Genomic DNA, 93,751 nt, shown 5'->3' with positions numbered 1-93,751 from the left:
CCTAAAGGTTATGGTTTGTTTACCTATCCGACGACAGGAGACTTTTACGCGTTGTTTATCGCTGAATTGGAGCATAACCATGCGTTTAGTCAGGTTGATTTATTGGAAGATGAAGATATCCCGGAACGAGAACGTTATATTCAATTGTACATTTAAAGGTTGTTGGAAAAGTGTAAGGGGCGCCGGTTAAAACAACTGGGGCCTGCTTGTCAGGTTCGATGGAGCTTGTGTTGGATGAAGAGGAATGCAATGTCGGTGAACTGGAGTTGGGGCGCTTCAAGCTGAAAGAAGGTGCAAGGCTCCGGCAGGATTACCAGACGTTCGCGGATCTTGCGACCGAGTTCACACATTGCATGTCATCCATGTTCCCTATGGTCAGCACGTTGTCCCCGCTCATGGTGAGGGATTATGCGGACCGGATCTTGGCCGGAGCAGGAGGCCGGGGCGGACGTCTAGGCTACTTGGGTGGCGGTCCGCAGCGAATGATCGTGGATTAACAACGTCAGTAGAGAAAGGGGGTGTTTTATCGTATGGAATATCTTGATCGCAAAGTGATTCCCATGTTATACAGCCAACGAGGCAATGAAGAGGTTGATCAGAGCAGTACTGTAGACGAGAATATTACAGCTGCGCATAGGCATCACGTTGGTGATCCTGCCGAAATGCCAACGATGCTGCGCATTGGAAACGAAAACGTATTTTTGAAACGTACGGAGTTGTTCGATGGCCGAGTAGCCGCCTTTCTTCCGCGTTCGTTGCGTTTGATTTCGGAGAAGGAAGCAGACATGAAATATCCCTCTTCTAATCGGCCGGAACGGATATATACCAACGATACGGGCACAGTCAATTTTACGTTCAATAGATTGGACCATCGGATTTCGGCAGAGGAGATGACCTCCTTTACCGAAACGATGGCGAATGTCCTTCGCAGTACACAACCCATTAGACAATGGGATAAACAGGGTGTACGCATTACAGATACAGGGCATGTCCTGGGTTACTGCCAGTTTTCCGTTCAGGGGTTGAATGATCAGATTTACAATTACATCGGTTTTACGATCTTGGACCAGAAGGTTCTGGTATATGGATTTAATTGCACGGATGAGGAGAAGAAGGATTGGGTCGAGCCTGGCGAAATGATACTGAATTCGCTTGAGATCCTTTGATGTAGAAGGGAGATGGGAGCATGAGTCTGACTTATGAAAATCTGATTATTGAGCCGTATGAATTACTGCATTTGCAAGAACTGACGATTCGCAAAAAGATGAATGAGCACACCAGGCTTGTGTTCCAAGGCATGGTATCGGAGGAATGGAAAGATCGCTATGTCGATGTTACGGATCGAGATACGCCTGTAGAAGTGTGGCAAAAAGACGAAGAAGGCAACAAAACCCCGTTGTTCAAAGGCATACCGTTGTCGGTTGAAGTGCAGGTTGTCAGAGGCGTGTATACGCTTCGAGTCGAAGCGATCTCACATACATATCGGATGGATATTACCAAGCGGACGCGGACGTTCCAAAATATTCAAATGACGTTGCCTGAATTGTTGAAAGAACTGGATCAGGATTATCCGGGTCTTGATGTCATTGATGAGGGGACGGGCGGGGCCAAGATTGGCAAGGTTGCCGTGCAATATCAGGAAACGGACTGGGCGTTTCTTCGGAGACTTGCTTCGCGTTTTCATACCAGCCTGATGCCAGCCGCCCAATTTGACAGTCCAAAATTTTATTTCGGCGTCTTCGAGCACGGAAATTCGATCGATCTGGATAATACGCGGTATACGATTCGCAAAAACATGTCTCCATTCATGTACTTTACCGAGAATGATTCGCTGAAGGTCAGCGAGTCGGATTTCATTGTGTACGAAATCGAAACCGACCAGGTCATGGAACTTGGACATCATATTACTTTTCGAGGCAGAAGCTTATATGTAACAGAAGCTTATACCGAATTGGTGAGCGGAATCGTGAAACATCAATATGTCCTCAGTCTTCACAGAGGGCTGCGGCAAAAGACATACTACAATTCGTTAATTGCCGGTAGCTCGCTGCTTGGACGCGTCATTTCCGTTCACAGCGGCCATGTCAGAGTGCATCTGGACTGCGATGAAAAGCAGGAGCCGGAAGAAGCATTGTGGCTCCTGTATCAGTCGCCCTACATCGCTGAGGGAAAGACAGGATGGTATGTCATGCCGGAAGTGGGAGATCCGGTTGCGGTCTATTTCCCAACGCATGATGAGGAAGAGGCCTATGCGACAGGAGCTCCCCGCCTGGATAACCAGGTTACGGGCACGAATCAGTTGAATAAGCCGGATCACAAAATCTTCCGTACGCCTTATGGCAAAGAGATCAGACTAACGCCGGATGCGATTTCCATTAGCAGCAAAGAGGGAGAAGTATTTATTCGGCTCAGCGGGGATGAGGGCATCCAGATTACGGGCAGCCAACAAGTCCGTATGTCTGCCGGAGGCAACATCTCACTGAAAGCCGGGAAGAAAATAACGTTATCTGCCGATTCGCAGTTACTGCTCGAAGGTGGCGGGGGAACGTTCAAATTGGATGGACAGGCAAAAATGAGCGGATCGGAAGTGAAAGCCAACTAGTTTGGCTTTCATGAAGAGAAGGAGGATAAGGGCAGATGGATCGCAAGGAGTCTCTGTTGCATTTCTATACCTGCCAGGTGGAACCCGCTAGAGCAAAGCTTATGGAAGATTTGCAGCATACGCTGGTTACGAGGCGCACGGAATTGGAAGCCGAGTTCATAGATCATTTCAAGCATATGATTCGGGATGTTAGCGAAGCCCAAGAACGGGGGGAAAAGGGGAATGTTGCCTATATCCAGTATTCCATGCTGCGAACAGAATTGGTAGGAGGGGCGATGAACATCCTGGTTGAGGCTTGCGATGATTCATGGTTGCTGGATCGCTCCCCTATCCGGGCATTCTATTCAGCTAACTGGGCGTATGAGTGCATTGGACGGATGCTGGATGGATTAAGAGAAGCGATACCCAACTACCAAGGAAGCGTGCCGCTGGTGGAATTGGACCGAATCATGTTACGGGAAGCGGGATTGGTAAACCGGTATCTCGTACAGTTCATACGCCGCAGCTGTCGCGCTTTGGAAAACTTCCAGCTAGATTCGCTTATGCATTTGGACCAGGTATTCGAAGTGCGAGTGGGCGAGTATCTGGATGCCAGCGAGTGCGTCTTTCGTTTGGATCGGCGAAACAGAAGCATTGAGGATATTGGCGCGGCATTGGAAGAAAGCGACGGTCTGGAGGTCATGTATGCACATTTTAAAGGACTCGATATGAGCGAAATGGAGTGCAGCGATCTGGATTTTCGTTACAGCCGCTTTGAACATATCGACATGCATTCAACCGATTTTCAGCGCTGTGTTCTGGTGGGGACGCTTTGGCGCAACTGCGATCTGGATGACGCCAACTTCACGGGAAGTGTTCTGCATGGAGCAGACTTTAGTGGCTGTTCATTGGCAAGAGCCGTATTCCGGGACACGATCGGAGAGGTAGGGCATGCGGAAGGACTCGTGCAGGGGCCAGGTTATGATGCGCTTAACTTCGAAAATGCAAACCTTGCAGGAGCCGATTTTCGCGGGGCACGCCTTCGCGGAGCCATATTTCGCGGGGCTAACCTGACCGGTGCGTTATGGGACGGCGCCGATGTAGAGGGGGCTATTTTTGACCATACAGAGAGGGGAGACGCCGATGATCCGATACTTTCGTTTAACGGCTGATGACAGGTGGATCCACCGGGTAGAAACGGAACCTGTTGGGGAACTGCAGCGCAGGGCTTGGGTTCAAGCTTTCCAGGATTCGGGCAGTGAGCACACTGCCATTAACCTTTATGTGCGCGGCGGGTTCCATGTGGATTATACGGATTATTTAGAACAACCCATGCCCCTGGTATCGGATCGGCTGCTTGAAATACTTACGTTGTACCAGCCGCGAATCCAACGAAGGGCCACTGTATTAACGGACAAGGAACGGATGACCCAGGAGACATACTGGGCTATTCATCCTCCTGCATTGGCCAATGTATTATCCCCTCAAACCCTTAGGCGAAAGGACGGAAGTCTGGAGCAGATTGTTCTGAAGCGGGAATTCCCGGAGTCGCCCTTGTTCCAATTAATGGAGCTGCGCGAAACCGTGATCATTGTCAACCTTGCTTTGGCCGAAAGCATTCTGCGCCGTGATGTAAAGGGAGTGCGGTTGGTTCCATTGGACATGGAGCAAGCCTATTAGAAAGGAGCGTTAAGATGGCGGAAAATCAAGATCAGGAGGCACAGATTCGAACGTCTGGAGAAGCCTCCAAAGGTTACGTCGTTGCAGGAGCGATCCTTAAATGCAATTGCGGGACGCAACGTACACGATTGAAGATTCCATTCAGCCATGGAGTTTATATTAAAGGCAAGGCACAGATGACGGTCGAAGATTATGTACCAGGCATTCATATCGGTTCATTCGGCAATTGTTCCAATCCACTGAATCCAGCAGTGGCGGCAAGTACAATGGTTGACATCTATGGGGTCAAGAAAGCCCCATGCGTACCTGTATTGACTATGCCTTGGCTTCACGGAAAGGGAGATACCAAGGTGGAAGGGAAGGCTGCGCTGCTGAGTCACTGTACGCATAAGTGTCTGTATGGCGGCGATATCGTCATTGAGGATGACGGGCAGCAATTGGACTTTTGACGATGAGTGAAATCACGGAGAAGAAGCCTGATCGTATCGGATACGAACAACTTCGCCTATATTGGCCTTATCGTGCACAGTGGCTGGAAAACGTGCAAATCACCCGTCAGGTAAACGAGCATGCGAAGCTATATGTTAGCGGCATCCTTCCAGAAGAGGATGGACCGGGTATTCTCCGGGTTCAGGCAGAGGGAGAACCTATTGTGCTCAGGCAAATCGATGAAAGCGGCAGATCCGTGCGGCGTCTCTTCCATGGGGTCTTGACTTCGTTCACGGTTCATCTGTCGGGAGGCATTTATCGGTTTGAGCTTGAGGCGATGTCCAATTCCTACCAAATGGATATTCGCCTGGAGGAACGGGCCTTTCAAAACAGAGGCTGGACGTTCAAAGAACTGATCCAATTCATCATGAAACCCTATCCGAACTCGGACGTTCTGGATCAGGTGACTGGTGATACCAAATTAAGCCACCTTGTTTTACAATATAAGGAGACCGATTGGATGTTCCTGCGCCGGCTCGCCTCAAGGTTCGGCACAGTGTTGGTGCCCGAGATTACGGCAGCGTCTCCCAAGCTCTTTATCGGTTTGCCGGTAGGCAAGTTGTGGAAGTGGCCGGAGGACCAGCCTTACCAGGTTCGCAAAGAGCTGGGCGGAATGGATTGGCATGGCTCCGATGTAGAGCATCGTTATATCATCCGTGGGCCGAAAGGCACGCAAGGCGTATTACAATATACCATGGAAAGTTCCGAGACCTATGCACTCGGAGACAAGGTTGAGCTTCCCGATGGCAGGGAGCTAACCGTCGTGTATGCATATTCCCGTCTGGAATCGGGTCTGTTGATGACCACCTATCGCATGGTTCCCGAGGATCAGATTCGCGTTCCGCGCTGCGACTTGTCGGACCTGATTGGCTTGTCCTTATACGGTGAGGTGGTTCGTGTCATTCACGATCATGTTCAGCTTTCATTGCCGATGGACGAAGGCCCTATGACGCAAGGGGCGGCCTGCCCCTATCCGATCGCTCCGGCTTATGCGGCTGAAGGACATAGCGGGTTGTACATCATGCCGGAAATCGGGGATACGGTGGAACTCTATTTTCCGGGGAGCCGGGAGTCCGGAGCATACATCCGCCATGCTGTTCCTGAGGGGAAGCGATCTGTCAGCGGTGGATCGGATCATAAGGTGTGGGGGCATCCTGCTGGAAGCTCCATCGGTATGTCGCCTGAGGAGGTTACGCTGCAAGCCGGATCGGGGATGACGATCACCTTGAACGACCAGGGTGTAATCCTGGAAAGTCCGGGAAACCTGTCCATTCAGGGAAGCAATATTACATTTAAAGCTGGACAGATCGAAGCTACGGCACCGGAAGCGATCTGGCTGCTTGGCGGCGGAGGCAGCTTCATATTGGACGGAGAAGCGAATGTTCGGGGGAGCGTGATTCAGCAGGAAGGCAGCAACAAAGCGCCTGTGCATGTAACAGATTTGCCGCCAGAGCCGGAGCCGCCGTTAATGCCGATCGAGGAGTATGAAGCGGCCCAGGCTGCTGCAGCCGCAGAAGCCGCCGCGGCAACGCAAGCATCGACGACCAACCCCAAGGCAGGTTCGTTGTTTGGAGCAGCGCTCGCTGTTGCTGGCATGATACCGATCGTAGGTGCACTGGTAGGAGCTGCTGTTGCCGCTCAAGCGGTGGGAATGGCGGCTGCGGCGGCAGGCGTCATTGGGGCCATCCCCAAAACAGGGTCATTCAGGCCTTCCGCACAGAATTTGCTTGATCGTCTCACAAGCGGATTTGTTGAGTTGCAACAACAGGAGAACGATGCCAAGGCGATGATGCTTGGTAAAATGCTGACGGCTGCCCGAGAGCTCACGATGGCCACGTCCCCTACGGATTGGGTCAAGAAACTGTTGCAACAGAGCACCGAGATGAGCGCTGCTTATTATGAGGTTCCGCCGTATATTCGGGAGAAGTGGGTTAAAGCTTCTGCGCCACCAGAACCCGCAGATCCGGGTTATCGTCTGGTGTACAACTCACAATGGCGATTGTGGTTGCCTGTTAATGAGCAGGGAGTTACGGATCAGGCTGCTTTGCAGGCGTACCAGAAGGATAAAGGGAAGATAGACATGGGTCCCTTGTTACAAGGCCCATACCCGGTAGAACCTGTTGTGGATCTCTATCAGATGCAGATTGATGATCTTGAGCAAGGGAAACAGCCTTTTTCTGGAAGACCGGTTAGCGAAGAATATGCTAAAATGATGATAACTTGGCTGAAGGTAAATCAAGCTTTTTCTGGACTTCAAATGATGGTAGGCAGCGTGTATGGTGCCAAGGGAGTATCAGGAGCACAGCTTAACAAGGCATTGTCTGGATCGAAGGCTATACCTAGTACAGGTACAAAAACCAGTGTGACGAGTACGATGATCACTGGGGTGAAGAACTTTGGCAAGAAGTACTGGGAAGACCACTCGGTTATCAGGATCGTACCTGGGTACTTTTGGTCTAAAGAAGAAGGTACGGGAAATCGAGTAGGGAGCATCAAAAAGCCAGCAGGAAAAGTTACCAATAGCGAATCGGGATCACCCCCTAAACCAGCAAAGAATGCATCCGAATCGGAGAGTAATAATACGAGTCGGACGCCTTCGTCAAAAACAAGTGAGTCAGACACGACGACACCGCCGAAAAACAACATGACGTCGAAGAACAAACCAAATGAAAATGAATCAGAGTCACCTCCTAAACCAGCAAAGAATGCATCCGAGTCGGAGAGCAATAATACGAGTCGCACGCCTTCATCTAAAACTAGTGAGTCAGAGACGGCAACAACGCCGAAAAACAATACAACGTCGAACAATAAACCCAGCCAAAATGGTCCGCCGAATGAGGTGAACTCATGGAAGTCTTCTGCACCGAAGAAGACGGATAAGAGTAAACAGCAAGCTGATTCGAAAACGCCGGAATCCTCCCAGTCAGAGAAACCTAAAGTGAATCCGAATAACAATAAGCCAAAGGATGACTCTGGAGCCACTGAGGGGACGCCTAAAGCTCCTAATAAGACTCATGTTGATAATCCATTTGACGATGCAGGTAAGCTAAAACCGAATGTGAAATATAAAGCTGGTGAGCACCAATATGACTACGAAACGGATCATATGGGGAGAATTGAAAAATTTACTGCTGATGATTTAAAATTGACTACAAGAGATGAACGATTACCGCATGCTGCAAATACACCAGGTAAGCAGCCTGGCGACCATGCAGGTCACTTGGCAGGGGATAGGTTCGGCGGTTCTCCTGATTTAGACAACCTTGTTTCGCAATCAAGTGAAGTAAATTTAAGCAAATATAAAAAACTTGAAAACAAATGGGCAAAAGCATTAAAAAACAACAAAAATGTAAAGGTTGAGGTTAAAATTAAGTATGACGGCGAGAATCCTAGACCTACAGAATTTGAAGTAATTTATGAAATTGATGGAGCTATTGATAAGCTTGTTATAAAAAATTAAGGAGAGATTCTATTGACTAAGAGTTTTGAAGATTACTTTTCAGAGTTGCAGGCTGACATGGTATCTACATGTTTGGAGTACGTAGATCGCAAAGCAGATGATATTTATTTATATTGTTCTTATGAACCAGAGGCCTATTATTTTAATGTGTTTTATAGGATTAATAAGACATTTGTACTAAAGCATAAGATTAACGATGCCGTTAAAGTAGTAAATGGTACACCAGAATATAACTATGATGTTTCAAGGGATAGACAATTAGGGCTCTTAGATATTGGCACCGAGGATCTAAAGAAAATTCATGAGGTTTGTAAAGCTTTCAGACGAGAGATGCCGACTGAAATGAAATTACATTACAACGTTGAAAAAAATAGTTTAGCGGCAAATTTTAAATATGATCTGGTATATTCAAATGATGATGAATTACTTCCAGACGATATATTCGAACAATGGTTTGAAGAGATTAAGTCACAAGGGTAGTACACTTTAGGTTTGAAAAAATTTAGGCTATATCTCGGGTTTACATTTTAGAAGCAAGATCGTACAATACAACCAACAAACCAAACACTAAATAATTCAAACACTTGATAAACTTTCAAAAGCTCTTTCCCACTTGAACCATGAGTAGGAATGAGCTTTTTTTGCATGCCCAAAATCAAAGGAGGATGTAACCAATGGCAAAACGTGAACAGGTAGTGGCAGAAGAGTTGAAGAACCAGCAACTAGCACAGGAAGTAGAAAAAGAAGTGGGGTCTATTGCCCAGGATCAAGTAACAATGCGTGTTCGACAAGGAAGGCAGAAGAAATACTGGCACTCGTGCATGCAGATGGAGACACAACCAGAAGCTATCAGGAACAACGAGATTTTCTAATCAAGAGCCATATGCGGGACATACAGTTCAACAAGAAGGAAATCGAATATGTAGAAGGCGAACTGCAAGGTATGATGAAACGGCTAGACTACCAACTAGAAACGATGCCAGGCATAGATTTGGTAACGGCATCTTCTCTAGTGGCAGAAATAGGCGACATTAGCCGTTTTGCCAGCGCAGATAAACTGGCACGTTTTGCAGGGATAGCCCCTGTCAATTTCAGTTCCGGCGGCAAAGGTACGAACCAAAAAAGCAGACAGGGTAATCGGATACTTCATGGTTTGTTTTATAACCTAGCTGTCCAGCAGGTACAAGTTTCAAAAGGTAGCAAGAAACCACGTAATCCACTGTTTTACGAATACTTCAACCGCAAGAAAGAAGAAGGCAAAACACCAACGCAAGCATTGGTATGTGTGATGCGGAGACTAGTCAACATTATTTACGGCATGATGAAGCACAAGACAGCGTTTCGTCTCCCCGAACAAGTAGAAAAACAAGCGAGCTGACAGGTGGTATTGCTAGTATTCTAGCAACCACCGTTACTTTTCAATAGATTAGCTTTACAACATAGGGGACGGGACAAGCTGTTAAACCGCCACCAATAGTCTATGAAACAGTTAAGTATGGTGATCATTTTACAAGAAAAAATAGAAAAAAAGTTTTAAAACCAAATATAGAATACACATCACCAGATGGGTATACTTATCGTACGGATAGTCAAGGGCGTGTTATTGAATGTGAAGGGGCACTTGTGCTTGGTAAAGGAGACCGAAGTGAATATGCCCAGAGGACGGTAGGGAAAGGGCAAGGTAGGTTACCTGATGACGATGGTGGACACTTGATAGGAGCACAGTTTAAAGGTCCAAAGGATATTGACAACTTGGTTCCACAAATTAGCCAAATTAACCGCTCTGGTGGGGAATGGTATAATATGGAGTCTAAGTGGGCAGAGGCTTTGAGTGAGACACCTCCGAAAAAAGTTACTGTAAAGATTGAACCGGTTTATTCAGGGACCTCCATGAGACCAGACTCCTTTGAGGTAACTTATCAAATTGAAGGAAAGAAGCCAGTACAAAAAACAATTAAAAATCAAGTCGGAGGTTGATTTCGTTGAGTATAGAAAAAGAAATGAATCGAATTTATAATCGAATAGCTGAAACAGTGAATGAAATGATTCCAGAAGAATGGGAAACGTTTTATTTCTATGCTCAAATTTCTGAAACAGGTGGAGGGACTTACTTTTTTTATAACACACCTGAGGATGTGCAAAATTTTAAATATAGTTTAGAAATCCCTTACTATTATGATAATTATAAAGAACGAAATAAAATTAAAGGCAGAATTCTACTCGAATTAAGTGAAAAACTAAGAAAGACTTTTATAGAAAATGAACAAGAACCTTGGTATTCATTCACATTATCGCTTAGTAGGAATGGTAAATTCAAGATTCATTATGATTATACAAATTGGTTTGATACGAATTATAGTTTTGATGATCAGTTGCTTATTTGGGAATATAAATATTTGGGTAATTTACCAGAGGATGAAGAGATGAGAGGATTAATAAACAGGTATATAGAAGAATATCCGGATATCCGATTTAAGTTGGACAACGACGAATTATTCTGAGTCGATTGTTCAGGCGCCAGAGTCTAATTAAAATTGTCTTCATTATATCGAAGGGAAAATTTATCTATTTAATAGTAGACTCATTGATATATAAACCGCAATTAAGATCATAACCTGACAAGCAGACGATCAATCATTTCCATCGGATACTGATTAATTCTCTTCATAATTGACTCACATAAAGCCTGATTTTATAAAATTTGTCAAAGAAAACGTTGTTTACAATGTCCGCTTTGAGCCACACTCATAACCCTTCAACTGGATTTAAGTTTGGGCTGTAAGGGGGTGAAAACACCAACTGCATACGCGGATGTTTCTTCAAGAAAGGCTGTAACTCCGTAGCGTGATGAATCCGGCTATTGTCCAAGATCAAGGCGATTTTTCCACTTGGATAGGCGGAGAGATACAGGTATTTCCAACATAGGAAATGTAGGCAGTGAAGATAGAGCCCAACAACTATATACCTGGGTAAAGGGGGAAACCGTAGGTACATTGTCAGAGCGTTAAAGATCCCGAATATTAAAGAATGATGAGGGGGATATCTATGAATTTAGTTGAAAAAATAAATCATATATTCACTTTGAAAACTGAATTAGAACAAAAAAATAAGATTAGTGAGATAGGGGACATTATCGAATATGGCAGCCTAGAGAGAGAAGAATTAATTGCTGCAGTTAATTTAATGTTATCATTTATAGTTCGAGAAATTGGTATTTCGGTGAAAGAAAGTCTATTAAATGCTGTGAATAACGCTTTGGTTTATCAAAATGTAGGGACAGAGGTTTCTTTTGATATATTGTTACCTTATATGTCAAAATTCAGAAAAGATCATTTGACGTACGTTTTGACCTTTCTGGGGTTTTCAGGTAAAAAGGAGTACAGACAGCTACTAGAAAAATATCTGAACTACAATGATGATGAGATAAAGGAAGCTGCTCAAGAGGCAATTTGTGAAATTGACTTCAGAATCCAAAACAGTAAAATGTAAATATTGAAGTGAGGAAATAGTGAAATAGCCGCCAGTGCTATGGTTTCTTTATCCCTGTTCTCTCTGTATCAGCTGTTGATGGATGGACCCCACCAAGTAGGGAGTGTATTGGGCTCTGAGCCAAGCAGATTTATCCCATATAATACCCGAATAAAGATTCTACATTTCGTTTGTAAGCACATTAATGCTTGAATTTTATACCCTAAATAACGCTATTCCGTTACATTGAACAGGTTGATTATGGTCAGATACTACCGTAATTGACCTGTTTTTAGTTATCTTCGTTTTCTTGCGTTTTTTAATTTACTCGGAACTTTAGAATACACCGCTCCATAGGGATGATGGGAATAGGGGTAAATTTCCTCTTTTGTTAAACCCCTATTTGAACTTGGATAGAAGTAGGGAACAAAATGAAAAAGAAACAATAATTAAGTCAACTCTATCAAATAGGGTTTTGAATAAATCTGGTGCTAATATGGGCTATGCCGAGGTAAATATTGAAGGAATAAATAAAACAGAGTTTTTTGCTCATAGTCAAGTTACAGAACACGGTAAAAACCCTAACTTAATGGACTTTTCTCCTAAACCTAATAAGAAAAATAAGCCAAAATACGAAGCGCAAAAAGCAGCAGACGATGATGGAATACCATATTTAAGAGATGATGATACTGAGTATAAGATTATAAATGATATAGCATCACAGCTAAAGAATAACTACAGTGCAAAAGGAACAATAAAATTATTTACTGAAAAAGATACATGTACTAGTTGCAACAGTATTATCAGTCAATTTAAAAAAGATTTTCCGAATTTCGATATTGAAGTGATTCATAATAACGGAAATAAGATTCCGAAAATGGAGACAGAAGGGGAATGAGTTAAATGTGGAAATATGAAGAGTGCATCGATGCATTTATGGAAGAATTTTCAGAACGGAAGCAGAGAGACAATGTAAGTAATAGCGAGGCTTTAGTTAGAACTTTTGGTGAATTTTATAGTCCGAACATGGAGGATGAAATGACGAAGGCAATAATTAATGTGTTATATGTAGAACTGGCTCAAATAAATTCGAGGATTTTCATTAAGGCAAAGGAGAATAGGGAGAAAGCATTAAAGTCAATTAATTTCGAAAAAATCATAAGTCAAATCAAAATGAAACAAATTACTAAAAGCCAAATTGATGAATTGATTATTCGTCGAGATAATGCGTTAGAACTACTTAATACTATTCAGGTGGATTTATATCCAGATACAAGATGGTACTATGAGGAACTTATAAATGAAGTAAATCAATATCTTGTAACAGTTGAGAATGAGAGGCCAGAATTTATTGTTCAAGATGTATTAGAACATTTTGATAGGGCCTGCAACAACACAACTAGTGAAAAAATGACTATATATATGTTACTAGGAGAAAAATTAGTTAAAGAACATACATCCATTCCAGATAGCATATTAAAAGAATTGGTACAGTTTAATCGTGATGATATTGGAGATCAGCTGCTATTTGAAGAGATAAATGACTTAGAGTCACGAATTAAAAAAGTACTTGAGTTAAATAGTTAAGGATATTATTATAGCAATCAATATTTTTTATTTAGATATATCAATAATTTTGTGTGAATTCTAGAGACAAAGACATACCTTTTCTTCAAACAAAATCAAATTGAATTAAGAGATAACATGGTGATAGTTGGTAGAACAGCTATCATCTTTTTAATATTTCTATTTTAGATTACAACTTAGGGGACGGGTGAACTTGACAATTCCATTCCTAAGCAATTTTATGAAGAAAATGAAGGCATGAATGCCGCAGATTTCTGAAAAACACTTGTATAATCCTGATGATCTATAAAAAAGAGTATCCATTTAATATAAGTACACCAGCTACTCCGACTGGATCTCATAGGGTCTTTATTAATCTTGAGAAAAAGCCGCCAAAGACCAATAGAGACTCACAATTTCCCTTTTATGGAGGTAAATAAGATGCGAAGTATTACTATATTAGAAAAGGTTTTTAATGTAGAATTTCCAAATAAATTTAGTGAAAAAATGGGTTATATCTCAAAAAAAAATTTGTTGTGGTAATAAGCTTGTCTTGAACAATCGAATTGGTCCTATTTCAATAATAAAGGTTTTAGAATTTGATTCGGAAAAAGAGCAGAGTATTTTTAGAGTATATACCGAATTTAGAGATTTGATGTAGGAAGGCAGTATCCCTATTGCAAATGCTGGGTAGGAAGATTATATATGTCTATATTTTATTGATCGAAAATTACCACCAAAAGTTATATTATGGTGCTATGAGCGGGCATTTGAGAGCATTGATTACGCAATATTCCCTTTAGCAGATACTTTTGAAGAGTTTATAGAAAAAATAGAACAAGTAGATGCTTAGAAGAAGGCTTAGGTGTCGCTTGATCATTACTTTAAGAATGACAATCAAAAATCAGTATCTGTTAACCTACCAATTGATGAAGTCATGCATTACAAGCAAAAAACTATTACCTTATGTTTTGAGGAATGGACCGAAGAGGAATAAACACTGTGGACCTTGACGTTTTCCCAAAAGTTTTTGGAAAATAGTCACATGATGAGGATCGTGTATGGTGGAGGCAGCAATTGGGGCAATAAAAAGAAAAGTAAAACGGGAGAGACTGTTTCGAGAAGCAGAGAAGTAGCTGATAATGCAGCAGGCTCTGGATCAACCGGTAAATCAGCAAAGAATGCATCCCAGTCGGAGAGCAAAAATACGAGTCGCATACCTTCATCTAAAACAAGTGAGACAGATACAACGACAACGCCAAAAAATAGTACGACGTCGAAGAATAAAAATAACCAAGATGAAGCTCCAAATGAGATGAACTCTTGGAAACCTAAAGCATCGAAGAAGAAGGATGGGGGTAGATCTTACAGAATTCCTGCATTGAATAGAGCTTTAGAGGAAATTCCTGGTGAATATAAAAATATCTCTAAACCCAAGACTGTCTACGATCCTAAGATCATATCAAATGTGCTAATGATTATTTGAGGTAAAGAGGCTATGAAAGTGGTGTGGTTAAAGGAAGATTAGTAATTGGATACGCTTCAAATGGACTTAGGTTTACGAAATATCTTGATGAAAATGGGAAAATTTCAAATTTTCATCCGTGATTTGAAAAAAATAATCAAGGGGCAGCTCTATGTCAAATGTAAAAAAAACACATGAAAAAGAAATGATAGATCTTTTTTATTTTGCTATTGGAGGCGGGAATCTACTTAGAGCTTTGGAAAAGCATAGTAAAGGGCAGGGGTTTGGAGTTGAGCATATTTGGTGTTTGTTTGCAGGCGAACTAGAAGAGTGGGAAGAAGGATATTTCGGAGAAAATGGAGTTTGTTATTATTTTGATCACCCTGCAGTAACTGAAGATGAAGCCATTGTACTGGATTACCCTACTTTTTATGTTTATCTTAAAGAAGCAAGCGAAGCATATTTGTCGAGACATTCTAATGACAAGGATGCAATTGAATCTTGGTTACATCAAATTAAACAAAGATTTAAAATAGTATAACCTATGGAACAGGTTTTACTATTTTGTTTGCATAGTAGCACAAGAATCTTGTGGGATTGATTGTCAAACCAAGTGTGGCAGTTCCTCTAAAAAGTTGTGAGTGATTCTCACCCCAGCGAGATTTGTACCTTGTCAAGTAATTAGAGCGGGAGGGAGGCTAAGAATTGGTTGCACGTATTTTTCAATGAGCAATAATTTAGAGGATGATGATGAAGACTATACTGAACGTTATCAGAAGGCGAAATGCGTATAGTGTAGATATAAATGTTTTTTTCGAAAGACATGAACAGGCTGATTTATATCTATAGCTTCAGAAGAAGGGAACAAGGGGCCTTACCTCCAATACATATAATGAACATAGCTGCGATTGATATTGAGTATTTAGAGTCCAACCTTCTTTTACTATGAATTTAATAGAAATCTGCATTATAAGGATTTGAAAAATATGGCATGGAACTATCAAGAATTAATAGAGTCATTTATTGAAGAATGCGAAGAATATAAAAATATTTATCATCTGAGTCACTATGAGGCCGTATCTCAGGCGTTTGATGAGAATTATAGCGAAAAATATTCTGATGAAATGGAAAAGGCAGTCCTTTTGATTATTGTAGCTGAACTAAGGTTACAACAGCCTCGAATATATAAGAATGCTAAGGATAATTACATTTTTAAACTTAAGTCAATAAATTTTCAAGTGGTAAAAGAATACATAGAAAAAAAGCAATTAACAAAAGAAGAATTTGAGGATCTTTATTTAAGAAGAAACAGAGTACTTGTGGAAATTGAAAAAATGCCAACGGATCTTTGCCCGAAAGCAAGATGGTTTTATGAAGAAATCACAGATGAAGTGAATGATTTATTTGCGAAGTCTGTAAATATTGAGGAAACTACCGATCATGTAATCGCCTATTTTAAGAGTGAATTTCGAAATAAAGCATGTGCCAAAAAAATTGTTTTTGTAACAATAGCTGAAAATTTAATGCGACGCAATTATAAAGTACCTGACTATGTCATAAACGAGATTACAGATAATTACATCGATAATTCCCAATTTGAACTTTCCCAAGAGGAAAGTATAGATTTATTAAATAGAATCGATAAGATTCTTGAATTACTTGAATTTAAATAAATCGAAATTTTGTTTAAGCATTCAATTCCAAAGCGATGAAAGCTTTTCTAAGCAAAAATGTTTCATTGACCCTGAAAAAACTCTAAGCTACTACAGTCGAAAAACATTAAAGGGGCTACTTAATAGTTAAAGATGCTTTGGGAAATGGACGGTTTAACCCATTATTTAATTTGAAAGGATAGTTGTTATGAATATACATTTTAGTGTATCCAAATTCATTGAAGAAAATAAAGGAATTAATTTAATGAAATTATATGATTTTCTTATTTCAGAAATTTCAAAAGATACTCTTTTGCCTACGATTGAGTATATTATGTGTACAGAGGAGGAGGAAATATCTATCCTTCAAGATGATTTGTATAGAGGAACTAAATATGAAGGGGTTCTATGTGAAGGGAATCAATACTTGATAAAAAAAATGCATGATAAGGTTTTAGTTATAGATGCAGTAGCCGAAGAATATTGTTCAGACCATAGTATAACAAGGTTTGAACTGTTAAAGAGTGATTTTGTTGAAGTGATCCAACACAAAGAAAGAGTACTGGAATTGATTAAAGATTTGAGAAATTGAGAATCTATTGTCATAACCTTGAATGGCTTATGCTTTTCAAGGTTGCTTTTTTATGGGGGCTATCCAGTGCTGAATGAACTCAATAACATATATTATCCATATAATCGAAATAGAAGTGATTTATAACACTAAAGGAGGAGCAGGAAATATTTTTGGTCTCCAAGTTATCAGTAATCTCAATGGTCACACAAAGCCAAAAAAGGGTGATTAGAATGGTAGATGAAAAAAACATAATTAAAAAATTTGAATTTCATCAAGTATGGTTAGATTCAGTGGGGAGGGAGGGGGAGAAATTGGTACTTGACGAAATAAATCTGGAAGGTCTCGACTTGTCCAATTTTTCCTTTAAAGAAGCTAGGTTAATTGAATGTTCGTTTGATAGTATGAGCTTAGAAAAAGGAAATTTTATTTTAACTTGGCTATATTCATCAACGTTTAGAAATGCTTATTTACAGGGGGCTAACTTCTATAAAGGTTATGTTTCATATGCGGATTTTAGTTACTCTAATCTTAGAAACTCAAAATTTACAGATTGTGAAAGTGCAGAGACCATTTTTTTAGGGGCTGATCTTTCGAATGCTGAGTTAAATGTTTGTTATTTTAGTAGTGTAGACTTTAGAAATTCAAAACTGGATAATGCAAACATTGAAGATTCTTTTTTTGAAGATGTTTTAGTAAAGGGTGCAAGCTTCAAAAATGTTAAGGGAATTGAGAAGGCTAATATTATAAGTATAAATATTGGAACTACAGAGGAACCAATAACCTTAGGTGATGAACAAGCAAAAAGGTGGATTTTTGAAAATTGTATGTGATACTTTCCTTACATAACCCGGTTTCCAACACTAAACTGAAAGAGATAAACAATGAAAATAAATAAGAATTTTGATGAATTAACTGCAATGGAACTATACTTCCTCTATCTTGATGAAGATAAATTTGTAGATGCTCTTGAAGATTTTTCAAACTCGATAGGATATGGTATTTCGGAGTTTATCTGTTGTGCATTTCCATCTGAATATAAGTCGTGGGAAGAGGGATATTTTGGAGATAAAGGCGTGAAATTTGAAGTTGAACCCCCAGCAGTTGATGAAATTAAATATGAAATAGTATCCAATACAGACTTTATTGATTTTCTAGATAATTTAACCAGTCAGTACTTTCTTTCGCATCCTATGGAGAAATCTAAAGTGGAATTTCTTTTAAACCAAATCAAAACTACATTAATTTAATAAGTGGGGCTACCCAGTTCCGAAAGAACCCATCATTCAACCAATAACACTTATAACTCATCTAACGCTATTCCAGATACATCAAACAGGTTGATTATGGTCAGATACCAATGTATTCATTTCAACTTTGATTTTTGGGGGTTAATCGTCATGAGAAACTTTATACCCATGATAAAGGAGGCATTGTAATGAGCTATGTCTATGACAATGGTCAACTCTGTATGGACTTCTCCAATGAAGAGATTATTACATATCTGGTAGAACCTTTGAGCAAACATCCGAAGGTAGAGCTTAGAGTTCTTTCAGGTGATGAAGAATTTATACCTGCTTCAGGGAAACGGATCGAATACGTTGTTTTAGATGGAGAACATGAAGATGTTCACGTTAGTTTTTACCGTCATCAAACGTCAATTTTTTTCTTGAATGAGGAAATGATGTTTATTGATGATGCGGTAAAGGGAAATTACACTTCAAGTGATACGTACGGTAATGTCGTTTATGAAGGAAGTCTAAGAGACAAGTCACATCAAGAGATTCTTGAGTTGATTTATGAAATGCTTACTATAGTAATTGGAGTAAAAAGCACAACAATTGAAGAAACAAAAATTTCTCAGGTAGGATTAGAGTATCCAAAATGTGAATATAAAATAAAAATGACCTCAGATGAAATGGTAACAAAAATAGTGAAATATGCAAATGTAACATTGTATTTGAATGGTTCTGACCACGTTAGTGACTTCGTGTAAAAAATTCGTTCAACTTATATAACAAGATATAAATGGAAGGAGGAGCTTATGCATTATGATATTCGTGAGATTCTTCAATATTACGATTCAGATTTGCGAGTATATGATTACGATCAATTGATAGAAATTGGTGTGAGCCGAAACAATGCTGAATTCATGGTTTCTGTGGGAGTGCCAGAGGATTATGATGATTTTGTATTTTATGGAACGGATGCTATTCAAAAAATGTTAATTGACGGTACAGTTTTTATTAAAATCGGTCATTATGCGTGTTACGGGATACTTGGCTCAAATGGACTGTACATAAAAGAAGGGGAGGATGAACTTTTTACAAGCTCATCCTATCGTAAACCTCAAATTTATATGCTAAATAAAAACTTGAAAACATTTTTTTGGTTTCATTTAATAAAAAATGAATTGGCAATGGAAATGAAACGAGAAGGTGGATATACTACACAAAAATATGCGCAAGAACTACATAGGCTGTATGAACAATTAGATCCTCTGGCAATGAAAGATGCTGAAGGATATTGGTCACATCTAATTGAGGACTATGCAACTGGATTATGAACCTCATCCTGAGGCTGCATTGGGTTATACAACGGATGGATGTCACAGCAAGTCTGTGTTCTTCCAGTGAAAGGAGTACATAAACTACTATGCAAATGCCATTAAAAAGTGACCATATCCCACCTATAGGGGATTCTACAAATCTTTTTGATCGACTGTTAAAATATATATCCAGAATCGATGAGGATTGGGTGAATCGAATCGAACCAGCAAAACAAGAGGATATAACTACACTGATTCATCTGACACAAATGAAAAATCACGGGTATCATTACCCTAAAGAATATGAGGTGTATTTGAATTATATGGGGCAGAACGACCAGGGGTTACTCAAAACTCAACTTCCGGGATATGCTTCCATTTCAGAGATCATTGAAACGTATGAAGGGATCCATGAAGAAGAACCAGAGACTTTAAGTGATAGATATATACATTTTTTTCAAACTGAATTATTTTATGGTCAACTATCCTTTGATTTTACCCAAACTGATCATCCTCAAATTATTATGACTAATGAAGAAAGCCAGTTTGTCAGTTATTTTGCCGAAGACTTTGAAAAGCTCTTATTTCAATGCGCGTTTAGTAAATACGAAAGATATAGTTATGATAAGTGTATTATCTTTGCTGGATCCCGTTACATGCTTAAAGATGCAATGGAAAGGCACCATGTATCAGATGCAAGGGACATCATTGATCCATTTTTCGAAACCTATGACCTTCAAAGAGCCTGGTTTAGTGACCCGATCCATCATATCGGTTATAAGGACGGTATAAGCGTTTACATTGATAGTAAAAATAATGCTTTGCATGGATTTATAGCAGGTGATTTAGATAAACATATCGACACTATTGGCGCAACTTTACTGGCTGAATTAGGTGTCGATAAAAAAAATTAAAGCTTCACGGTGTGGATCAGCGTTTCTTTGCAGATGCTTTTCACTGAAATAAGCAAATGAATTGATCACGAGTATTGAATAACAAGGAAAGGAAGGATATGAATCGCAACCGGTAAAATATTTATCCAACAAGCTCCGACAGGCGGCGAATCCCATGAAAAAGTCTAATGGTATATCAACTCGTGAAAGTTTATCGAAGGGTATTCGGTTAAGCTTTTTGCTACTTATGAATAACCAGTGCTATCGGGTGGTCAATTTATCAATTATATCCGGATTATTACAAAATCTAATTGGAATAGCCGATATATATGGGAGCTAGGTTTTGGATTTTATTTGTAAAAGTAGATCTGTTTTTATGACATTTGGAAAAACGGCCTTAGATCAAATAATTGAGGTGTGATATGGAGAAAGATATATCAGTACAAATAGATGGCATCGGAATCATTCTTTATTCACCTTTTGCAGTGGCCCATATAGATGAAGATGAGGACTATCTAACGCTAAAATATATGACCGCGCAACAAGTCGCAGATCATGTCAACTGAGGAACGATTGTTGGGCTTTCAACAGGATCATCCGGAAATTACATCCTTAAAATCAGGGATGGTTATCCTGATGAGCACATTCTTGATCGTTCTGATTTTGTTTTGAGGCTGGCAGTGGAAGTTCGGGATCGTCAATTATGCATTCGAGACTTGTATGATTTGATGGAATGGACCTCCGAATTACCAGTCGAACAAATTGTCATACTTGATAATGGTTACTATCATATTACGGTATTCAGTAATCTACCGAAATCACGAATCCGTGGTGATCATCAGGAAATTTATTTATATTTTCATCCGTTAATTGAAATGCCGAAAATAAAGCATTTAGGCGTACCGACATTGGAGTAGGTGAATCTATTGAAAGAAATTCGGGAATCGATGAATCATTATTTTGAACACAGACTTCAGTGTTTTAATGAAGGAGTTCGTTTTCTATTTACAACCGAGTATGATAACAACGTTCATTCGATGCTTTATCATGGTGAAATTAATGATGATGGGGAAATTGGATGGCAGCCTGTGGTGAAAAACATAATTCATTATTTAGATGCATTAGAGGGGGAGTTAAATTGTAGATTCCATAGGTCGATCTATGATTATTTCAATTCCTATTGGTTTGCTGATTTAGATGGATTTATTGATGGACATTATGTCAGTCTTGAACCGGTTTTACCTGGTGTGGAACTAATTCGGTTTGCCAAAAACCTGCAAGGCTACAAAGATAATCATCATAATACTTTGAAGTATGCCCCAATTGGGATTGAAGGAAACGGTTTGCTTGTAGTTATAAATAATGACAGTGGACAAGTTGGGTTGGAAGATTTCGAAAGAAAAGAATTTACGGTATTGTCCGATCGCTTAGGTGAACTTATTGCTTCGTTAAGAGTAAAGAAGTCATTATGAGACAACATATAAGGGGTATTCTGATGGGGACCTTTGGAAAGTTATCTAAAGCCGAATTGATTGATCTTGTTACCAACATATGTGACCCTGCGTTGAACGACAAAATGTTGATTGAATACATAGATTTATTAGAAAAGAATGTTCCGCATCCAGCGCCGAGTGATCTGATTTTTTGGAGCGAAAAGGATTTTACACCAGAGGAAATTGTTGAAATTGCATTGTATTATAAGGAAAAATAGTTGTCGTGGCAGAGTTGAAGCAGATCTGATGGGAAGAGCTGTTTACGTAAGCATCATAATTCCATACCTGTGGATGTCAAAGGAGATCATATGAAATGAAACAAGAACTGGATGATTATTTTAAAAGAAAATATGCGAGGTGGAGGCGACACAGAAATTCGTTGCCCTTAATTAGCTGGGATGAAGATGTACCTTCGTTTATGTATATAGGAGAAGTTAATGACGAAGGTTATGTTCAGTGGAGGGTGGCTCACAAAGCTGAAAACGATGATTTCAGTGAAGTAAGGAAAAAGTATAATGTCGATTTACATCCTGATATTGTAGACTATTTTAATTCATACTGGTTTCTCGAATTAACTGGAGAATATGAAGATTACAGTATCATCCTTGAACCGGTTGTGCCAGGAATAGGTTTAAGAGATTTTTATCATAAACTAGAAGAGTATTATAGTAGCCATGACAATCAATTGAACGATATCCCTATTGGATTTGAAGCGGATGGTTTGCTTGTTTTAGTTAATAACCAGACAGGCGAGGTGTTGATTGAAGATCATGAAAGAGGGACTTATGAACAGATCGCTGATAGTTTAAAGGAGTTAATTAGCCAGATGTAGGTTAAAGATCGAAACTGACAAGAACCAGATGGAAGTAGCGAAAGCGTTAGAGAACTATTTTGATAAACTTTTGGTTTTTTGGGAGGAACAATATTCAACTTTTCCTACGCGCTGAGTATTGGATTCAAAGGTTGATTGAAGAACCAGAGGAGCCTGAAACGTAATGTGATCGTTATACTGGCCAAAATTAATCAATGTAGAGGGTGAAACATGATAAAGAAATCCATGGAACAATATTTTGAAAGATTCATTTCTATGTGGAAAGAATTTAACGGCACATTGCCCCGAATTTCTTGGTTTGGTGAGGATGGTCTGCGACTGTATGTTGGTGAAAAAGACAACGAAGGGTATATTGAGTGGTTACCGACAATGAAGAATGATATTACAAATTTCGATGCCGTTGAAGAATTATTTACAATGAAACTGCATGAGGACATTAAGCAGTACTACAATGCCTATTATTTTTTTCAAATCGCAGGATGGGTTGAGGGGTATAATATAAATCTAAATCCTGTACTTCCCAAGGTAGAGCCAGAGACATTTGTCCAGAGATTTAGTAACTATATAACAGCACATGATGGCCGAACTACTTACGTTCCAATTGGAATGGAATCCAACGGACTTATCGTGGTGTTGGATAACATGTCTGGAGAGGTGTATCTGGAAGACAATGAAGTCGAGAAATTTATACCGTTGAAATGTACTTTGGAAGAAATGATTCAACATTTGAGTTTTCGTAACTAGAGAGTATTGTTAGGACCATTAAGCTACCTCTGAAGACTGTAGCCAACACGATTGAGAACGGATTAAAGCCTGCTTTTCTCTTCATTTGAAACCGATATATTATGTGAAAGAATGGGTGGAGAGGGTTGAGAAAAAGAACCAAGGAAATGGGGGGAAGTTTCTTAGAAGTATCGCTTTTAACGTTGGAGTCTGATGGAGGAATAATATTCATGAGTAGATGGAAATCGTACATACAAGGCATTTTTATAGGAACAAAGAATGATGAAGCCAATATACAGCCAACATTGAAGGAAAACGATCCTTCCGTACAAGAAAAAGATCTGGTTCCCTTAATTTTCAAAGATGCTGCGGATGTCGAGCAAATTCTGAATGATCCCGATGAGTCTATAGATTTTTCAGCATGCTGAAATACGGAACTTCAACAGCGAAATTTTTGGTGCTGGATTGGAAGGGTGAATTTTCCTGTGAAATCACGGATTACATCATGGAGTACGAGTCGAATTATGATGTTGAACTGGCTTCGGAGGATGAGTTGGAGAGTGACACCTACTCTTTGTTCATCACTGAACTTGGGCATAAGGAAGCCTTGACCCAAGTAGATCTGTTGGGAGATGAAGACAGTCCTGATGAGGCGCGCTATATTCAGTATTATGTCTGAGAGATGAAAGCTGAAAACAAAGATGGAGAAAAAAGAGGTGCAAAATGAAGGCAGAGGAATTCAAGAGGGTATGGGATATCGAGCATTATGGTCCTTTAATTACTTTTAACCGGGGCGATTTGGAAAATATAAACATACAAGAAAGTGATAGAGAATGGCTGGTAAATGTGGGGTTACCGGAGACGCCAGCTCCTTATCTTGAATTTGTTTCTTCTAAAGGAAGACTAGTATCGTTATCCACCAAATTAAATATGTCTAATTGCTATGTTGATTATACGTATTTGGGATCAACCGCTTCAGGCGAACCAGTTTGCATAAAGAATGGTACTGAAGTAGTGCTGATCTCTGAAATGAATTCTTGCAAAGAAGTATTTGTGAACTCATCTGTAACCCAGCTTGCCTCATGTTTGTTGTTCTTTTCCGAAATGATCTCTGAAGCGATCAAAATAAATGGTGAAGATGCATTCATTGATAATGCCATTCCATCTCATTTGATGTCTATAACCATGAAAAAAATGAAAGAAATAGATGGCGCGGCTTTTGCCGACTCCTCTTTTTGGAAGACGGAATTTGAAACATTGGTTGAATGAGGAGTAGAAACTATAAACTCAAATGATTACGAATTAACAGAGAAACTTTCATACCGACTTCATATAGACTTTACATAGAAAAAGAGAAAGGACGTGTCTCATAATATGGAATTTGAATTTCACGTAACGGTAGAGGATTTGAAGCTGGAGGAGAAGCAGGCGTTCATCCGGACATGCGAGGAACAGAAGGTCAAACCGGTGATGATCGTACTCGATCAAGGGGATTATGTGCATCAGCCGATGTTTACGGGGATCGTACATAGCGACAGTTATGAAGAAGTGAAACAAGGCATGGATGCGCTGGCCTCGATTTTCGGAAAACAAGGGTTTAACGTGGTGCGTACCAAAATCGAGATTCCCGCGCAGGAGGAACAATATTTCCACGAACCGATGGTTGCAGGCTCGAAGCCGTATTTTGAATGGCATGGCAAGGTGGAAATCGGCGATATCGCAGACTTGAAAAAGCAGTGCGAGCCCTATGGCGGGCATATCTCGCGTAATTCATTGAATGCCAATGGTAAAGTAAGGTTCATTACGGTGCGGGAATACGGCTCTGCCGCTCGTTTCTATGAACGGATCGTCGGCATTGAAGAGGTACTGCGTCTGAACGGGATCAAGCTGCTGAAGCAGCAGCACGAATTGTGCGTACACGATAGCCGGGAAGAGCTGGATAAAGGTTGGGTATCGCAGCATAGTCATTGTTAGGATACTCACATGTAAACGAAGGAGGACACGAAATGGCTGGCATTATGAATTTGGATCAGATGAGTTACGAGGAACGATTGTTAATCGGTCTGGAAGCGTTGTTGCGAAGGGCGGCATTGGTGAATGGGCCGTTTGCCTTGAAGGGCAGCCTGTTGACGAGGCAGTATTTGGCGGACCGGAGCGTGCGCGATGCGGACGACATCGATTTTTTGTGCCTAGAGACGATTCGGGACGAGAACGAGGCCAGACGTATGTTCACGGATTGGATGATCGAGGTGACCGAAATGGATCTGAATGACGGCGTTCAGTTCCGCAGCTTCCGGGAAAATGCGTTCTGGAGATGCATCGACTACGCGATGGCGGACGACTTCCCGACGGTGAACACCGATTTGGCGTATCGTTTCTATCAGACTTCTACTAGCGAGAGCATGTATGCGGATGAGATGTATCTCGACATCTCGTTTAATTTGTCTTTGGAAAACGAACCCGTACCGCTGACCTATCAACCGTCGGTTGGGGAAGCATTCGTTGTTCCGTATACCGTGCCGCTGTCTACGCAGGTTGCCTGGAAATTGCATCAGACAATCGTCAGACCGAGATTCAAGGATCTGTACGACTTGACGTTTTTGCTGGCCCATCCGTCTTACGATGAGCAGGCATTGCGGGGAACCTTGCAGACGCTTGTGAATGAGTGCGCCATGGACTCGTCGATTACGAGCGAGGCGATCCGCAAGGTGCTTGTGGACGATCTGCATGATCTGTATCCACAGATGGAGAGAGATTATGACTTGAGAGATTACGCGGGAGAGCGCGTGCCAGCCGTTTATTTTGCGGAAGTGGCCGCGGGGCTGCGGAACATGATGAACCAGCGTGGTTTTACTGAACAGGCGTATGAGCAACGGCCAGGACCGACGACGAATAGCTCTAAATAGCGCGATGAAGCTGTTCTTCCGGACAACCAGCGTATTGAAGGCGCCCCCTCGCCTAACAAAAGCGATTTGAATTTGCGTCCCCAACTCGCTACAATGGTTCCATGGATTTGGCACATTCAGCGTGCCATTGTGGAAGGAAGGATGACATAATAATGACAGACGATATGAATTTCGGCGACTTGAGCGATGCCATTCTGGCTGCGGCGGCAACGGAGCTCGAACAGATGGTACATAAAATATGCGAATTGATCGATATACCCTTGGAACGGACGACCGAGCTGCAGCGCCAGGTTATTGCCGCTTTCGGTTTCGGAGCCGTTTACGGTATTACGCACCGGGATCGGTTGGCTGAGCATCAGGCCCATGCCCTGAGCATTCGCATGCTGATTCAGCCGTTTGGTTACAGCGAACAGCAGGCGGTTGATTTCGCGGACGACCTGATCAAGGTGGCATCCAACCGTGACGCCCACCCTGTCATGAATACGATTATTCACCGGGGCATAGATGGATATGCGCAGTTCACCCAGAACGATGACGAAGGATTGGGGCGGAACATGCAGGAGATTTTGGCGGCAGTGCAGTCTGCCAGCTAACGTAATAAGAGTTTAGAACAATAGCAGCAGCGAATGGAAAAGGGGGGGAGTCCAATGGATTTGATGAAATTAAGCAAGGAGCTGTCTTACGCGCTGCGGCACGCGCCTTGGGAGTATGAACTGGAGCTGGACGACGAAGGCTGGGTCGAGATCAGCCAGCTGCTGGCGGCTTTGCATGAGAGCAAGAAATGGACGGCCGTCACGGAAGCGGACCTGCATCGCATGATTCAGGCCTCGGACAAGCAGCGCCACGAGATCGCGTGCGGACGCATACGGGCATTATACGGCCATTCGACGCCGCAAAAAATAAGCCGAACCCCTGCGCAGCCGCCGCAATGGTTGTATCACGGAACGCCGACGCGCGCGGTGGACTCGATCATGGCACAGGGATTGCAGCCGCGGCAGCGCCAATACGTGCATCTGTCTGCCGACGTCGAGACGGCTTCGCTGGTTGGCAGCCGGCGTGACCCGAAGCCGGTTATCCTTCGAATTGATGCACAGGCGGCTGCAGCGGACGGCCTTTCCTTTTATCATGGCAACGAGAACATCTGGTTGGCCGACCACGTTCCCGTGAAATACATTCACCGGGATTAGGCCGAGTGTCGACACGAATACAAACGCAATATACAAAGGAGCACCTCCAGCGAAGATGATTCGCCTTGGGTGCTCCTTTTGTGCATGCAATGCTTTTGTAAGCGGTCGTACTCGTTTTCCGTTGGCTTAACCGAGAAGCGCTTTGATGCCTTCGCTCAGCGGTTGCGCCGGACGGCCCAGCAGCTGTTCCAGCGTATCGCTTTCGACATTGAGCGCGCCTTGCGCGATCGCGCTTTGCATATCCACCAGCATGGAGACGACGAAGTCCGGCAAGCCGGCGCCTTTCATGATTTCCGCGTAAGCGGCACTGTCCACGTTTTGCACCGGAATGTCCTTGCCAAGCACTTCGCCGGCGATGGCAGCAAGCTCGGCTTGCGTGATCGGTTTGCCGGAAAGCTCGTATACGGTGTTGTCGTGCCCTTCGCCCGCCAGTACCGCCGCCGCCGCATGAGCGTAATCGCTGCGCGTAGCCCAGCCTACTTTGGCTGAACCTGTTGCATGCACCCACGGCGCGCCTTGCGCCGCGGCTTGAACGCTGCCGGCTTCGTTTTCGAGGTACCAGTTGTTGCGCAGCAGGGAGTATGCAATGCCGGATTCGCGAATGGCTTTCTCGGTTGCGCGATGGACTTCGGCGAGTCCGAGCGTGCTCTCGTCGGCTTTGGCCACGCTGGTATAGGCGATGAATTGCACCCCGGCGTTTTTGGCAGCCTGTACGGCTGTTTCATGCTGGCGAATGCGTGTTTCGTTATCGCCGTCCGCGGAGATGAGCAGCAGGCGTTCCACGCCCGCGAATGCCGCAGCCAGCGACTCCGGCTGGTCGAAATCGCCGTGGCGGACCTCTATGCCCTGAGCGCTCAAATGCTGTGCCTTTTCCGGATTGCGCACGCTGACAGCGAGCTCGGAGGCAGGCACTTTTTTCAGCAAAGCCTCCACGACGAATGAACCCAAATGACCTGTAGCACCAGTAACGAGATATTTCATAATAAATGTCCCTCCAAAAAGTAGTTTGTATGGTTTTGCTTGTTGTTATCGATGTAGTTATAACAGAAGTGATTACAACGAAAGGGGAAGAAAAAGCTCCTGAGGAGCTTTTAATCCGAGACGTCGACCTGATCCATCATCTGCTGCAAAGTTACGCTATTCAAACGCCGTTCCATCGCTTTCTGGGCTTCGTCAAGCTCGGCCCGCAAAGAATGCTCGATCATTCGTCCGACCGGGCATGCCGGGTTCGGATTTTTGTGGAAGTTGAACAGCTGCCCGTCCTCCACGACATCGAGGGCGCGATACACGTCCAGCAGCGTAACCTCTGCCGGGTCCCGCAGCAGGGAAGCACCGCCCACGCCTGGCCTTACGTCGATCAGGCCCGCCTTCTTCAGGCTCGACATGATCCGGCGAATGATGACTGGATTAGTGTTCACGCTCTGCGCGATCAGGTCTCCCGTGCATTCATTCGGCATCGTTGCGATCAGGGATAGGGTGTGCACCGCGATGGAAAAGCGACTGCTGATCTGTTTCATCGATCATCACCACCGTTGTAACCATAATAGTTACAAAATGAATAAAAGTCAATTCCTTTTTCGTCAAATGGACATCCGAGACGTTGCGAATCGGTCTCCGGGCGGAGCATGAATCCGAACCCAAGGCCGATTTGTCTTACTGTCATCCTTGCTATAATCCATTTAATTCATACATATATATCCAATTATTGATGGGCATGGGGATTTCCGACTTTGGCAAATCAGCGCTTTCGTACAACATCAGCGGGATGGATGACATCAGTTTTCATGATGTGGAGGTAGCGGCAAGGTCGGGCGTAAGCCTGTATATGGTGGAAGAGAGAGGACGATTGTTGCAATGGCAGGCAGAGATGGGGTTCTAAAAGGGCGCTCTGATGACTAGAATAGACCGACAGTCGGTCGAGTGGATTGGAGGATCGCATGAGAGTCGTCGAACACCCGGAAGAACGGCGGCGTTTTAATGACATTCTCGATGCAGAAGACACGCGCTTCATCGTCCGGAAATACGGCAAAACAGCGGTAAACGATATTTTACGCGCATGCGAGGTTGCCAAACCAAAGGTACCTTCGACGTGTGCTTGGTGCGGAGAAGGGCAGCTTTGCCTATATGAGCCAACGGTATCTGTCCCATTAACCTGAAGCGTTATTCTGAAAGGAGTCGGAACAATGGAACCAAACGTGCAAAAATCGTTTCACAAATTTCTGTTGGTATGGTTCGGCCAACTGATTTCGATGATCGGCATCGGGCTGACGGCGTTTTCGCTCGGCGTGTATGCCTTCGAGAAAACCAATACCGCCACAAGCGTGGCGCTGATCACCCTCTTTACCTTCCTGCCGAACATTCTGCTGCGGCCGATCGGAGGCGTTATGGCCGACCGGTTCGACCGACGCCTGATGATGATCATTGGCGATCTCGGTTCGGCTGCCGGGCTGGTTTTCATCTTGTCGTTCATGCTGACTGGAGATATCCAGCTATGGCATATCTATGCAGGGGCAGCGTTCAGCTCCGTATTCTCAGCCCTGCAAAGCCCGGCTTACAAGGCTTCGGCAACCGATCTGCTGACTGAAGAGCAATTCTCCAAAGGAAGCGGCCTCGTACAGCTCGCGGAATCCTCCAAGTTTCTGTTTTCGCCGATTATCGCAGGCATGCTTCTGAGCATAACGACCATTGAAACGATTTTGGTCGTCAATATATTGACCTACGTGGTGGCGATTCTGGCCGTGCTGGTTATCCGCAAAAGCTTGAAGGTGGAACGCATGGAGGAGGAAAGAAACCGTCATTGGCTGACGGATCTTCGGGAAGGCTGGACGGAAGTGGTCACCAATAAAGGCGTGCTGCTGCTGGTCATGATTATTTCGCTGATTACCTTTTACATCGGATTTCTGGAGACGCTCATCGGTCCGATGATCCTCGCCTTTGCTGATGCCAAAACGCTCGGGACATTTCAGTCGGTAAGCGCCGTCGGCATGCTGATCAGCAGCCTGTGCATTGGCGTGTTTAGGATGTCCAAGAAATATGCAAGCGTGCTGGTTACCGGATTGGTGATGTGCGGTCTGTCATTCTCGCTGATCGGTGTATCTACAAACATGTATTTGATGATCTCCGCAGGCTTCCTGTTCCTGGCTTCGCTGCCGTTCGTCAACATGAGCGCCGACGTGCTGGTGCGCAGCAATATTTCCAACGAAAAACAGGGCAGGGTATGGGGCATCATCGGCATCCTGTCGCAGCTTGGCTTTATCATTGCCTACAGCCTGGCTGGTTTCCTGGCAGATCATGTGTTCAATCCGCTGCTGGTGGAGGGTGGCCCGTTGGCATCCACGGTGGGTCAGGTGACGGGTACGGGAGAAGGAAGGGGCATCGCTCTGCTGTTTATCATTGCCGGCCTGTTCGTTGTGATCATCGCAGGCATCACGTCCCGTCTGAAAACGATCAAAGCGCTGGAACAATGATTCGCATATAAGTCGTTCGGGCGAAACAGACTTGACGCATGATTAAGGCGAGAAACGCATTAAAAAGCGGCCCCTTGGAAGCCATTACGTTTGGCTAAATGGGGGCAGCTTTTTGTCAGGCGTCATTAAAACGTATTGCACTTTATAAGTTGAACTAGACCGTTACACAAAAACGAAGGGGGCAGAAAGAATCCGGAGAAGCGGAGCTAAAAGCTTTCTGTAAGAAAGCTCTATCGGAAGCATACACCTCGTGTTTATCACCGGATTTTCCCTTTGAAAAGGGATCAAAAAAATCTGGGGATAATGACGATCGGAAGATGGTTCTGCCCCCGTAGTGACTTCGTGTAAGAATTATGGGTTCAACTTATATAGGCATTCAAGCCTCTAGAGAAGGTAGAGCGCACATTGCTTTCATCAAACCTGCGACTTACCCTTTCACCGCGCCGGACGTCAGGCCGCCGACGATGTATTTTTGCCCGATCAGGAACACGATCAACACCGGCAGCGACGTGAGCACGATATCGGCGCTGACGAGATTCCACTGGGCGCTGAATTGCCCGAAGAAATTGTACACGGCCAGCGTCATCGGCCACATTTCCACCGTGTTCAGCATGTAGAGGGGAGCGGTAAATTCATTCCACACGCTTAGGAAATTAAGCACGAATACCGTGACGAGCACGGAAGTCAGCAGCGGCATGATCACTTTCAGGAACAGCTTGATGGCATTGCAGCCGTCCATGATGGCCGCTTCGTCCAGCTCCTTCGGGATCCCCGAAACGAATGCGTACGTGATGAACAGCGAGATCGGAATGCCCATGGCGGTGTATAACAGGATCATGCCGATATGGGAATTGATCATGCCCAGCGTTTTCATCACTTCCATCAGCGGAATGTAGTTGAGCGGCAGCGTAATGCCGAGAATGAGAAAGAAGTACAGGAAACCGCTCAGCTTCGAATGATTGCGCGACAGCGTAAAGGCCGAGAAGGCCACAACGACGACCAGCAGCAGGGAAGAGGCCGTGGAATGCAGCAGACTGTTGAAGAACGAGCCGCCGAGATGCCCTTGTTCATAGACGATGCGGTAGTTGTCGAAAATGAAGGTTTCGGGCAGTGTCAGCTTCAGTACCTTGGCCTCCGCGTCCGACTTGAATGAGTTCAGCACGATGACCACGAACGGAATCAGCACGATCAGGCTGAGTATCCACGCGACCACGTTGAGGCCGATGGACACGAGTCTTTTTTTCAGTTGCATCTACAGTTCCACCTTTCGGCTCATCAAGCGGATGATAAAGAACGAAATGATCGCCATAATGACGAACAGAATCGTGGACAGCGCGCTGCCAAGGCCCCAGTATCCCTTCGCGAACGAGGAATATACAGCGGTGTTGATGACATCGGTGGCGTTGCCGGGTCCACCGTTGGTCAGTACGTAAACCGCATCGAACACGCGCAGCCCGTAGGTAATGTTCAGCACGGTGGCAATCGTGATGGTTGGCATCAGCATCGGGATCGTAATCTTGAATAAACGCTGCCAGAACCCGGCTCCATCAATGGCGGCAGCTTCGTAATAATCGCGCGGGATGGAGAGCAGACCGGCGATGAACAATACCATGATGTACCCCATGCCTTTCCACGTATCGACCGCCATAATGGATGGCATGGCCCAGGTCAGCGAACCGAGCCAGTTTTGGGCCAATGCGTCCAGTCCAAGCGAACGCAGCGTCACATTGACGAAGCCGTTGTTCGGATCAAGCAAGCTTTTGAACACCAGGCCGATGATCAGGAACGACAGCACTTGCGGCGAAAAAATGATCATGCGGTGCAGGTTGGCCATCTTCACCCCGCTGACGAGCAGCAGGGCGAGGAACAGGCCCATGACCGTTTTGGCCACGGCGGTCACGATCGTGAAGATCACCGTGTTTTTGATGAACAGCAGGTATGTCGGGTCTCCCGCCAGAATGGTGCGGAAATGTTCGAACCCGATAAAGTTTTTCTCCGGGCTATAGCTGTTCCAGTCGGTAAAGGAATAGTAGATGCCCAGCACTGCGGGAGCGACGATAAAGAGAACGTACAGCACGATCGCGCCAGAGGAGAAATACCATGGGTAAATTTTGTTTGCATTCATGTCAAGCAACACCTTTCCTTCCTGCCGCGCGCTTTGCGTGCATTCGCGCGCGGCGATGCCGGACGCGGCTTATTGCCACGCCTCATCCTTCAATACCTTGGCTTGTTCGGCCCGGCGCTTATCGATGTTCTGCAGAATCTGGTCCGGCGTCATTGCACCGGCGAACATGCCGGAGATGTCTTTACCGATATCCATCCACTGCGGATCGATATATTTGACTGCGGCCTGCATCACCGTGCCCTTTTCGTGCGCTTTCTCGTAATCGATGTAATCCTGGGTCAGCTTCGGTTCGATTTCCGGCCAGCAGATGGTCAGATTGCCTTCGCCGCCGTCAAATACTTTTTGCAGGTTCTCGTGTTTGGTGATCCAACGGAAAAACTTCAACACTTCTTCCGGATGTTTGCTGTTTTTGTTGCCGAACATGGCCGCCGAACCGCCCGGGTTCACGCCGATCGTTTGGTTATCGCCCCATGGCATCACGAAGAATCCCATGTTGTCCTTCATGGCCGGGTAGGCCTCGGCGACTTCCTTCTCCGTGCCCGGAACGCGAAGCAGCATGGCTGCCTTTTCCTGGCCGAAGGCTTCGATGCCCGCCTCAACCGTGTTGGACAGGAAGTCTTTACCGAAGTAACCCAGCTCGGCAAATTCGTTCAGCTGCTCCAATACCGTTCTGAGCTGCGTCAGGTCGGCGACCTTCATTTCGTTGCTGTTCAGCTTGTCGTAGGTGCCAGGCGTGCTTTTCTCGTAGTTTGGTCCGGTTTCGAACAGAGGCAGCACCTGGTACCAGCCGCTTGCCGCAGCCTGATAGAACGGAATGATGTCTTTCTCTTTGATCTTTTGGCTGATTTCCTTAAATTCCGCGTACGTGGTCGGCGGTTCGATGCCGAGCTCGTTAAAGATGCGTTTGTTGTAATACACGTACCATATTTTCGTCGGGGCAAAGGAAACCCCGTACACTTTGTCGTTGTGGCTGACCGTTGGCAAAATCTCTTCCGACATGCGGCCGGTGAACTCCTCGCTCGTCAGGTCAATCGCATTTTCTTCCGGTCTTACGTTCGCCGGCATGCTGAGCGGGTCCACGTCCACGTTGAAAATGTCGGGCGCTTCTCCCGAAGCCAGCTTGACTTTGATCAGATCGCGCCACTGGGCATCCGGAACGACCTGGAAGTCGATTTTGACGCCGGTTTCCTTCTCGTATTCCTTGGCCATTTCTTGCATGATGCCTGTGCGCGGAATGCCCGTCTGGCTTGTGCCAAAGGTCAGCGTTACCTTGCCCGAACCTTCGGATTTGTCCCCCGAGCCGCATGCGGCAAGCAGCAGGCCGGACAGAAGCAGCAAGCCTGCGAGCGTAGCTAGAAATTTCGTTTTCATCATTGAACCTCCCGATGGAATAAGATATGATGTCTTGCATAACGCTTAATGTAAGCGTATTCTTTATGTGCATAACTTTACTGTGAACGGGAACATCGCTCAATAGACAAAAGCGTTCTGTTGAGGTGGACATTTTCGCCGGGCGCCAGACATGATCATTTTGACGGGGTGGATAAACCATGGTCCGATATCGTTTTAGAACATTGCAGCAAAGCCTGTTTACGTATTACTCCGCCGTGTTCATCGTGTTTGCGCTGCTGGTGGCCAGCTTGCTGTACATGTTTCTCGCAAACGACATCCGCAGCCGCAGCGCCGACCAGCAAAGACAGCTAAGCATGTCGATCGTGAGCAATCTCGATCAGGAAATCATTAAAATGAACAATTTTTCGATGAGCATCGTCTACTCGAACCTGGTCAAGGAGCATTTCAGCCATTACTTGTCCCCTGCGGAGGAAGATCCTCAGCGGCCCATTGCGGACTCGGCATTTTACAAGGATACGACCACGCTCATCGATGTCATTCTTGCCGTCATCAGCAGCTCGAATACGGCGCAGCAGGCGAACATTTATGACGTAAACGGCAAAATGATCGGCGCCGGGGCGTTCAACGGGCAGCTGTCCGTCGACATGACCAAACGTCCGTGGTACGAAGAAACGTGGAAGCGAAACGGATGGCGCGTCCTGCAGCTTCTGGAGGGCGGTTCCTTACCCATGCCGACCGGGCAGGGACGACCGACGAGCCAGTACCTTTCGTTAACACGGGTGTACAAAGACGGCAATTATGTCAGTCAGGGCATCGTCGAAATATTGCAGGATGCACACACCGTATTTGGTTCGCTGGACGAATTGCAGGCAAGCAACAATGAGCTGCATATCTACGTGTTGGATGACCAAAGCCGACGGTTGTATCCGTTCTCTGCGGACGGAGAGGGTTCCTCGGCGGCGGTAGCCAATTATTACGAAGAAATGATTCGCAGTGGCGGTTATGCACCCGAAACGATGCAGGAAGTAGCCGCATTTGACGGAGGGGCGAAGCAGATGATGACTTACGCGATGTCCGGGGAGACGGGATGGACGGTCATTTTGACGCAATCGAAATCATCGCTGTTTGCCGGCCTGAACCGGATGGCGCTGTTGATCATCGGGGTGACCGTGGGCACGCTTATGCTTATTCTTCTTTTATCCTATCTGATCTCGAAGAGGGTCACTTTGCCGCTGCATCGCCTGCAGCGCATCATTCAGAAAACGGGCGTGCAGCAGCTCGAAACGGGACAGGACCCTGCGCAAATGTTCAAGCTGGAGCACCCAGGCTCCATTCGGGAGATGGATGAATTGAACGATACGTTCATTCGGCTGAACCAGCAGCTGGTACAGTCCTTCCAGGACATGCTGGCGCTCAAGTCGGAAGAAACGCAGGCTCGCCTGCTGGCGCTGCAATCGCAGATGAATCCTCATTTTCTATACAACAACATCACGAACATCAGCATTATGGCCGAGGAAGGCATGAACGAAGAAATTGTTGCTTTTTGCGGCCATATCGCTTCGATGCTGCGTTATATATCGGCTTCCGGCCGAAACGGCGTTACGTTGGCGGAAGAGCTGGAGTACTGCGAACGTTATCTCGAATGCATGAAAATCCGGTTTGAGGATGATCTGCAGTATGAGTTCGATATTCCAGAAGACATGAAAGGACAGGTCGTTCCAACGCTGCTCATTCAGCCTTTGCTGGAAAACGTAATGAAATACGGGCTGAGCGACGTCCCGCCATGGAAATTGCGAATTACGGGGGAGCAGGATGAGGAACAGGGGACATGGAGCATGACGGTGGAAGACAACGGCCCAGGCATGGAGCCGGAGACGCTCGCGGCGATGGAACAGTACATCGAATCCTCGCACGATTGGGAGCGGATGCCCGACATGCAGATCAACGGCATGGGGCTCAAAAACAGTTGGATCAGGCTGAAATTATGGTATGGTGACGCGGCCTGCATGCACATCGTGAATCTGCCGTCCGGCGGGATGCGCATCACGATCGGCGGTTCCATTCGAAAGGAGAAGGGATAACGATGGCAATGACTTATCGAACGATCATCGTAGAAGACGAAGCGTTGATTCGTCGCAATGTGTCGCGCAAATTTCGGGAGCTGGATTCCCGCTTCGAAGTCATCGGAGAGGCGCGGAACGGCCGTGAAGCGCTGCAATTGATGGAGCAAACGGTCCCCGATCTCGTAGTGACGGACATTCAGATGCCGGTGATGAACGGGCTGGAGTTGGCCAAACATCTATATTTCGCCTACCCGCATGTGAAGATCGTCATTTTGAGCGGCCATCATGAATTCGAGTACGCGCGGCAGGCGATCAGCTACAAAGTGGAGGATTATCTGCTCAAGCCGTTAAGGGAAGATCAGCTGCGAGCGCTGCTGGATGCGATGGAAATCAAGCTGGGCCATGCTGCGGATTCGCTCACCCATGTCAGCGCCGTGACGGAGGAGCAGGCGCAGCCGGAGGATATCGCCGATGCGGTGAAGCTCTACCTGAAACAAAATTACATGCATGAGATCACGCTGCAGGACATGGCGGGGCAGCTGCATTTCAGCGTCGATTATTTGGGGAAATGCTTCAAAAAGGTCACCGGGGAAACGCCGCTCAAATATTTGACCGGGCTGCGGCTGAACGAGGCCAAGCGGATGCTGGCTGCCCATGAAGACATGGATATCAAGAGCGTGGGCAGAGCGGTAGGGTACGGGGACTCCCACTATTTCAGCCGGATTTTCAAAAACAAAACGGGACTGTATCCCAGCGATTACCGGCAGCAGTGCGCGCAACGAAAAAAAGCCCAGTCTGCGCATCAGGGTGACGTGAGCTGATCGGCAGGGCTATTACTGGGCCATCGCTTCTTCGGTAATTTTGCGGATGTCGATCGGGGAGAGAAGTCCTTCCTGCACGATATCGGGGAGAATGTGATCGAGGAAATAACGCACGCAGTGCAGGTCGATGTTTTTGATCTTGATCAGGGCGTAGCGGTACATGACGATAAACTCTTTCTCGGTATTGCCGCGCTGCATTTCAGCGAATGCTTCGTACACCTGGTCCATCTTGTCGGCAACTTCAAGGATCAAACCTTCGACGCTGTGATCCTTGCCTTCGCGCAGTTGTCTGCGGAAGATGGGTTGAAATTGCTCGGGGATGTTCTCATCGATGAAATGGGCCACCATGCCTTCTTCGACTTGCTGCAGCATGGAGCGAAGTTCAAGGGAATTATGTTTGACCGGGGTTTTGATGTCGCCGATGAAAATTTCGCCATAATCATGGCTGCTCGTAATCTCGTAGAGCTTCTTCCAATCAATGGCGACGCCATTCAATTCCTCGATATCGGCCAGCGTTTTGGCGTACTGCACGACTTTCCAGGAATGCGCCGAGACGCTGTGCTCCTCGAATTTGAACTTGCCCGGAGTACGGATAATGCGTTCAAGATCGTTCAGCGATCGAAAGTACGTATGAATGCCCATGGAGTGATCATCCTTTGCTGTAGTATGAACCGACTATACTCCAGATCTGTCAACGCAGTATTAACGAACGTAGACGATTCGGTAATAACGGGACCAGCGTCTTCCTGGAAACACAAAAACCACAGAGTTCTCTTCCGCTCCATATGTGAGCGGTTGCTGAGTTCCGTGGTTTTATTATGCCTCTGTAATGAGAAGGCATTCGGGGAGAGCAACATTCCCAGGGTTGCCTTTTTCTTGTGTTAGCTTTTACGGCCTTGCTTTTTTGCGTACAGGGGACACGTACCAATACGCCATGCCGACAAAAAGCGCTCCGCCGACGATATTGCCCAGCGTAACCGGAATCATGTTATGGAACCAGCCTGCGAGCGTAATCGTATCCGGATGGTTCGGAAGAAGCCAGGACAGGGAAAGCAGCGTCATATTGGCCACGCTATGCTCGTATCCGCTGGCGATAAAGGCGTACAGGCACCACCAGATCAGCACCAGCTTGGCGATGTCTTCCTTGGAGCGGGCGGACATCCAGATGGCGAGACAGACGAGCCAGTTACACAGGATGCCGCGAAAGAACAACTCGGTAACCGGGGCGGCCATTTTTTTGGCCGATACGGCAAAAATAATATGCTCCGGGGCCGCGCTTTTGAATAGACCGCTGCCCAATATCAGCAGGCAGAGCAGCACGGCGCCGATCAGGTTGCCAAGGAAGACGAGGCCCCAGTTTTTCAGCGTATCTTTCACGGTGGTACGCCCTGCGAGCGTGCTCATCGTAAAAAACATGTTATTGCCCGTAAACAGCTCGGAACCGGCAAAAATGACCAGTGTGAGCGCAAGTCCGAAGGACATGCCCATCAGCATCATTTGCAGGGGCGATTTGGCCGCGAGCAGCGGGGCGCCGATGCTGAAAATGAGAATGATGCCCAGACCCACGTAAGCGCCCGCCATCAGGGCGGATACCATATAACGCGGCAGGCTGTTGTTCATCGCGTCCCGCTTTTTGACGGCGGCTTCAATAATGCCTTCAACATTAGGTGTGTACATGTCGTTTTCCCCCATTAAGGAACTCAAATAAAAGGTGTGCGATACAGAAGCGGAGGCGCTGGCGAGTTATATGGAGATCCAGACTCGGCCATCCTCGATTTTTACCGGATACATGCGGACTTGACCCTCATCGGGAGCTTGCACCAAGCCTGTGCTGAGGTCGATTTTCCAATCGTAGAGCGGGTCGTACAAATAATGTCCTGACACGATGCCTTCCGCCAGCGGTCCGCCTTTAGGGTGAGGGTTGCTGTTGTCCGCAGCGAATACAGTCCCGTCGGAAGCACGGAAAACGGCCAGCTCATGGCCCTCAATATCAACCACTCTTCCGATGCGCGGCAGAAATTCCTCAATCTCTCCCGCTGCGAAATACGTTCCCGTTTGCTTGGTCGTCATATGAATCTCTCCTTTGTCTGTAATGATCATCTATGAAAACCCCGACCGAGGCCGGGGCGGAAGGTGCCTGGGGTTATGGACGAGCTGCCACCTCGATGCCTTGAAAGAGCTTGCTTTGTCCTTGTTCGTTCCGCAATGCTTTTTTCCAAGGGTCCTCCACTTGCTGTAAGGCGAACTCGATTCGGGCCATCAATGCTTTGCGTTCCTCGATATTGTCTACCACGACCGACCGGATCTGCTCTAGTCCGATGCGCTCTACCCACTCCGACGTCCGCTCCAGATAATTGCCTGTTTCGCGGTAATATTGGATGATCGCGCCGCACAGCTCGATCAGCTCCTCGTCGGTTTTCACTTTGCAGAGCGAGTCGGCCAAGCGGGCTTTGATGCCGCCATTGCCGCCGATGAACAGCTCCCAGCCGCCATCGTTGCCCACGATCCCGATATCTTTAGTACACGATTCCGCGCAGTTCCGCGGGCAGCCGTTCACGGCCATTTTGAATTTGGCAGGCAGATCAAGGCGTTCGAACTTGCGCTCCAGCAGCGCGCCCATGGCCATCGAATCCTGCGTACCGAAGCGGCAGAATTGCGATCCAACACATGTTTTGACCGTGCGCAGCGATTTGGCGTACGCGTAACCTGAAGGCATATCCAGTTCGGCCCATACTTGTGGCAGGTCTTCTTTCTTAACCCCGATCAGGTCGAGCCGCTGACCGCCCGTTACTTTCACGGCTTTGACGTCGTATTTCACCGAAATGTCGGCAATGCGTTTCAGTTCCTCCGGCGTAGTTACCCCGCCATACATGCGCGGTACAACGGTATACGTACCGTCTTTTTGAATGTTGGCGTTCATGCGTTCGTTCACGAAACGAGATTCTTTCTCGTCCTCATGGGTGTCGGGGTAAATCATGCCCAGGTAATAGTTGATGGCTGGACGGCATTTCGAGCATCCCTCAGGCTGGGTCCAACCAAGCACGTTCATGACTTCTTTGCTTGTTTGCAGTCCTTTTTCCCGGATTTCGGCAACGATTTCGTCCCGGCTTAATGAGGTACAGCTGCAGATGCCTTGTTTGGCTCCGCTTGTGAAGCCGTCTCCAAGTACATATTGCAAAATCTGTTCCACGACCGGTTTACAGCCGCCGCAAGAACGGGTTGCACCCGTGCAGGCTTTGATCTCGTCCACGCTGCTCAGCCCTTGATTGGTAATGGCATCCACGATGGCCCCTTTGGTAACGCCGTTGCAGCCGCAAACGATCTCGTCTTCAGGCATCGTTTCCACGGAGGCAGCCTTTTTGTGGCCGCCGCAGCCGGTACCCATGAGTGCAGCGTACAGGTCATCGGTCATTACCGCCTGTTGTTTGATTAATTTTTGCAGCTCGGCTGAATCGGTGATGTCCCCGAACAGCACGGCCCCTACCATGATGTTGTCGCGCAGCAATATTTTTTTGTACGTGCGTTTCCAATCGTCTTTGTGCGAAATGATCGTATGTTCGGGACTGTCGAGGAATTCGCCTGTCGAGAACACGTCGACGCCCGAGATTTTCAGTTTCGTGGATACCACCGAGCCTTCATACGGAGCCGTTTCCACGCCGCAAATATGTTTCGCCAGAACCATGCCCTGTTCGAACAACGGGGCCACGAGGCCGTAACAGGTGCCGCGATGTTCGGTACACTCGCCGACAGAATAGACGTTTTCCATCGAGGTTTGCAAATAATCGTTGACCACGATCCCGCGGTTCACTTCGATGCCGCTCTCGCGGGCCACGCTTGTGTTTGGCTTGATGCCGACCGCCATCACGACGAAATCCGCATCCAGCACCGAATCGTCGGCGAAACGAAGGCCCTGCACGCGCTCGCCGCCGATCAACTCCTTCGTTTCCGCGCCCATTTTGAATTTGATCCCTTGTCGCTCCAGTTCCGCCTTCAGCATGGCTGCGGCTTGCGGATCAAGCTGACGCTCCATCAAGTCCTGCATCAAGTGCACCACGGTAACGTCCATGCCGAGCTGCACGAGACCTTTAGCCGCTTCGAGGCCGAGGAGTCCGCCGCCGATGACCGCCGCTTTTTTGTATTGCTTGGCCGCTTCGAGCATTTCGTTGCAATCCGCGATGTCCCGGAAACCGACGACGCCCTGTTTGTCATGTCCCGGAACCGGAAGGATAAACGAACTGGAGCCTGTTGCGATGATCACTTTGTCATAAGGAATTGTTGTGCCCGCGTCGGTTACGACTTCGCGTGTTTCCGCGTCAATCCGTGTAGCGGTTGTGCCTGTATGCAGTGTAATGCCGTAGTCAGCATACCAGTGCAGATCGTTCAGCACGATGTCGTCGATCGTTTTGCTGCCTTCCAGCACATAAGAAAGCATGATGCGATTGTAGTTGGGATAAGGTTCTGTTCCAATGACGGTAATGTCAAAGCGGGAGCTGAGTTTCAGAATTTGCTCCACCGTGCTGATTCCTGCCATGCCGTTTCCGATAATAACTAACTTTTCTCTATTCCCGTTCATGTGTATATGCCTCCTTGGATGTACACTGTGCGTTACCACGAATTTTAGTGGTCCATATTTGAATCATACATGACATAGCCGACATATTATGTGATATTTTTCACTAATAACGATAAAACGATCACTAATTTAAAAGTGTGACGGGGCTCACGAAAACGAAAATTTATTATTTGTGTTTTTCATGTATGAATGGGATATACGCGCTACTACCACAAAATGGAGGATCAAGGCAAATGATAAATGCGAACTATTGTTCTTATTTGGCTTTCATTGTATGATAAAAGACGGACCGTCCCTGTTCCCTATTTTTGCGAAAGGATGTTATGGCATCATGATGGGAAGATCCCACCTCATTATCGGGACAGGCGTTTCTCTTTCTGTCCTTCAATTTGCGGGCGTGCCTGTAACCGTTCCTGCCGTTGCCGCGGCGTTAATCGGTTCGCTGCTGCCGGACATCGACGAACCGAATTCCTTGCTGGTGTCCAAGGCGCTGCCAAACGGCTTGCTTCGGCTGCTGCAAACGATTTTGCTTCCTGCGGCCGTGTTCGTTTATTTTGTCGTTCCGGCCAAACCGTGGAATTTGCTGCTTGCCGCGCTGATCGCGCTCGTTTCGTTTTTGCCGTCCAGGTCGCTGCGCAAGGTGTTGATGTTTGCGATCGGGCTTGGCCTTGTATTTTATGGCCATTCGCTTGCACCCTGGAACTTGATCGGGGGAAGCTTGCTCATGCTCTGCACCACGCTCACGCATCGGGGACTTACGCATACGCTGTATGGAACCGCCGTATGGACGGGGCTGTTGTATGCGACAACCCAGCAGCAGCAGGGGGATGCCATCTGGCTGGCCGGAGGTTCGGCTTATGCCATGCATCTTCTTGCCGATTCGCTGACGAATCGCGGCATCAAGCCGTTGCCGCCATTGAAGTGGCGGATCCGCGCCAACTTGATGAGCACCGGATCAAGGCATGGGGCCGTGGTTGAAAACGTATGTATCGTGTTGACGCTGATTTTGGCCTGGATCGCCTTTTCGCCGATGTTTTTATGAATGGCCGGCCAGGCAACCGCAAATGACGTTCGAACCAAAAATGCCAGTTCCGATGATGCGGGACTGGCGTTTTTTTAACTATGCGCAGCCATAGAGCAAATCCGCTTCGCATGTTGAATGGTTTAGCCGCTGGTGGGTGCACCGGACAGAGTTTCGATGTCCGTTGATCCGAACACGAACAGCATAATAAGAATGAAAGCAATCAGCAATTCGGCAAAGCCGACGCCATCGAAAGCGGATGATTCCACAACAATCCCTCACCTTCCGCATCCTGCATCAGGAATTCATTCGCTGCTGGAAAACCTGAATGATGTCATTGATGGTCATATCTCCATTCTGATCCAGAAAATCCTTCAATTGATCCGCATTGCTCGGTTGAAAATCCTTCAACGTTTTATATCGTCCCGTCAAGGTAACCAGCAAGGTTGCTCCCCGGAATAGCGTAACGGCGTCAACTCTTAATTTGCCGCTAACAAGCAAAGCCGCGACGATGAAAGCCAGTTTTTTGCTTGAAAGGCTTCCGTTCAGCAGATCGTTGGCCACGTTCGTTTTATTTGAATTTTTATTGGATGATCTGGTTGTTTTCCCTTTCCTTCCGGTTGCCATCACGGATCACCTGCTGTTTTCTCGGTTTGGAACTTGCTTATGTATTCTATCTTATGAAATCTTCGGATGAAAGGTTCTCGACCTGAAAAGAAATAGGGGCTGACCCTCGTCATTTTCATGACCTACGGGACAGCCCCAATCTGTTATTACGATCGCTCAGGCGTTATCAATAATGGTATTCAGCGTGGTCCGGTCCAGACCTTTGACCAGCTTCACGAGCAGCTCTTTCGCCGCATCGTAATCATCCGTATGGATAATGGAAGAAGACGTATGGATGTAGCGCGCGCAAATGCCGATGACCGTAGAAGGCACTCCGATGCCGCTCAGATGAACCTGTCCGGCGTCCGTGCCGCCCGGAGAGATGAAATACTGCATTTTGATCTGATTCGTGGAAGCTGTATCCTGCACGTATTCCACAATGCCGCGGTGGGTGAACATGGTCGGGTCGAAGATTCGCAGCAGGGCGCCTTGGCCGATATGTCCGAACGATTGTTTGTCGCCGGTCATGTCATTGGCTGCACTGCAATCGAGTGCAAAGAAAATGTCAGGCTGAATGAGGCTCGCTGCCGTACGAGCACCGCGTAGACCCAGTTCTTCCTGAACGGTTGCGCCGCTGTAGAGCGTGTTCGGCAGCTGCTCCTTGTGCAGTTCCTCCAAAAGTTCCAGCGCCAAGCCAACCCCGTAACGGTTATCCCAAGCTTTCGCCATGATTTTTTTCGGATTGGCGAGCGGTGTGAACTCGCAGATCGGCACGATCTGCATGCCTGGATGGATGCCCCATGATTCGGCTTCTTCCCGGTTATCCGCTCCGATGTCCAGATACATGTGGTTCAGATCGACGGGTTTGCTGCGTTGGGATTCGTCCAGCAAATGGGTAGGTGTCGATCCGACTACGCCTGTAATCCGGCGATCGGGCGTAATGATCTGCAATCGCTGCGACAGCACGGCCTGGCTCCACCATCCGCCGAGTGGACGGAACTTGATCATGCCGGTCTCCGTAATGCCTGTCGTCATAAAGCCCACTTCGTCAAAATGACCGGCTACCATGACTTTCGGTCCGGTTTCTTCCCCGCGAAGCACGCCGAAGAGACTTCCCAATCGGTCTTGAACGAATTCTTGCGTGTAGGCCGACATTTGGTCTTTCATCCAAGCGCGCAGTTCGCGTTCAAAGCCCGAAACGGACGGAAATTCGGTCAATGTGCGAAACATGTCCAGCGTTTTTTGATTCATGCATAACCAACTCCTCTGTTTGTATGTAAGGTAAACGAAGTCGCGGCAGAACGGCTGCCGGACGGATGACTTTCCGGAAAAGGAAAGACAAATTAACCACTGGTCACATCATAGTATGAACGTTGTTATCCCAAATGTCCATGTTTGCGTCATGTATAGGAAAGGTGGAATAACCCACAGCCGCGCAGAAGGTCTGCAAATCTCCGCACATGCCCCTGTCTGGCAGCATGGTTTGTGAATATGCATAACTGGAACGGAATCGGACCCCTTGAAGGAGATGGAGACAACGATGAAGCCGGATTACCAGAGAAAAGAAGAGATCATCATCATCGTACTGTTTATGCTGCTCGTGATCGTCCTGATTTATTTGTGACGCTAGAGTATTGAAACCTCCGACATCCGGTTGCGGGCTTGAGCTGATTTGGAAATAAATGCCTCGATTTGCCGGATACATAACCTTGGGAGCAATAACAAACAATGTAGAGAGGAATTGACTCCAACATGCTGTGAGCAGCGTGATTCCATTTCGAAGGAGGTCTTCACCTTGCCAACTCAAACGAAGGGATTCGGCAGTGGGAAAAAAGCATCGTCCATATCCATCAGCGAGCAGGAGTACAAGAAGGTTGCCAAAAAACATGAACCGGCACGGCCGATCTGGGGCAATTGCGTTAAGGCCTTTTTTGTGGGCGGCACGATCTGCCTGATCGGACAAGCGATCCAACAGGCTTTTATGGCAGGCTTTGACATGACGGCCAAGCAAGCGTCAAGTCCTACCGTGGCGGTCATGATTTTGATCTCGGTCATTTTGACGTGCTTGGGCGTATACGACAAAATCGCCCAATGGGCCGGAGCGGGAACGGCCGTGCCTGTAACCGGGTTCGCCAACTCCATGTGTTCCGCCGCGCTTGAGCATCGGGCGGAGGGCCTTGTCCTCGGCGTCGGTGCGAACATGTTCAAGCTGGCCGGCTCGGTCATCGTCTTTGGCGTCGTCGCCGCGTTTATTATCGGCGTCGTGTATGCCTTTCTCGGATTCGGGGGTGGGCATTTATGAAAAGGGTCGGCCGTCAGACCTGGCAGTTCGACAGCCGTCCCCGTCTCATCGGCCGAGCGACGGTCGTAGGGCCGGACGAGGGGCAGGGACCGCTCGCTTCCGATTTCGACTATGTATACGACTCGCTTGAAATGGGCGAGAAGACGTGGGAGAAAGCGGAGCGCAAACTGCTGGAAAAAGCGACTCAACTGGCGCTGATCAATGCCAATATCACCAAGGAGGAGCTTCATTTCTTCGTTGGCGGTGACCTGATGAACCAGATCATTAGCAGCTCCTTTTCCGCAAGGCAGCTGGGAGCGCCTTATTTGGGCGTGTTCGGGGCGTGCTCCACATCGATGGAAACGCTGGCGCTGGCCTCCATGATCGTCGATTCCGGAGCCGGAGATTACGTGTTGGCCGGTACGGTGAGCCACAATTGCACGGTGGAGAAGCAGTTCCGCTATCCGACGGAATACGGCTCGCAGAAGCCGCCGTATGCCCAATATACCGTTACCGGTTCAGGCTGCGGCGTCGTGGCTCGTACCGGAGAAGGCCCTGCCGTTACAAGGGCAACGATCGGAAGAGTCATGGACATGGGCATTAAGGATCCGTTCAACATGGGCGCTGCGATGGCTCCCGCAGCAGCCGACACCATCGTCTCCCACTTCCGGGATACCCAGCTTGACCCCAGTTATTACGACCTGATCGTCACCGGCGATCTGGCTTCCGTGGGACTGCCGATCACAAAGGAATTGCTTCAGAAGGAAGGTATCTCTATGGAGCAGACGACGTTCAACGATTGCGGTTTGATGATCTATGATCGGGACAAGCAGCCCCAAGTCGTTGCAGGAGGCAGCGGCTGCGGTTGTTCGGCGACTGTAACGTATGGCCACATATTGAACCGAATGCAGGAAGGCGAACTGAAGCGGGTGCTCGTCGTTGCTACAGGGGCTTTGCTGTCCCCGCTATCGTACCAACAGGGTGAAAGCATTCCATGCATCGCGCATGCGGTCGCCATTGAAAAGGAGGATTAAACGATGCAGTTTTTGTGGGCTTTTATCATCGGGGGCCTCATCTGCGTGATTGGGCAAATTTTGATGGACGGCGTCAAGCTGACCCCTGCGCATACGATGAGTACGTTGGTCGTGGCTGGTGCGTTGGCTGATGCGTTCGGATGGTACGATCCGCTTGTCAAGTTCGCTGGCGCGGGGGCATCCATTCCGATTACGAGCTTTGGCAACTCGTTGGTTCATGGGGCGCTGACCGAATTGGAACGCGATGGATGGCTCGGTGTCATTACGGGCATCTTTGACGTGACCGCGGCGGGCATTTCCTCGGCGATTATTTTTTCCTTTCTGGCGGCATTGGTCGTCCGTCCCAAAGGATAATCGCCGGGCGTTCAGCGGCAAAAAGCAAAATGGCAATGGCCCGGTAATCTCCGGGCTTTTTTGTCGTAAATGGACAAACTTTGCGGCAGAGGCGGCCGCTGGAAACAAATTGCGATTTCCTTCGAGTGTACTCAGGACCTACAATCATGTACAATAAAAGGAAATCTGTTTGCTTTTTTAGGAGGTTTAGACCAAATGCCTGTGCGCAAAGAATCGATCCAAATCATTTCGGCAGTCCGTTCCAATCTGGAATCGTGCATTATGGGGAAATCCTTTGAAATCCAGCTTTTGCTCACAGCATTGCTTGCAGGTGGACACGTGTTGATCGAAGACGTACCCGGAACCGGCAAGACGCAGCTGATCAAGGCCTTATCCAAATCGATGCGCGGCGAATACCGCCGCATTCAATGTAATCCTGATATATTGCCAAGCGACATTACTGGAGTATCGGTATTCCATCCGCGCGACGAGCGCTTTTATTTCCGTCCGGGCCCTGTCATGACCAACATTCTGCTCGCGGACGAAATCAACAGGGCGACCACCAAAACCCAATCCGCTCTGCTGGAAGTCATGGAGGAGCGCAGCGTGACCGTGGACGGCGATACGTACGATTTGCCACATCCGTTCATGCTTTGCGCCACGCAAAATCCCATCGACTTTGAAGGGACGTATACGCTTCCCGAGGCGCAGCTGGACCGTTTTATGCTGAAGATCAGTCTGGGTTATCCGGACAAGGATATTGAAAAAACGCTGCTGAAGCAGCACCAGTCGGGACAGCCCGTCGACCGGCTCGAGTCGGTGACCAACATGGAACAGATCTCGGTGATCCAGCAGGAAATCAAGGATGTGTTCCTTGGCGAGCCGGTCATGGAATATCTGCTCGACATCGTTCGCAGCACGCGCTCCCACCCGTCGGTATTGCTGGGTGCCAGCCCGCGGGCAGCCATCTCGTTTATGATGGCCGTGAAAGCTTTCGCGTTTTTGCAGGAACGCGATTACGTGCTTCCGGACGACGTGAAAACGATGGCTCCTTACGCTCTGGCCCATCGAATCGTGCTCCGTCCGGAAGCAAGGCTGGACAGCATGAGTTCAGGAGCCGCGCTTGCTTCCATCCTGCATCAGGTCCGCGTGCCTGTCACGATGGGGCAATAAAATCATGAAACAGATCATGGGTTCGGTCAGAAAAAAGCTACGCCATCCCCGCGCGTGGAGCATCGCGGCAGTGTGGTTGTGCTGTCTGGCTTACGTTTTGTTTCAGGGAGGCAAAACGTCCATTATGCTGTTGTCGATGGTAACCTTGTTGTGCGTGTATCTCGTCATTGCGGGTTTGGGCGGGGTTAGGCGCGCCAGAGGGGAACGTTTCCTTTCGTCGGGTCAGGATCACGAGGAGCTTCTTCACGCGGGAGACCAGGTCCAGGTTCGGTTGCGATTGAGCATTCCAGGATTTCTGCCTCTTCCTTATGTCGTCGTAAAGGAAATGCTGCGACGCCATAACGGCGAATCCTGGTCTTTCCGGGAAAGCCTGCTGCCGAATATGCGGGGGACGGGGGAACTGACCTTTCAGACGCCTCCGTTGGAAAGAGGGAAATATGCGTTTCTGGATACCGAGTGCACCAGCGAGGATATATTCGGTCTCGTTCAGCACAAAGGCACCTTCAAGGCGCATAGCGAATTCAGGGTTCTCCCCCGAACCGTGTTCATTCCGTTTTGGCAGCTGTATGACCGCAAGTCGAGATTGGCAGGGCCGCAGACGGCGATGACGCGTTCGCGGCGCGAAACGACCCAAATCAACGGGGTGCGGGATTACGTATACGGTGACCGGTTATCCCGAATCCATTGGAACGCAACCGCAAGGACGGGAACGTGGAAATCGAAGGAGTTCGAACACGAATCCATTCCCAAAACGGTGCTTGTACTCGATGCGCTTGCCGCCAGCTACGCGGGATCGGAGGCATTTGAACTGGCCGTATCCACCGTAGCCTCGCTGCTGGAGTATGGCACGCGGGAGAGGATGGGAATGGGACTCATGACGCTGTCCGACGAGCCTTCCCTGATTCCGCCCAGCGAGAGCTTGCTGGATCGGCAAAGGATGATTCATCATCTGGTGGACGTTCAACATGACGGTCGGGATGCACGCTTGCTGCCTGGTGTGGAAAGATTGGCACGCCAGCTGCCGCAAGGAGCCTATTTTGTCGTCGTTTCTCCCCAGAAGGATGAGAAGGTGCTTGAATTGCTGCGTTGGGCAGATCAGCGCGGCATGACGCCGTGCCACATTTTAGTAGATATCAAGGAAGAGCGGCAAAGCGCAGAATGGACTGCCCTGCTGCGAAGCCGGGGAACGAGGGCGTTTACGGTTTCCAGCCTGCAGGAGCTTCCGACCGTGATGGGAGGAGGAGCCGCATGAGCGCACCTATAGATTTGTCGAGAGGCAAACGGTCCTGGTACCATGCGGCATCCCTGCTTTGGATTTTCCTGATCGGGCTGCAGTGGATCTCGTTTACCGAGGAATCCTGGTACAACGAGACGACGTCGCTGGTGCTTTGGACGATGGCGGCGGTATGCGTTTTGGAGATTATATTGCCGCTTAAACTGTTGTATCGAACGGTCATCAAAGTCATCGCTATCTTTTTTATTTTGCATAAAACCTTAGTGGATTACTCCGTATATATCCCTTACGGAACGTTTACGGAGCGAACGGAGCAATTTCTGCTGCACATGGTTCCTTATGTCTGGTTTTCGCTGTGTGCATGGGCCATGCTGGAGGCGGCGCACCGGCTGGTGACAACGAAACGGCGCATTCTTGTCTTTTTAGGGATCAACATCGTGTCCATGGGCATTTTGGATTCGTTCACCCGGATTCCGCTCTGGACCGAAGTGGCTTGGGTCATGTTTGCGGGGATGGGGTGGCTGGTATGCCAGCATTTCCGCAGCTTCCAATTGCAATATCCGCAAGGGTGGAAACGGCTGATTCGGTATCCGTACAAAATTATCGCCAACATTGCCATCATTTTTTCATTGATCATCGTGGCGAGCGTAAATATGCCCGAGGTTCCGCCAACCCTGACGGACCCGTATACGGCATGGCGGAACTATACCGGAAGCGGTTCGATCGAGGCGGGAAACGGTACGCTGGATATCCCAACCTCCACCGAGTCCGGGTACAGCCGGGAAGACAACCAGTTGGGCGGAGGATTCAATTTTGACTATACTCCCGTCATGTCGGTCACGACCAGTGAGCGCAGTTATTGGCGCGGGGAAACGCGGGAAGAATATACCGGTACGGGCTGGGACGACAACCGCAGAGTATCGGCCGAGGCCGTGCAGCCTGGCGAGGCATTGGAGAACAACGATGCGGGCAGCGGGAAAACGAAGCAGGTTACGCAGAAAGTCACGATGCTGAACGACAACGTTTATCCCATTTTGTTCGGTGCCTATTCGATCTCCGAGGTAAGCTCGGTGGAAGGCGAGCAGCAGTCGAACCGCATGCTTTGGAACGCCGACCAGGCCGAACTGCATGTGGTGACGAACCGCAATCAGCCCCAATATCCCAAAACATATACAGTGGTATCCGAGGCCCCGGTCATCGTGGTGGATGAGCTACGAACCAAAACGTACAACGATTTGTACGATAGTCATCCGGCCGACGACATGTATTTGCAGATGCCTTCCAAATTTCCGCAGCGGGTTAAAGATCTCGCCAGCGAAATTACGGGGGCCGCAAGCACGCCGTATGAAAAGGTGGCATTACTGCAAAACTATTTGCAGCAAAACTTTAGTTACACGAACAACCCGGACTTGTCCCGGAAAGTCAGCGATGACTTTGTCGATGGTTTTTTGTTCGAAGTGATGGAGGGCTATTGCGACTATTTCTCTACGGCGCTTGTCATGATGGCCCGTTCCGAGGGCATTCCGGCACGCTGGGTTAAAGGATATGCTCCCGGGCAGCTGTCCCTGAACTCGGACATGCAGGCTCCGCGCCAGCCGGGTGCCGATATCGAAACGACGTATACCGTAACGAATGCGGATGCCCACTCCTGGGCCGAAATCTACTTCGGCGAATACGGATGGATTCCGGTTGAAGCGACGCCGGGCTTTGACATGCCGCTGTTGACCGAATTGCCGGAGGTGCAGCCTGCGGACGAGCCGGAAGAGCAAGCGGAAGAAGAGCAGGTGCAGGAAGAAGAGGAGCAGGCAGCGGCACCGGAGCAGGCCAAGTCTGCGCTTCCGTCCTTCGTGATCTGGATGGCCAGTGCAATCCTTGTGCTGTGGATCGGATATATGTTTTGGCGCAGCCGGTTGTCGCTTCGTTTCCTGCTGCTCCGGCTTCGGAGCGGCGGCCCGCTGACGCCAGAGCAAAAAGTGATTGCGGAAACGGAGCGCTGGCTTCGTTACGCGCAGCGAAAAGGGCTGAAGCGGAGCGGCGACGAAACGCTGCGGGAATCGGTGGTTCGTTGGAGCCAGGCGAAACCGGCGGCGGCGGGGACCTTCGGGGAGCTGCTCCGCACGTTCGAGCAGGCCAGATATAGTCCGGCGACCGTTCATGCCGATGACTGGAAGAAGGTTTATGAGACAGCCCAGAGGCTGCGCAAGGAACTGAAAGCGGAACAGGCCTAAGCCTCGGCCTGTCCCGTTTTTTCCTTTTTCTTGTCCGGCAGGGCTGGATGCATTTTCAGGGAAGATGGATTTGTGATATAGTGTGTCGTATGAAACTGAGGTGACTTTTTTTGTTTAAAATGCTGATGCCCAAACTTCGGGTGGACACGGTTTATGATATTGATTTGGAAGGACTGTATGCCCAAGGCTATCGCGGGATTATTACAGACCTGGACAATACGCTCGTCGGAGCCAAAGCGCCCGACGCCACGCCGGAGCTGATCGAATGGTTTGCGCGCGTGAAAGAGGTCGGCTTCAAGCTGATCATCGTATCCAATAACAATTTGAACCGCGTATCGGTATTTGCGACGCCGCTGGACATCCAGTACGTGCACAGCGCGCGCAAACCGTCGAACGTGCCGTTCCGCAAAGCGATGAACATGATGGGCCTGACGCCGGAACAAACGATGGTCGTTGGCGATCAGATGCTTACGGATGTGTTTGGCGGCAACCGCCTCGGACTGTACACGGTGCTGGTGTTGCCCATCTCCATCGATGACGAAGGCTTCATGACCCGGTTCAATCGGCGCGTGGAGCGAATAGCCGTTACCCGTTTGAGCAAGAAAGGCTTATGGCTTGAGGAGGATAAAAAGAAATGACAGAAACGCATAACGGCCAACTTGCCGTGAAATGCAGCGGATGCGGTGCGCATCTGCAGACGGAAAATACGGAAAAACCCGGCTTCATCCCCGAGAAAGCGCTGGATCGCGAACCGGTCATTTGCCAGCGCTGTTTTCGCATTAAAAACTATAACGAATCCTCTTCCGTTACGGTAGACCAGGACGAATTCCTGGCGCTGCTCAGCAAAATCGGGAATAAGGACGCGCTTGTCATCCATATCGTGGATCTGTTCGACTTTGACGGCAGCATCATTTCCGGACTGCAGCGCTTCGTCGGCAACAATCCGGTGCTGCTGGTCGTCAACAAAACGGACCTTCTGCCCAAAGTAACGAATTGGAACAAAGTCCGCAATTGGGTGCAGAAACAGGCCAAGGAGCAAGGGCTGCGCACCGTGGACGTGGTGCTGTGCAGCGCCAAGCAGAATCAGGGCTTCGATCGTTTGCTTGAACTGGTGTCCGAGTACCGCGGGGACCGCGACGTATATGTCGTGGGCGGAACCAATGTCGGCAAATCGACCCTGATCAACCGGCTGATCCGCGACTACAGCGATCTGGAGCAGGAACTGACCACATCCCGTTATCCGGGAACGACGCTGGACATGGTGAACATTCCGCTGGACGATGGCAAACATATCATCGATACGCCCGGAATCATGTATCCATGGCGATTCAGCGAGATCGTGTCCCGCAAGGATCTGGGCGCGATCATGCCGGAAAAGCCGCTTAAACCGGCGGTATATCAATTGAATGCAGGCCAGACATTGTTCTTTGGCGGCATGGCTCGCTTCGATTTCATCGAGGGAGACCGCCAATCCTTTACGTGTTATATCAGCAACGCATTAGGCATTCACCGCACGAAGCTGGAGCGTGCAGACGAATTGTACCGCGACCATGCCGGGGAGCTGCTGTCGCCGCCGACGCGCGAGAACGCGGCGGACATGCCTGAATGGACCCGGCACGAGTTCCGCATCAAACGCGGCAGCCAGTCCGACATTTTTATTTCCGGTCTGGGCTGGATCAAGGCGAACGGAGAGAACGGGGCACTGGTCGCGGTGCATGCGCCAAAAGGCATCCGCGTGCTTCTCCGCCCATCCTTGATTTAAAATGACGGTTGCGGCGAGCATCCCGGCCGATCGGAGGCGAATCGAATGACGGAATCGAAGAAAGAGCATGCTGCGCTTCCTGTCCTGCTTGGGGTAATGGGCGATCCTATCGCGCACTCCAAATCCCCGGCCATGCATAATGCGGCCCTGCAGGCGGCAGGCGTGAGCGGCATGTACATGCCGCTGCATGTACTGCCAGGGCAGCTGGAGGCGGCTGTTCGAGGCATTGCTGCCCTTGGTTATCTTGGCGTTAACGTGACCATTCCGCACAAGGAACAGGTTATGCAGTATCTCGACCATATCGACGAGAGCGCGCGGCTCATCGGGGCCGTGAACACCATCGTCAATAGAAACGGCAGGCTGACGGGCTACAACACGGACGGGATCGGATATGTCCGGTCCCTTAAGGAAGAAGCTGTGCCTGATCTCAAAGGCAAGAACATCGCCGTTCTTGGTGCCGGAGGAGCGGCCAGGGGCGTCATTTACGCTTTGGCCCTCGAAATGCCCGAACGGATCAGCATTTTGAACCGCACTGCGGCCCGGGCTGTTGCATTGGCTGCGGATCTGAGCAGCCATGGTCTCGGACAAATCGTGGGCAGCGGCATGGACCAAGCCGAATCGATATTGGCCGAAGCGGATATCGTCATCAACACAACATCCGCGGGCATGCATCCCTATGTGGACGATGTTCCCGTAGATCCTGCATTTATTCGGGAAGGGGCGGCCGTAAGCGACCTGATCTATAACCCGCTGGAAACCCGCCTGCTGCAGGAAGCGAAGAAGCGCGGCTGCATCGTGCACGGCGGCTTGGGCATGTTTGTGTATCAAGGAGCGGTGGCTTTCGAGCACTGGCTCGGCGTACCTGCGCCGGTAGAAACGATGCGGCGCGCGGTATTGAACAGTTTTAACCTGTTAAAAATATAATTGAACGCTCAGGTTCGGAAATGACATTGAACGAGGTTGTTTTTGTTTTTTCCGTGACCTGCTCGGCATAAGGAGTTATGAAGGATTTATGTTAACCGGAAAACAAAAGCGCTTTTTGCGCTCGCAAGCACATCATTTGACCCCTGTATTCCAAATCGGCAAAGGAGGAACCAACGAGCATTTGTTCCGTCACATCGAGGAAGCGATCGAGAAACGTGAATTGATGAAAGTGCAGGTGCTCAACAACTGCCTGGACGACAAAAACGAAATCGCCGCAGAGCTGGCGCGCGAGACGGGCAGCGAACTCGTTCAGGTGATCGGCAGCACGATCGTTCTGTACAAGGAATCGCGCGACAACAAGCAAATTGAACTCCCTTAGGCGGTGAAGCGGGTGAAGATCGGCATCATGGGTGGAACGTTCGACCCGATCCATATGGGGCATCTGCTCGCGGCCGAGGCGGCCCGGGATTCGCATGCGCTCGACGAAGTCTGGTTCATGCCATCGCATGTGCCGCCGCACAAACGCGGGGCTGGAGCTTCGGGCCGGCAGCGTCTGGACATGACGACGGCTGCCGTGAAGGATGTGCAGCAGTACGAAGTGCTGGATATCGAAATGGAGCTGGGCGGTGTCTCGTATACGATCGATACGATGCGAGAGCTCTGGAGACGCTACCCGGAGCATGATTTTTATTTCATTATCGGAGCGGACATGGTGAACTATTTGCCCAAATGGGAACAGATCGAAGAGCTGGCAGCCCGTCTTACTTTCATCGGCGTAGGGCGACCCGGATTCCAGCTGCATCTGGATGATCTTCCTGACGAGCTGCAAGGCCGAGTGCTGCTGGCCGAGATGCCGCTGGTGGACATCTCCTCGACAGCCATACGCAGACGATTGGCAAGCGGCCATTCCGTCCGCTTCATGGTTCCCGATTCGGTTTACGAATACATTGTAAGGAGCGGTTTATATGGAGCTAAGCCGTGATGAATTAATCCGCGCCGTTTCCGGACAGATGCCCGAAAAGCGATGGAAGCATACGCAAGGCGTCATGGATTCGGCCGTGCGCCTTGCCGAAAAGTATGGCGCTGATCCGGTAAAAGCCGACTTGGCGGCGATTCTGCACGATGTGGCCAAATATTGGCCCGTCTCGGAGATGGAGGCCGTCATTCGCAATAACGGATTGAACGAGGAACTGCTGCGGCATGACAAACAATTGTGGCACTCCGAGGTCGGCGCATTCGTTGCCCGGCGCGATTACGGCATTGACGACCCCGAAATCCTTAATGCCATTCAGTGGCATACCTCGGGGAGAGTGGGGATGAGCCTGCTTGATAAAGTGGTATGTCTTGCCGACTATATTGAACCGGGCAGGGATTTTCCCGGCGTGGATCTGATCCGCGAACAGGCCGAGAAAAGCCTGGAGGCGGGGCTCATTGCCGGTTTTGATTCGACGATCAGCCTGCTGATCTCCCAGCGGCGCGTCATTTATCCGCTGACGATGCTGGCCCGGAATGATTTGATTTTACAACTATCGAACATGGAGGTTGGTTCATGACAATATCATCGAAAGAACTTATGAATATGGCGGTTACTGCCGCCGACGATAAAAAAGCGTCCAACATCGTTGCCTTGGATCTGAAAGGCATTTCCCTTGTAGCGGATTACTTCGTGATCTGTCACGGGAATTCCGATACGCAGGTGCAGTCGATCGCCACGGAAATTCGCAAACAGGCACACGCTGCCGGCGTCAATATCCGCGGCATCGAAGGCATGGATTCGGCGCGTTGGGTACTGATGGACCTTGGAGACGTGGTCGTTCACGTATTCCATCGGGATGAACGCGAATACTACAACATCGAGCGTCTGTGGTCTGACGCCAAAGTGGTGGAGACGGTATGAGTTTGATTGCGGGTACGATCGTTTCTTTGCCCGTTGCACGCGAAGTGTCGCCGTACGGCTACTTCCTGACGACAGGCACGGAGGATGTATTGCTCCATTACACGGAACTGACTAGAGAAATCAAGATTGGCGAAACGTTGGAAGTATTTCTGTTTTTTGATACCGAGGACCGTCTCGCGGCTACGATGAAAAAGCCGCTGCTGACGCTGGGGGAAATGGGCCGCCTCGTCGTGGCTGATGTTCATCCTCGTTTAGGCTGTTTCCTCGAGATGGGACTTGGACGGCAGCTGCTGCTCCCGATTCGCGAATTGCCCGAGCTGCCTGAGCTTCACCCGCAGGTTGGCGATGAAGTGTTCGTGATCATGGAGCATGATAAGCAAGGGCGTTTGCGGGCCAAGCTGGTTGGCGAACGGGAGCTTGCTCCGCTGGCGTTCCATGCACCGACGACCTGGCTGAATCAATGGGTCGACGTCCTTGTGTACAAGCCGCTGCAAATGGGTACATTCGTGCTCGTCGAAGGCGGAGTGCTCGGTTTCGGGGCCATCGGCATGATTCATTCTTCCGAACGGAACCGGATGCTGCGCCTTGGCGAAAAGGTGAAATGCCGGGTAACGCTCGTTCGCGAGGATGGACGCGTAAATCTTGCGATGTCGCCTCGCAAGGAAGTTGGACGCAATGAGGACGCGGACATGCTGCTTGCGTTCCTCAAGGAACGTCCGACAGGCGGCATGCCATATTCCGATAGCACGCCGCCGGACATCATCAAGAAACGGTTCGGCATCAGCAAATCCGCGTTTAAGAGGGGCCTTGGCAAACTGATGAAAGAAGGGCTCGTGAAGCAAAAAGAAAGCTGGACATATCTCGCGGACGCGGTTCCTGCGGACGACGATCAACCTAAATAGGCGCTTCGCTTCCATTCCTTGACGGGCTTGCGACAGGATATATGCAGATCTCCACCCTACGGGCTTGGATCTGGCTCGATCCGACGGCTGGCCACCTCTCGGAATAAAGCTGAATGCCGAATAAAGATGGCAGGGTAAACTGGACGAAAGCCGGATGCCCTGCTTTCTTTTTGGAAAAGGTTTAAATTGAATTCGAAAGTGCGGTGTCTGACATGTCTTACCGTAGATTTGCCTACGTATACGATGAATTAATGGAGGATATGCCCTATCCCGATTGGATCCGATTTGCGCGGACGGCCTGGGAACGGCACGGCATGCCGAAAAGCGTGGTCGAGTTGGGCTGCGGGACGGGCTCCATCACGATTCCTTTGGTCAATTCGGGTTTTGAAGTGATCGGGATCGATTTGTCAGCGGACATGCTGTCCGTGGCAAGAAACAAAATGGATGCCACGCCGCAGGGCCATCGCATGTACCGTGGAGGCAGCGTGCGGTGGGTGCAGCAGGACATGCGGGACTGGAGCGTTCCCGAGCCGGTAGATTCGGTCATTTCGTTCTGCGACTGCATCAATTATTTGCTCGAAAAAGAGGATGTCGTTCGCACGTTCCAGCGGACGTACGCGATGCTGAAGGAGGAAGGCACGTTTATGTTCGACGTGCATCATCCGAATACCCTGATTCGATATGATGACGAACAGCCTTTTGTATTGGACGAACGCGCCGTGTCCTATATCTGGACATGCGACATGGACCGGGAGCGGTGCGAAATCGAACATCATTTGAGCATCTTTGCACGCATGAAGGAAGCCGGCAAGGACATGTATCAGCGCTTCGAGGAAGTGCACGTACAGCGGGCCTACGATCCGGAATGGATGAAGCTTGAGCTGCTTAAGGCAGGATTCAGGGAAGTCGGTGTCTATGCAGACTTTGAGTGGGATGAAGCCGGGCCGGAGGCGCAGCGCCTGTTCTACGTTGCTGTAAAATAAAGTGAGTAAAAGAGCTGCCTGCATGTTATGCAATGGCAGCTCTTTTTTTAATCCCGATTGTATTGGATTTTGGACAACCAGTACGTTGATGGCAGAGCAGAGGCAATGCCTATAATGGGACTGATCGCCAGGATGATGAATATCATTCCGTATGGAGCAGGGCTTTGGGCATCGAGAGCACTCAAAAATTGATAACGTAACAGTACGCCAGCAATGAGTCCCATGACAGTCCCGGATACCGCTATCATTATTCCTTCGAACCAGGCTAAACGGATGACCTGCCAGGGTTTGCTTCCGATGGAGCGCATCGTGGCAAACTCTTTTTGACTTTCTCTTAGATTGCTGGACATAATGTTCATTAGTCCGGCAAGGATAATAAGCGTCAAAAGCAGTATGGAGGCCGTTAAAAAAGCCGTACGCTGTTTGTATTGCTGATAGAACGTCTCCAGTTCCGCCATGCGGTCATAAAATACAGTATTTTGATATTCGGGCTGTTCAAGTAGGGACTGAACCTGTGCTTTTATGGCTTCCTGCTGATTCTTGTCCGTGATATTGAACAGAATTTGTTCCACCTTGGCTTCCCGGTAGCTGTTAACGGCGTCAACGGAAGTATACATGGTCATTTCGTCTCCCGGAAACAATGGATTTTGATCGATAACACCCACAATATTCATCTGTAAGGGAGCAGCGCCAGCTGCCTCGCTGACTTCATCCATCTTTAGTTCCAGTGTATCCCCAATAGAGTACCCGAAGTAACGACAGAAATCCTTCGTGACTACAATCTGGTTCTTTTGCAGATCCTGAATCTTACCCTCAACGACCTGATAAGAAGAAAACTGCTGAGCTTTGATCAAATCCATCGATTGCAGGCTTGCCAACACGTGATCCTTGTTATCAATTTTAAACACAGAACCGTTCCAATCCGGTGACATTTGATTAACCGGGATATCTACGAGGAGACTTGAACTTATTGTAATACTGTCTATTCCTTTCAGGCGGTTCAGCTGATTGCTCAGTTCGGGTGAGAATCCAGGTTCATATGAAGCTTCGGCCGACTGGATAATATAATCCAGGGGGAATTGATTGGCCATATTTTTTTCTGTTTCCTTCACTATGCTATCAAGAACGCTGAACCCTACGAATCCGACAATAACGGAGAGCATGATTACCCGGGTGATTTGTTTGCTTCGTCCGATGCGGCTAAGTGCATTTCTGCCAGCAATGGTCCCTTCCATGGCATATAAAGGCTTCAGGCACAGTGCAATCCCTTTGATTAATGGCTTAAGCAGGAAGGAAATGCACAAAAAACATAGGAGAACAAACAGTACACCGACGATAATGACCGCGGTTTTGGACGTTTCCTTGCCCCCGGGGATCAGAATGGAAAGTGCAATAAGTCCAACAAATAGGGAATACACGGCGATATGCTTCCACAAAGAGTGCTGTGTAAGACGTGCCGGCTGTTGACGGTGGGCAGCAAGTGGAGACATTCTGCTGGAGGAATAAGCCGGGATGAAGGAAGCAAGCAGTGTAACGAGAATACTTCCGAGCATGACAGCGGCAATCACCGGATAGGATACCACAACTGAATCCACACGATATCCCATCCATTTTTCAAGCACCCCAGAAGTAGCATAACACAGCATAATCCCCCCCGCGGATCCTATGAATGAGGACAGAATACTGATCCACAAGGCTTCCCAAATGACCATCTCGAACAATTGTCTCCGTGTGCCTCCCAAAAGCCGGAGAACCGCCAGTTCCTTCTGTCTCTCTTGGACCGACATTTGCAAAGTACTAATGACGATCAAAATACTCCCAAGCAGAACAATAACGGACAGTCCGGTTACCAGCGGCCGAAGCCCACCCAAATTTTTTTGTTCCTCTTCCTTTGCGCTGCGGCGATCAATAGTAAGTCCGTCGAAATGGTCATTCAATTGCTCGATGACCTCACTCTTTACATTCCCGTTATCCAGCTTCAGGATCAGCGCACTAGCCTGTCCGGTATGATCTGTCAGCTTGCTGATCCAATCATAATTGAAAATAAAAAGACGGGACAAGCTTTCGCTTTCTTTTAGAATTCCCGAGACCGTTACGGTCTGATCTTCGGCGGGTGGGAAAGGCAATGTCAAGGTCGAACCGATCCCCAGCCCCGCCTCCTTGGCATATTTGGAGGAAATCAGTACTTGCGCATCTTCAGGAAATGATCCCGTTTGCAGAGAAAGCAGTTCATGCTCAGCGGCCAGACGGTCTGCTTTGAAGCTGTAATAAAAGGGTTGAACAGCAACATTTTCGGGCATGTGTCCTGCTGTGTAGGGCAGCAAGATCGGAGTGGTCTCCTGCACCCCTTCGAGGTTGTTAATCCATGTTATATCTTTGGAAGAAAGCAGCCTTTGCCCTTCGTTATATCCTGCTATCAGATCAAAATCACCGAACCTCTCCCGCGCTGAAACTTCAGTGGAATGCTGCAAAGTGCTCATCATCGTCTGAGACGATACAAGAAGAAGAACTCCCAGGCTTATTCCCATTATGGCAAAGAAGGCTCTTATTTTACGTGCAATCAAGAAACGCCAAGCCAGACGGGCTAACATCCACTTCATATCAGCATTCCCTCAATTCTGGATGTGATCTGACTCAGGTTCACTTTTGGGTCCTGCTGCAGGTTCAGGTTTTCTACCAATTTCCCATCTTTCATAAAAAGAACTCTGTGCGCATAAGAGGCGACGCTTGCATCATGGGTCACCATAACCAGGCAATGATTGCCTGTATCACAGAAGCTTCGCAAAACCGTCAGAATGTCTTTCCCTGTTTTGGAGTCCAGACTGCCCGTAGGTTCATCGGCCATCATGATGCGGGGGTGTGTAATCAATGCTCTGGCGATGGCTACCCGTTGCTGCTGTCCACCTGACATCTGGGATGGATATGAAGCTGCCAGATGCCCAATGCCTACTTTTTTGAGCATATCCAACGCCATGCTATTAACTTTACTGTCAGTCTTGCCAGCAAGCAGAAATGGCAAAGCTACATTCTCCTGAGCCGTTAGTACCTGAATCAGGTTGAACATCTGAAAAATAAAACCGATCTTGTCTCTGCGGGTGAGTGTGATTGCGGATTCCGTGCCGGCGTATAAATCTTGTCCGTCCAGCATGACTTTACCACGGGTCGGCCTGTCCAAACCTGATAACAGATGAAGCAATGTGGACTTGCCGGAACCACTGGGTCCCATGATGGCAACAAACTCTCCTTGATGGATCGCCAGGTCAACAGCATCGAGGGCAGGAACACTTTGATTGCCTTCCCCGTAGACTTTGCTTAGATTGTGGGTTTGTAAAACGGGTTTACTCATTTCTCTTTTCTCCTTTTCACGGAAATCTGCTGAATCGCTTTGATCGATATCATTATGCAGAAGATGTCTCACCTTTTTGTGGGAAAAAGATCAATAATGTATCAATAAAATATAGTACTTTTATCTAATCGCTGTTTAGGAGGTTCCATCAACAACAGGAATGCTCCATAATAATGGGACAGCAGATGAGAAAGGGAGATACAGTATGCAGGAAGTAATCTTGATTGTGGATGATGACATTGAAATTATAGAGCTTATGCGTGATTTTCTCGAAATGGAGGGGTATGCTGTCCTTACTGCGGAGAACGGGGAAGCGGCCATGCGGATCATGAATCAAAATCGGGTGGATTGTGTGCTGCTCGATGTGATGATGCCCGGCGAGTCGGGTTTTACAATCTGCCGTGCCATTCGGGAATATTCGGATGTTCCCGTCTTGTTTCTGAGTGCCAGGGAGGAATCTACCGATAAAATCAGAGGATTGGGCGTCGGAGGGGATGACTACATCGTTAAGTCCGCCACACCGGGAGAGATTATTGCCAGAATCAAAGCGGTGAGGCGGCGGTTTGGCAAAGAGGAATCCACTTCGTTGGCAATCGGCTTATTCAAAGGTTTGAGCATTGATTACTCCGCACGTGAGGTCGAGGTGAATGGTGAAAAGGTTACGCTCACAACCAAGGAATTTGACTTGCTGGCTTTGCTGGCCAAACATCGCAATCAGGTGTTTACGCATGATCAGATCATCGACCGAATCTGGGGAGAACACTACGGAGATCAGCATTCGGTAAGAGTGTTTATAGCCCGGATCAGGGACAAGATTGAGAGGGGAAGTACGGGAAACGAATACATACAGACCGTATGGGGAACGGGATATAAATTTACGGGAGAGCCGTTGTCATGAAGGGGTTCCAATCTTTAATGAAAAGCCGGTTATCATTAAAACAGTGGCTGTTGATTATCATCTTGTGTACAGTGCTTGTTCCAATTTCGGTTGTGAAATTAACAGGGAATTGGTATTCAAATATGGCAACGACCGACGATGGATACAGCATTGAATGGGTGCAGCAGAGAATTTTGGCTCAGCGGGATCAGTGGGAAAGCGAAGAGTGGCAAATCAAGCTGGAGCAGGATTCCAAAAAAATGAATGTTGGGATACGGCTGCTGGACAGAGAACGTCGGGAGATTTTCTCGAACATATATGATGAAGGAGGATATATTCTTGAAGAAGGGGGAGACATAACGCCCAAGGAGAATGTCGGTGACTTTTCGGAGTGGAACGTATTAAATGAGTTTTATGTATATTCATCGACGAACACGCTGACCGGAATGGTTTATATTCAGGATCAGGGTCCGGTATTGCGGAGCTATGGCAGCTTGGCTGAAAAAATGATTATGGAATACGGCGGATTTGTGATTTGGGGATGTTTGCTTGCCATCATTTTGCTTACAGGTGCCTGGTTCCTGAACAAGCAGGTGCTGAAACCATTGAAGAAACTGGGACAGGCAGCACAGGGGATTTCCAGAAGTGAATTTTGTGTGGATCTTCCGTCTTCCCGAGTGAAAGAAGTACATGAGGTTTCGGCAGGCTTCAAAAAAATGCGGGCCGAACTGGAACATTCCCTAATTCGGCAGCAGGCCATGGAAGAAGAGCGGCGGCTGTTCATCGCTTCCATCGTCCATGATATAAGAACACCCGTTTTTGCCATCCGTGGTTATCTGGAAGGGCTGGAGAATGGCGTTGCCTTCACTCCCGAAAAAACTCAAAGGTATATCCGAAATTGCCGTATTAAAGCAGATGTTCTGAATCACTTGGTCACCGACCTGCTTACATATACCAAGCTCGACTGGTTTGAAGACAAACCAACGCTTGCAAGCACACGAATGGACGGATTACTGAACGAGTTGATCCTGGGGTATCAGGAAGAAGCGAATCGCAAACAGATCCGTCTTGCGCTGTCATTGCCGGAGCAGGGAGCTGAAATCATGACGGATCCATATCTGCTGCAAAGGGCGTTCGGAAATCTTCTGGATAATGCCTTGCGTTATACTCCAGAAGGCGGAAGCATTGAAGTGAAGGCAACGTGTGATAACGGCATATGGGCCATAGCTGTTCAAGATACAGGCCCTGGAATTGCCAGTTCTGACCTGCAGCATTTGTTCAAGCCGTTGTACAGAGGCGAGCAATCCAGAAACCGCAAAACGGGTGGTGCTGGCCTGGGTCTGTCCATTGTATGGAAAATTACTGAGATTCTGGGAGGAAGGGTCCAGGCCGGGAACAGACCAGAAGGAGGCTCTGTTTTTACGGTGAGTTTGCCTTTAAATGTTGGAAGGTGATCAAAGGTCTTGCAAGCGTAGAGAGGGCCGGACATAATGGGTATGGAAATATTTCTTTACATTGTCATCCCCTTAACGAATAAGGTAAATGAGGTGCAAAGTGGAAAGTAATTATAAAACGAGGCTGACTTCAGAACAGTTGAACCGGATTACTCAACATCATTTCAGGACAGGTGTCAGAGAATACAAGGAGATGACGGATGGATGGGCGAACCATGCCTATTGTATTACGTTGGATGACGGACAGAAAGTTGTACTCAAAATTGCACCTTCCTCCGGAATTAAACGAATGCGCTGTGAACAGGATGTGATGGTTGCGGAGGTGCAGGCACTTCGTCTCGCCGCGGATCTCCAGGATGTTCCCGTTCCCCGTGTGCTCGCCCATGATCTTTCGCGGAGCTTTGTCCCTGCAGAGTATTTTATTATGGAATACATGCCAGGCAAGCCTTATAACAAGGTCAAAGACCAATACAGTGTGGAAGAGCAGGAAGCCATCGAACAGCAGCTGGGCGCTTACAATCGGAGAATCAATGAGATCAAGGGCGAAAAATTCGGCTACTTTTCCGAGCGAAAAACACAATATGCTACCTGGAAAGAAGCTTTCCTGAACCTGATGGATGATTTGCTCGCAGATGGGAAAGAGGCTGGAGTGGAATTTTCGATCGGTTATGAAGACCTCGAACGTTTAATTCAAGAGAAATCGGATGTCTTGGTTGATGTAAAAGAACCTGTACTGGTCCACTGGGATTTGTGGGATGGCAATGTTTTTGTGGAACAGGGCAAAATTACGGCCATCATTGATTTTGAGCGTTCGCTATGGGCTGACCCTTTGATGGAGCACTATTTCAGTCATTTTAACAATACGCCCGGATTTGTCAAAGGTTATGGAAGAGCGGCTGCAACGGCAAGCGAACGGCAGAGAAGGAGCCTTTACGACCTGTATTTTGATCTGGTGCTCCGGATAGAATGTGCGTATCGGCAGTTCGATAACAAGGAACACGTGGCATGGGCGACCCGCAATCTTGAGGAGGGCATCGAGCGCTTCCGGTTATCCTGATTCGTGGACACACAAAGGCAGCCAAAGCTCGTTGAACTGCATACGCAGAGGCGAAGGGCAGCAATATTGACTTTGGTGCCAATTTTTAATATAATGTTTCCGATCAAAAGCGAATACATATTTCGATGATAAGGATCAGTAACGAGTCCTGCACATGACAGAGAGTCGGCGGTTGGTGCAAGCCGATTGGCAGTATATCGCGAACTCGCCTTGGAGAAATGCGGTGATTACACCATTTTGATGCCTGTAAGGATCTTGCCCTTCGGGGAATGGAAAATCCGCATCGGTTCACCGCCGTTACAGGTCCAAAGGGAGTGGACAACGAAGCACGTTCGTCCGCTAACTAGGGTGGTACCACGGGAAATCAACCTCTCGTCCCTAGCGCTGCAAACGCTACGGGATGCTGAGGTTTTTTTGTTGCAAATAGATGGAATGATCAGAGGAGGAAACACAGATGAGTGAACATCATCAGCCAAAGCATGGCTATCAGCCGCAAACCATGGAGAAAAAGTGGCAGCAGTTCTGGGATGAAAACAAAACGTTTAAGACGGGGGAGGACCCGTCCAAGCCTAAATTTTATGCATTGGATATGTTCCCGTATCCATCCGGTTCCGGTCTTCACGTAGGCCATCCGGAAGGATATACGGCAACGGATATCGTTTCCCGCTACAAGCGCATGCGCGGTTATAACGTATTGCATCCAATGGGATGGGACGCTTTCGGCCTTCCGGCAGAGCAGCATGCGCTGGATACGGGCGAACATCCGCGGGACATCACGTTCCGCAACATCGACAATTTCCGCCGCCAGATCAAGTCGCTCGGTTTTTCCTATGACTGGGACCGCGAGATCAGCACGACAGACCCTGAATATTACAAATGGACGCAATGGATCTTCATCCAGTTGTACAAAAAAGGGCTGGCATACGTAGACGAAGTACCCGTTAACTGGTGTGAAGCATTGGGCACGGTCCTTGCCAACGAAGAGGTCATCGACGGCAAGAGCGAGCGCGGCGGGCATCCGGTCGTGCGCAAACCGATGCGCCAGTGGGTACTGAAGATCACGGAATACGCCGAGCGTTTGCTTGAGGATCTGGAGGAACTGGATTGGTCCGAGAGCATCAAGGATATGCAGCGCAACTGGATCGGCAAATCGACGGGCGCGGAAGTGACTTTTGCCATCGAAGGACGCGAGGAAGTCATCAAAGTGTTCACGACTCGTCCGGATACGCTGTTTGGCGCGAGTTATGCAGTGCTGGCACCGGAGCATGAATTGGTGGATGCCATCACGACGGCCGACCAACGCGAAGCGGTCGCAGCCTACCAGGAACAGGCGGCTCGCAAGAGCGACCTGGAGCGCACGGATTTGGCGAAAGACAAAACGGGCGTATTCACGGGTGCTTATGCCATCAATCCGGTAAACGGCGCGAAAGTGCCTGTGTGGATTGCCGATTATGTGCTTGCCGGATATGGAACGGGAGCCATTATGGCCGTGCCGGGACACGATGCCCGCGACTGGGAATTTGCCAAACAATTCGGCCTGAATATCATTGAAGTCGTTGAGGGCGGAAACGTGGAGGAAGAGGCGTACAGCGGGGATGGAGCTCATGTGAACTCCGAATTCCTGAATGGCCTGAACAACGAAGAAGCGATCGCCAAAATGATCGCCTGGTTGGAAGAGAACGGCAAAGGGCAAGGCAAAACGACATATCGTCTGCGCGACTGGTTGTTCAGCCGTCAACGCTATTGGGGTGAGCCGATTCCGATTCTCCATCTGGAGGACGGAACGATGAAAACCGTGCCGGAAGAGGAGCTGCCGCTGCTGCTGCCGGATATCGACCAGATCAAACCATCGGGCACGGGCGAGTCTCCGCTGGCCAATGTGACGGAATGGGTCAACACGGTAGATCCGGAAACTGGCATGAAAGCGCGTCGCGAGACCAACACGATGCCTCAATGGGCGGGAAGCTGCTGGTACTACCTGCGTTTCATCGATCCGCACAACGACAAGGAACTGATTTCGCAAGAAAAACAACAACAGTGGCTGCCGGTTGACTTGTACATCGGCGGCGCCGAGCATGCGGTCCTGCACTTGCTGTATGCGCGTTTCTGGCACAAGGTTCTTTACGACCTGGGCGTGGTCAGCACGAAGGAACCGTTCCACAAGCTGGTGAACCAGGGCATGATTCTCGGGACGAACAACGAAAAAATGAGTAAATCCCGCGGCAATGTCATTAACCCGGATGAAATCGTGGGCGAGTTCGGTGCGGATACGTTGCGCCTGTACGAAATGTTCATGGGGCCTTTGGAAGCAACCAAACCATGGAACACAAGCGGCGTTGAGGGAATGCACCGCTTCCTGTCCCGTGTATGGCGTTTGTTCATCAACGAGGACACCGGTGCCATCAACGATAAAATTACGGTTGACGGCGGAACGGAAGAGTTCAAGCGCACAACGCATAAAACGATCAAGAAAGTGACGGACGATCTGGAGAACCTGCGTTTCAACACGGCGATCAGCCAGCTGATGATCTTTATCAACGATGCTTACAAAGCCGAGAGCCTGCCGCTGGCTTCGATGGAGAACTTCGTGCAGCTGCTGTCACCGCTCGCACCGCATATGGCAGAGGAGCTGTGGAGCCGTCTCGGACATGAAGGCGGAATTAGTTATGTAGCTTGGCCTGTATATGACGAAGCGATGACGGTCGATGCCGAGGTTGAAATCGTCGTTCAGATCAACGGCAAAATCGTAACTCGCGCAACGGTTGCGAAAGATCTTGACGCACAGGGACTGCAGGACCTGACCTTGGAAATGGACGCTGTCAAACAGGCGCTGGAAGGCAAGACCGTTCGCAAGGTCATTGCCGTTCCAGGCAAGCTGGTCAATATTGTTGCCGGTTAATCTCATTGGCTCTGAACAGTTCATCCAGCTTGATCAAATCTTCCTCGTATTTGTCGTGGGTGGTTTGAATGAGGCTGTCGAAAACACCATCCAGATTGGCTTTCAATAGCGCAAGTGCCTGTGCGGTAATACCGCCGGGCACGGCAACGCGTGCCTGAAGCTCCTGCGGCGTGTAACCTCCTTCGGTGAGCAGCTTGCCTGTTCCTAGGAGCATCTCGCCGGCAAGGGCGCAGGCATCCGCGCGTTTGATCCCTGTAAGCTTGACTGCGCTGTCGATCCACTGCTCCAGGAAAAACGAGATGAAGGCAGGTCCGCAGCTGGTAAAATCGGAAGTGATTCGGGTGCATTGCTCGTCGACCTGGTAGGGTCTGCTGAAATGGCTGAGCAAGCCTTCCAGCACGGCACGGTCCTCCTCTGTCATTCGTTCGCCATGAATGCAGAGGGAGGCACCGCTGCCGACCTGGTGGGTCACGCTGGGAATCACTTTGGACACCTTGCAAGGAAGCGATGCTTCCAGATGGCGTATTTGCACCGGGCTCGTGATGGAGACGATAATCTGCTCGGGTTGCAGAACAGGCAAAATTTCATCGATGACATGCTTGAATTCAAGCGGTTTGACGCACAGAAATACGATCTTGCTTCGAATGACCGTTTCTCGATTGCTCTGGGACTCATGCAGGCCGGGATAACGGAGGGTTAACTGACGTACTTTGGAAGGGGTCCGATTGCTCGCGGCGATCTGCCTGGGCTCCAATGCTCCGGATTGGATCATGGCATAGATCAGCAGGCTGCCCATGCTGCCGGTTCCGATAAATCCAACCTTCATTGTTTCAGGCCTCCTTTCATGCTTTACGGTACTGGCGCGCAGTATGTTCCTTCTAGTCTATGCGTCATGCCCTTGCCGGCATGACATGAAAATCAATCATTTTGGACGCAAAGTCCGCTTTACGGTTCGGAAGCACCGCCCGTGTTCATTAATCCAATGGGAGACGGGAGTGTGTGAAAGAATGAAGTGGAAACAAGGATTGATTATTGCTGCGGCAGTGATGGGGAGCATACTGATATTGTGGTCGGGCAAAAGCGAGCAGCCGCCTTCGGGATGGACTGCCGTTCAGCCCGGTACTGAAATGCCGACGACGGCTCAGGAAACTGCTGCCGTTCCGTCGGCTGTTTCGGGTCCAGCCGATGCGAATCAAGTGCCGGCTTCCATTCCGGAAACCAGGCAGGGTGCGGCAATGGCTGGAAATCAGGATGAAGCTAAGGTGGAGAGCGGACATGACACCGCCGGAACGACAACGGAACAGCAGGCGTTCATCCATTCTGCCCAGCCAGATCCCGCTAACGTTGGCCATGCTGAAGAGGTGCAGGATCATCTTGCGGCAACGCAGGAGCCGGACAACGGGAAAATCGACGTCAATACTGCGCCGCTGGCCAAACTTATGGAGCTGCCGGGCATCGGGGAGAAGAAAGCTCAAGCCATCATCGATTATCGGAATAACCATGGTCCGTTTGGCAAAGTCAGCGATTTGACGAAAGTCAAAGGCATAGGTATGAAAATGTTGGAGAAGATGGCACCTTATGTGCAGATCCGCTAATGCACTATTTTCGATAATATGACAACGGAAGGGGAAACGGCATGAGCGCAACAGATGCACGCAAAGACTGGGACACATACTTTATGGATATTGCTTACATGGTATCCACTCGTTCGCGTTGTCCTAGGCGCCATGTGGGTGCAGTGCTTGTTCAAGGCAAAAAATTGCTGGGAACGGCATATAACGGAGCACCGATGGGGGTTCCCGATTGTTCTGAAGCAGGTTGCATGATCTCGGAAGAATATGAGTTGGTCATTACCGACGGCCGGGAAGAGATGGTCAAAAAACAGCGCTGCATCCGTACGATCCATGCGGAGCAGAATTTGCTTTTGTTTACGGATCGGATCGACCGGGAAGGCTCTTCCGTATATGTCACGGATGAGCCGTGTTGGACCTGTGCCAACATGCTCGCCAACAGCGGGATTACCGAAATCGTGTTCCATCGCCCATATCCGAAAGATACGGGCAAAGTCAGACGAATGATGGAGCAGCAGGGGATTACGTTTCGCAAGTTGGAGCAGTATCAACCGCCGCGCGAGACAATAATGACCGTGAGTGATTGAATTTTGCATGCTGCATGTACAAAGATTCATACAGAAAGAACGATCCATGAGGAAAAACCTCTGGTTGCCGTAACGGCTGCCAGAGGTTTTTTTGCGTTCTGGCTACGGGATTAGGAGGGGGAAGGATGAAGGGCAGGCCACTGCTTGGTTTTACCGTTTGTTGGCTATGCGGCAGCGGAATGGCGGTTGCGTTAAGCGGCTGGAATTTGTTATGGGGAATGGTTGGGGTTCTTGCTTGTGCCCCGCTATGGCTGCGATGGCTGGGCCTGCGCGGGTGGATCGTTATTTTGTTTGCAGCAGCTTTTGCCTCCGGGGCCGTTCATTGGGAATGGAACGATACGAGGAATGTAAGCCATCTGGCCGAACTGACGGGTATGGCAAGCGACGAACTTGACGGAGTGGAGGCCACGGTTCAAGGCAGGTTGGACTCCGAAGTACGCATTGACGGGGACCGGGCCGATTTTGAGCTGCAGGTTAGTTCCGTTCAAATTGATCCTGGTGCTTCGGCCAGCGGTGGCTTCCAACCTCTGACTCTGGATCACCGGAAAGAGAAGTTCATGGTACAGGTCAGGCTGGCCAAAGAGGAAGAGCTGCAGACGGCGGCGGCTTGGCAGAGGGGCGATACCGTTACGCTCGAAGGCACGCTGGCCCTGCCTGGTGAAGCAAGGAACTATGATGGCTTTGATTACAGGGCGTACCTCCGGACGCTTGAAATACACTGGCTGTTCAAAGTGAAGGGGGCCATCGCGGTAGAAGCCGTTCCGGCCGAGGGTTGGAAGGCTTTCAACCTATTTCGCCTAAACGACCAGGCAAGGAGCAAGCTGGGGGCGGCTGTCGATCGGCTGTTTCCGGAGCCGCACGGCGGATATATGAAAGGGTTAATCATCGGCATGGCCAAAGATATTGATCCGGATACGTACGGCGGGTTTTCGCAGCTGGGTCTGACGCATATTTTGGCCATATCGGGTACGCATGTTGCCGTTTATGTGTCTTCCCTGCTGCTGCTGATGTCCTTGCTGCGATTGACACGGGAAACGTCGCTGACGATCGTTCTGCTGCTGGTGCCCTTCTATGTCATGTTATCCGGGGGTTCTCCATCCGTCGTCAGGGCGGGAATCATGTCCATGATCGGTTTAACCATGGCAAGGAAAGGATTGCCGAGGGACGGTCTGCACATCATCAGTGCCGCGGCTTTGCTCATGATGTGGTGGAATCCCTACTTCCTGGTAAACGTAAGTTTCCAACTATCTTTTCTGGTTACGGCCGGGCTGATGATCTATATGCCGCTGATTCATCGTCTGTTTGATCGCTGGCCCAAGGCGCTTGCAGCCACGGCTTCAGTAACGGTGACGGCTCAGCTGATTTCTTTTCCGGTAACCATTCTGTATTTCAACCAGTTTTCGATCCTGTCGTTCGTCGCCAACTTTTTGTTGGTTTCCTTCATCAGCGTGATTGTGCTTCCGCTTGGAACGGTTGCGCTGATCATCGGATTTGTGTGGTTTCGCGCAGCCAAACTATTGGCTTGGATCACGATTGTGCTGAATGATTTGACTTTTGCGACCGTGGAATGGATGAACCGTTTCCCCGGTGTTGTATTGATTTGGCCAACGCCGCCCATCTGGTGGATTGCGGCCTACTATATTGGACTTTATAGTTTGCTGAGGCTCTTGCAGAAGGGAAACTTAGGGAAAAAAGCGTTGCCGTTCCCGCAGCTGCAGGAAGATACGGCCCCGCTCTCACGACGCCCTGACGTTATTCCATCAAGTGCTGACAGGACTTCGTATGATGTGGGACGCACGCCGCAGCCTGGGTATTCGGATCAAGTCCCTCGCGTTTCCGATGTGTCGGGGCAGTCCGTAGCTTTGCTTTCTGCGAGTATTGCATGGCCTGAATATTCGGGAGCTTTCACTTCGCGCGGTGCCGGATTTTATGATGGCGAGAAAAGGTCTCCTTATCACGGCTGGATATGTGGTTTGATTGCGATTTCGCTTATCGCTGGCTTATGGTGGGGATATCAGTCACCGTATCCTTCCGGCACGGGAGTGGTACAATTTCTGGATGTGGGGCAAGGAGATAGCGCGTTGATATCAACGCCCGGCGGCAAGCACATTTTGGTGGATGGAGGGGGAACGGTCAGTTTCGCCAAGCCGGACGAGGGCTGGAGGGTTCGCAGAGATCCCTACGAGGTTGGTGCAAAGGTCGTTGTTCCCCTCCTGAAAAAACGGGGGATTCATGAGCTGGATACCATTATTGTTACTCATGCCGATCAGGATCATGCTGGCGGGCTGCAGGCTGTACTGGAACAAATCCCGGTAAAACGTCTGATTTTTAACGGTACGACCAGCGGCAAGGACAATTTTGACAAACTGCTTCAGACTGCTGCGGACAGGCAAATCCCGCTGTATGCCGTCAGGCAGGGCATGACATATAAGACTGATGACCAAACGCGATTGTATTTTCTTTCGCCGGATCTCAGTCCCTCGACTGATCGTTTAAACGGCATGCCTGTGGACGAGGAGCAAAATCATCATTCGGTCGTCTTTTTGCTGGAGATGGCAGGGGCTTCTCTGCTCTTTACGGGGGACATGGACGCGGCGGCGGAACAAGATGTATTATTTCGTATTCAAGACGGCTCGCTTGCGGAGGCGTTTGCCCAAGAGGCACTGCGGGGAAATGAGAAACCGAGTGCAGCTCTCCAAGCACAGCTTCCGCTATTTCTTCGGTCTGAACAGGCAACCCAGAATCCCGGAGTGGACGATGCCGTCGACAACATGACGTTGAGTATGATGAATCACCGGGTGGATGTCTTGAAAGTCGCGCATCACGGAAGCAAAACCTCTTCCGCCGAAGGTTGGCTTCACTACTGGAACGCCAGTTCAGCCGTTATTTCCGCCGGGGTCAACAATTTGTACGGGCATCCCAATGCGGGGGTGGTGGAGCGGCTTGAGCAGTCGGGATCGGCCATCTATCGGACGGATCAAATGGGGGAAGTGCAAATGAGGATCAAAGCTGGACACATCGAAATCAGGCATAAACTTGAATCAGATTAAGGCTCTCGGTGCCTAATTAGGTTAACTGATAGGTTAGATCAATTAAAACTGCATTTAAATTCATCATGGGAAGGAAATAAAACCAAGGACTTTGTTGTATGAAGCAGCCCGGCGGGCTGCTTTTAATTTAAGCAAGCAACATTTCGTTTATGTGAGTATAGAATGTGTTCTCATCATGAAAATGAACATCGGCTTAGCTTATTCATTGATTTTTTCAATAGTCACAACCGTCCTAATGGGTGGCAAGGATTCTTGTTGGTTAAAGTCAGCAGTGATATTTACTCTTTGCCCTACATCAATTGATTCATAAGCCTTTTTATCGACAAAATAATACGAAGCTTCCGGTTGGTCTTGTGCTAGTTCTATAAAATCTTCAAGATTACCTTTCTCTAAATCTTTCTTACTTATATTTTGAAGAACAAGAAATTTGTACTTGTCATCTTCATCTGTTTTAAATACTACAGTTCCCTCGTAAACTGGATAATACTCTTTCTCATCCTTGTTAAAACAGCCAGGAAGTATAATCATACTGATTAAGATGAACAGCATTACTTTTTTCATAATGAACCTCCTATGTTGTGAAACTGGCAAACTCAGCGGCGATCCCAACGGAAGGCCACGGAAACTACTGCGCGAGCGACGTATGTTTCCTGAGCGATATCTACGCAATAACAAGGTGAGATGGAGAGATATTTTCAATACGTTGATTTTGCTTGTCCTGAGCTTTAAACTACATAAAGCAACCTTCTGGGTGGGCTTTTTGACGTAATGACCTTATGTGTAACCCCATCGTCTCGAGGCCTCATTATTTATTCAAACCCCCAGTTATATTCGGTTTACAGGATTTCTCACGGGTAACGATATTTCAAAAATATTACGTCCACAGTCGTCCAGAAGTTCGGCTTTCATTCCCATTAAGCTAACAATTGGAACTATATAAACTGCAAAAAAACATCTATGGTACTGCGCTCGCAGTGCACTAGTGGGATTTGTTATTGCGGTTTATATGGTTAAACTTGATTAAGGAGGGATTGAGATGACTCATTCATTCCATCCCGTTCATTCTCCCAAATTGCAACCGGAGCTGCAACAGCCATGGTATAATTTCCGGGAATATCCATCTAATCCTCGCTTGGAATCACATGTGGCTTCTTTTTGGACCATGGATTTTCGTCCTGTTCCAGGCAAACCTTCGCATCGGGTTATACCGGATGGCTGTATCGATATTGTCGTGGATCTTCTTTCTCCATCCAGCCGAAAGGCTGCCTATATTGTAGGTCTTACAACTCGATCAGAAGTGCTGCAGTTCTCTGAAGCTCGATCATTATTTGGCATTCGGATATATTCAGAATCAGCTCGTTCTATTCTAAAGATACCTCTTTCGGCGTTTACGGGACAGCGTATCTACTTGGAAGATGTTTTGGGTTTCAAAGAAATGTACTGGGTAGAAGAGATACTATCAGCCACTACGATCTCCGAAATTGTTGCGGTTGCCGAGTATCATTTGGTCCGAATGCTGGCGGATAGCGATATAGCAATGAACCCACTTGTGTATGAAAGCTTGCAGATTATTTATGGCCGAAAAGGGAATGTATCCGTAACGAATTTGGCCAATCAAGTCCACTTTAGTGAACGACATCTTAGAAGGGTATTTAATCAGGAGCTGGGCCTAGGTCCGAAGGAGATGCTTGGGATAATCCGATTTCAAAGCACACTGCAGGATTTTTTTCGGGGGGGTTATTCCAGTTTAGCGGATCTTGCGCTCAAATACGGCTATTACGATGAGTCCCATTTTGCCAACACATTTAAGCAATATTATGGCTTGTCTCTTAGAAGCTTGATAAGTAAGAAACGAAGGAGTCCGATTTTTCCTATTTGACAGTCTATAAGATCAATACAATGGAGGTGAGCTTTATCATACCAATGGATAGGAGTTGTGAAGCATGGCAGTGAAGTTAAAAAGATTATCGATTTACGTCAAAGAGATGAAGAAGTCCCTGGATTTTTATCGGGCATTGGGCTTGGAAATACCGGAAAAGGCAAATGAAGAACATCATTTCGAAGTACCATACAACGATATTATTCTTTCCTTTGATACTTGGGAATCGGCGCAGACGATTCTAGGCGACCAGCCGAAGCCGGCCGGTTATCGAATGGAGCTCGCTTTTCAGTTTGACAGTAAGGAAGCGCTGGATGAATCGTATAGCCGATTGACAGTACGAGGCTATGAGGGGCATTTTGAACCAAACGATACCCCTTGGGGCGAGCGTTATGCGATCATAAAGGACCCTGACGGCAATTTGATCAGTTTGGTCGCTTGATTCTGTTTAAAATTACGGCAGCCGCACACAACGGTTGGCTGCCGTTTTCTCAGTTAACGGGTAGTTTTGTTCAATAACCAGCTGGGATGAGGAGAATGAAAGATTTCATAGCGATTATAATCCGTTATAATGAAAAAGGAGCTGCTAAGCAGCAACTCCTTAGAAGAAGGGGATAGATCATCCGGGCCAATGGATATGATCTATTCCTTTTTTAATAGGGATTCCTCGGTCACTCTTGCAATACAAACCTTGACACCTTTATTTTCAATTTCTGCGATGGCTTCAATGCTAGCTTCTTCATCCGTTATCAGAAGGTCAATGTCAGTAATTGGACCTTCTTTTGCAAAGAAATCAATTCCCAATTTTTCGTGAGGTGCCAGACAAATCTTTCTCCTGGATATTTCAACAGCTGCTCTACCCAACATTGCTACTTCAGGAGTGGCTGTACTTACGCCATTTTTAGAAATTCCACCTCCAGTAACAAAACAAATATCTAAAGTGAATTGTCTCAAAAATTCGTTTGCTAAGGCATCCGTTATGCTGCCGGAACTTTTTACTTTACCGCCGATAAGGTAAACATCTGTTGTTTTACGATCTTTCAATGTATCTGCGACCTTAATTGAATTGGTTACAACGGTAAAAGGGATTTCAGGAAGATACTTGAGCATGCCATAGTGGATCCCAGCACTGCCTATAAAGACGGTATCTTTCTCCTGAATGAAGGATGCGGCCAATTTAGAAATTGCATTTTGATGTGGCGCTCCATCCTGGTAACGTAATTCAGGTGGGAGAGGAGTGCTGCGAACTTTAGAACTTGGAATTGCTCCGCCATGTGTACGTTTTAGAAGACCCTTCTCCTCCATAATTGTAAGGTCTCTTCTAATTGAATCGATGGATAATTCAAACATATCAGCCAATTCCTTGGCAAGAACACGCCCGTTTTTTTGAAGCAGCTCCAGAATTTTGTCCCGACGTTCATCAGAGAACAATAAAATCGCCTCCCAATGGAAATTATCACCAAGTGATGGTTCGATTATATTCATGTTTGTGCTGTTTTGTCAAACATTTGTATTCGTGTTTCTTCCGCTTTGTTCATGTTTCTTGCGCATTTCATTACTTTCTTTTTTGTCAGACATTTAAAGCATATAGGGGGCTATTGGCTGCTGAAAACATAGAGTTTCCTGAAGCTTATTTCAATACAATGTATGCCATCGCTTCGCGCTATCTCGGACATTTCTTAATGGAAGGAATATATTTCTTCATCATATATTTGTATGTTATGATTCATAGGAAAATAGAACCAGTAGGAGAGTGTTTAAAATGAACAAAAGGGTACTCGTTACTTCCGTATTGTCTCTATTCCTTTTATCCAGTGCAACAAGTGCATTAGCTCATCCCGGGCGAACAGATTCCAATGGAGGTCATACGTGTTGGACAAATTGTGCCAAATGGGGATTGGAGTACGGGGAATATCATTATCATAATGGTGGTAGTTCTTCTTCAAGTACTAAATCATCCAGTGGTTCTTCATCCAGCAGTTCTTCTTCCTCTACAAAAAAAACTACACCAACAAAACCGAAAGAAACTAAACCTCAGTATACGCAATCTTCTTTAGTAGTATATGTTAATGATCAAAAAATTAATTTCGCCAATAAGCCGGTAGAATATCAAGGAAGTAATTTGCTTCCATTACGAGACATTGCAGAAGCATTGGATGCAGCGTTTACATACGATCCGGATCGTGCAACGATAGGTCTAACCAAAGATAAATTCAAGGTAACACTCACTCTTGGGAGCAAAACCGTATTTTATAACGGCAAATCTGCTTCATTAAGTGCAGCTCCAAAAGTGATAAACGGAATTACGTACATTCCAGTACAATCCATTAAAGGATTAGGAGCAGCCCTTGAATTAAATTCGAGTAAAAACACATTAAATATTGAAATATAAATTTAATAGCATTAGATATTTGCCGAATGTTTAGAAGGTTTATAACCAGCATGTCTTTCATCACACAGAAGCAGAGGGGATACGAACAATGGATAACGTTCAGGACAAAGAGAGTAGGAGATGGGAAGGGCCCAATGGGTTCAAGATTGGAGAAATAATGCGATATCTTCCGTTATGGTTCATGGTTATTCTGATGGCAAGCATCGTCGTAGTACCCATGAAAGTAAATGCGGCTTCTGCAAACGGAACGAATTCTATAGTCTCTCTTGTTGACCGGAATACCTATCTCATGAATGACGGGACGGTGTGGTCCAAGGATTCAACGGAAGGCATATGGACCCAAACGACGGATGTGGCAGGTGTGTCTGCTGCGCAAGGCAGTCTTTTCGGATGGACGACAGACGGACGCGTTTATTATTGGGAAGGAAACAGGGATGAAAAACCGGTAATCACTCAGTATAACGGACTAGTTAAGGTATACGGCAATGGTGTGGCTTTGTTGAAGGATGGGACACTTCGCGATTATAAGGGGGAGGCCATTAAAGGGCTGGAATCCGTCATTGATGTAGGTACATATCTGGGATCCAGCTACCATTCTTACGGCGCTTTAACATCCAATGGTGATGTGTATTACATTGCTGACCAACGGAATATCTCCAGAAAGATGGGGAATGTACCCGGAGGAAAGCAGATTGCGACAAGTAGTGCATATGCGGCCGTACTTAGGGAAGATAATTCGGTCGTTGTGGTCGACATGATGGTCCAGGAACAGCCGATTGAAGTGACGGATCATGTGAAATCTGTGATCTGGTTGAATTCCGGTATGTTTTTGGCAGTCAAAGACGACGGAAGCGTATGGAGCTATGAGCGAGAGCATCGTCGACCTGTTACTTACGAGGGTAAACAGCTCCAGGGATTGAGTGGGGTCGAGAAACTGGAGTATTCCGTTGATCTGGAAGAACTTTATGTACAGCATACTGACGGTTCATGGGGGATTTATAAAGACGGAACACTGCAGCCTTTGAACGGACCGACACTGAAAAAGGTGACGTTGGCAGCTTCGGCCAAAGAGGCGAGCGTTGGGGATATCCTTGCCCTTTCGGTGGAGGAATTATATTCAAACGGGTACAAAACGAAGCGTCAACCCAATAGCGGGGAGATTACGGTAGAAAAACCGCAAGTCGCTGTCTACAAAGGTGAAGGACAGTTGCAAGTCAAGGGTGCTGGAAGTACCCGGATTACATTTAAAAAAGGTGAGCTGGACTCCAGCGTTCAATTGAATGCGGGCATTCAACAAAACTTGATAGGCTCTTCCATGGTCAATGGAAGTATCTATCTACCGGTTCAGTCCGTGTTCAAGGCACTTGGCGCAACGGTGCAAGTAAAGGGAACAAACTTCATGATTCAATGGGGTGATGATGAACTGTTGCTTCAAAAAGGAAGCCAGGATGCAAAATGGAACGGCAAGACCCTCAAACTAAAAGGGAAACTGCAAACCATAAATGGACAAACGGTCTTTCCTGCAGCGCTCCTTTCTCAGATTTCCGGTGTGAAAGTTCAATGGGAAACAGAATTCAAGCGTGCCAAGTTGATCGTGGGAGCCTCCGTGATTAGCGTGGATTCTGCGGAGACAGCCAAATTGGTCAAACAAAAAGAGCTGGGCGGTCTTGCCCGTTTGCTTGGTAAATCATATTGGATTAATTACTATCCAGAACTTGGCCAACGATTCAGTAAAGTAACGATTTCGGATATTCGGATGGAGACGGATCCCTCGGGGATCAAGAATTATACAATCATCTTTAAAAATGCTAAAGGCAAAATGTTATCCGTGTATGGGGGGAACAAAAGCTCAGATGTAACGGATTGGCTGAACGAAGAGGATCTTTTCTTGTCTTATGATCCATATCAAAAATACAAATGGTCCCAAGCCATGTGGAACAACATAATTGCTGGTAAAGTTGCAATCGGCATGAATACAACGCAAGCCCGCCTGGCTTGGGGAGAGCCGCGAAGCATCTCGCAAGAGATGAGTAAACAAGGCAAGATCGAAGTTTGGATGTACATCGACTCGCTTGAGAATATCCGAGCCCTTACGTTTGTTGGAGGCAAGCTCTTTACTTACTATTAATACCATCCACTAAATCATCTAAAATAGTTGAACATAAAAGAACCGCCTGATGGCTTTTCCGTAAGGAAGCTCCTCAAGCGGTTTTTTTTAGCAATCAAAGGGGAACCAAATCATTATTCAACGCCGTCCTTGAAATGTTTGGTCCAATGTTTATCACCTTTGTGGAGAATGTCTTCCACGGTTTTTTCCAGCGTCTTCAGCAGCTGTTCCCGGACATCGATCACGGTGTCATGATACAGGCGTTCTTCCGACCCGACGATTTTTTCGCCGTATAATGCCTGTGCAGCCGTATATTTACGATGTTCTTCGACCAATGTGTCCAAGGATTGCATCGCATGTTCCACAAAATGGGTGATGCTTTGATACTCCTTAGGGAGCTGTTCTTTTAATAATTGGATTTTTGCTTGAGCAGGCATGCTCATCACCTCGCGTTATGAATGTAAATTTACAATACACTATTTTCATGAAAATTACATTAAAAACGGCTGAAAATTTGTACAATTTTTGACTTTTATATTTTTTGAGCACGGAAAGCATCGCAATTATAATTTATGTTATTGCATTCGAATTAAGTCGTGTAAGTACTGGATATGACTTTTGAAAGCGCTTGGTGACGCATTATGCAATTTCTGTTATTCTAAGATAAGTTTCTGCGGCTTTACGATACATACGCCGTTATTTTGTTGTGGAAGCATGTTTGCATGCATACGAAACGGCTGCTCCCGGCTGGGGTAGAAAGGCGCGAGATCCATCTCGTCATCTTGTACCCGTATCCATTCGGGATCGAATCATGCAGCGTGCGGTTTGCAAAATAAAAAAAATCTTAACTTTGCAACAATTTTATTGATGGTCACGTCTGTAAGGTTGCAGGGAGAGGGGGATCCTTTGTGGTAGAGCCGGAACTCATCAGAGCCGCTCAATCGGGCGATCGCGACGCTCTAATTACCCTATTGCGGAATATTGAACAGCATGTATACCGAACCGCATACTACATTCTAAATAATGAACAGGATGCGATGGATGCCGCACAGGAGGCATTAATCCGAATTTATACCAAAATTAACTCATACGAGGAAAAGGCACAATTCAAAACATGGGTACAACGCATCGTTACGAATATTTGCATCGACAAGTTCCGGAGGGCCAAGCCGTCGGTGTCCATCGAGGAACATGAGATGGTGTTCCAGGACAATCAGAACGTGGAATCGGAAGTCATGTCGACCTATGTGGCCAAGGATATTCAGGATGCGATCAACAAGCTTCCCGAGCATCATCGCACCGTGATCGTTCTAAGATATTTGCAGGACTTGTCATATAACGAAATTGCGGATTGCCTCGACCTTCCGCTCAATACGGTCAAATCCTATTTGTTCCGTGCAAGGCAGCAATTGCAGAATCTATTACAGGAGTATCAGAAGGGTGGTGTGACAGGATGAAATGCGATGAGGTGGTGGAATGGATGCACCGGTATCTGGATCATGATCTGGGAGAGGCGGAAACCGAGCAATTGCTGCAGCATGTAGCCACATGTCCGGATTGCGCCGAAAATTTTAGTTTGCTCAGAGCTCTATCCAGAGAACTGGAGGATTTGCCGCAAGTGACCCCGAAATTCAGCTTGGTGGATGCCATTATGCCGCAGCTGGATGCCATTGATGAAGCAAGGAAAGAACAAAGCAGCACGATACAGGAAATGAGTCCTGTCCCTGCTGCAACCGAAAGTCTGCAACGGTCCGGCGAACGCAAGCCGAAGCAGCAATGGTTAAATACCATGGTAGGGCGCATGTCCGTGGGAGCCGCGGCGGCTGTTGTCGTTTTGGGCTTTGCCATCTGGGGATATCAGCCTGAAAAGCTTGAAAATGCCGATGTAATGATGATGAGCAGCGGTGGATCAGCGGAAAGCCAGGCCTCGGATCCAAATGCGCTCAGCACGGACGTCAACGGTAATGATGCGTCTGCAGCCAAGCGGCATGAAAGCGATGCTGTAAATTCTGGCGAGACACGGCTGGCCCCTGAAACGTCGGAAAACCCGGAAGCCCAGGACAGTGCCGGGGAGCAGGAGAAACTGCCTGTTTCGGAACCGGATTCGACCGAAGGACCAACGGAGTCGACCTCTGAACCAACGACAAGCCAGGATCAAACTTCGAAGGATGCGCCGTCAAGCACGAACCAGGCTGATTCACCCCAAAGCTCGGTCGGCGAAGCCTCTCCCGGCGTAGAGCAGAAAACGGAAAGTTCCGATTCGGCTTTGCCGCCGGCGACTCCGGATGAAACGGAATCGGCTGCGAACAGTGTGGATCCCGAGAACTTTGCGACCGATAGCGAGACGCCTGAGATGAAAGAAGGAGACGTCCAAAAAGGGATCACGGCTCCCGAGGTTCAGGACGGAACCAAAGCGTCCGACGGAGCGATGGGACTGGTTGGACCGAATCAAGGGATTGCTTCCACATCTGTTCCCAAAGAATGGAGTTCCCCGGATGGAGCATACACGGTTATGCAGACTGACAATCAATTGAGCCTGTATGCCCGGTCGGCGGATGATCCGGCCGCATTGAACCTAGTGGAGCAACGGGAGTTGGAAGGCACGCTGACATCGGCGGGCTGGACGTCGGATGGAACAACATTTAATTACTCGACAGAACAGAACGGGACGACCGTCAAGAAATATTTCGCCGTATCCCCCGCATCGGGAGAAACTTCCGCGAAATGAATGGAAGGTGACAAGCCTTTTCTAGCAAAATGGCTGAACGTTTTGAGTCTGTCTGCAGTATACTGAAAGTAACATAACGTCCTAATTCAGTTGACATAACTGACGTCGTATGACCGCTTCGCTGACCGTTTCTAGAACGGTCGTCGTCAGCGTTTATATAGATGTAGGACCAGGGACCTTCATTCGCGCGCGGATGGAGGTCCCTTTGTTGTTCGGTCGATTTTCTGGTAGGATAAAGGGGATGATAAGGAGGCACCGTGAGAATGGATGTAAAGAGTGCGGCGAAAGCCATACGCAATGGGGATACCGCCCCTGTATACGTGCTGTATGGGTCGGAGAAATATCAAATACAGCAATTTGCGGATTTGCTAAAAGAAACGATCATTGAAGAAGAGCATCGCGATTTTGCGGTCGTTCCCTATGACCTTTCCGAAACGCCGATTGAAGTGGTGGTGGAAGAAGCGGAGACGGTACCTTTTCTCGTGCCTCGAAAATTGATTTTTGTACGGGATGCGCATTTGCTTGCGGCCGGCAAGGATTCCAAAATCGAACACCACGTCGATCGTTTGCTGGCATACATGGACAATCCTGCCGAATATAGCACGATCGTGTTTCTCGTTCAGGCAGACAAGTTGGATGAGCGGAAAAAGCTGGTGAAAGCGGCGAAAAAACAGGCGGTCGTGCTTGCTTTTGCCCCGCTTAGCGGAGATGAGCTGCTGAACTGGATCGTGAAGCTGGCCAAGCAGAACGAGGTAGCTTTCGAGCCGGGAGCGGCAGATACGCTTGTAAGTTATGCCGGCACAAGCCTGCAGACCTTATCCGCCGAAGTAGACAAGCTTTGTCTTTTTGCAGGCAAAGGCGGGACGATCACGCGCGCAGACATTGAACGTTTGGTGGCCCGCAGCACGGAACAAAACGTGTTTGCCTTGGTAGAGGAGCTTGCCAACCTGCGTTTGGAAAAGGCGCTGGCGCTATTCTACGAGCTGCTGAAGCAGCGGGAAGAGCCGATCAAAATCGCCGCGCTGATTGCCCGCCAATTTCGGATCATGATCCAAGTCAAGGAGCTTGGGCAGCAAAGCTACTCTCAACAGCAGATTGCGAGCCAGCTCGGCTTGCATCCATATGCTGTAAAAATTGCCGGGGAGCAGGCGCGGAAATTCCAGACCGAGCGTTTGCGGCTCATATTGAGCCACCTCGGGGAACTGGATTATCAGATGAAGACGGGCGCGATTGACAAAGTGCTGGGGCTTGAAATGTTTTTGCTGAGACTTGGGGCGTAGATGCGCCCCTTTTTTCGGTTGAATGCTAAAAAATCCTGAAAGCATAAGCTGTTCAGGATTTTCCAATGCATCGTATAAGTAACGCTTATTACGCTTGTGCGGAAAGAGCGTTCAGTTTTTTAGCCAAGCGGGACTTTTTGCGAGCAGCTGCATTTTTATGAATCAGACCTTTAGTTACAGCCTTATCCAGCTTTTTGGAAGCAGCTTGAATCGCAGCTTTTGCAGTTTCAACTTCTGTGCTTACCAGAGCAGCATCGGCAGCTTTAACAGCTGTACGGAGTGCGGACTTTTGGGAAGCGTTGAGTGCACGGCGCTTGTCGCTAGTTTTTACGCGTTTAACAGCGGATTTGATGTTTGGCATTACATTCACCTCCTGTAAGGCATATCGCATGAATACAAACGTTTCACAACTTAAAATATTCTAGCATGCTAACATGTAAATTGCAACAAATATTCCTTTTTCGTTCCGTGGCATTGCATAAAGCCCTTCTTTTTCCCACACAATATGTTCAAATGCGGTAAGGGAGGCAGGAATACATGACATTGGATTTGCGAAAGTACGCGGTTCGTACCGACCTTGCGATCGAATCGAGGGAGATGGTTCAACATGCCGAGCCGAACACGGGTATTCCCGGTTTGCAAGAAGACGTGGAGGAAAAGGACGGCATCACGATTACGCGGATCGATGTTCTGAACGAAGCGGCATCGCAGAAAATCGGGCGGGTCAAAGGGCATTACGTCACGCTTGAGGTACCGTCGCTGCGCAATGGCGACACCGAATTGCAGGAACGTGTGGCAGCGGCATTCACGCGTGAAATGGAGGATTTCTTGACCAAGGCCGGGATCAACAAAACGTCCAAGGTGTTGGTGGTAGGGCTTGGCAACCTGAACGTAACGCCCGATGCGCTCGGTCCGCTGGTGGTAGAGAACCTGATGGTGACCCGCCAATATTTCGAACTTATGCCGGATCAGGTTGCTCCCGGTTATCGCGAGGTTAGCGCAATCGCTCCCGGCGTGCTGGGCACAACAGGCATCGAGTCGAGCGACATCGTACAGGGTATCGTGGAACGCACCAAGCCGGATGCCATCATCGCGATCGATTCGCTCGCTTCCCGTTCCCTTGAACGCGTCAACACAACGATTCAAGTGGCGGATATCGGGATTCACCCCGGTTCGGGCATCGGCAACAAACGGCGCGGGTTGACGCGTGAAATTTTGGGCGTGCCGTGTATTGCAATCGGCGTTCCCACGGTTTGTTATGCCTCCACCATCGTGAACAACGCCATCGAGATGATGCGCTCCCATTTTCGCCAGGAAACGGAGCAGACGAAACAAATCATGGGAATGCTTGATGAAATCAGCGAGAATGATCGCCTTAGCTTGGTAAAAGAGGTGCTGGAGCCCCTGGGCCATGATTTGATCGTGACGCCGAAGGAAATCGATGAATTTATCGAGGACATCGCGAACATTGTCGCGACGGGCTTGAATGCTGCGCTTCATGAAGCGGTAAAGGCCGAAAATGTAGCAGCATATACACATTAAGCTTAATTGGTCATATCAAAAATATGGAATTTCGCAAAGAGAGCATCCGAATCTATCGGGTCTCTCTTTTTTGGCGTTTCTTTTTTTAGCTGCGTGGAGGTTTTGGTCCGTTCGGCTTATCTCACAGAAATTCTGGGGGAAATCTTCTTCTTTTTGTTCTAGCAAACCGGACAGGCTCATAGAGTTGAAATATAAGAGTTGTCCAGCAGGGAAGGAGACAGAAGCGATGAACAAAATCATATCGTGGAATATCGGAAAATGGAAAAAAAGATGCCTGCATGTGCTGGCCATGGGTCGGACATTGCTGCTGCTGATGATCATTTCGGCGTTATTCTTCGTCATTCTTGGACTTGGGGGCATGGCCGAAAAACGATTGAATAATTCTCCGGTGGCTTCGATGAAAGGGTTCGCAAGTGCCGTTTCCAGTCATTTTTTTCTTGATATGTTAGGCATGGAGATGCCCCATTTAAAGGGGGATGACCAGCAGTCCGCGTTTTCAGGCGAAAATTTGACGAACTTTGTGTTTCAAATGTTGACGAACGTAAATCCGCAGGACCCTAAAAGCTTGATCGCCAGGGAAATGCCTGGCATGGGCGCCAATCAGCCTGTACTGCTGAGGCACGGATCGGGAAACGAACGTGCGGAGGCGCCGGAGGATTATCAACCCGATCCGGGCGTTACCGATTCGGCTTCGGCAGATGGCGAGGAACCCGATGCCGGTTTGCACGAGCCGCCGGAACAGGACAATACTTCTCCTTCACAGGAAGCTCCGGGCAAGGGGGAGGCTGGGAACGACCCGCCTGTCAGCGATGGAGGGAAACATGATGGAGGCAAACAGGGAGGCCAAGCATCGAAACCGGAGAAAAAATCCATTCTCGTTTATCACTCTCACCCTCGGGAGGGCTACAATCCGTTGCTTGGCACCAAAAGCGACAATCCTTCTTCGGCGAAGCCGACGGGAAATGTTTTTCAAGTGGGAACCTATTTGGCTGACAGTCTGGAGAAGCTGGGCGTCGGCGTGGAGCATGCTAAGGATGACTACCCTTCTGTCGTAAAGGACTACAACTGGAATTATTCTTATAAATATTCACGGCAGACTGTAAAAGCTGCGCTGGCCCAAAACGATGACTTGACATATCTGATCGACATCCACCGGGACTCGCAGCGCCACAGCAAAACGACGACGACGATTGATGGAGTCGGTTATGCCAAGGTGTATTTCATCATCGGGCACGAAAATCCAAATTGGCGCAAGAACGAAGCCTTTGCGGCCAGAATCCATAAAAAACTGGAGGCGAAGTATCCCGGCGTTTCCCGCGGCGTATGGGGCAAGGATGGCGGCGGTGCCAATAACGGCGAATACAACCAGACGCTGTCTCCCCACAGCATCCTGATCGAGATCGGCGGGATCGACAATACGGCCAAAGAACTGGAGAGCACGTCCAAGGTGCTCGCGGACATGATCGCCGAGGTCTATTGGGAAGACCAACAGGTGGATAAAGCGAGTGCCGGAACCAAATCTAAAGGAAGTTGATGACGCAAGTCTTTAAAATAAGGGGGCGTAGGGTGTGTCCAGATTCGGAAAAAGGTTGCTGTCCATCGTTGTGCTTATGCTGATCGGCATTCTTCTCGGCATGCAGTTAGCCGGGGGAGGGTTGCAGATCAATACGACTCCATCGCAGAACACATCAAAGGTCGCCGGCACAGAAACGGCGGTACCGGCGGCTCGACTGGAGCCTGAACAGCCCGCCCAGCCCGAACAACAGGAGGTGAACGAGCGGCCGTTCGTGCCTGTCCAGACGCCAAGTCAGGTTCTGGGTGCAGAACAGGACAAAGCTACGGTGGACGTGCTCGCCGAGAAAACGGCGGGATTGCTGCAGAACTTGTCTCATAGCGGAATCAAGTGGGTCGTTTCCTTGTTCAGCGGTGTAGCCGAATAGAAACCCTTACCCTCATGGGACACTAGGAAGGAACCGGGGGAGCCTCCTAATCATCTCCTGAATGTCAAAGTTGAGGCAAAGCGGGATTGATGCTCCCTTCATCTACTGGTATAATGAAGCGATTGACACTAGGCTGTTTCTGGGGGTAAGGAATGACTGACATTCGGGAAAGACAACGTAAAATTCGCAACTTTTCAATTATTGCACATATAGATCACGGGAAATCGACATTGGCGGACCGGATCTTGGAGTACACGGGTGCTCTCACCTCGCGGGAAATGCAGGAGCAGGTGCTCGACCAGATGGATCTCGAACGTGAACGCGGAATTACGATTAAATTGCAGGCAGTCGCCCTGTCTTACAAGGCAGACGACGGCGAAGAATACCTGCTCAACTTGATCGATACACCGGGACACGTCGATTTCACGTATGAGGTTTCTCGAAGCCTTGCGGCATGCGAAGGCGCATTGCTCGTGGTGGACGCTGCTCAGGGGATTGAAGCGCAGACGCTGGCCAACGTGTACTTGGCCCTCGACAACAATCTGGAGATTTTGCCGGTGATCAACAAAATCGACCTTCCGAGCGCCGATCCCGACCGGGTGAAGCAGGAAGTCGAGGACGTGATCGGCCTTGATGCGAGCGAAGCCGTACTGGCCTCGGCCAAAGCGGGCATCGGCATTAAAGAGATTCTGGAACAGGTCGTGCAGAAGGTTCCCGCGCCGTCAGGCGATCCGGACGAGCCTTTGAAAGCATTGATTTTCGACTCTCACTATGATCCGTACAAAGGCGTTATCGTATATGTGCGCGTCATTGACGGCAAAATCAAATCCGGTTCCAAAATCAAAATGATGGCTACGGGCAAATCCTTTGAGGTTATCGAGGTTGGAGCCTTCAAACCACGCATGACGATCGTCGACGAGCTGAACGTGGGCGACGTTGGCTTCATCGTGGCAGGTATTCGCCATGTCGGCGATACACGCGTCGGTGACACGGTGACGGATGCCAAAAATCCTACGGCCGAACCGCTGCCGGGTTACCGCAAAATCAATCCGATGGTATACTGCGGTCTGTACCCGATCGAAACGTCGGATTACACCGATCTGCGCGAAGCTCTGGAAAAATTGCAGCTGAACGATGCTTCGCTCAGCTTCGAACCGGAAACTTCAAGCGCGCTTGGATTCGGGTTCCGTTGCGGATTCCTTGGATTGCTGCATATGGACGTTATTCAGGAGCGGATTGAACGGGAGTTCAACATTCCTTTGATCACAACCGCGCCAAGCGTTATCTATCACGTGACACTAACGAATGGCGAAGTTCTCAAAATCGATAACCCGTCCAACTATCCAGAGGTGGGAAGAATCGATTATGTCGAGGAGCCTTACGTGAAAGCATCCATTATTGTGCCCAACGATTATGTAGGTACAATTATGGAGCTGTGCCAAAACAAACGCGGCGAGTACATTAACATGGAATACCTTGACAGCAACCGCGTAACGATTACGTATGACATTCCGTTGTCCGAAATCGTATACGATTTCTTTGATCAATTGAAATCCAGCACCAAAGGATATGCATCCTTCGATTATGAGCTGTCCGGCTACCGCCAGTCCAACCTGGTCAAAATGGACATTCTGCTCAACGGAGAGCAAGTCGATGCATTGTCCTTCATCGTTCACCGCGATCGTGCATACAACCGCGGTCGCATTATCTGCGAGAAGCTGCGCGAGCTGATTCCGCGCCAGATGTTCGAGGTGCCGATCCAGGCATCGGTCGGAACGAAGGTCGTTGCCCGCGAAACGGTGAAGGCGATGCGCAAAAACGTGCTTGCCAAATGTTACGGCGGCGACATCTCGCGGAAACGGAAACTGCTTGAGAAGCAAAAGGAAGGTAAGAAGCGGATGAAGCAGGTGGGTAACGTGGAGGTGCCGCAGGAAGCGTTTATGGCGGTGCTGAAAATCGATGAGTAACACTCTAATTCGGGGTACAGCACGGGTGTGCGTATCCGAGTTAGAGTAACAATTCAATTTTGGGTACAACACGGCTGTGTGTATCCGTACGACCAACATTCAGTATGAATATGACTGAGCTGAAGGGGAAGCCGAAAGGCTTTCCTTTTTCAAATAGAGGAGGACTCGCCATGACCTTGGCAGCACATACACGGAACGCAGGCGCGCCTCAAGCGGTATACCTGCATATTCCGTTTTGCACCAACAAATGTTTTTACTGTGATTTCAATTCCTACGTCCTGAAGGACCAGCCCGTCATGGATTATTTGCATGCACTCGAGCGGGAGATGGAATATACCGTCAAAGCCACGCCGCCCGGAGAGATCAAAACGATCTTTGTAGGCGGGGGGACGCCAACCGTGCTCAAGCCGGACGAAATGGCCTTTTTCCTGAAGTCTGTCAAAACGTATTTCCCGAATTGGGCGGAGGACATCGAATTTTCCATGGAGGCCAACCCGGGAACAACGGATGCCGAGAAGCTGGCCGTCATGAAAGAAGGCGGCGTGAATCGCGTCAGCTTTGGCGTTCAAGCGTTCCAGAACGATTTGTTGACAGGCATCGGCCGGATTCACAACACGGATGACGTGTACCGCAGTCTCGAAAACGCGCGCGCCGCAGGGCTGCACAATCTGTCCATCGACCTGATGTTCGGTCTCCCGAACCAGACGGTGGAAATGCTGAACGAGAGCATTGACCGGGCGCTGGAGCTCCATTTGCCGCACTACTCGATCTACAGCCTGAAAGTGGAAGAGAATACGTTGTTCCACACGCTGTATCAAAAAAACCAGCTGCCGCTGCCGCATGAAGATGATGAATTGCAAATGTATCTGTTGTTGATGAAACGGATGAAGGAAGCCGGCTACGTGCAATACGAAATCAGCAACTTTGCGAAACCCGGCTTCGAAAGCCGGCATAACAAAACATACTGGCGCAACGAAGATTATTATGGCCTCGGAGCGGGGGCGCATGGTTACGTTGGCCGTCAGCGTCATATGAATATCAAAGGCATCAACCCGTATGTGGAGGCTGCCAAAACAGGCTTGCCCCGTCTGGATCATGCAGAGATCAGCCGCGAGGAAGCGATGGAGGATTTCCTGATGGTTGGGCTGAGAATGCTGGAAGGGGCGTCTGCATCGCGTTTTCAAGAGCAATTCGGCATACCAATGGAAGAAGTGTTTGCCAAACAGTTAACCAAATTGCTGAATGCCGGGCTGCTTGAACGGACGGAAGACGGCTTCCGTCTGAGCGAGCAGGGAATTTTGTTCGGCAACGATGTTTTTGCCGAATTTATAGGCTCGATTTCTCTGAATTCGTAGTTGAAATTGTATACGCTCTGTTGTATATTTATTCATATTGATTTTACAGGGCGTGTAATTTTCGTCATTGACAACTACGGAGTTAGCTTTCATTCGGAAGGCTGCAATAGGAGGAGAGAGCAGGATGTCGGCAGTGTGCAGAAAGGCCGTACCGGAAGACGTTGAGCCATTATATCAAATGATAAAGGGATATGCCGAGCGCGGCATTATGCTGCCGCGCTCGCGCGAAGTGCTGCATAGACAACTGGAACATTTCGTCGTTGCCGAAGTGCATGGCGAGGTTGTTGGTTGTGGTTCCCTTTGCAAATTGGGCGAAGATTTGGTAGAGGTCAGGTCGCTTGGTATATCCGAAGGCCATAAAGGGATGGGGATCGGTTCCCTGCTGCTGGACAGACTGGTCGAAGAGGCTCGCAGACAACGCATTCCGAAAGTCATGGCATTGACGTACGAAGTGTCGTTTTTCGAGAAGAATGGGTTTGTTATCGTGGATAAAGAGATTTTTCCCGAAAAGGTGTGGACGGACTGCATTCATTGCAGCAAACAGGACTGCTGCGACGAGATTGCGGTAGTGAAAGAACTGGATTTCATGTCCGCATAAATAGAAAGATTATGTTTTTTAAGAACATTGCCTTAAACAACAATGAAAAGAACCGCATGGCGGGAAACGGTGCATTCCGGATCTGTGCGGTTCTTTTTGTTGCAACGTCTTGCGGCGCTGCGTCGGTGATGATCGTAAATCATTAATGTGCGCAGCTTTCAGCTCTCGGCAAACGCTTATTGCCAAGGGAGACTTTATTAAGGGAATAGGACCTGGGGCAGTGAGTTTCTATGTATGGGGGGCGGGGCTTTCTTAGCACTGAGCGAATGGAACTGGATGAAGAGCTTGTATTAAGGAATGATGGCAGCACGCCTGTATAAACATGCATAAGAAATAAATGAGGCCATTTTTCATGAATTTCCGACGAGGATATGCCGATATTAAGGATGAACGCATTATTTCGAAATCCTTTGCAGCCGTCAGAGTTTGAAATGCATATCTTGTAAAGATCATGTTCGAGATGGTTATCTTTCGGCAATAATCGTCTACACTATATATAAGGGATGGACATATAAACCGACTTGACAATGCTAACGCCTGTTTGGTATTTTTGTAGTACCGCTTAGCACTCGTCTAACCGGAGTGCTAACGACATGGGACAGTACAGTCAGAAGGAGGGAATACTCACCATGTTAACCGAGCGTCAACGAATGATACTGAACGCCATAGTGGATGATTATATCCGCTCTGCTGAACCCGTAGGGTCCCGCAGCATTTCCAAAAGAGGCGACGTCGGATATAGTCCGGCGACCATCCGCAATGAGATGGCAGACCTTGAAGAAATGGGATTTTTGGAGCAGCCGCATACATCGGCAGGCCGCATTCCTTCACATAAAGGCTATCGATATTACGTCGATCATCTTGTGCCATGGAATCAGGTGAATCCGGGGGAACTGGATGATCTCAAATCGTTTTTCGCGGAAAAGCTGAACGCCATGGAACAGGTCATCCAGCATGCTTCGGTCATTTTGTCTCACATGACGAATTATACGTCGATCATGCTCGGTCCCGAGGTGTTCCATACTTCGCTGCGCCATTTTCAGCTGCTGCCGCTGACTGACAGCACGGCCGTAGCCATTATCGTGACAAACACCGGACAGGTAGAGAACAAAACCGTTCAGATCCCGCCTGAAATTTCGGTGTCCGAAATGGAGAAAGTGGTGAATCTGCTCAACAGCAAGCTGGTCGGCGTGCCGATCTACAAGTTGAAATCCCGACTGTATTCGGAGCTGGGGCAGGAATTGGAACGGCACATTTCAAGATACGAAGAAGTGATGCAGGTACTGAACAGTGCGTTCGACAACGAACATGACAATCGGTTGTTCCTTAGCGGAGCGACCAATATGCTGACTCAGCCTGAGTTCAAGGATGTCGAGAAAGTGAAGGATATTCTTGATCTGCTTGATGAAACGCCGACACTCATGAAGTTGATGATGCCAGTGCCGGGCGGATCGGGGATTCAGGTCCGGATCGGCACCGAAAACGATCATGAGGCATTCGCGAATTGCAGTTTGATTACGGCAAGTTATTCCTTGGACGGAGAAGCATTGGGTTCCATAGGCATATTAGGGCCGACGCGAATGGATTATGCACGCGTCATTCATATATTGCATGCATTATCTACGGATTTGACGGCTATGCTGACGCATCGGTTTAAATAAGGCTGATGCGGCAGCGATGGCTGCGTTCATTATTTTAAGGAGGTGAACATCTTGAAAGAGGAACAATCATTCGCAGCAGAAGAGCAGCAGGAACAAACAGCAACGGTTGAAGAAGAGCAGGAGCTCGTCAATGAAGCAGGCGCTGCTGAAGCGCAGGCAGACGAGATGGCAGAACAGGAGCAAGGTGAGCTTGCCCGTTTGAAAGCGGAAGCCGAAGAAAGCCAGACACGCTTGCTGCGTGCACAGGCTGATTTCGACAACTTCCGTCGCCGTACGCAAAAGGAGAAAGAGGAGCTGGGTAAATACGCTTCGATGAAGCTGGTTACGGAACTGATACCGGTTATCGATAACTTCGAGCGTGCCATGGCGACCGTGCCTGAAGGCCCGGAAACCGAATCTTTTGCCAAAGGCATTCAAATGATCTTCCGCCAGCTCGAAACCGTTCTGGGCAATGAAGGTCTGACTGCGATGGAAACGGTTGGACAACCGTTCAATCCCGAATTCCACCAAGCGATCATGCAGGTGGAGAGCGACGAGCACGAAGAAGGAATCGTTGTCGAGGAAGTCCAAAAAGGGTACATGTTGAAAGATAAGGTTCTTCGTCCGGCCATGGTCAAAGTCAGCTCATAATTCCGGAAGGAACCGAGCAGGCTGATGAAAGAGCAGGTACTCTGGCGAAGCTTCATATAGAATGACATAATACACATAGAGCAGCGGTACGAACCGGATTGTGCCATACAAATGGCAAGTCCATAACCAATGTTGAGGGAGGAAATTTTCCGATGAGCAAAGTAATCGGTATCGACTTAGGAACAACCAACTCTTGCGTAGCGGTAATGGAAGGCGGCGAAGCCGTCGTTATCCCTAACCCGGAAGGCGCGCGCACGACACCATCCGTTGTCGGCTTCAAAAAAGACGGGGAGCGCGTTGTCGGTGAAACGGCAAAACGCCAGGCGATCACCAACCCGGACCGCACGATCATTTCCATTAAACGTCATATGGGTACTTCCCACAAGGAAAACATTGACGGCAAAGACTACTCGCCGCAAGAAATTTCGGCAATCATCCTGCAAAAGCTGAAAGCTGATGCAGAAGCATATCTCGGCCAAAGCGTATCCCAAGCGGTAATTACCGTACCGGCTTACTTCAACGACAGCCAACGTCAAG

At 48.3% G+C, this 93,751-nt stretch carries 96 protein-coding genes, 1 pseudogene and 1 other annotated feature (1 of these 98 cut by a window edge); of the genes and pseudogenes, 77 read left to right on the top strand and 20 right to left on the bottom strand.

The window, feature by feature from the left end:
- Positions 1-206 precede the first annotated feature (206 nt).
- The 11 genes and pseudogenes from RSX24_RS22035 (at position 207) to RSX24_RS21985 (ending at position 10,711) form a co-directional block, all read left to right on the top strand.
- Positions 207-497, top strand: a complete 291-nt coding sequence (locus tag RSX24_RS22035; RefSeq protein ID WP_236421074.1) for a hypothetical protein — start codon at positions 207-209, stop codon at positions 495-497.
- A gap of 33 nt (positions 498-530) precedes the next feature.
- Positions 531-1,166 (top strand): hypothetical protein, encoded by a 636-nt coding sequence (locus RSX24_RS22030; RefSeq protein WP_343261783.1) that lies wholly within the window; start codon positions 531-533, stop codon positions 1,164-1,166.
- Positions 1,167-1,186: 20 nt separating this feature from the next.
- Positions 1,187-2,602, top strand: a complete 1,416-nt coding sequence (locus RSX24_RS22025; protein WP_236421072.1) for a phage baseplate assembly protein V — start codon at positions 1,187-1,189, stop codon at positions 2,600-2,602.
- Between the two features lie 35 nt (positions 2,603-2,637).
- Complete coding sequence (locus RSX24_RS22020; protein WP_236421071.1) at positions 2,638-3,753, top strand: pentapeptide repeat-containing protein; 1,116 nt, start codon at positions 2,638-2,640, stop codon at positions 3,751-3,753.
- The gene (locus tag RSX24_RS22015; RefSeq protein WP_236421070.1) at positions 3,725-4,261 is read left to right on the top strand and encodes a hypothetical protein; all 537 of its coding nucleotides are present in this window, start codon (positions 3,725-3,727) and stop codon (positions 4,259-4,261) included. Before RSX24_RS22020 ends, RSX24_RS22015 begins: the two co-directional genes overlap by 29 nt.
- 14 nt (positions 4,262-4,275) lie before the next feature.
- On the top strand, positions 4,276-4,710 hold the full coding sequence (locus tag RSX24_RS22010) for a DUF4280 domain-containing protein (RefSeq protein WP_236421069.1): 435 nt from the start codon (positions 4,276-4,278) through the stop codon (positions 4,708-4,710).
- 2 nt (positions 4,711-4,712) lie between these two features.
- The gene (locus RSX24_RS22005; RefSeq protein WP_236421068.1) at positions 4,713-8,210 is read left to right on the top strand and encodes a DNA/RNA non-specific endonuclease; all 3,498 of its coding nucleotides are present in this window, start codon (positions 4,713-4,715) and stop codon (positions 8,208-8,210) included.
- A 12-nt stretch (positions 8,211-8,222) separates the two neighbouring features.
- Positions 8,223-8,690, top strand: a complete 468-nt coding sequence (locus RSX24_RS22000; protein WP_236421067.1) for a DUF600 domain-containing protein — start codon at positions 8,223-8,225, stop codon at positions 8,688-8,690.
- Between the two features lie 289 nt (positions 8,691-8,979).
- A pseudogene (locus RSX24_RS21995) lies at positions 8,980-9,588 on the top strand (transposase); the annotation flags it as partial.
- Positions 9,589-9,683: 95 nt separating this feature from the next.
- On the top strand, positions 9,684-10,187 hold the full coding sequence (locus tag RSX24_RS21990) for a DNA/RNA non-specific endonuclease (RefSeq protein ID WP_343261792.1): 504 nt from the start codon (positions 9,684-9,686) through the stop codon (positions 10,185-10,187).
- An 11-nt stretch (positions 10,188-10,198) separates the two neighbouring features.
- Positions 10,199-10,711, top strand: coding sequence for an immunity protein YezG family protein (locus tag RSX24_RS21985; protein ID WP_343261791.1), 513 nt, complete (start codon positions 10,199-10,201; stop codon positions 10,709-10,711).
- Positions 10,712-10,955: 244 nt separating this feature from the next.
- Here the strand turns inward: RSX24_RS21985 and RSX24_RS21980 are convergent, their stop codons facing one another.
- Positions 10,956-11,204: a transposase gene (locus tag RSX24_RS21980; RefSeq protein ID WP_236421066.1), complete on the bottom strand. Its 249-nt coding sequence runs from the start codon at positions 11,202-11,204 to the stop codon at positions 10,956-10,958.
- A 51-nt stretch (positions 11,205-11,255) separates the two neighbouring features.
- Here RSX24_RS21980 and RSX24_RS21975 point away from each other — a divergent pair, with 51 nt between their 5' ends.
- The 23 genes from RSX24_RS21975 (at position 11,256) to RSX24_RS21865 (ending at position 27,514) form a co-directional block, all read left to right on the top strand.
- Positions 11,256-11,699, top strand: coding sequence for a hypothetical protein (locus RSX24_RS21975; protein WP_236421065.1), 444 nt, complete (start codon positions 11,256-11,258; stop codon positions 11,697-11,699).
- A gap of 367 nt (positions 11,700-12,066) precedes the next feature.
- On the top strand, positions 12,067-12,576 hold the full coding sequence (locus RSX24_RS21970; RefSeq protein ID WP_343261782.1) for a deaminase domain-containing protein: 510 nt from the start codon (positions 12,067-12,069) through the stop codon (positions 12,574-12,576).
- A 5-nt stretch (positions 12,577-12,581) separates the two neighbouring features.
- Complete coding sequence (locus RSX24_RS21965) at positions 12,582-13,265, top strand: Imm3 family immunity protein (RefSeq protein ID WP_343261781.1); 684 nt, start codon at positions 12,582-12,584, stop codon at positions 13,263-13,265.
- A gap of 1,024 nt (positions 13,266-14,289) precedes the next feature.
- Positions 14,290-14,730: a hypothetical protein gene (locus RSX24_RS21960; RefSeq protein ID WP_343261780.1), complete on the top strand. Its 441-nt coding sequence runs from the start codon at positions 14,290-14,292 to the stop codon at positions 14,728-14,730.
- Between the two features lie 151 nt (positions 14,731-14,881).
- A complete protein-coding gene (cdiI, locus tag RSX24_RS21955) occupies positions 14,882-15,250 on the top strand; it encodes a ribonuclease toxin immunity protein CdiI (protein ID WP_343261779.1) in 369 nt (122 codons plus the stop codon).
- 445 nt (positions 15,251-15,695) lie between these two features.
- Positions 15,696-16,382: an Imm3 family immunity protein gene (locus RSX24_RS21950; protein WP_343261778.1), complete on the top strand. Its 687-nt coding sequence runs from the start codon at positions 15,696-15,698 to the stop codon at positions 16,380-16,382.
- 187 nt (positions 16,383-16,569) lie between these two features.
- Positions 16,570-16,953, top strand: a complete 384-nt coding sequence (locus RSX24_RS21945) for a hypothetical protein (protein ID WP_236421236.1) — start codon at positions 16,570-16,572, stop codon at positions 16,951-16,953.
- A 212-nt stretch (positions 16,954-17,165) separates the two neighbouring features.
- Positions 17,166-17,765: a pentapeptide repeat-containing protein gene (locus RSX24_RS21940; protein WP_343261777.1), complete on the top strand. Its 600-nt coding sequence runs from the start codon at positions 17,166-17,168 to the stop codon at positions 17,763-17,765.
- Between the two features lie 51 nt (positions 17,766-17,816).
- Entirely contained in the window at positions 17,817-18,182 is a 366-nt protein-coding gene (gene cdiI, locus RSX24_RS21935; protein ID WP_236421238.1) for a ribonuclease toxin immunity protein CdiI, read from the top strand.
- 188 nt (positions 18,183-18,370) lie between these two features.
- The gene (locus RSX24_RS21930; RefSeq protein WP_236421239.1) at positions 18,371-18,928 is read left to right on the top strand and encodes a hypothetical protein; all 558 of its coding nucleotides are present in this window, start codon (positions 18,371-18,373) and stop codon (positions 18,926-18,928) included.
- A 48-nt stretch (positions 18,929-18,976) separates the two neighbouring features.
- Positions 18,977-19,498 (top strand): hypothetical protein, encoded by a 522-nt coding sequence (locus tag RSX24_RS21925; RefSeq protein WP_343261776.1) that lies wholly within the window; start codon positions 18,977-18,979, stop codon positions 19,496-19,498.
- A gap of 89 nt (positions 19,499-19,587) precedes the next feature.
- Entirely contained in the window at positions 19,588-20,394 is an 807-nt protein-coding gene (locus RSX24_RS21920) for an SMI1/KNR4 family protein (RefSeq protein WP_343261775.1), read from the top strand.
- A gap of 926 nt (positions 20,395-21,320) precedes the next feature.
- On the top strand, positions 21,321-21,845 hold the full coding sequence (locus RSX24_RS21915; protein ID WP_343261790.1) for a SecY-interacting protein Syd: 525 nt from the start codon (positions 21,321-21,323) through the stop codon (positions 21,843-21,845).
- 23 nt (positions 21,846-21,868) lie between these two features.
- Entirely contained in the window at positions 21,869-22,084 is a 216-nt protein-coding gene (locus RSX24_RS21910; protein ID WP_343261774.1) for a bacteriocin immunity protein, read from the top strand.
- A gap of 95 nt (positions 22,085-22,179) precedes the next feature.
- Positions 22,180-22,698, top strand: a complete 519-nt coding sequence (locus tag RSX24_RS21905) for a SecY-interacting protein Syd (protein ID WP_343261773.1) — start codon at positions 22,180-22,182, stop codon at positions 22,696-22,698.
- A 210-nt stretch (positions 22,699-22,908) separates the two neighbouring features.
- The gene (locus RSX24_RS21900) at positions 22,909-23,442 is read left to right on the top strand and encodes a SecY-interacting protein Syd (RefSeq protein ID WP_343261772.1); all 534 of its coding nucleotides are present in this window, start codon (positions 22,909-22,911) and stop codon (positions 23,440-23,442) included.
- Between the two features lie 125 nt (positions 23,443-23,567).
- Positions 23,568-23,849 (top strand): hypothetical protein, encoded by a 282-nt coding sequence (locus RSX24_RS21895; RefSeq protein WP_343261771.1) that lies wholly within the window; start codon positions 23,568-23,570, stop codon positions 23,847-23,849.
- Positions 23,843-24,100: a hypothetical protein gene (locus RSX24_RS21890; protein ID WP_343261770.1), complete on the top strand. Its 258-nt coding sequence runs from the start codon at positions 23,843-23,845 to the stop codon at positions 24,098-24,100. Before RSX24_RS21895 ends, RSX24_RS21890 begins: the two co-directional genes overlap by 7 nt.
- A gap of 44 nt (positions 24,101-24,144) precedes the next feature.
- Positions 24,145-24,690, top strand: coding sequence for an SUKH-4 family immunity protein (locus tag RSX24_RS21885; RefSeq protein ID WP_339273907.1), 546 nt, complete (start codon positions 24,145-24,147; stop codon positions 24,688-24,690).
- Positions 24,691-24,795: 105 nt separating this feature from the next.
- Positions 24,796-25,395 (top strand): hypothetical protein, encoded by a 600-nt coding sequence (locus RSX24_RS21880; RefSeq protein ID WP_343261769.1) that lies wholly within the window; start codon positions 24,796-24,798, stop codon positions 25,393-25,395.
- A gap of 32 nt (positions 25,396-25,427) precedes the next feature.
- Complete coding sequence (locus tag RSX24_RS21875; protein WP_343261768.1) at positions 25,428-26,327, top strand: nucleotidyl transferase AbiEii/AbiGii toxin family protein; 900 nt, start codon at positions 25,428-25,430, stop codon at positions 26,325-26,327.
- Between the two features lie 152 nt (positions 26,328-26,479).
- Positions 26,480-26,920 carry an Imm48 family immunity protein gene (gene imm48 / locus RSX24_RS21870; protein WP_343261767.1) on the top strand — a complete coding sequence of 147 codons (441 nt, stop codon included), beginning with the start codon at positions 26,480-26,482 and terminating at the stop codon, positions 26,918-26,920.
- Positions 26,921-26,974: 54 nt separating this feature from the next.
- Positions 26,975-27,514: an RNA 2'-phosphotransferase gene (locus tag RSX24_RS21865; protein WP_343261766.1), complete on the top strand. Its 540-nt coding sequence runs from the start codon at positions 26,975-26,977 to the stop codon at positions 27,512-27,514.
- A gap of 126 nt (positions 27,515-27,640) precedes the next feature.
- On the opposite strand, the gene RSX24_RS21860 is transcribed toward RSX24_RS21865, so the two are convergent.
- Together RSX24_RS21860 and RSX24_RS21855 are read right to left on the bottom strand one after the other, a co-directional pair.
- Positions 27,641-28,495, bottom strand: coding sequence for an SDR family oxidoreductase (locus RSX24_RS21860; protein ID WP_343261765.1), 855 nt, complete (start codon positions 28,493-28,495; stop codon positions 27,641-27,643).
- A 110-nt stretch (positions 28,496-28,605) separates the two neighbouring features.
- Complete coding sequence (locus tag RSX24_RS21855; protein WP_236421250.1) at positions 28,606-29,031, bottom strand: Rrf2 family transcriptional regulator; 426 nt, start codon at positions 29,029-29,031, stop codon at positions 28,606-28,608.
- A 420-nt stretch (positions 29,032-29,451) separates the two neighbouring features.
- Here RSX24_RS21855 and RSX24_RS21850 point away from each other — a divergent pair, with 420 nt between their 5' ends.
- Positions 29,452-29,670, top strand: coding sequence for a hypothetical protein (locus tag RSX24_RS21850; protein ID WP_339273900.1), 219 nt, complete (start codon positions 29,452-29,454; stop codon positions 29,668-29,670).
- A 27-nt stretch (positions 29,671-29,697) separates the two neighbouring features.
- Entirely contained in the window at positions 29,698-30,981 is a 1,284-nt protein-coding gene (locus RSX24_RS21845) for an MFS transporter (protein ID WP_339273899.1), read from the top strand.
- A gap of 427 nt (positions 30,982-31,408) precedes the next feature.
- Here the strand turns inward: RSX24_RS21845 and RSX24_RS21840 are convergent, their stop codons facing one another.
- The 3 genes from RSX24_RS21840 to RSX24_RS21830 all read right to left on the bottom strand — a co-directional run bounded on the left by RSX24_RS21840 (position 31,409) and on the right by RSX24_RS21830 (position 34,477).
- Positions 31,409-32,233 (bottom strand): carbohydrate ABC transporter permease, encoded by an 825-nt coding sequence (locus RSX24_RS21840; protein WP_236421253.1) that lies wholly within the window; start codon positions 32,231-32,233, stop codon positions 31,409-31,411.
- Positions 32,234-33,106, bottom strand: a complete 873-nt coding sequence (locus tag RSX24_RS21835; RefSeq protein ID WP_236421254.1) for a carbohydrate ABC transporter permease — start codon at positions 33,104-33,106, stop codon at positions 32,234-32,236.
- Positions 33,107-33,175: 69 nt separating this feature from the next.
- Positions 33,176-34,477, bottom strand: coding sequence for an ABC transporter substrate-binding protein (locus tag RSX24_RS21830; protein ID WP_343261764.1), 1,302 nt, complete (start codon positions 34,475-34,477; stop codon positions 33,176-33,178).
- A 179-nt stretch (positions 34,478-34,656) separates the two neighbouring features.
- Between RSX24_RS21830 and RSX24_RS21825 the strand changes: the two genes are divergently transcribed.
- Together RSX24_RS21825 and RSX24_RS21820 are read left to right on the top strand one after the other, a co-directional pair.
- The gene (locus RSX24_RS21825) at positions 34,657-36,540 is read left to right on the top strand and encodes a cache domain-containing sensor histidine kinase (protein WP_343261763.1); all 1,884 of its coding nucleotides are present in this window, start codon (positions 34,657-34,659) and stop codon (positions 36,538-36,540) included.
- Between the two features lie 2 nt (positions 36,541-36,542).
- Positions 36,543-37,343 carry a response regulator transcription factor gene (locus RSX24_RS21820; RefSeq protein WP_236421257.1) on the top strand — a complete coding sequence of 267 codons (801 nt, stop codon included), beginning with the start codon at positions 36,543-36,545 and terminating at the stop codon, positions 37,341-37,343.
- A gap of 12 nt (positions 37,344-37,355) precedes the next feature.
- Here the strand turns inward: RSX24_RS21820 and RSX24_RS21815 are convergent, their stop codons facing one another.
- The 4 genes from RSX24_RS21815 to nirB all read right to left on the bottom strand — a co-directional run bounded on the left by RSX24_RS21815 (position 37,356) and on the right by nirB (position 41,916).
- On the bottom strand, positions 37,356-37,985 hold the full coding sequence (locus RSX24_RS21815; protein ID WP_343261762.1) for a YfbR-like 5'-deoxynucleotidase: 630 nt from the start codon (positions 37,983-37,985) through the stop codon (positions 37,356-37,358).
- A 246-nt stretch (positions 37,986-38,231) separates the two neighbouring features.
- The gene (locus RSX24_RS21810; protein WP_339273896.1) at positions 38,232-39,020 is read right to left on the bottom strand and encodes a formate/nitrite transporter family protein; all 789 of its coding nucleotides are present in this window, start codon (positions 39,018-39,020) and stop codon (positions 38,232-38,234) included.
- A gap of 66 nt (positions 39,021-39,086) precedes the next feature.
- Positions 39,087-39,413 carry a nitrite reductase small subunit NirD gene (gene nirD, locus RSX24_RS21805; protein ID WP_343261761.1) on the bottom strand — a complete coding sequence of 109 codons (327 nt, stop codon included), beginning with the start codon at positions 39,411-39,413 and terminating at the stop codon, positions 39,087-39,089.
- 73 nt (positions 39,414-39,486) lie between these two features.
- Complete coding sequence (nirB, locus tag RSX24_RS21800) at positions 39,487-41,916, bottom strand: nitrite reductase large subunit NirB (protein WP_343261760.1); 2,430 nt, start codon at positions 41,914-41,916, stop codon at positions 39,487-39,489.
- 331 nt (positions 41,917-42,247) lie between these two features.
- On the opposite strand from nirB, the gene RSX24_RS21795 reads away from it, so the two are divergent.
- Positions 42,248-42,958 carry a metal-dependent hydrolase gene (locus RSX24_RS21795; RefSeq protein ID WP_236421262.1) on the top strand — a complete coding sequence of 237 codons (711 nt, stop codon included), beginning with the start codon at positions 42,248-42,250 and terminating at the stop codon, positions 42,956-42,958.
- Between the two features lie 122 nt (positions 42,959-43,080).
- Here the strand turns inward: RSX24_RS21795 and RSX24_RS21790 are convergent, their stop codons facing one another.
- The 3 genes from RSX24_RS21790 to RSX24_RS21780 form a co-directional block, all read right to left on the bottom strand.
- A complete protein-coding gene (locus RSX24_RS21790; RefSeq protein ID WP_290371509.1) occupies positions 43,081-43,206 on the bottom strand; it encodes a hypothetical protein in 126 nt (41 codons plus the stop codon).
- 28 nt (positions 43,207-43,234) lie between these two features.
- Positions 43,235-43,564, bottom strand: a complete 330-nt coding sequence (locus tag RSX24_RS21785) for a hypothetical protein (protein ID WP_236421263.1) — start codon at positions 43,562-43,564, stop codon at positions 43,235-43,237.
- A gap of 156 nt (positions 43,565-43,720) precedes the next feature.
- Entirely contained in the window at positions 43,721-44,794 is a 1,074-nt protein-coding gene (locus RSX24_RS21780) for a M42 family metallopeptidase (RefSeq protein ID WP_343261759.1), read from the bottom strand.
- A 544-nt stretch (positions 44,795-45,338) separates the two neighbouring features.
- Between RSX24_RS21780 and spoVAC the strand changes: the two genes are divergently transcribed.
- The 15 genes from spoVAC (at position 45,339) to RSX24_RS21705 (ending at position 58,294) form a co-directional block, all read left to right on the top strand.
- A complete protein-coding gene (gene spoVAC / locus RSX24_RS21775) occupies positions 45,339-45,845 on the top strand; it encodes a stage V sporulation protein AC (protein WP_343261758.1) in 507 nt (168 codons plus the stop codon).
- Positions 45,842-46,858 (top strand): stage V sporulation protein AD, encoded by a 1,017-nt coding sequence (gene spoVAD, locus RSX24_RS21770; protein ID WP_343261757.1) that lies wholly within the window; start codon positions 45,842-45,844, stop codon positions 46,856-46,858. The genes spoVAC and spoVAD overlap by 4 nt, the downstream gene beginning before the upstream one ends.
- Before the next feature lie 3 nt (positions 46,859-46,861).
- Positions 46,862-47,212 carry a stage V sporulation protein AE gene (spoVAE, locus tag RSX24_RS21765; RefSeq protein WP_236421268.1) on the top strand — a complete coding sequence of 117 codons (351 nt, stop codon included), beginning with the start codon at positions 46,862-46,864 and terminating at the stop codon, positions 47,210-47,212.
- Between the two features lie 195 nt (positions 47,213-47,407).
- On the top strand, positions 47,408-48,364 hold the full coding sequence (locus tag RSX24_RS21760; RefSeq protein ID WP_343261756.1) for an AAA family ATPase: 957 nt from the start codon (positions 47,408-47,410) through the stop codon (positions 48,362-48,364).
- Positions 48,365-48,380: 16 nt separating this feature from the next.
- Positions 48,381-49,616, top strand: a complete 1,236-nt coding sequence (locus RSX24_RS21755; protein ID WP_236421300.1) for a DUF58 domain-containing protein — start codon at positions 48,381-48,383, stop codon at positions 49,614-49,616.
- A complete protein-coding gene (locus tag RSX24_RS21750; protein WP_343261755.1) occupies positions 49,613-51,826 on the top strand; it encodes a transglutaminase TgpA family protein in 2,214 nt (737 codons plus the stop codon). Before RSX24_RS21755 ends, RSX24_RS21750 begins: the two co-directional genes overlap by 4 nt.
- A 110-nt stretch (positions 51,827-51,936) precedes the next feature.
- Complete coding sequence (locus RSX24_RS21745) at positions 51,937-52,464, top strand: YqeG family HAD IIIA-type phosphatase (RefSeq protein ID WP_236421271.1); 528 nt, start codon at positions 51,937-51,939, stop codon at positions 52,462-52,464.
- Positions 52,461-53,588, top strand: coding sequence for a ribosome biogenesis GTPase YqeH (yqeH, locus tag RSX24_RS21740; RefSeq protein WP_236421272.1), 1,128 nt, complete (start codon positions 52,461-52,463; stop codon positions 53,586-53,588). Before RSX24_RS21745 ends, yqeH begins: the two co-directional genes overlap by 4 nt.
- Positions 53,589-53,633: 45 nt before the next feature.
- On the top strand, positions 53,634-54,512 hold the full coding sequence (aroE, locus tag RSX24_RS21735) for a shikimate dehydrogenase (protein WP_343261754.1): 879 nt from the start codon (positions 53,634-53,636) through the stop codon (positions 54,510-54,512).
- A gap of 88 nt (positions 54,513-54,600) precedes the next feature.
- The gene (gene yhbY / locus RSX24_RS21730) at positions 54,601-54,891 is read left to right on the top strand and encodes a ribosome assembly RNA-binding protein YhbY (protein WP_236421274.1); all 291 of its coding nucleotides are present in this window, start codon (positions 54,601-54,603) and stop codon (positions 54,889-54,891) included.
- 12 nt (positions 54,892-54,903) lie between these two features.
- On the top strand, positions 54,904-55,494 hold the full coding sequence (locus tag RSX24_RS21725; RefSeq protein WP_339273891.1) for a nicotinate-nucleotide adenylyltransferase: 591 nt from the start codon (positions 54,904-54,906) through the stop codon (positions 55,492-55,494).
- Positions 55,478-56,065: a bis(5'-nucleosyl)-tetraphosphatase (symmetrical) YqeK gene (gene yqeK, locus RSX24_RS21720; protein ID WP_236421276.1), complete on the top strand. Its 588-nt coding sequence runs from the start codon at positions 55,478-55,480 to the stop codon at positions 56,063-56,065. Before RSX24_RS21725 ends, yqeK begins: the two co-directional genes overlap by 17 nt.
- Positions 56,062-56,409 (top strand): ribosome silencing factor, encoded by a 348-nt coding sequence (gene rsfS / locus RSX24_RS21715; RefSeq protein WP_236421277.1) that lies wholly within the window; start codon positions 56,062-56,064, stop codon positions 56,407-56,409. The genes yqeK and rsfS overlap by 4 nt, the downstream gene beginning before the upstream one ends.
- Positions 56,406-57,311, top strand: coding sequence for a CvfB family protein (locus RSX24_RS21710; RefSeq protein ID WP_343261753.1), 906 nt, complete (start codon positions 56,406-56,408; stop codon positions 57,309-57,311). The genes rsfS and RSX24_RS21710 overlap by 4 nt, the downstream gene beginning before the upstream one ends.
- 212 nt (positions 57,312-57,523) lie before the next feature.
- The gene (locus RSX24_RS21705; protein ID WP_236421279.1) at positions 57,524-58,294 is read left to right on the top strand and encodes a class I SAM-dependent DNA methyltransferase; all 771 of its coding nucleotides are present in this window, start codon (positions 57,524-57,526) and stop codon (positions 58,292-58,294) included.
- A gap of 47 nt (positions 58,295-58,341) precedes the next feature.
- On the opposite strand, the gene RSX24_RS21700 is transcribed toward RSX24_RS21705, so the two are convergent.
- Together RSX24_RS21700 and RSX24_RS21695 are read right to left on the bottom strand one after the other, a co-directional pair.
- Positions 58,342-60,894: an ABC transporter permease gene (locus RSX24_RS21700; RefSeq protein WP_343261752.1), complete on the bottom strand. Its 2,553-nt coding sequence runs from the start codon at positions 60,892-60,894 to the stop codon at positions 58,342-58,344.
- Positions 60,891-61,640, bottom strand: coding sequence for an ABC transporter ATP-binding protein (locus RSX24_RS21695; protein WP_343261751.1), 750 nt, complete (start codon positions 61,638-61,640; stop codon positions 60,891-60,893). Before RSX24_RS21695 ends, RSX24_RS21700 begins: the two co-directional genes overlap by 4 nt.
- Before the next feature lie 205 nt (positions 61,641-61,845).
- Here RSX24_RS21695 and RSX24_RS21690 point away from each other — a divergent pair, with 205 nt between their 5' ends.
- From RSX24_RS21690 to leuS, 4 genes are all read left to right on the top strand, one after another.
- On the top strand, positions 61,846-62,538 hold the full coding sequence (locus RSX24_RS21690; RefSeq protein WP_236421281.1) for a response regulator transcription factor: 693 nt from the start codon (positions 61,846-61,848) through the stop codon (positions 62,536-62,538).
- A 122-nt stretch (positions 62,539-62,660) separates the two neighbouring features.
- Complete coding sequence (locus RSX24_RS21685) at positions 62,661-63,971, top strand: HAMP domain-containing sensor histidine kinase (protein WP_236421282.1); 1,311 nt, start codon at positions 62,661-62,663, stop codon at positions 63,969-63,971.
- 100 nt (positions 63,972-64,071) lie between these two features.
- Positions 64,072-65,028 (top strand): phosphotransferase family protein, encoded by a 957-nt coding sequence (locus tag RSX24_RS21680; protein WP_236421283.1) that lies wholly within the window; start codon positions 64,072-64,074, stop codon positions 65,026-65,028.
- Between the two features lie 116 nt (positions 65,029-65,144).
- Positions 65,145-65,411, top strand: a binding site (T-box leader).
- Positions 65,412-65,482: 71 nt separating this feature from the next.
- On the top strand, positions 65,483-67,927 hold the full coding sequence (gene leuS / locus RSX24_RS21675; protein ID WP_339273888.1) for a leucine--tRNA ligase: 2,445 nt from the start codon (positions 65,483-65,485) through the stop codon (positions 67,925-67,927).
- Here the strand turns inward: leuS and comER are convergent.
- Positions 67,908-68,753, bottom strand: a complete 846-nt coding sequence (gene comER / locus RSX24_RS21670) for a late competence protein ComER (protein ID WP_343261750.1) — start codon at positions 68,751-68,753, stop codon at positions 67,908-67,910. The genes leuS and comER overlap by 20 nt on opposite strands.
- Before the next feature lie 181 nt (positions 68,754-68,934).
- Between comER and RSX24_RS21665 the strand changes: the two genes are divergently transcribed.
- The 3 genes from RSX24_RS21665 (at position 68,935) to RSX24_RS21655 (ending at position 73,135) form a co-directional block, all read left to right on the top strand.
- Positions 68,935-69,522 (top strand): ComEA family DNA-binding protein, encoded by a 588-nt coding sequence (locus RSX24_RS21665; protein ID WP_343261749.1) that lies wholly within the window; start codon positions 68,935-68,937, stop codon positions 69,520-69,522.
- 41 nt (positions 69,523-69,563) lie between these two features.
- On the top strand, positions 69,564-70,085 hold the full coding sequence (locus tag RSX24_RS21660) for a deoxycytidylate deaminase (protein ID WP_236421287.1): 522 nt from the start codon (positions 69,564-69,566) through the stop codon (positions 70,083-70,085).
- Between the two features lie 125 nt (positions 70,086-70,210).
- Positions 70,211-73,135, top strand: coding sequence for a ComEC/Rec2 family competence protein (locus RSX24_RS21655; protein WP_343261748.1), 2,925 nt, complete (start codon positions 70,211-70,213; stop codon positions 73,133-73,135).
- A gap of 198 nt (positions 73,136-73,333) precedes the next feature.
- Here RSX24_RS21655 and RSX24_RS21650 read toward each other — a convergent pair whose 3' ends face one another.
- Positions 73,334-73,696, bottom strand: a complete 363-nt coding sequence (locus RSX24_RS21650; RefSeq protein ID WP_343261747.1) for a DUF3221 domain-containing protein — start codon at positions 73,694-73,696, stop codon at positions 73,334-73,336.
- A 475-nt stretch (positions 73,697-74,171) separates the two neighbouring features.
- Here RSX24_RS21650 and RSX24_RS21645 point away from each other — a divergent pair, with 475 nt between their 5' ends.
- Together RSX24_RS21645 and RSX24_RS21640 are read left to right on the top strand one after the other, a co-directional pair.
- A complete protein-coding gene (locus RSX24_RS21645) occupies positions 74,172-75,014 on the top strand; it encodes a DUF6597 domain-containing transcriptional factor (protein WP_343261746.1) in 843 nt (280 codons plus the stop codon).
- Positions 75,015-75,078: 64 nt separating this feature from the next.
- Positions 75,079-75,456, top strand: coding sequence for a VOC family protein (locus tag RSX24_RS21640; RefSeq protein ID WP_343261745.1), 378 nt, complete (start codon positions 75,079-75,081; stop codon positions 75,454-75,456).
- A gap of 200 nt (positions 75,457-75,656) precedes the next feature.
- On the opposite strand, the gene RSX24_RS21635 is transcribed toward RSX24_RS21640, so the two are convergent.
- Positions 75,657-76,445 (bottom strand): DeoR/GlpR family DNA-binding transcription regulator, encoded by a 789-nt coding sequence (locus RSX24_RS21635; RefSeq protein ID WP_339273881.1) that lies wholly within the window; start codon positions 76,443-76,445, stop codon positions 75,657-75,659.
- A 331-nt stretch (positions 76,446-76,776) separates the two neighbouring features.
- Between RSX24_RS21635 and RSX24_RS21630 the strand changes: the two genes are divergently transcribed.
- Positions 76,777-77,406, top strand: a complete 630-nt coding sequence (locus tag RSX24_RS21630) for a copper amine oxidase N-terminal domain-containing protein (protein WP_343261744.1) — start codon at positions 76,777-76,779, stop codon at positions 77,404-77,406.
- An 88-nt stretch (positions 77,407-77,494) separates the two neighbouring features.
- Positions 77,495-79,534: a stalk domain-containing protein gene (locus RSX24_RS21625; RefSeq protein ID WP_343261743.1), complete on the top strand. Its 2,040-nt coding sequence runs from the start codon at positions 77,495-77,497 to the stop codon at positions 79,532-79,534.
- Between the two features lie 113 nt (positions 79,535-79,647).
- Here RSX24_RS21625 and RSX24_RS21620 read toward each other — a convergent pair whose 3' ends face one another.
- Positions 79,648-79,950: a hypothetical protein gene (locus RSX24_RS21620; RefSeq protein ID WP_236421295.1), complete on the bottom strand. Its 303-nt coding sequence runs from the start codon at positions 79,948-79,950 to the stop codon at positions 79,648-79,650.
- A 471-nt stretch (positions 79,951-80,421) separates the two neighbouring features.
- Between RSX24_RS21620 and RSX24_RS21615 the strand changes: the two genes are divergently transcribed.
- From RSX24_RS21615 to holA, 3 genes are all read left to right on the top strand, one after another.
- Positions 80,422-80,970, top strand: a complete 549-nt coding sequence (locus RSX24_RS21615) for an RNA polymerase sigma factor (RefSeq protein WP_236421296.1) — start codon at positions 80,422-80,424, stop codon at positions 80,968-80,970.
- Positions 80,967-82,241: an anti-sigma factor family protein gene (locus RSX24_RS21610; RefSeq protein WP_343261742.1), complete on the top strand. Its 1,275-nt coding sequence runs from the start codon at positions 80,967-80,969 to the stop codon at positions 82,239-82,241. Before RSX24_RS21615 ends, RSX24_RS21610 begins: the two co-directional genes overlap by 4 nt.
- A gap of 263 nt (positions 82,242-82,504) precedes the next feature.
- Positions 82,505-83,521: a DNA polymerase III subunit delta gene (holA, locus tag RSX24_RS21605; RefSeq protein WP_343261741.1), complete on the top strand. Its 1,017-nt coding sequence runs from the start codon at positions 82,505-82,507 to the stop codon at positions 83,519-83,521.
- An 88-nt stretch (positions 83,522-83,609) separates the two neighbouring features.
- On the opposite strand, the gene rpsT is transcribed toward holA, so the two are convergent.
- The gene (gene rpsT, locus RSX24_RS21600) at positions 83,610-83,882 is read right to left on the bottom strand and encodes a 30S ribosomal protein S20 (RefSeq protein ID WP_236416732.1); all 273 of its coding nucleotides are present in this window, start codon (positions 83,880-83,882) and stop codon (positions 83,610-83,612) included.
- Positions 83,883-84,058: 176 nt separating this feature from the next.
- Here rpsT and gpr point away from each other — a divergent pair, with 176 nt between their 5' ends.
- The 9 genes from gpr to dnaK form a co-directional block, all read left to right on the top strand.
- Positions 84,059-85,063: a GPR endopeptidase gene (gene gpr / locus RSX24_RS21595; protein ID WP_236416731.1), complete on the top strand. Its 1,005-nt coding sequence runs from the start codon at positions 84,059-84,061 to the stop codon at positions 85,061-85,063.
- Positions 85,064-85,289: 226 nt separating this feature from the next.
- Positions 85,290-86,597 carry a stage II sporulation protein P gene (locus RSX24_RS21590; protein WP_343261740.1) on the top strand — a complete coding sequence of 436 codons (1,308 nt, stop codon included), beginning with the start codon at positions 85,290-85,292 and terminating at the stop codon, positions 86,595-86,597.
- A 34-nt stretch (positions 86,598-86,631) separates the two neighbouring features.
- Complete coding sequence (locus RSX24_RS21585) at positions 86,632-87,003, top strand: hypothetical protein (protein WP_343261739.1); 372 nt, start codon at positions 86,632-86,634, stop codon at positions 87,001-87,003.
- 152 nt (positions 87,004-87,155) lie between these two features.
- Positions 87,156-88,970: a translation elongation factor 4 gene (gene lepA / locus RSX24_RS21580; RefSeq protein ID WP_236416727.1), complete on the top strand. Its 1,815-nt coding sequence runs from the start codon at positions 87,156-87,158 to the stop codon at positions 88,968-88,970.
- Positions 88,971-89,140: 170 nt separating this feature from the next.
- Entirely contained in the window at positions 89,141-90,325 is a 1,185-nt protein-coding gene (gene hemW / locus RSX24_RS21575) for a radical SAM family heme chaperone HemW (protein ID WP_236416726.1), read from the top strand.
- A gap of 124 nt (positions 90,326-90,449) precedes the next feature.
- Positions 90,450-90,923 (top strand): N-acetyltransferase, encoded by a 474-nt coding sequence (locus RSX24_RS21570; protein WP_236416724.1) that lies wholly within the window; start codon positions 90,450-90,452, stop codon positions 90,921-90,923.
- A gap of 629 nt (positions 90,924-91,552) precedes the next feature.
- A complete protein-coding gene (hrcA, locus tag RSX24_RS21565; RefSeq protein WP_236416722.1) occupies positions 91,553-92,584 on the top strand; it encodes a heat-inducible transcriptional repressor HrcA in 1,032 nt (343 codons plus the stop codon).
- Positions 92,585-92,635: 51 nt separating this feature from the next.
- Positions 92,636-93,214 (top strand): nucleotide exchange factor GrpE, encoded by a 579-nt coding sequence (gene grpE, locus RSX24_RS21560; RefSeq protein ID WP_236416720.1) that lies wholly within the window; start codon positions 92,636-92,638, stop codon positions 93,212-93,214.
- 152 nt (positions 93,215-93,366) lie between these two features.
- A protein-coding gene (gene dnaK, locus RSX24_RS21555; protein ID WP_343261738.1) for a molecular chaperone DnaK crosses the window boundary here: on the top strand, positions 93,367-93,751 show its 5' end (the start). 1,454 nt of this gene lie beyond the right edge of the window; only the first 385 of its 1,839 coding nucleotides appear in the window; the start codon lies at positions 93,367-93,369; its stop codon lies off the right edge, out of view.

Origin of the sequence: Paenibacillus hubeiensis (assembly GCF_032334105.1) — a bacterium.
Lineage (GTDB): Bacteria > Bacillota > Bacilli > Paenibacillales > Paenibacillaceae > Paenibacillus > Paenibacillus hubeiensis.
The sequence above is the reverse complement of the archived record's forward strand: the minus strand, read 5'-3'. Positions and strand labels throughout refer to the sequence as shown.

Bases quoted from the DNA above. Each gene is read 5' to 3' on its own strand.
- RSX24_RS22030 (WP_343261783.1), top strand. From the start codon at position 531: ATGGAATATCTTGATCGCAAAGTGATTCCCATGTTATACAGCCAACGA.
- RSX24_RS22025 (WP_236421072.1), top strand. From the start codon at position 1,187: ATGAGTCTGACTTATGAAAATCTGATTATTGAGCCGTATGAATTACTG.
- RSX24_RS22020 (WP_236421071.1), top strand. From the start codon at position 2,638: ATGGATCGCAAGGAGTCTCTGTTGCATTTCTATACCTGCCAGGTGGAA.
- RSX24_RS22015 (WP_236421070.1), top strand. From the start codon at position 3,725: ATGATCCGATACTTTCGTTTAACGGCTGATGACAGGTGGATCCACCGG.
- RSX24_RS22010 (WP_236421069.1), top strand. From the start codon at position 4,276: ATGGCGGAAAATCAAGATCAGGAGGCACAGATTCGAACGTCTGGAGAA.
- RSX24_RS22005 (WP_236421068.1), top strand. From the start codon at position 4,713: ATGAGTGAAATCACGGAGAAGAAGCCTGATCGTATCGGATACGAACAA.
- RSX24_RS21980 (WP_236421066.1), bottom strand. From the start codon at position 11,204: ATGTACCTACGGTTTCCCCCTTTACCCAGGTATATAGTTGTTGGGCTC.
- RSX24_RS21975 (WP_236421065.1), top strand. From the start codon at position 11,256: ATGAATTTAGTTGAAAAAATAAATCATATATTCACTTTGAAAACTGAA.
- RSX24_RS21965 (WP_343261781.1), top strand. From the start codon at position 12,582: ATGTGGAAATATGAAGAGTGCATCGATGCATTTATGGAAGAATTTTCA.
- RSX24_RS21960 (WP_343261780.1), top strand. From the start codon at position 14,290: ATGATGAGGATCGTGTATGGTGGAGGCAGCAATTGGGGCAATAAAAAG.
- cdiI (WP_343261779.1), top strand. From the start codon at position 14,882: ATGTCAAATGTAAAAAAAACACATGAAAAAGAAATGATAGATCTTTTT.
- RSX24_RS21950 (WP_343261778.1), top strand. From the start codon at position 15,696: ATGGCATGGAACTATCAAGAATTAATAGAGTCATTTATTGAAGAATGC.
- RSX24_RS21945 (WP_236421236.1), top strand. From the start codon at position 16,570: ATGAATATACATTTTAGTGTATCCAAATTCATTGAAGAAAATAAAGGA.
- RSX24_RS21940 (WP_343261777.1), top strand. From the start codon at position 17,166: ATGGTAGATGAAAAAAACATAATTAAAAAATTTGAATTTCATCAAGTA.
- cdiI (WP_236421238.1), top strand. From the start codon at position 17,817: ATGAAAATAAATAAGAATTTTGATGAATTAACTGCAATGGAACTATAC.
- RSX24_RS21930 (WP_236421239.1), top strand. From the start codon at position 18,371: ATGAGCTATGTCTATGACAATGGTCAACTCTGTATGGACTTCTCCAAT.
- RSX24_RS21925 (WP_343261776.1), top strand. From the start codon at position 18,977: ATGCATTATGATATTCGTGAGATTCTTCAATATTACGATTCAGATTTG.
- RSX24_RS21920 (WP_343261775.1), top strand. From the start codon at position 19,588: ATGCAAATGCCATTAAAAAGTGACCATATCCCACCTATAGGGGATTCT.
- RSX24_RS21915 (WP_343261790.1), top strand. From the start codon at position 21,321: ATGAATCATTATTTTGAACACAGACTTCAGTGTTTTAATGAAGGAGTT.
- RSX24_RS21910 (WP_343261774.1), top strand. From the start codon at position 21,869: ATGGGGACCTTTGGAAAGTTATCTAAAGCCGAATTGATTGATCTTGTT.
- RSX24_RS21905 (WP_343261773.1), top strand. From the start codon at position 22,180: ATGAAACAAGAACTGGATGATTATTTTAAAAGAAAATATGCGAGGTGG.
- RSX24_RS21900 (WP_343261772.1), top strand. From the start codon at position 22,909: ATGATAAAGAAATCCATGGAACAATATTTTGAAAGATTCATTTCTATG.
- RSX24_RS21890 (WP_343261770.1), top strand. From the start codon at position 23,843: ATGCTGAAATACGGAACTTCAACAGCGAAATTTTTGGTGCTGGATTGG.
- RSX24_RS21885 (WP_339273907.1), top strand. From the start codon at position 24,145: ATGAAGGCAGAGGAATTCAAGAGGGTATGGGATATCGAGCATTATGGT.
- RSX24_RS21880 (WP_343261769.1), top strand. From the start codon at position 24,796: ATGGAATTTGAATTTCACGTAACGGTAGAGGATTTGAAGCTGGAGGAG.
- RSX24_RS21875 (WP_343261768.1), top strand. From the start codon at position 25,428: ATGGCTGGCATTATGAATTTGGATCAGATGAGTTACGAGGAACGATTG.
- imm48 (WP_343261767.1), top strand. From the start codon at position 26,480: ATGACAGACGATATGAATTTCGGCGACTTGAGCGATGCCATTCTGGCT.
- RSX24_RS21865 (WP_343261766.1), top strand. From the start codon at position 26,975: ATGGATTTGATGAAATTAAGCAAGGAGCTGTCTTACGCGCTGCGGCAC.
- RSX24_RS21860 (WP_343261765.1), bottom strand. From the start codon at position 28,495: ATGAAATATCTCGTTACTGGTGCTACAGGTCATTTGGGTTCATTCGTC.
- RSX24_RS21855 (WP_236421250.1), bottom strand. From the start codon at position 29,031: ATGAAACAGATCAGCAGTCGCTTTTCCATCGCGGTGCACACCCTATCC.
- RSX24_RS21850 (WP_339273900.1), top strand. From the start codon at position 29,452: ATGAGAGTCGTCGAACACCCGGAAGAACGGCGGCGTTTTAATGACATT.
- RSX24_RS21845 (WP_339273899.1), top strand. From the start codon at position 29,698: ATGGAACCAAACGTGCAAAAATCGTTTCACAAATTTCTGTTGGTATGG.
- RSX24_RS21840 (WP_236421253.1), bottom strand. From the start codon at position 32,233: ATGCAACTGAAAAAAAGACTCGTGTCCATCGGCCTCAACGTGGTCGCG.
- RSX24_RS21835 (WP_236421254.1), bottom strand. From the start codon at position 33,106: ATGAATGCAAACAAAATTTACCCATGGTATTTCTCCTCTGGCGCGATC.
- RSX24_RS21830 (WP_343261764.1), bottom strand. From the start codon at position 34,477: ATGAAAACGAAATTTCTAGCTACGCTCGCAGGCTTGCTGCTTCTGTCC.
- RSX24_RS21825 (WP_343261763.1), top strand. From the start codon at position 34,657: ATGGTCCGATATCGTTTTAGAACATTGCAGCAAAGCCTGTTTACGTAT.
- RSX24_RS21820 (WP_236421257.1), top strand. From the start codon at position 36,543: ATGGCAATGACTTATCGAACGATCATCGTAGAAGACGAAGCGTTGATT.
- RSX24_RS21815 (WP_343261762.1), bottom strand. From the start codon at position 37,985: ATGGGCATTCATACGTACTTTCGATCGCTGAACGATCTTGAACGCATT.
- RSX24_RS21810 (WP_339273896.1), bottom strand. From the start codon at position 39,020: ATGTACACACCTAATGTTGAAGGCATTATTGAAGCCGCCGTCAAAAAG.
- nirD (WP_343261761.1), bottom strand. From the start codon at position 39,413: ATGACGACCAAGCAAACGGGAACGTATTTCGCAGCGGGAGAGATTGAG.
- nirB (WP_343261760.1), bottom strand. From the start codon at position 41,916: ATGAACGGGAATAGAGAAAAGTTAGTTATTATCGGAAACGGCATGGCA.
- RSX24_RS21795 (WP_236421262.1), top strand. From the start codon at position 42,248: ATGATGGGAAGATCCCACCTCATTATCGGGACAGGCGTTTCTCTTTCT.
- RSX24_RS21785 (WP_236421263.1), bottom strand. From the start codon at position 43,564: ATGGCAACCGGAAGGAAAGGGAAAACAACCAGATCATCCAATAAAAAT.
- RSX24_RS21780 (WP_343261759.1), bottom strand. From the start codon at position 44,794: ATGAATCAAAAAACGCTGGACATGTTTCGCACATTGACCGAATTTCCG.
- spoVAD (WP_343261757.1), top strand. From the start codon at position 45,842: ATGAAAAGGGTCGGCCGTCAGACCTGGCAGTTCGACAGCCGTCCCCGT.
- spoVAE (WP_236421268.1), top strand. From the start codon at position 46,862: ATGCAGTTTTTGTGGGCTTTTATCATCGGGGGCCTCATCTGCGTGATT.
- RSX24_RS21760 (WP_343261756.1), top strand. From the start codon at position 47,408: ATGCCTGTGCGCAAAGAATCGATCCAAATCATTTCGGCAGTCCGTTCC.
- RSX24_RS21755 (WP_236421300.1), top strand. From the start codon at position 48,381: ATGGGTTCGGTCAGAAAAAAGCTACGCCATCCCCGCGCGTGGAGCATC.
- RSX24_RS21750 (WP_343261755.1), top strand. From the start codon at position 49,613: ATGAGCGCACCTATAGATTTGTCGAGAGGCAAACGGTCCTGGTACCAT.
- yqeH (WP_236421272.1), top strand. From the start codon at position 52,461: ATGACAGAAACGCATAACGGCCAACTTGCCGTGAAATGCAGCGGATGC.
- aroE (WP_343261754.1), top strand. From the start codon at position 53,634: ATGACGGAATCGAAGAAAGAGCATGCTGCGCTTCCTGTCCTGCTTGGG.
- yhbY (WP_236421274.1), top strand. From the start codon at position 54,601: ATGTTAACCGGAAAACAAAAGCGCTTTTTGCGCTCGCAAGCACATCAT.
- yqeK (WP_236421276.1), top strand. From the start codon at position 55,478: ATGGAGCTAAGCCGTGATGAATTAATCCGCGCCGTTTCCGGACAGATG.
- rsfS (WP_236421277.1), top strand. From the start codon at position 56,062: ATGACAATATCATCGAAAGAACTTATGAATATGGCGGTTACTGCCGCC.
- RSX24_RS21710 (WP_343261753.1), top strand. From the start codon at position 56,406: ATGAGTTTGATTGCGGGTACGATCGTTTCTTTGCCCGTTGCACGCGAA.
- RSX24_RS21705 (WP_236421279.1), top strand. From the start codon at position 57,524: ATGTCTTACCGTAGATTTGCCTACGTATACGATGAATTAATGGAGGAT.
- RSX24_RS21700 (WP_343261752.1), bottom strand. From the start codon at position 60,894: ATGAAGTGGATGTTAGCCCGTCTGGCTTGGCGTTTCTTGATTGCACGT.
- RSX24_RS21695 (WP_343261751.1), bottom strand. From the start codon at position 61,640: ATGAGTAAACCCGTTTTACAAACCCACAATCTAAGCAAAGTCTACGGG.
- RSX24_RS21690 (WP_236421281.1), top strand. From the start codon at position 61,846: ATGCAGGAAGTAATCTTGATTGTGGATGATGACATTGAAATTATAGAG.
- RSX24_RS21685 (WP_236421282.1), top strand. From the start codon at position 62,661: ATGGCAACGACCGACGATGGATACAGCATTGAATGGGTGCAGCAGAGA.
- leuS (WP_339273888.1), top strand. From the start codon at position 65,483: ATGAGTGAACATCATCAGCCAAAGCATGGCTATCAGCCGCAAACCATG.
- comER (WP_343261750.1), bottom strand. From the start codon at position 68,753: ATGAAGGTTGGATTTATCGGAACCGGCAGCATGGGCAGCCTGCTGATC.
- RSX24_RS21665 (WP_343261749.1), top strand. From the start codon at position 68,935: ATGAAGTGGAAACAAGGATTGATTATTGCTGCGGCAGTGATGGGGAGC.
- RSX24_RS21660 (WP_236421287.1), top strand. From the start codon at position 69,564: ATGAGCGCAACAGATGCACGCAAAGACTGGGACACATACTTTATGGAT.
- RSX24_RS21655 (WP_343261748.1), top strand. From the start codon at position 70,211: ATGAAGGGCAGGCCACTGCTTGGTTTTACCGTTTGTTGGCTATGCGGC.
- RSX24_RS21650 (WP_343261747.1), bottom strand. From the start codon at position 73,696: ATGAAAAAAGTAATGCTGTTCATCTTAATCAGTATGATTATACTTCCT.
- RSX24_RS21645 (WP_343261746.1), top strand. From the start codon at position 74,172: ATGACTCATTCATTCCATCCCGTTCATTCTCCCAAATTGCAACCGGAG.
- RSX24_RS21640 (WP_343261745.1), top strand. From the start codon at position 75,079: ATGGCAGTGAAGTTAAAAAGATTATCGATTTACGTCAAAGAGATGAAG.
- RSX24_RS21630 (WP_343261744.1), top strand. From the start codon at position 76,777: ATGAACAAAAGGGTACTCGTTACTTCCGTATTGTCTCTATTCCTTTTA.
- RSX24_RS21625 (WP_343261743.1), top strand. From the start codon at position 77,495: ATGGATAACGTTCAGGACAAAGAGAGTAGGAGATGGGAAGGGCCCAAT.
- RSX24_RS21620 (WP_236421295.1), bottom strand. From the start codon at position 79,950: ATGCCTGCTCAAGCAAAAATCCAATTATTAAAAGAACAGCTCCCTAAG.
- RSX24_RS21610 (WP_343261742.1), top strand. From the start codon at position 80,967: ATGAAATGCGATGAGGTGGTGGAATGGATGCACCGGTATCTGGATCAT.
- holA (WP_343261741.1), top strand. From the start codon at position 82,505: ATGGATGTAAAGAGTGCGGCGAAAGCCATACGCAATGGGGATACCGCC.
- rpsT (WP_236416732.1), bottom strand. From the start codon at position 83,882: ATGCCAAACATCAAATCCGCTGTTAAACGCGTAAAAACTAGCGACAAG.
- gpr (WP_236416731.1), top strand. From the start codon at position 84,059: ATGACATTGGATTTGCGAAAGTACGCGGTTCGTACCGACCTTGCGATC.
- RSX24_RS21590 (WP_343261740.1), top strand. From the start codon at position 85,290: ATGAACAAAATCATATCGTGGAATATCGGAAAATGGAAAAAAAGATGC.
- lepA (WP_236416727.1), top strand. From the start codon at position 87,156: ATGACTGACATTCGGGAAAGACAACGTAAAATTCGCAACTTTTCAATT.
- hemW (WP_236416726.1), top strand. From the start codon at position 89,141: ATGACCTTGGCAGCACATACACGGAACGCAGGCGCGCCTCAAGCGGTA.
- RSX24_RS21570 (WP_236416724.1), top strand. From the start codon at position 90,450: ATGTCGGCAGTGTGCAGAAAGGCCGTACCGGAAGACGTTGAGCCATTA.
- hrcA (WP_236416722.1), top strand. From the start codon at position 91,553: ATGTTAACCGAGCGTCAACGAATGATACTGAACGCCATAGTGGATGAT.